Origin of the sequence: Chryseobacterium sp. UNC8MFCol (genome assembly GCF_000482305.1) — a bacterium.
Lineage (GTDB): Bacteria > Bacteroidota > Bacteroidia > Flavobacteriales > Weeksellaceae > Chryseobacterium > Chryseobacterium indologenes.
This window is the reverse complement of record NZ_KI535293.1, coordinates 245,432-329,720: the sequence shown is the minus strand read 5'-3', so window position 1 is coordinate 329,720 and position 84,289 is coordinate 245,432. Positions and strand designations below refer to the sequence as shown.

Below are 84,289 nucleotides of genomic sequence, written 5' to 3'. Positions count from 1 at the left end.
TGTGGATCCTGAACCGTCCGGGATGCCGTTTCTGCCTGGTAGAGTATGGTCTGCGAAAAGCCCAATACTGAACACAAGGACAGCATCAATGATGAAATATGTTTCATTGTTATTAGTTTTTTTTAATGATAATGTAAATCAAATCAATACAATGGAAAGCAATGAATAATTATTCAATGCATACACCCATTATATTTTTCCTAGATTTTATCTTTTGGTCACATTTTTCCCAAACACTCTTCCATCTTTTAAGGTAAAGCGAAGAATATATACTCCCCAATCATATCCGGTCATATTGATTTTGATCTTACGACCCAGATCCGGAGAATTCTGCTGCTGGAACTTCCAATGAACAGTACTATGCTGGTAAAGTGAGACTGATTCGATTAAACCGTCTACCTCTTCCGTCCAGTCGATTGTTAAATAATCATTGACCGGAACAGGATAGAGCCTGATGTTTTTCATGAATGTCTTTTCATCCATCACAGGAGCTTGTTGACTGGCTACTGTTTTTTTGACTTGTTCTTCCAGCTTAATTTCTTTTGGTATAATGGCTGGTTCTTTTTTACCGGACGGATTGGTTCCTCTATAGCGTTGGTTTCCGGCTTCGTCATATTTAAAATAGACTTCGGTTTGCGAAAAACCCCAAAAACCAATTAAAAGAGAAAACAAGGACAATAGTTTTGTTTTCATCGCTTATTATTTTTTTGTGGAAAGCATTTCCTGTACTTGTTTTTTCAATTCCTTAATATCCTCAGACTGGGATTTTAGAATTTTATTTTCTTCCTGAAGTTGCTTAATTTGTTTGTTTTGCTCAATTGAATACAGGGTAAGTTCTTCTATTTTTTCAAGAAGTTTTGCGTCCATTTCCGCTACATTAATTCCTTTTTCGATGACTTCAGAAGCTGATGGGATATTGGGAAGGTGTCCTTTTGCAGCAATATGCTTTTCGACTTCTTCCAAAGATTGTAGCTGATAGTCTTTCTTAAATACATAATCTGCCCATACATTGGCTTTTACCTCAACTTCTTTAGCATGAATTTTACCATCGAATTTGGCAATTCCGTTATTCAGGAATTTAATCCATATTCCACGTTTTGCATCCTGAAACCCTACAAATGTTTTTCCATCATCATTATCATTAGGCTGAGCAATGATAATATTATGAGAACTACCAAGGTTTCTTAAAACCGTATCTCCGGGCATACCTCCATAGCAACCGTTACAAGCTGATTTGGCAATCTGAAATGTACCATACGAATTGGTAACTTCCATCATAACGCCGTTGGGATCATACACTCTAAGTAATGCAGCAGAAGTGGTATCCGGATCGTCCGCACCAATTCTTACTTTTCCTTCATTGGACTGTAATAATAGTTTGCTCCAGCTGCCCCATTGAGGATCTGCCGACAAAGCATTTCGGTAAAAGATACCTCCATCATTAAAATTAAGTTGGTGACGCTTGTTCCCCGAATTATCGGACCAAGGTGCGATAGTTAACATTCCGGAGTGATTTCCTGTTCCGGGAACTCCTACTACACTTCTGGTCTTAAATTCTGCTTTAAGTACATTGTTGTAAGCAGACGGTAAGTCGTTGGTATTCCTCGTATCTTGTACGGTAAGGCCCGGTGCATTCTGGGCATAGACCAAGCTTGAGAGTGCCATTCCGGCAATCAATAGTGTTTGTTTCATAGTTATTAGTTTTTAAAGTTTAAAAATAACCTAAGGTTATCAATTCATTAATCTATCTATATATTATTTTGTTATTGAAAGAATTTGTTGTAGTTTTTTATTGATCTCTTCAGCTTGAGATTGTAAGTCTTTATTTTCTTCCTTAAGCTGCTTAATCTGTTTATTTTGTTCAATTGAATAGAGGGTAAGCTCTTCTATTTTCTGTAATAATTTTATCTGAAACTCTCCAATATTTACCCCTTCCTTCTCCATCACTTTTGCAGATGCAATTTCAGGGAGATGCTTTTTTTCTTTGATGTGCTTCTCAATATCTTCCAACTTAGGAAGATTATAATTTTCATCAAAGACAAAGTCAGCAGTAGGTGATAAAGTTATTTTAAGTTCTTTCGCTTCAAGCTTCCCATTCAATAAAGCATTTCCGTTAGGCTTGATAGCCATTTGTATTTTCTTACTTGTAATAAAGTTAATACTTCCAAAATTGTTATTAAACTGATTATCGTTTTCAATATTAAAATCACCATAATCACCATACCTAAATCCTGAAGATGTATATCCTGAGTTTAATTCAAGATTAGCCGTATTATGATATCCTATAGTAATCATATTACTTCCACCTGTTGCTCCATAGGCAGAAAACTTAGCCATCACCAAATTCTGATTATTATTGTTCTCTTTAGCAACTTCGAATCTTGTTTGAGGCTCAATGGTTCCTATGCCTACATTTCCGTTATTTAGCAGTTGTAATATAGAACCTGTTGTCTGAAGTCTTATTCCTCCAAACCATTTGATATCCAAACCATCTGAGCCGGATACCGGATAATGCGTAAGATAATAATTGACTGGATCTGAGTTTCCATACAATTTATCAAAAGCTATATTTTGGGAGAAAAGCGTGCCAAATATGATTAATCCAACAATTGATAAAGTTTTTTTCATCCTTATGATTTTCTTAAGTACAAATGTAATACTTTTTTTCTTTTGACACCAAGCAGTGTCTTAATATTTTAATTATAGTCAAAATTATTTATTACCGACGACAAAACTTGTCGTTTTATAATAATCTTTAAAAAAGATTTGCGCATGTTTCAAAATTTAAAATCAAGACTATATTATTTTTTCTTGTATCATTTCTCAATAATAAACGACATATAATTCTGAGAAGGTGTTAATCATCATCAACTGTAGAACAACTCTTTGAATGATGTTTTTTAAAACCTAGCTGTAAGGAAAGACAGTATATAAATTAAAAATTATTATTGATGAAAATTCCAATACCCTCCTATATTGCTGTTTTGCTACTCTTCGTATATTCAATTATGTACGCCCAGCAACCTGATCATAAACCAACCCGTGAGAAACTGGATGAGTATTTTTCGGCCCTTACCTTTCTTAATCAATTTAATGGTAACATTATTATTGCTCATAAAGGAAATTCTATTTTTGATAAGACCTACAATATGCCAGCTGCACCCGAAGAGATGAAGGTTCGTAAAGACAGCCGTTTTATCATTGCTTCCGTATCGAAAGTATTTGTTAAATATGGTATTTTAAAACTTGTCGAGGAAAAGAAAATTTCTATGGATGATAAGCTTTCGAAATTCTTTCCTGACTTTCCAAACGGTGATAAGATTACTATCAACCATTTATTTCATCATCAATCCGGGCTGCCAAGAGAAGTAAAAGATTATGAAAAACATCAGAAAATATCTGGAAAAGAAGTGATAGAAATGGCAAAAAAAGAAAAACTGCTTTTTGAACCGGGAACAAAAACTTTATATTCCAATATCGGATTTCTTTTACTTCATATGATCATAGATAAAGTGTCTGCAAATGGATATCTGAATTATATTCAAGACCAGATATTTACTCCGATGAAGCTTACTCATACTTCAGAATATAACGACAAGAAAAAATATCAGAATTTTGCGCAGGGCTTCGGTAATGATGAAGGCAAAATCAAAAAAGCACCATCAGTGGTCCTCGACCGATTTGAAACCGGAAATTATGTCTCAACCATCCAAGACCTCTATCTTTTTGCAAAAGAGGGATTTACAGGTAAATATCTGCAGGAAAGTCTTATCCGGGATTTGTTTGACGAAAACGGTGTATTGGCACAGGCTGGAGGAAGACCGGGATATCGTGCCTACTTTTATAAAAATACCAAGACTTATTATGATTTTGTAATGGTTAGTAATTATTCGGATATTCCTATCCAGTCTATCCTTGAAGATGTAATAAAAATCCTTGACGGAAGACCATATGAAATCCCAAAAAAAATTGAACGAAAAGCAATTTTGTTATCTGAAGAATATCTAAAAAAATTCGAAGGTAAATATGTACTGGAAGCTGATAATCAACAACAATACATCCTTAGCCTAAAGGACAAAAGACTGATTCTCACAGATAAGGAAGGAGAAGTCACAGAATTGTTTCCGGATTCAGACACCACCTTTTTTTATGACCCGGCTTCCAGGGACGGGCTGGAGTTCAGAATTAATACAAGCTCCGGAAAATACGAACTCTTCATTATATCCACCGGCCTTCGTCTAAAGGCTAAACGGATAGAATAATAAAAAGAAAATACCAGAATATTTCCCGCACATAAAAATTATCGGAACATATTATGGGTAGAAAATAACTATCAACAGATTCTTATATCACTAACGAAAAAGACCTCGGGTGGAGGTCTTTTTATATATTTCGTAAGGATATTTATTTTTTCAGATCATCAATCTCATCCTGTATAGATCTGATCTTTTCTCTCAATTCCTGACTTACTTTTCCCGGAATATTTTTAACCTTTCTTAGATCTAAAGCTAGCATAATAGAGGCAATCCCCATAAAAATAAAGGAAACTCCGGTTAAGGTAACTAAAGAAATACCTGTAAACACTGGATTAAATATAAGCAGTAAAGAAAAAATAATTCCGCCAACACTGGCCAGCGCCACATTCCCCCAGCTCATGATTCTCATACTCTTTAGATCAAAAGCAAATCCTAATAATTGAAAAGAGCGGAAAAGTAAGGTGAATCCTACTACAAATGGAAGAATAGACATAGAAATCTGAGGATAAGCAATGAGATAAATACCTATTGCTGTCGTTAATAATCCGCTTACCAGAAACCAGCCCCAGCCCTGTAGTGATTTACTGTTTTGTAAGGAAAAGAAAATTTCTGTAATTCCGGAAAACAAGAATGAAACACTAAAGAATATTGAAAGTGTGACATACGTTGCCAGCGGTACACTGAAGACATAAAAACCGCAAATCAGAAACAGAATTCCAAAGATCAATGGAATATACCAGTGTTTAACCGTGTTTGTAAGTGTTTGAAATAAATTGGCCATAGGTGTGTTTTTTGATCTTGCTTACTTTGTAGTACGGTGTTCAGCTTGTCCGTATGCATTTCAAAAAAAGAAAAAATTTCACTTGAATTTGAAATATCATTAGTTCTAATTTATAAAAAATAACCGAGTTAAGCATTATATTCTACTAATAATTCACAAAAAAAGAAATTTCACTTATAATTTTCATTGCTTCTTCCACCACCGATGATGACTCATTAAAACCTGATTAGACCAGCCACATATGCAGGCTGGTCTAATCAGGTTTACTAATACTTAGTATCAATATGGGTTAAAATTCAACAATCTATTTTCCCGCGGGCTGTTGTTGGGTAACACAATGTACCATTCCTCCATTTTCATAAAGATTCCTTACATCTATTCCTATCACTTTCCTGTCGGGATACTGTTCCTGTATAATTTTATTGGCAACGGAATCATTGGGATCTCCATAATTAGGAACCAGTACCACTGTGTTTGCTACGTAATAATTAACATAAGAGCCTTTATCCTCAAGCTGCTTGCCGTAAGCGGTTTTTACTTTGTTTTTAGTAGCAGGCAGATACACTTTTTTATATTCTTTACCGTTTATATTGGAGGCCGTGTATAAGGTATGGACATCTTTTCCGGATAAGCCCAGATCAAGAAGATCATCTTCTTTCATGGTAATCATTGTGTTTCGGTTGGCAAACTTCATAAAACCATCAATGTGCATATCCGTGACATCAAGCCCCGTCACACCGTCCAACCATATTACCTTGGAAACGCCATAATATTCTTCGAACATCTCTCCGGCTTCTTTTTCAGTGATTCCCTCATTTCTTACAGCTCCTTTTTTCTGGCTGATCACCGAGCTTCTGCATGCCATAAGAACGCCATTGCCGTCTGTTTCTACAGAACCTCCTTCATTGACCATTTCTTCATTCAGGTTAATGACTTTTATTCCCAGATCTGTTCCTATCCTTTGAGGAATTTCATCACAATTCTCAAAGTCAAATTTTTCTCCCCAACCGTTAAAACCCCAATCTTCAATGACAACGTTCCCTTTGTTGTCTTTTACGAAAATAGGTCCGTTATCTCGCACCCACACATCATCAGTAGGATATATTTTGAAATCAACATTCATCAGAGGGACTTTATTGGCTTCCAAAAGATTAACAATTCTATTTTTTTCCTGTACATTGTACGCAATGATGTGAACTTTTTCGCCTGCTTGCAAAGCTTTTGTCATATCGATCCATGTTTGTTCTACTCTGTTGCGGTAAGTTTCCCCATGTTGATAATGGTGGGGCCATTGCAGCCAGGTTCCTTCATGACGTGAAGATTCTTCCGGAAAATGATAGGTCTGTGCCATACTTAATATAAAACTCAGTATAAAAGTGAGTGTGAATAATTTATTCATATAATTTAAAATTTCTTTCCAATAAATACACCGAAATTAACATCAGTTTCAAAGCTGTTTCCGGTTTGGGAAATGTTACTTCCTATTCCGAGCTGCATTTTGTTCTTGTTTTCTATCCCCACCCTGACAATCTGGCTACTGGATTGGTGCTCCTTAAAGCTGAAGTCGGATTCTACAATCAGCATGCTGTAAAAATTTAATTTTTCATTGAGCTTCGGGGTGTATTCCATTAAAGTGTAGCATCCGAATCCGAATGCCTCCGCATCAGTAGAATACGTAAATACCGGGAAAATATTTATCCCGAAAACATCATTTTCTTTTGTATAAGCAAGCCCTACAGATGGCATGATATCTTTATCTGAAATATGAACTCCTGCAGAAACACCCCAGTTCTTTCCGATTTCATAATTAAGATTCTGATAAATCTCCGGGCTTACTTTTTTAGAATTATAATTGTAAGAAACAGTTCCTGAAGCAAAATAATTCCATTTGCGCTTAAGGTCTTTGCTGAAAATACCCAGAATTTCAGTTTCTTTATTTTCGCTGTATGCCTGTATGGAAATCTGCGATTGGGCACAAAAAGGAAGTAATAAGGTGAGGAGAAATACATTTTTCATTCTATTTGTTTTTTGAAGCTTTACATATAAATTCATCATTACAATGATTTACAGGTGCAAAATTAGATCTCTTAAAAAAACAAATCTTGTCCTAAATTGACATTCTATCCGTACAACGAGAAAAAATTCAGGTTTTTCTCCTGTAAAGATTCTTCAGTTTCACTGCAATGATCTGCTGGAAACTTTTACTCAGCAACCAAAATGATAGAAAGGACGATATATTTTTCAAAATATTCCGTATCACCAATTTACAGAAAATAAAAATGAAAAAGGTGAAAATCATTTAATTTTCACCTTTCAAAAACATGTTTATGCCTGTTTTATATTCTTAGTTGGGTTTATATAACTTATACATTGCAAATAAAAATCCTATCCATATCGGAATCAGGATCACCTGAATCTCCATTCCTGTGATACTCATTAGTCCCAGAATCAGCACTAAAAATACAATACAGATATAGTTGGAAACAGGGTAAAATATGGATGGGAATTTAGATTGAATTCCTTCTTTGGTAATGGCTTTTTTAAATTTAAGATGGGTATAGCATATCATCAGCCAGTTGATAATCAATGTAGATACCACAAGAGCCATCAGATACTGAAATGCTTTTTCCGGCACCAACTTATTGATGATAATACAGATACCCGCAAAACATGAAGAAACAAGGATTGCATTGATAGGAACCGAATTTTTATTCAGTTTCTTTAAAAATTTCGGTGCATTTCCTTGCTGGGCCAATCCGAAAAGCATTCTGCTGTTACTGTAAACACTACTATTGTAAACGGATAAAGCAGCTGTTAAAACAATAACATTAAGCACATTGGCTATTAATGAGTTAAACTGGATTACCTTTCCAAAAAGGCTGAATTCCAATCCGTTTAAATTTTGAAAAACCATCACAAACGGACTTGAACCTTCGGTAATGTCTCTCCACGGACTTAATGAAAACAAAATAACCAAAGCTCCTACATAGAAAATCAGAATCCTGTAAATCACCTGATTGGTAGCCTGAGGAATCGTTTTTTCAGGATTTTTTGCTTCGGCAGCCGTAATTCCGATCAATTCTAATCCTCCGAAAGAGAACATGATCATCGCCATTGCCGCAAACAATCCGGAATATCCGCCTTCTGTTTTATTAAACAATCCTTTCGGAAAAAATCCTCCGTCATTCCATAAGTTGGTAATTGTTGCTTTTTCGCCTCCGGTCCCACTGATCAACAGGTACACTCCAAAGACAATCATTGCAATAATAGCGACTACTTTGATGATGGAAAACCAGAATTCAGTTTCACCATATACTTTAACGGAAGCAAGATTCAATGCGTTGATCACCACAAAAAAGAACAAGCTGGAAACCCAAAGCGGAATTTCCGGCCACCAGAAATGGATGTAATGCCCGATTGCCGTAAGCTCAGCCATACTTACCAGAATATAGAGGATCCAATAATTCCATCCGGAGGCAAAGCCAGGAAAATTTCCCCAATATTTGTAGGCGAAGTAACTGAAACTTCCCGAAACCGGTTCCTGAACTACCATTTCACCAAGCTGACGCATAATAAAAAAGGCAATAATTCCTGCTAAAGCATACCCTAAAATCACCGATGGTCCGGCCAATACGGCAGCCGGGCCAATTCCCAGAAACAGTCCTGTTCCTATGGCGCCTCCCAGGGCAATTAATTGTATATGTCGATTTGTTAATCCTCTAACTAAAGTCTCGTTTTGTCCTGTTTTATTTTCGTTGCTCATTGAATGAATTATTCGGTCGCTAAATATATAAAAACTTTTCAGAGAAATTCATATTCTACGGGGTAAATTGACAATTCATTAGGAATGTACACCACTGCTTTTCGCTTAATCTGACAAAATCATTTAATTTGTTGGAACGGCATAGATGATATTTTCACTCCAGTCTCCTCCAAATGACTGGAAATAAGTTGCCCCTGTCTGTGCTCCTCCGACTGAGTTACTTCCTGCAATATATTTATATCTTTTTAGGGATCCGGAAGAGTTATTAATAATCAGACTGCCCTGTATAATTGAAAATCTGGTAAGTCCTGATGTTGTAGGACCCTGCACCAAGCCACTTACTAAAGTCGGACTTTCTGTAAGGTCTGTTGAATACGTTGCCAAACCTCCGACGGCAACATTAGGATCGTCTGAAAAACTGGTTCTCAGCCACATCCACTGATCACCTGTCAGTACGGCTCCTGCAGGCAGTACGAGTTGCTGAACCGTTACAAGCCATTTACCAGGAGGTAAATCAATGTACGAGCCTGTATATTGAAAAGTATTTGTAAAATTAAAAGGTATGTTGATACCAAGTCCGTTTACGCCCCGTACAACTGTTAATCGTACAGGTTTCCACGTTCCGTTTCCGTTACTGTCTGATGTTAATACGTAATTGGCATTTTGTGCTCCGTCCGCTATTTTTATTCCGGGTACGGGAGCGGCAGAAGTTCCGGTTGTTTTGATATCTAAACTTGTAACAGGATTATTATTTCCTATGCCAACAAAGCCATTATCGGTCATCACCACATCATCTGCCTGATTGGCAGGGCTCACATTTCCTGAAGTTTCATTATTCTTTTTTCCGTCAAGATGAAACATGGCTTTCGGATTGGGAGTATTGACACCAATCTGGGCAGTCGCAGTATGCTGCAAGCCCAAAAGTACAACAATACAAAGTAAACTTTTTCTCATAAAAAATGTATTTAGAATCTTAGGGGAACTTTTGAATCACCGTTTATCCATAAAATTTTGTGTAGCGGAGATTCCCGTTGTACAAACTTAGTGGGAAAAAGAGCTCATTCATGGAGAGATACTGTACGCATTTTTCCACAGAAATGTAGATGTATTCTTACATGGGAATTAAAGATTAATGAATTTCTTTATAAATTTCAAGGAGCTCAACCAGATTGGCGATCTTTAATTTCTGATAGACTCTTCGTTTATAAGTTCCTACAGTTGATTCCTGGATATCCAGGGTATTGGCAATTTCAAGGTTACCGTTTCCTTTAGCCAAAAGGTTAAAGACCTGCAACTCTCTATCAGACAACAACTCTATTGTTTTTTTCCTATTCATTCCTTTCACCATTTCTTTCATAATCTCGGGAGTATAATAACAACCTTCCTTAAAAATAGTGTCCACTGCTTGTACAAAATCTTTTGGGTTACTTTGTTTATTTAAAAAGCCATTGGCTCCTTCTTCAATATACTGGATCGCAATATTTTCTTTGTACGAAGTGAATATAAGGATCAGGATATCTTCAGAAATCATTTTAATCTCTTTGACCATTGATTTAAGAATACTTCCCGGAAGCTCAATATCCAGAATGATGAGGTCAAATTTTTCTGTTTCCACCTTTTGCTTTGCTTCATCATAGGTCTCGGCAAAATCGACTTCGATATCATCAAAATTCTTTTCCAGAATCATGGCTGTGCCTATTCTTACTACATGATGATCATCTGCAATGAGTATTTTTCTTGTCATATTTTAATAAGGATTTTTATGTTGGTTCCCTGGGGACTGTTTTTATGAAAAGTCATTTCAGCATTAATTTTCATCATCAGCTGCACAACCATATGCAACCCCAATCCGTAGTTTCTGAAAATCAGATGCTCATGTTCTTTTTTGTGAAATAACCCTGAATAATATTCTCTTTGTTCGTCAGACATTCCGGTACCTGTGTCCGCAATACAGATTTCTACATACGATTCGCCGGAATTTGAGGTAATGATAATTTCTCCCCGGGAAGTATTTTTAACAGCATTATCCATGAGGTTATGAAAAACTGCCAGCAGAATATTTTTATTCAACTTAACTTTCAGATGATGGTCACAAAAATTATATATGAAAGTATTTTTCTGTGCTGCAATTTCTTCAAATAATAATTTTTTGGTTTCAATCAAATCATAAATAAGATATTCTTCTTCTGTTGTATTTTCCTGTTTGTACAACTCTGTATATTCTTTGAGACTCAGCGTAAATTTATATAACTGCTCAGAAGTTTTATAAATGCTGTCAAAGTACTTTTTCTGTGTTTTGATATCATCAGACTGAGTGAGTTCCTGGGAGAGAAGAGCAATAAATTTTACGGGAGTTGTAATATCATGGCTTATGCTTTCCACCAGTTTTTTCTGATAATCAGATTCACTTCTGAGTTTATTATTGGTTTCCTCCAGCTCTTTATCCTTATTGACAATAGTATTTTTCAACACTTTATTTTTCAACCTTAAAAAATTGGTTCTTGTCTGTACAATAATGATAAGAATTAAAATAAGAAAACCGGCAACCAATATCTTAAAAATCAAAGTCTGATAAAAGTACGCTTCTACTTCTACAGGAAAACTTTTATACACAAACTGACCATCTTCAGAAGATAGGAATCTGATCAGCAAATTATATTGTCCCGGTTCTATATCCGACAGCCTAAAGATTTTATCATTTTTTATGGTAACCCATTGATTTTCGTCATCCGTCACAAGCTTCGCCTGAAGGTAGATATTCTCAAGATCTGCGTAATAAGGAATATCTATATAGAGCTCTGCATTTTTATATCCGCATTGAAGGAAAAGTTTGTCTTTCAAAGCCACCATTTTGCCTTTTATCTTTGCTCTTTCTACAAACAGATCTCCGGGATCAGGAAAATAGGTCCTGATATTTTGAGGGCTGAAGAATACAAAACCCTGCATTGACGGAAAAACAAATTGTCCGTCTTCCAAAATATGCGCACAAGGGCCGGCATTCCCATTAAATTCATTATTCAGAAAACCGTTCCCCTTCGTATACCGGTAATAGGCAGGAGCTCCTTTCCTGCTTTCCATACAACGCAGGAGATGAGTTTTATTAATAGTAAATAATCCGTTATCAGATGAAATCCAAAAATTGGAATTCCGGTCCTCCAGAATATAATGTGCATTGTCCAGAAAATCATTTCTGTCTGTGGGAACTTTTATCGCTTTTCGATTTTTCAACAAATAAATTCCTCTGTTGTGTGTAGTAAACCAGATATTGCCGTCTCTTGTCCTTAGAATTTGCTTTACCGGGAGATTCTTGCCGATGTGATCAATAATTCTGTCCTGCATAAGGGAAAAAATAGATATTCCATCACTAGTACCCAGAAACAGCAGGTCTTTGTTATATCTGAAGACGGCATCAATATTAGCAGGACACGGAATAATTCTTTCAATTTGACCGAAATGATCCTTATTTAAAATATAAAGATAAGATTGCTTTGCTTTAAAAACGGAGGCCATATACAAACCTCCGTTTTTATATAAGCCGTCAATTTCTTTTCCTTTCAATGTTATGGAATCATATTTCGTAAAGCCTGAATTTTTATACCTGATATGAATAGCATTATTTTCCCTGTACACAAGATTTCCGGAATCATCCTGAAAAATATATCGTTTATCATATGATTGCGGAGCCTTAAACAATCTTTCAGAGGTATGATTATTATATAAAATCCCTTCCTGCGTTAACACAGAATTATTGCCATAAGGAATCGCTGCATAGCAAACTTCATCCTGATAAGACAATTTTTTCGTAGAAACTGAAAAATCTGATAAACGAAGAATTTTAAGCCCATTAATGGAACTTCCTATGTAAAGTTTATTGAAAACCTCATCATAAAAAATCGTTCCTGAAATTTCTTTGTCAATATCTTTATATTCCAGCAAATAGGTAAGTTTCAGTTTTCCTTGTGAAAAACTGCTTCGATAAATTTTACCATGACTGATAATAAAAACCTGCCCTGAAATCTGCTGCCAGTAAATTCTGGTTTCGGGATCGTTGTACATTGCCGGCGCATTTATATAAGAATATCTTCCTCGATATAACTGAAGAATCTTTTTACTTCCGGAATCAGCAAAAAAAATATAATCGCCATGCACAAATAAACGTTTCAACCTACTGCGGGGAAATTTAAGATCAAGCGGAACTTTTTTGCTGGTTTTATGATCCTGATACAGGACCTGATTGTTTTCGAAATAGTAAGATCCCGATTCAGTGTCAATAAAATAAGAATCAATAAAGGAAACATACCGGACTGTAGTATTATTTTTGACAAGTTGCCTGTATATCTTTTGGTCTGATGGGGAAGAATTTGATGACACAAGGGATGAAATAATTTCAGGCCGTCTCTTAGAAATAAGAAGTCTGTCGGTTTCGGAATCATTGAAAACAGAAATACTATCCTTTCTGATATTTCCATAGAAATCTCCGAAACTTAGATTTTTAAGCTTAAAATCCTTGTATTGTACAAAGTTGCTGCCGTCATAACGCAGTATCCGACCCTCCATCGATAGCCAGATAAAACCGTACTTATCTTTTACAATATCCTTAATACTGTTTTGAGGCAGACCATTATCCATGTTATACCATTGAATAGTATAGCTTTGTCCGTTGCTGGATAGAAAGAACAACAGTAAAATAAAGGACAGAAGCTTCATTCAGGTGAGACTGGCATTATTCTAACAACAAATATATTATAGAAAATCATAATTATTGTAAATATTTATCCACAATAACGTGAAATTATTTCTACATAATTATTTATGAGTAATTTATATATTGTTATAAATTTAATCAATACGAAACTTGTTCCCTTTCATGGTCTTTGAAATAAGACTGATTCCTAGAAACACAAAGCCTTCAGATTCTGAAAAAAAAATGACCTCACTCAAAAAGGAGAGGTCATTGTGCTATTTTACATATATATAAATTATAAATACTCTTTCGGAATGGCAATATTATTTTTTTTCATGTATTCTACCAGCGCCTGATATTTGTCTTCATATCCATCATCCGATCCGCATTTGTGAGAAATGCTGCAAATATCTGAAGGTTTAATATCTAAAATATCTGAAATTTTAGTCAGTATCTCCAGATTGATCTTCACCTTGGAATTTTCAATATCTGAATAAGCCTTCTGGGAAATCCCCATTTCGAAAGCCATATACTCCTGCGTAAGATCTTTGTTCCTACGTATTTTCCTGATATTTTGTCCACAGATTTTCATCGTTTTTGTTTTAGTAGTTTTCGGTATACTTTAGAAGATTATCTATTAGCCTCCAACAAAGTTAATAAATACCTTTGGCAAAACATTATACACGTTACATGATATTTATTTTCAATATAGAAAAAGGTAAAAAATAAGCCTGTTTCAGAGAAAATATCACTTCGGTAAACACTATTGGAATTTATGGAGACGCAAAAATTTAATTATGACAATAATATTGTCAGGGCATTCCTCTATGCTACTATCGTATTCGGACTCGTCGGATTTCTGCTTGGGCTCACCGCCGCATTAATGCTTTTTTATCCTGAATTACCTGAATTTTTATTCGGTACGGACGACACGACTATTAAAAGTTTAGCATCGGGAAATATACAGGGATTGATTAACACTCAGGGAGCCATGGGCTTCGGAAGAATCAGAATGCTTCATACCAGTGCCGTTATTTTTGCTTTCGTCTGCAACTCTTTCTTCTGCGGTGCTTATTATAGCATGCAAAGACTACTGAAAACAAGAATGTATAGTGACACCCTCTCATGGATCCATTTCTGGTCATGGCAGTTTATGATCATTACCGTAGTGATCACGTTCTTAATGGGAATCAATACTTCTAAAGAATATGCTGAACACGAATGGCCTATCGACATCCTCATTGCCTTCTCATGGATCGTTTTCGGAATCAATATGTTTGGTACTATTGCTAAAAGAAGAGTACGACATTTATACGTAGCAATATGGTTCTACCTGGCAACCTGGATCGCCGTAGCCATGCTTCATATCTTCAATAATCTTGAAGTTCCATTATCTTTCACAAGCTGGAAATCATATTCTGTATATGCAGGTGTAAAAGACGCCTTGGTACAATGGTGGTATGGTCACAATGCAGTAGCATTCGTATTAACCACTCCTGTATTAGGTCTGATGTATTACTTTATGCCAAAAGCAGCACAACGCCCAGTATTCTCATACAAACTATCTATTATCCACTTCTGGTCGTTGATCTTTGTATATCTTTGGGCCGGCCCTCACCACCTGCAATATACAGCATTGCCTGCATGGGCACAGGCTGTAGGAACAGGATTTTCCATTATGCTTATCGCTCCGTCATGGGGAGGAATGCTGAATGGCCTTCTTACCCTAAGAGGAGCCTGGGATAAAGTAAGAGAAAATCCTATTCTTAAATTCTTTGTTGTTGCCGTTACCTGCTATGGTATGGCTACATTCGAAGGTCCCCTTTTAGCAACAAAATCTTTAAATAAAATCGGGCACTATACAGACTGGGTTATCGGGCACGTACACCTTGGAGCTCTTGGATGGAACGGATTTATGGCATTCGGAGTCATCTATTATCTGGTACCGATTATGTGGAGAACTAAACTCTGGTCTAAAAAAATGGCCAACTGGCACTTCTGGTTAGGTACTTTAGGAATCATCTTCTATGCTGTTCCTATGTATATTTCAGGATTTACCCAGGGATTGATGTGGAAACAATTCAACCCGGACGGAACATTATTGTGGAAAAACTGGTTAGATACCGTTACAGCGATCATTCCTTACTTTAAAATGAGATTCTTAGGAGGTATTCTTTACCTTTCAGGAGCCATCTTAATGGTCATCAACGTTATCAAAACCATCAAAGCCGGTTCGTTCCAGAAAGAAGTTCCTGCAGAAGCCCCTGCATTAGCCAATATCGGAAGTACAAGAAAGGAAGGCGAAGGTGTGCACCTTTGGCTAGAAAGAACACCTACCTTACTTTCCATACTGGCTTTCATTACCATAGCAATCGGCGGACTTGTGGAAATTGTGCCTACACTCTCATTGAAACAAAGTGTTCCTACGATTACTTCGGTAAAACCATATACTCCACTGGAGCTTGAAGGAAGAGATTTATATATCCGTGAGGGATGTAACTCCTGTCACTCCCAGATGATCAGACCATTCCGTGACGAAGTTCTTCGTTTTGAAGGAAAAAACGGACAGTATTCTAAAGCAGGAGAGTTTATTTATGACAGACCCTTCTTATGGGGATCCAAAAGAACCGGTCCGGATCTTCACAGAGAGGGAGGCCGAAACCCGGATTCATGGCACTTCAAGCATATGTATAACCCTAGAATTACCTCTGCAGGTTCTATCATGCCACGTTTCCCATGGTTGATCACCAATAAACTGGATCGTACTCAAATGGCAGATAAAATGAAACTGATGAAAAATGCATTCGCTGTACCTTACACCAAAGCACAGATCGACTCCGCTAATCAATGGGCAGATAATCAGTCCAAAGCTATTGTACAGAGAATTTATTCCGAAGCTACAGATGTAAAAGATCAGATGACAAAAGAAAAAACGACTAAAGGATCAGCTTATGTTCCGCTTGAGCAAAGGGAAATTGTGGCGATGATCGCTTACCTGCAAAGATTGGGTACAGATATCAAAACCACACAGATCCAAACCGCAAGTGTAGAATAAGTAACCATTAAAATTGTATTGCAATGAAAACGAGAACCCCAATTTCAGTATATATCGCGGTAACGATAGGTTTAACGATCATGGCCTTTGAAATGTTTGCCAGTGATTCAGGATATTTTTCTTCTCCTTTTTTCTGGGCGCTGATTCTGATTGCCGTTATCCTCCTGATGATCATGAACTCTATCGGAGATTTGATTGAAAATGAAAGCTTCAGCAAACTTTCTGAGGAAGAAAAAAAAGAATATCTGGCCGAAAAAAGTGTTCCCTACTATCAGAAACTATGGAACTCCGCTTTCAAAAAACAGTCTGTGACCGAGGAAAAAGATATTCTTATTGACCATGGTTTTGACGGAATCACAGAGCTAGACAACTCTCTTCCCAAATGGTGGATTGGTCTTTTCTGGTTTGGATGCATCTTTTGCGCGGTCTATTTAATGGCATTTGCTTTTACGGACTACGCCCATCCGGAAGCAGAATATACCAAAGAAGCTAAAACCATGCTGGCTTCCATCCAGGAATATGAAAAAACCGCTCCCCAGATCAACCTGGAAACTGCAAAATACAGCGCTGATAATATCGCAGAAGGCCAGGAGCTTTTCAAAACAAATTGTGTAACCTGCCATGGAGATGGCGGAAAAGGAGGTATCGGTCCCAACCTTACCGACACTCACTGGATCAACATCAAGGAAAAAAGTTTATTTAAAAATGTTTTCTGGATGCTTGAAAACGGCTCTCCAAACAATCCTACCATGAGACCATTTATCAAAGAAGGAACCATCACAGGAAAAGACGCTGAAAAAATTGCAGCTTATATTTATCATATCAACCAGGAATCTTCTCCGATCACAATAGCACAAGGTGGTGCCGCACCACAGGGAGAAGAAGTGAAATGGGAAAACGGAAACAATTAAAATTTATTACCTCAATGATATAAACCATGCCACGCCCCCTTTAGAACAACACTAACATTTGAATTTTCATTTTTGCTAACTAACCTTTTCAACATAAAAAAATGATATAAAGGGGGCTTTCTAAAGAACAAAATCCGCACCTTGGCTCGTCTTACTCAACTATTCACTTGACAACTACTAAACTAAAAATTCCATAATAAGGCAGCCAAGGCAGGATTTTTGCATTCACAAAGGGTACCACAACAAAGTGTAAATAATTTAGTATTATTATCTTTGTTAGAAACCACATCGCATTTGAAACTGAAAATCAACACTACAAAACTCTTAAGGCGTATTGCAATCACTTTTATTGCAATATTGGTTTTTCTTACCCTTCTGATACTCAGCCTCAGACTTCCGGCTGTTCAGAATTTCATCAAGGACAAACTTATTGTTTACCTTGAGAAAAAAATCAAAACAAAGGTAAGCCTTGAAAAAGTTTACATAGGATTTCCTAACAGCCTCGTTATGGAAAACCTTTACCTCAAAGGACAGGATGTAGATACCCTGCTGGCTGTAAAAAAACTCGATGTGGGGCTGCATATGCTGAAGCTTATCAACTCTACTGCAGATATTACCTCAGTAGATATGGAAGGAGCCAGAGCCAACGTAGTACGCAAGCCGGACGGTAAATTCAATTTCGACTATATCATTGATGCTTTTGCCACCAATGATAAAGAAGAAAGTCCTTCCAAACCTTTCATCATTTCCCTGGACAAAATCAATTTAAAAGATATCGGCGTTACTTTCAACGATCAGCAATCCAGAAACGATATCAATCTGTATTTCAAATCTTTCGATACCGGGGTTAAAAAGTTTGACCTCAGTAAAAATACGTATGCTGTCAATGATATCAATCTGGACGGATTGAAATTAAAACTGAAGCAGGATATTGTAGAAGAAGTAACCAAAAAGGTAGAGAAAAAAGTTGATTCTCTCAACGAAAAAAAGCCTATGAATATTGGCCTGAGAGGCATAAAACTCACCAATTTCAATATTGATTACGGTGATGAAAACACCAAAACATTTGCCAAGGTTCTATTCAAGGAATTAAGTACAAAGGTTAATAAGCTGGATCTTGAAAATAATACTTTTAATGTGGCCAATGTGTTTCTTTCAGGAGCAGATATCAATGCCAACCTTTATCTTCCTGCACAGAATGCCAATCCGAAAAAAACAAAAGAGCCGGAGGTTTCAAAAGTTTCCGATAAAGATCAAGCGATCAACCTTCTTTTAGGTAAACTCGTGCTTAATGATGTAAAAGCTACCTACAACAATACCGCCCTTGCTCCTACAAAACAGGGAATGGACTTCAATCATATGAACTTCTCTAAAATGAACCTTGAACTGAGAAGCTTCAAAATGGAAAACAATACATTCGCCGGAACAGTTAATTCTGCAGAAATACAGGAAGCAAGAGGCTTGAATATCCAAAAATTCAACACTGATTTTGTGTATGCCGAAAAGGAAGCTTACCTTAAAAGTCTTTATCTCCAAACTCCGAAAACTGTATTGCGTGATGAGGTAATTTTAAATTATGATTCGATCGATCAGTTAACTAACAATCTGGGTGCAGTAAAGATTTCAGCCAATATCAAAGATTCCAAAATCGGGTTTTCTGATATTCTGAACCTTGTTCCAACACTGAGAAATACAGTTCCATTCAACAAATACCCGAATGCCGTTTTAAATGTCAACGCCAATGTTAAAGGAAGTGTAAACGATCTTTTGATCCAGGATCTTAAAGTTTCAGGTTTGGATCAGCTGAGGGTCGTTGCGTCAGGAAAAGTCAAAAACGCGATGAATCCTGATCAGCTGTATTATGATGTAAGAATCGGAGAATTCTCATCGAATGCGCAAACAATTTTCAACCTCGTTCCGAAAAATACCATTCCGTCTACGATATCGCTTCCTTCCAGCTTTAGCATTAAAGGAAATGCAAAAGGAACGACTAAAATGGTAACAACAGACCTCAACCTCTATTCTACCCTTGGAAATGCCGCTATTGTTGCCAATGTTGACATGCGCAGAAAAAACCGTGAATTATACGATGTAAAGGCCAATCTTCAGGGAATTCAGGTAGGAAAAATTATTCAGAATAAAGATATTGGTCCGGTTACCGCTCAGATTTATGCAAAAGGTGAAAGTTTTGATTTTAAAAATGCCAATGCAGACCTAAAAGGGCATGTGGCCTCTGCTGTCTACAAAGGATACCGATACCAGAATATGGATCTCACCGGTAAGATCAACAGGGGGGCTTATCATGTTATTTTAGATTCAAAAGATCCGAATGCCAGTCTGCAATTGACCGCTTCAGGTGTTTATGACGAAAAAAATCCTACGGTAAAAGTCAACGGGGAAGTAATCAAGCTGGATGTCAATAAACTTGGATTTTATGAAAAACCAATGATTATTGCAGGAAAAATTGACGGAGATTTTACAAGTCTGGATCCGAATAGCCTTAACGGATATTTAAATTTAAAAGACTTTGCCTTTTCCGATACCAAAGAAGTATACCCGGTTCAGGAAGTCAACCTGAAAGCTTCTTCAACAAAAGATTCAACACAAATTATTCTTAACTCACAGGTTGCTGACGTCGAGCTGAAGGGGAAATATAAACTTACCCAGATTTTTGGAGCTTTAACTCAAACCATTAATCAATATTATCAGTTCCAGAAACCGGGTACAAAACAAAAAACCGATCCGGGACAGCATTTTACCTTTACCGCAAAAGTGAAGAATGATGATCTGATCAGAAAATTCGTTCCGGATCTGAAAGACTTTGAAACCATCAATATCAATGGGAATTACGATGCTGATTCGCAGAAAATTGAGCTTGACGGAGAAATTCCGCGATTGTTGTATGGGGAAAATTCTATTGAAAAAGGAACTTTAAAAGTTACTAATGAAAATCAGGCATTACAGTACAACCTGAATGTTGCGGCTTTGAAAAGCTCGAGCTTTTCTTTGAAAAAAATCAATATTGGTGGTGATGTTGCTGATAATACCATCAATTACAATGTCACAACCAAAGATGATAAAGATGCCACACAATTCCTGATTGCAGGAAATGCCAAATCGTTGAATGATATTACAGAAATTTCTTTAAAGCCAGACGGGTTAAAACTCAATTACGCAGACTGGAATGTGGCTGAGAATAACAAAATTCAGATCAGCAGTAAAGGCATCCTGGCAGATAATTTTGTTCTGTCAAATGGAAACAGCCAGATTTCACTTCAGTCTGAAAATAACAGCCCAAACAGTCCACTAAATGTTTCGTTGAAAGATTTCAAAATTGAAACCATCACGGAGCTGATCAAAAAAGATACTGTACTGGCCAGAGGAACCATCAACGGAACGGCGCAGCTAAGGGATATCACCAAAAAGATGACTTTCAACTCAGATCTCAACATTTCCGATCTGATGGTATACGGAAGTCCTGTAGGAAATCTTGCCGTGAAAGTTAATAATGCGTCACCCAATATTTTAAATGCGGATATTGCCCTTTCCGGAAATAATAATGACGTAAAGATACTGGGAGATTACAATACTTCTTCCAGCTCATTGGACCTGAATATGGCCATTAATCAGCTTCAGATGAAAACGCTTCAGGGCTTCTCTATGAATGCCATTACCAATACGGAAGGTTATTTGTCGGGGAATTTAAAAATAAGCGGAACCACGGATAAACCCAATATTTTAGGAAAAGTAAAACTGAATGATGCCGGTCTCGAAATTGCAAAAACCGGAAGTGATTTCAGGAAACTGAATGATGAAATTGACTTCACCAGCCGCGGTATAGAATTCAATCAATTTAAAATCAATGACAAAGATGGAAACTCACTCGTTGTAGACGGGCAGGTTCTTACACAAACCTATAGAGATTTCGCATTTAATCTTAATGTCAATGCCAAAGATTTCAAGGTGGTAAATTCTCAAAAATCAAATGACGCTATGATGTATGGTGTTCTTGCGATTGACGCCGGGCTTCATATCCGCGGCAACCTAGACCTTCCTAAAGTAGACGGCAGATTAAGTGTTTCTGATGATACAGACTTTACCTTTGTGCTTCCTCAATCTAATCCTTCTTTACAGGAAAGAGATGGTATTGTGGAATTTGTTGACCAGGATCAGGTGGTCTTGAACAAAACAGTTAAAACAGATTCTCTCAATGCACAAAGCCGCATCAAAGGAATGGATGTAAGTGTGAATATTGAAGTAAGTAAAGAAGCCAAACTTTCTTTGATTATAGATAAAGCCAACGGTGACTTTGTACAGCTTCAGGGAGAAGCTGAACTGACCGGAGGTATTGATCCTTCAGGAAAGACGACATTAGTAGGCGTTTATGAGGTGGAAAAAGGAAGCTATGACCTTAGTGTAAGCTTCCTGAAACGTAAATTCGATATCCAGAAAGGAAGTACGATTACCTGGACAGGAGAGCCTACCATGGCCATGATGGATATTACAGCCGTTTATAAGACCGAAGCACCTCCTATTGATCTCGTAGAACAGCAGATCACAGGACAGAGCGCTTCCGAGATGAATCAATATAAACAAAGAATACCTTTCAATACTTTACTAAAAATGAAAGGTGAATTGCTAAAACCAAAGCTTAGCTTTGATATCACCACAGAAGAGAAGAATAATTCTATTTCCAGCAATGTAAAAGATGTTATCGATCAAAAACTTGCCCAGCTCAGAACTCAGGAATCTGAAATGAATAAGCAGGTATTTGCCTTACTTCTCCTTAACCGTTTTATCGGAGAAAATCCGTTTGAAAGCGGTGCCGGAATGTCTGCAGAAACAATGGCAAGACAGAGTGTGAGTAAAATTCTTTCCCAGCAGCTGAATAATCTGGCAGCAGGTTTAATCAAGGGAGTGGATCTTAATTTCGGGCTTGATTCTTCGGAAGATTATTCCACAGGCCAGAAAAATACAAGGACCGACCTGAACGTAGATATCAGCAAAAAATTATTGAATGACCGATTAAAGGTAACGGTAGGAAGTAATTTCGGATTGGAAGGACAAGCGCGTCAGAATGAAAACATGACCAATATTGCAGGAAACGTTTCTGTAGATTACAGCCTTTCTAAAGACGGAAGATACATGCTTCGTGCCTATCGTAAAGATGAATATCAGGTAGCTCTTCAGGGGCAGATTATAGAAACCGGACTTGGATTTATTATCACTCTGGATTACGATAAATTCCGGGAGATTTTCCAAAAATCAAAAGAAAAGAAAACCAAAAAGAATCAAAATAACCAAGTGGTAGAATTTAAATAATGAGTAAAATGTTCCATACATATTGTAAGTATCTGTTGGCTTCCGGACTGGCATCCACAGTGATTTCCTGTAGCAATACGCGATTTTTGAAAGAGGGTCAGATGCTATACACTGGTGCTGAAGTAAAAATTGAAAACGACACGATATCGAAACAGGAAAAAAAAGATCTTCAGTCAGCACTGGAAGATAACCTCAGGCCTAAACCTAATTCTACATTTCTGGGATTACGTCCTAAATTATATTTCTACAATATTGCCAAAGAGCCTAAAAAAGACAAAGGGTTTAATTACTGGCTAAAGTATAAGGTAGGTGAAAAGCCGGTTCTACTAGGCGATGTAGACCGTGAATTCAATAAAGATATTATTGAAAATTATTCTGAAAATAAAGGATACTTCAATGCTAAAGCAACGTATGATACCGTTTCTAAAAATAAGAGAGCAAAAGTAATTTATACGGTAAGACCCGGTGCGAGGTATATGATCGATGGAGTCAAATTTCAGAAAGACTCTACTCTTATCAATCAGGAAATTCAAAATCTGACAGAAAGAACTCTGTTAAAAAATGGAAAACCTTTTGATCTGGACGTCATCAAATCTGAGCGCGAAAGAATTGACAGCAGGCTAAAGGAAAGAGGTTTTTATTACTTCCATCCTGATAATATTATTGTTCAGGCAGACAGTACCGTCAGCAAAAATCATAAAGTTGAACTCAACGTAAAGCTTAAAGATAATACGCCTGCTCTGGCTACTCAACAATTCAGCATTGATAAAGTAGTTGTATTCCCTACTTACAATATTCAGGATGTAAAAGATGGGAAATACAGCATCCCTATGGACAAGGATTCACTTTCGAAATATGCTTTTGATGATATTTATGTGATTGATCCGCAGCATAAGTTTAAACCAAAAATCTTTGACCGGGCTTTATATTTTAAAAAGGGCGATTTGTATAACCGTTCCAATCATAATCTTACGTTAAACCGTTTGATCAGCCTTGGGGTTTTTAAATTTGTGAAAAATGAATTCATCACTTCCGACTCTATAAATCATAAATTTGATGCCTATTATTTACTGACACCGAGACAGATTCAATCGTTGCGACTTGAAGCACTGGGGAGAACCAACTCTGCTAACTACGGTGGTGGTGAACTTAATCTGAACTGGACCCACAGAAACTTCTTCAAAGGGGCAGAGCAATTTAAAGCGGCAATCTATGGAGCTTTTGATTTTCAGATGGGAGGGCCGAAGGATGCCAATAACATTTTCCGTGGAGGAGCCAACGTACAGCTTTCCATTCCACGAATTGTAGCACCTTTCCGTTTTAATTCTTCCAGTGCGTTTGTACCACGAACCAATATCACATTGGGATATGAATTCCAGAACCGTACCCGATATTATACCCTGAACAACTTTACCGGGTCATTCGGCTATGTTTGGAAGGAAAATATTAGAAAAGAACACGAACTGAAGGTAATTGATATCACCTTGGTTTCTCCGGCTAAAGTTACAGATGCTTATAATGCACTGGCTGAAAAGAATGATGCCATGAAAAGAGTTGTTAAGGAACAGCTTATTTTCGGTCCTACTTATTCTTATACCTATACCAATACCATGCTTCCGAGGAAGAATACCTTTTATTATAAGGGGACTCTTGATCTGGCAGGAAATATTACAGGGCTTGTTACCGGTGCCAATGTTAAAAAAGATAAGCAAAAAGAAATTTTCGGAATCCCTTTCAGTCAATATGCCAAGATTGAGAATGACTTAAGGTTTTATCATAAATTTACTGAGAAAACCTCTCTTGCCACCCGACTCATTGCCGGAATCGCTTATCCGTACGGAAACTCAGACTTCGTCCCTTTTTCCAAACAATTTTTCTCAGGAGGAAGCAACAGTATCAGGGCATTCCGTGCAAGAACATTGGGACCGGGGAGTTTTGATCCCAGAACTTTACCGGAAGGAGGTTTCTTTGATCAGTCAGGAGATATTAAGCTGGAATTAAACGCCGAATATCGTGCTAATCTTTATAAATTTTTAAATGTTGCCGCCTTTGTTGATGCCGGAAATATATGGCTGATCAATAGTGATGAAAACAGACCCGGCGCCAAATTTTCAAAAGATTTTTTACAGGAAGTTGCGGTAGGTGCCGGAGTTGGTCTGAGACTTGATTTTTCTATCCTGATTTTGAGATTAGACTTAGCTATGCCATTAAGAGTTCCTTATTATGAAAAAGGGGACAGATGGACTTTCGATAAAATTAATTTCGGAGACCCAAGCTGGAGAAAAGACAATCTTATTTTAAATATTGCCATCGGATATCCTTTTTAATATGATCAAAAATGCTAAATTTTTCTGGGATGTTTTGAAAGACACGTTTACAGAATGGAACAATTCTTCCGCATCAAAAGATTCGGCGAGCCTTGCCTATTATGCCATTTTTTCCATTCCGGGATTATTAATCATTATTATCTGGGTGTTGGGAAATTTTTTTGGAGAAGAAGCTATCCGCGGACAGATCAGTACCCAGATCAGCGGTATTATGGGTCCGGATGTGGCTAAAAGCATTGAAGGTATGCTGGCCGGTGCTCTCATCGATAAAAAAAATATTTTTATGAAAGCAGTGGGAGTAGGCTCCTTGGTGTTTGGTTCCACTACGCTGTTTTTCCAGCTTCAGCATTCATTAAATGCTCTCTGGGATGTGGAAGCTGCGCCCAAAAAGGCTCTTCTTAAATTTTTATTAGACAGGGCAAATTCACTGGGAATGATCCTGATACTAGGCTTTCTATTGATGATCACCATGGTTCTTTCTTCACTCATCAGCTTATTCAATACTATTATCACCCAATATTTTGGTTTTGAAACTTATATGCTGGTAGAATTTGTGAATTTTGCGATCGGTTTTGGTCTTGTAATGCTTTTATTTGCGCTGATGTTCAAAGTTCTTCCTGATGTATTGATCACCTGGAAATCCGTTTGGAGAGGTGCTTTTCTCACTACCATACTGTTTACACTGGGAAAATTTTTATTAAGCTTATATTTCAGCCAGGCAAAACCCACCTCAACTTTCGGAGCTGCCGGAACCGTCATACTGATTATGATGTGGATCAATTATTCCTGTATGCTGATATTTTTTGGGGCTAAGTTCACAAAGGTCTACACGTACAAGAAAGGATACCCGGTTATTTTATCCAAACATGCAAGATGGAGCGCGGCTAAACTCTACGCAGACAGCCTGAAACAGGTACACAACAAAAACGAGGGAACCTAATTATGTAACTGAAGAATACTCATGATCAACGTAAACCAGTGATAATTTTGACATAAAAAAACTCCTGAATATTCAGGAGTTTTTTTTTACATTCTGTTTACTGTTCCGATCCCCAGAAGTTCCAGCGACTTTTTGATAGTCTTGGCCGTAAGATCTGACAGATCTAAGCGGAATTGTTTTATATTTTCATCGTCCTGATTCAGGATCGGATTATTCTGATAGAAAGAATTGTATGATTTGACAAGGTCATATACATAATTGGCAACCAAAGCCGGGCTTAATGTTTCTGCTGACCTGGCAACAATTGTTTTGAAATTTGCCAACTGCATAATCAGTTCTTTTTCAAATTGGTTTAATACAATATCCTCTGTCTCCTTCTGTACATAATCTGCCTTAGCCAATAATGACTGAATACGAGCGTAGGTATATTGAATAAATGGTCCTGTATTCCCGTTAAAATCAATACTTTCTGCCGGATTGAAAAGCATTTTTTTCTTAGGATCAACTTTCAGCATGAAATATTTTAATGCTCCCAATCCTACCGTTTCGTAAGATGCTTCTTTGTCTTCTTCGGATAATGTTTCCAGTTTTCCAAGCTCTTGTGCCTTAGATTTAGCTGTAGCATACATTTCCTGCATTAAATCATCAGCATCTACTACAGTTCCTTCACGGGATTTCATTTTTCCTTCAGGAAGTTCTACCATTCCATAAGACAGGTGATACAGCTGATCGGCCCATTCATATCCAAGTTTCTTCAGAATTTTAAATAAAACCTGGAAGTGATAATCCTGTTCATTTCCTACCGTGTAGATAAGCTTTTGAATGTTGTTTTGTTTAAAACGTTCCACAGCCGTTCCCAAATCCTGAGTCATATACACAGAAGTACCGTCTGAACGTAGCAATAATTTCTGATCAAGCCCTTCATCGGTAAGATCACACCAGACAGAGCCGTCTTCTTTCTGGAATAAAACTCCTTTATCCAAACCTGCCTGAATAAGGTCTTTTCCTAAAATATAAGTATTGCTTTCATATTGAACCTGATCAAAATCAACGCCCAATCTTTTATAAGTTTCATTGAATCCTTTGTATACCCAGGAATTCATTTCTTTCCAGAGTGCTCTTACATTTTCATCTCCGTTTTCCCAGTCTACAAGCATCTGTTGAGCCTCCCTGATCATCGTTGCTTCTTTTTTAGCCTGGTCTTCTCCTACGCCCTGAGCGACAAGATCAGCAATTTCTTTTTTATAGTTTTTATCAAATTCTACATAATAGTTTCCGACAAATTTATCTCCTTTGGTATTTGTTGTTTCAGGAGTTTCTCCGTTTCCGAATTTTTCCCATGCCAACATTGATTTACAGATATGAATCCCTCTATCGTTAATGATCTGTGTTTTGATCACATCATAGCCTGCCTCTTTTAGAATCTGGGCAACGGAAAATCCTAATAAATTATTTCTGATGTGGCCTAGGTGCAAAGGTTTATTGGTATTCGGAGAAGAATATTCTACCATCACGGTAGCATTTTTCTTATCCACTGTTGAAAACCCGTTGCTTACCGATCTGAAATTATCTATAAATAATTGATTTTTAACTTTTATATTCAGAAAACCTTTTACCACGTTAAAACTTTCAAACAGATCTGTTTGTGTGGTCAGTGCTTCTCCCAGTTCAACTCCGATATTTTCAGGATTTTTCTTTAATTGTTTTACCAACGGAAAAGTAACGACGGTAAAATCACCTTCGAATTCCGTTTTATTTTCCTGAACTTCCAGCTTGATGTCTTTTAACTGATAGAGATTTAAAATGACTTCCGAAAGTTTTTCGTCTATAATATCTTTAATGTTCATGTTCTTACGTTCAATTTTAATGGCCAGAGATAGAATATCTTCAAAAAATATAGTATCTCAGAATTTTGAAGTACAAATATACGGAAATAAAAAAACCGCCCGAAGGCGGCACAATATGAATGTTAATAAATGTGTGTTAGTATTTGTCCCAAAAGATCTTGGTTTGCTGTTGATCTCCTCCAATTGCCGTCGCTGCCTGATTATAGTTACTACTATTTAGATTAGATTCAGTAACAGGATAGGTAAATCTCTTAGGAACCGGTCTTTTAGTTTCTGCCGGCAATCTTAGCTCTGGTGCATCATACTTCCTGTACACCGACCATGCTTCAAATCCTCTGTTGTACATGGCAATCCAAAATTGTTTTCCAATTTTTTCTCTCCATGTACCTGATGCTGTAGAGTAATCAACGTCAGCTCTTGTAAGATAAGTAATAACATCGGATGTAGAAATTCCCCAATATTCCATACTTGCCTTGATAGCTTGTTTATAATAGTCAGCAGCTGTAGAACCAACATTATATCCTCTTTCCTTAGCTTCTGCGAGTAAGAATGAGATTTCACAGTAGTCCATTAAATCCCCCTTCAGATCTCTTTTATAGAAAGCTTTACCTATATGAGTAAAATCCGTATAATCATTAAGCGCACCGTATATGCCACCTATATATGGTGTTTTATTATTATCAAAATATACACTTCTTCTCGGATCTTCCAGTCCATTTAGATAATCTACAAATGTATCTGAAGGAACAAAATCTTGTCGTCCACTTAAAACTAAATCTGCATATAGTGGATTTGCATTCGCTGTATTATTTTCATAGTTAAGAATGAAATTATCATCATTGGAAGACATCAAACCTGCATTATATGCTGCTTCTGCTTCTTTTTTAGACAATTCAGGGTCAAAATCTGCAATTCTCATCGCCAATTTAAATCTGAGAGATGATGCAAATTTTTTCCATCTCACTATATCACCATCATAAATAAAATCTTCAGATAATCCATTATATGCCGAATCAATATCATTATAGGCTATGGTTACTTTTAATAAAAGATCTTTATAAATTGTAAATGCATCATCATAAACAGGCCTTGTATTATTAACACCTTCCAGCGCTCTTGAATATGGAATATTTCCAAATAAGTCCACCATTTGCTGCCAAGCATATACTTGTGCAATGGTAATAAATGCTATTTGATTTTTCTTTTCTCCAGCCTTAAGGTCTGGATCAACTATCACAGATTCTTTTGCTTTCTTCAGATCATATAAAACAGAACCATACATTTCATTCCAATGTTCTTCAGGTATTGCTCTGTTTCTGATATCATAATTCGTTTCCGTTACATACTGAGTTTCAGTCCAATGCTGTGCTACTAATCTAAAAATATTGCTATTAACACTAGTGTTCCCCATTTGATCAAATAAGTTTTTCACTCCACTTGTAAATAAAAAACTACCTGGCACATCAGTTGGTTTTTTAGGATCTACATTCAGGTCATCAAAACTTTCAGAACATGAAGCTAGAGAAAGAACCACAAGAGATCCAATTATTATTTTTTTCATAATTCTTTTTTTTAAAATTCAACTTTTACACTTGCTCCTATTTCTTTATAAGTTGGATGAGCACCATTCTGGAAGCCAATAGCATTACCGGAAGTCATCAATGATTCAGGATCTGAATAAGGTAAGTTTTTATGAATAATCCATAAATTTCGCCCGATCACAGAAAATGTTAAACTCTCAATAAATGTATTTTCAAGTATTTCCTTCGGTAATTTATATGAAATTGTAACATTTCTCAATTTCACAAAAGATCCATCATAAACATGCATTTTTTCAGGTGCTCTGTTGGAACTATAAGGGTTGTTAACATTAGTAAAACCTGTTCTTATATCATTAGGGGAACCATCGGCTTTTACTCCTGGAAGGATAATTCCTCCTCCGTTAGCTAAACTATTTCTCAAAGGTTTTCCCAAATCATTCAGACCGGCAGTTTCTTCATATAGTCCACTCAATAATCCAAATGCCATATCCTGAGAATAAACATCTCCTCCTTTCTTCATGTCTATTAAGAAGCTAAGACTAAAGTTTTTATATCGAAAGGTATTCATGATACTTCCTCTCCATTTAGGAATAGCATCACCAATAACTTCCTGAGGAGAAGTATTCTTGGTTGTCAAATATAATCCGTCTTTTCCTACAACTTTTTCACCGTTAAGATATACGAAATCAGTTCCCCTGATTGTTCCTGTAGATTCTCCCAATTTTGCTCCAGATGTAACATTCCACATCTTAGCAAGTGGTAAGAAGTCATTGTCTCCATTAATGTGAGTTACAGTAGATTTATTCTTGGACCAGTTTCCAGTAAGTTCCCAAGTAAAATTAGTTGTTTTAACTGGCACCACCGTTAATCTGGCTTCAATACCTTTATTTTCAATATTTCCGGCATTTACCCACATTTTTTTAAATCCTGAAGATCCTGAAATATCAGTAGGTGTTATCAGGTCTTCAGTTTTTTGCTTATATACAGATACATCAAAACTTAATCGATTTCTGAAAAACCCCATTTCCAAACCTGCTTCCATTTCCTTCATTCTTTCGGGTCCTAATTCTGGATTCTTTGATATACTGGAAGAGCTTGCATTAAATGAGTCATTAAATCCGGGATTGAATATATAAGTGTTTCTCAAGTTATAAGCATCGGTATCATTACCCACTTCTGCATAATTGAACCTAACTTTACCAAAATTGATTTTATCCTTATTCTTTAAGAGTTCTGAAAATACAAAGCTACCAGATACTGAATAATATCCATATGAGCGCTTACTACTAGGAAGTGTTGACGATTTATCACGCCTGTAAGACCCATCAATAAACAACATATTTTTATATCCTAAACTAGCTTGTGCGAATAAGCCAATATTAGTTTTTGTATTATCAAAATCTTCAAGATTCTTTTCAGTTAAGGGCTCTGCAGAGTTTGTAATAGAATATAACCATGGAACTTTTAGCCCTGCATTCGTGGCGATTGACATTCCATATCTTTTATTCCTTCGTAAGTTAAAACCAAGGTTTCCATTAAGGTTGAAATCACTTCCAAGGTTTTTATTAATATTGAAGATACCGTCATAGTTCATCTCATAAACTTTCTGCATCATAACATAATATTCACCGTTCCCTCCATTACTCAAACGTCCTTGATCAGAAGAACCTTTAGCTACTCTTTCCTCTCTGATATCATCAAAAGTATCAAAAGTATACCTTCCCATGAAATTTAACCAATCTGTAAACTTATAATTCAATCCTACATTTCCAAAATAACGATTTCTAGTATCTGTTTCATAATTCTCATATCTGTTGAAGAAATAGTTATCGGTATAGCCTACTGTTTGAGTTTCCCAATCCTGAATATTCCATGTAACATTTTTTCTCGTTAATGCATAAGCTTCTCTCTGCTTATTCATATCAACACCCATATTCCACCAACCTCTAAAACCCTGCATTGGATTTCTGGCCTCATATCCTGTATAAGCTCTACCTTTACCTCTGGTATTGATGTATGATATATTAGTAAATAGACTCAGTTTATCCGTGAAATTATAATCTGCAGAAAAATCTAAAGTGTTTTTTTTAATTTCGCTATTTACCAATGCTCCCTGTTGGTAGAAATTGGTATATCCTACTCTATACTTTCCTTTATCGTTTCCGGCAGAAAAAGCAATTGAATTCTGATAAATTGCAGAAGTATTCCAGATCATATTGGGATCTTTCCCAGCTACCCACGGTGTTGGTTTCAGATATCCAGGTAAATAGGGGTATTGTGAATCCCAGTTATAAACTAATAAATTTGGATCGAATCTTGTTCCAAATGAACTGTCATTATATGTATTTACAATATTAGCATCTAAAATACCATCTCCATTAATATCGGGATATCCATTTACCAAATCAACATTATAGAAAGATTTTCCTGAAGTACCTCCTCCGTATTCATGCTGATATTTAGGAAGCGTTGATTTATCTACTGTTCCAAGCGTAATGGAACTGTTAAATTCTACCCCTATTTTTCTTGATTTTTTACCTTTTTTAGTAGTAATCATTACCACTCCGTTCATACCTCTAGATCCATAAAGAGCAGAAGCCGCAGCACCTTTAAGAACGTTTACACTTTCAATATCGTTAGGATTAATATCTGCCATACCATTAGCATAATCATATCCACCTCCACCGGAGCTCATATTTGCCTGGTTAAAAGTATCATTATTGATTGGAGTACCATCAACTACAATAAGTGCTTGATTACTGGATGTAAGTGATTTTATACCTCTAATCACAACATTAGCAGAACCTCCCATAGTACCTGATTGTGTAATATTCAAACCAGCTACCTGCCCAGCTAATGCATCTGAAACATTCGCTACAGGAACATTAGAGACCTGATCTCCCTTTACCTCTGTTGTGGAATATCCAAGGGCTCTTTTCTCTCTTTTAATTCCGAGTGCAGTCACCACTACACCCTCGATTTCTTTTGTTTTCATGGTATCCTTCTTCTGTTGCGCATTTGTGACCGCTATAGAAGAAGTTAACACTAAAACAAGAAGACTTGTGTTTAGTTTCTTCATATCAAAATAATTTTTGTATCCGGACAAATTTGTTAAACTTTCTAAACAAGTCAAAGAAAAAAGATAAAAAAAATATGATATATATATTAAAAGACGATATTTATGATTAAATAATTAAAAGATTAAGTTAAAAAATGAATTATCACGAAAAAAATGAAATAATTCACAAGGCAGAAACGGGAGTTTTATCCCGTAAAAACACTCTAAATGATAAAATGCAATACATTAAATCTCTTTATATCAACCAAAATGCTTCTCCCGTAAAATAGATTGCATAGAAAATTCAATTTTCAGAAAAATAAAATTTCTCTCTTTACGGCACAAAAAAACCGCCCGGAGGCGGTATAATATGAATGTTGTTAAATGTGTGCTGATTTTAGTTTTTGTCCCAGAAAAGTTTCGTGGTTGCTTTATCACCGCCAATTTTATCACCGGCAGCTTTAACGTTTGCTCCGTTCAACACGTATTCCTGATCTGAATAAGGCATTCTATACGGCACAGAAGACAAATTCGATTTTGGAGGATTTACTAAGATCGGATAATCTAAACGTCTTGTAAAATTCCAGCTTGCAAAACCTTTGTTAAACATAGCAATCCATGCTTGTGTACCGATAGACTGTTTCCAGTTGGCAATATTTAAAGGATTAGCTGCAATATATGTTGCTGCATTGGCTGCACTTACCCCATTCTCTCTCATAGATTCAGCTACAGCTGCGGCATAAAGATCAACAGCCGTACCTCCTGCTGCAAATCCTCTTGCTGCTGCCTCTGCTTTTAAGAATGCTACTTCTGCATAACTTAGTAAGTTTGACGGTGCAGTAGCACTTCTAAAGTAAGAACTTAGCTGAGAGTAGTTGGTATAAGGATCATTTAATTCCCCGAAAACTCCACCTTTGTAAACTCCATTAACTTTGGTAAACCATACGTCCATTCTTGGATCTGAAAGCGCACTCATAGTTTTAATAGTAAGCTCACTTGGCACAAAGTCATTTCTGTTTGAAGCTACAAGGTTATCAAATACCGGATTAGAGAATGTGCCTCCATCATATTTGAATTTGTAAGCTTCATCATCAGAAGAAATAACACCGCCTGCAATTGCAGATTCAACCGTAGTTTTAGCCAGTGCGGGATCAACATCTGCCAGGTTCATTCCTAATCTCAGTTTAATAGAATTCGCGAACTTCTTCCACTTCGTCATATTCCCTGCATAAACCAGATCATTATAACCGTTAACAGCCGGCTTTATCGTTGCCGTAGCAGCATCAATCCTTTTGATCAGATCAAGATAAATGGTTTTGGCATCATCATATTTTGGGGTTAAGATTTCATCTGGTCTGAAGGCTTCAGAATAAGGAACGTCTCCATAGGTATCAACAATATTTTCCCAGATGAAGATTTCTTCAATTTCCAAGGTTGCCATTTTATTGGCACGAATATCATCAGTCTCTACCTCATTTTTCAGATTCATTTTTGCTTGTTTCAGATTATTAATACTGTAAACATACATTCTGTTAAAATGACCACGAGGCTGGTTACGCGTTACCAGGTTATATTGAGTTTCATCCGGATATTGCGTTTCTGCCCACTGCTGTGTAAAAAATCTGTAATTATTAAAGTTCACACTCGGGTTATCCATATAATAGGATGATTGATACATACCCGTAGCTAATAAATTTTCTGAAGGCAAAATTGACGGGTGCTTAGGATCGTCATTAAGAGAAGTTAAATCACTTTGACATGAACTTAAAGCCAACCCAATACATGCAGACACCAAACTTATTTTTATAATATTTTTCATTTTTAAAGTAATTTAGAATTTAAACGTAACATTGACACCAATATCTCTTGTGGTAGGCATTGAACCAATTGACCATCCATAGGAGTTTATCCCTCCACCTACCATGGCTTCAGGATCAGCATATGGTAAATTTTTGTGGATAATCCACAGATTTCTTCCTACAATAGATATTTTAGCATCATAGATCTTAGTACCCTGCAATAAAGACTTTGGAAGCATATACCCAATACTTGCCTCTCTTAGCTTAATGAAAGAACCATCATACACAAACTCTCTTGAAGGTTGGGTTTTATATCCCATAGCAGCATTATTATCAGCGAACGGAGATAATTGAATATTGTTTGGAGTACCGTCAGGAAGAACACCAGGTAAAACAATAGGCTTATCTCTGTAATCTCCAACGGCAGTTTCTTTATAAAGACCTGAAGATAATCCATAATACATATCTGTTGAGAATACATCTCCTCCTTTACGCATATCAATTAAGAAGCTTAAAGAGAATCCTTTATAACTGAAGCTGTTTCTGATACCTCCAATCCAGTCTGGTGTTGTATTACCGATCACCTGATTAGGATTTTGTAAATATTTTCCTGTTTTCGGATCAATCACTTTTTGTCCGTTCAGATAAGTATAATCAGACCCGATTAATGTTCCCCAAGCTTCTCCTACTCTTGCATTTAAAGATACTCCACCCTGGAAACTATTTAATAAATAATTGTTGATTCCGGGATATAAGTTTACCACTTCATTCTGGTTTTTAGACCAGTTGGCATCAATATTCCAAGTAAAATCTTTTGTTTTTATTGGCACTAAACCTAACTGTACCTCTACCCCGCTGTTATCAATTCTACCTGCATTGAATACTTTACCAGTATACCCTATCGCTGCAGATGTAGGCAGTGGTGAAAGAATCTGAGGATTTGTTTTTGTTTTATAATATGCCACATCAAGGGTGATTCTATCTCTTAAGAAATGAACTTCAGTTCCAATTTCAAATTCTTTAGCTCTTTGAGGCATTAAACCATAAAATGGTTGATTTAAAATCGGGTTGTAAATTCCCGTTCCGTTTAAGATCCCAGCAGACTTATAATTATTAACCAATTGGTATGGATTTGCAGTTCCTCCAACTTCTGCATAATTGGCTCTGATTTTCCAGAAATTCATCCATCGTTTGGTATCAAGAATTTCGGACATAATTAAAGACCCGGTAATGGATGGATAATTATATATATTATTATCTGGATTTAAGGTTGACACTTCGGCTCTCCTCCAGGTTGCATCTAAATAGAATTTTTTATAAAAATCAAATGAAGCAGTAGCAAATAATGAATTTGTCTGTTGTGTAGATACATTTTCATCCGGAGCAAGAGGTGCCTTTTTAGAATTGGATAAAGCATAAATTCCGGGAACGATCAACCCTCCTTCTGTGGAAGCATAGATTGAGCTATCATAGTTTCTACGAATATTTCCTCCCACAACTCCGGAAATATTAATATTATCCGTGATATCGAATTTATAATTCACCATTAAGTCATAATTGGTTTCTGTCTGTAAGATATCACGTCTTCCATATCCTGAACCAATAACATTATTTGATTGTCCGAAAGCCTGAGGCAAGGATCCCACGGCCAATCTGGTATCAGCGGTAAGATTTGTTCTGTCATAAGAAACTTTCCCGGTAACAGAGATATTATCGAACAGATCATATGTTACCTGACCATAGGTAAAACTTCTGTATCTTTTATCTGAAGAATAATTTTGATAAGCCTGGAAATATGGATTATTCCAATAAGCAGGAGCCCCGTTTGTAGCAGACTTTCTGCTCCATGTAACGTTACCATAATTATTTGATGCATTGGCAACATGTGGATCTATATTTGCAAGATACGCTTGTTCAAGATCTTTAACATCAACGTTAGTTTGCCACCATTGTCTGAAGCCAGTCGCTATATTGTTTGAATACCCTGTAATACTTCTCCCTTTAGTTTCCTGCAAAGTCATCGTAGAATAAAAAGAAGAGTGTAATTTAGGAGTCAGATCATAATTAACCTTTAAAGAGAAATTATTTTTGTTAAGGTGGGAATTAGGCATTAGTCCGTCGGACATCATATTCTCGTAAGTAAAGCTGATGTTTTTCCCTTTCTGTCCTTTCTCTAACGTTACACTATTGATGTACGAAGCAGGATTGTTGAAAAATGTAATGGGGCCATTTTTAGCGGCTACCCAAGGAGTTGCTTTTTTATAATTTGGTGATGAAGGATTAAATGAATCCCATTGGTATACCATTAAATTAGGATCAAACTTAGGCCCCCATGAAGCATCTGCACCAAAGTTAGCATAATTTAAACCATCAGATGCCTGTGCTCCGAATTTCTGAGCATATCCGGCACCATATCTAGTCTGGTATTCAGGGAAAGTAGATTTGTCAATAAATCCGACTTGTATAGCTGAAGAGAATGTCACTCCCCAAGATCCGTCATCTTTTCCTTTTCCATTTTTAGTGGTAATCACAATAACTCCGTTAAGACCTCTATCTCCATACAATGCAGATGCGGCAGCACCTTTCAGAACGTTGATGGATTCAATATCATCCTGATTGATATCTGAAAGCGCATTACCATAGTCCAGTGAATTGGCCTGAGTATTAGTGTTGTTCACAGGTGATCCATCAATAACAATGAGTGGATTACCTCCTGCCAGCGATTTTACCCCTCTGATAACCAAATTGGAAGACCCTCCAAAGTTATTATTTGTAGTAACATTAAGACCTGCTACCTTACCGGATAATTGTGCCGCAATATTTCCTGTATTCGTGGTTCCGTCGGAAAGAGCACCTGCTTTAATTTCCTGGGAAGCATATCCCAAAGATTTTTTCTCTCTCTTGATCCCAAGTGCAGTTACTACCACCCCTTCGATTTCTTTTGTTTTAATGGTATCTTTCTTTTCCTGCGCATGAGCTACAGCAATAGAGGAAGACAATACCAAAACAAGAAGACCTGTTGTTAGTTTCTTCATATCTAAATTAATTTTGTACCTCACAAAAATGTAAAACTTTCTTAATAACACAAAGAAAAATTGAATAAAATTAACATATATTCAATAATTAAGAAATTTAACACCATCAAAATTATTAAATTAAGTTAAAATCACTTTTTTTAACAAAAACATCACAAATAAGTATAATTTTAATTTAGAAAACTATAACAATGTATAAAATTGACAATATCTATATTAAAATGAAAATTAAATCAACTAAAATATTGATAATCAGAAGCATATAAAAACAATATTAAAATATCAAGTTAAGACAATAAAAATACTATGTAAAGCATATTAATTTTATTAACCACTAAAATTTCTTAAAATGGATACAAATTAAAAAAACCGCCCGAAGGCGGTATAATATAAATATTAAATAAATGTCAAATATTAATTAACGTCCCAGAATATTTTGGTTGTTAATTTATCACCTCCGATAGCAGCACTTGCAGCAGAACTGTTAGTACCGTTTGTCGTTGCTTCCGCAGGAGGATATTGTAACCTAACCGGTACTTTACCACCCGCATTTGGAATTGCTGTTGTTGGCGCAACCAATTGTGGATAATCAAGTCTTCTGTAGAAATTCCATGATGTCATAGCCTGGTTATACATTGCTACCCATGCTTGCTCTCCAATAGATTTTTTCCAGTTGGAAGCATCATAAGGATGAGCTGCTATATATGCAGCAGCGTCAGCATTTTTCCCCCAATCACTGAATGAAGAAGTAACTGCAGTTGAATATAAAGCTGCCGGACTTCCTCCAATTCCCCATCTTGCAGCAGCTTCAGCTAAGTAAAAAGCCACTTCAGTATAACTTAAAAGAATACCAGGTGTGGTAGCATCTCTGGTAAAAGCTCCTGGTTTTGAAAAACTAGCAAATGATCCCGGTGATCCGATGACCTGCCCTACATATTGCCCATTGATTAGGCCTCTGTAGTAAACACTTATTCTTGTATCATTATTAGTCTTCATATAATCAATCAAAGTTTTCCCGGCAATAAAATCATTTCTGGAAGTCACTTCCTGATAAATTGGATTTTCATTTGGAGAAGAATCTATGTACTGAAATTTACAGTCATCCGCTGAAGAAGTCATCACACCACCTGCAATAGCCTGGTTAACCGTAGCCTGCGCCAGAGTTGGATTTACATCCGCCAAAGAAATACCTAATTTAAGCAACAAAGAATTAGCAAATATTTTCCATTTACCTACATCTCCTTTATACAAAATATCACCACCTCCAAAGGCCGAAGAATCCGCCGATAAACTGGTGATATCAGCTTTCACCCGGTCTATTAATGAAGCGTAAATATCAGATGCTTTATCATATTTAGGCAGTGGATATTTTTCAATATCAAGAGCCTGAGTATAAGGAACATCCCCATAAGTATCAACTAAAACCTGAAATGTATAGACTTGCATAAGATCAATTACAGCCAGTTGATTCTGCTTTACACCTGGCCATGTTGCCACTTCCTGAAAAGTAGGAACATATGCATTTACGATCCTTCTCGCCTGATCCAAATTCTTCAGTACATTCACATAAGTATCAATCCAAACAAGATTGGACACATTACGATTGGTAAAGTCATAATTACTTTCATTTACATAAATGGTTTCCTGCCAGTATTGCATTGTTAATCTAAAATTATTTTCGTTCACATTAGGAGTTGTCATATAATCACTTAATTCCTTTTGTGCAAAAGTGACCAAAGCTTCAGGATTAGTATCGTACGTAGCATGCTGATCCGTGTTTACATCATCAGATGTTTGACATCCTATGAACAACAACGTAACTAAAGATGTTAATATATATTTTTTCATGTCTTCTTAAAAATTGATTTTCACATTAAACGAAATATTCCTTGTAGTTGGCAGAGGCCCAGATTGATACCCCTGAATATTTCCTGCCGACAGACCTGCTTCAGGATCTGAATAAGGAAGATTTTTATGAATAATCCATAAATTATTCCCTATTAAACTCATTGACATCCCCTGTATGAACTTGGAATTGAAAATGTTTTTATTGAATCTATACGTTATTGCCACTTCTCTAAGCTTAACGAAACTTGCATCATAAATGTACGCAGCTCCAGGAAGATCGGTTTGTAAATTCTGACTGGATACCGACTTATCTAATCTGATCGTATTTGGAATATAGTGACCAGGATTATTAGGATCAGCCATTACTCCCGGTTGGATAACACCTCCCAATGGAGTACTCACATACCCTGAGTTAGGATTTCCTGGTGTATTGTAAACAGAATTTCTTATCGGATTACCCAAATCATTTAAACCTACTGAATCAGGATAAAGACCAGTACCATAACCGTAAGATTGGTCTAAGGAATATACTTTCCCGCCTTGTCTCCAGTCGATCAGGAAACTTAGTGAAAGATTTTTATAATTTATCGTGTTATTTAAACCTGCACTCCATCTTGCCTGGAAACTTCCCTGATCATAAACGGCTTTATCTGTCACTAAATATGCCCCATTTGGACCAACAATCTTCTGACCATTTGAATCATAAACAAAATCAGAGGTCCAGATTGTACCATAATCACCATTCAAAGGTGCATTAACACTGGCACCTCCCTGAAGCCTACCAATTGAAATATTTTCAATACCAGGACTTAATGCAGTAACTTTAGTCCATGGATTAGACCAGTTTAAATTAAGATCCCATGAGAAGTTTGTTGTTTTAATAGGAGTTACATTCACTGCAACCTCAAATCCTTTTGTGGTAAGTTCTCCGGCATTTTGAGTCTTAGCACTAGCTCCTGTACCATAGGATACCGGCAGAGCCAGAATCTGATCATATGCCTTATTCTGGAACCATGAAATATCAAAACCAAAACGATTATTGAATAATTTTGTTTCAATACCTACTTCTATATTTTTTAGCCCCTGAGACTTAAGATCAAAGTTTCTAAGGGTTGCATTATAAGCATATACAGGAACATCGCCATAAGAGGCCTGTGCAAAATAACGATTCAGCAACTGATCTGCTCTGGTATCTGATCCCACCTGAGAATATCCGGCACGAACTTTACCAAAATTCAGCCAGTTAGCTTTAACCAAATTAGAGAAAACGATACTTCCCGACACCGACGGATACCAATACACAGCATTAGTATCAGGTAAAGCCGTAGATTGATCTCTTCTGATAGTACCTTCAAGGTAGTAAGTATTAGCATACCCTAATGACACCTGAGCAAAAACGCCATATACATATTTTGATATATCAGAAATCAAAGGTCTTACAGGATTTGATTTTGAATTTGAAATGGTATAAATTCCAGGAGTATACAATCCTCCAGATGTTGATTGCTGATTTGAAAAAGCTTTCTGTACGTTAACATTTCCTCCTAATAAAGCACTAACATTAAAATCCTCAGTTATATTCTTCTTATAAGTTGCGATAAGGTCATAGTTCGTTTCATTGAATTTATAATTACTTAAAGCATATCCTGATGGCTGAACGACTGTATTCAATCCAAAAAGATTTCCTACGTAAGAACCAACAGCTTTTCTTTCTTCAGTCATCATGGTATACCCGTCTGTACCCATTCTGAATAATAGATTAAAGTCTTTACTCACGTCATAGTTTAAACTGAAATTCCCTGCAAACCTGTCTCTGGAGTCATTCTGATAGTTTTCATATCTCTGGAAATATGGGTTATCCCAGAATCCCGGAGACAAATCATCAGTTGCATTTATATTCCAGGTATAGTTCTTTTTGTAGGTTCTATATAGGTATTGTAAATCTTTAATATCAACGTTTGTTGCCCACCATTGTCTGAAATTAGTCATAATGTTATCATTATAACCTGTACTGTTTCTACCCTTGGTTTTTTGAGTTACATAGTTAGCATAGAAGTTTGCCGTCAATTTATCCGTCAGCTTATAAGAAGCGCTTCCGCTAAAGTTATTTTTCATCAACTCGCTATTAGGCATGATATCGGACGCATTGGTATTTGAATAGCTTAAACGATATGTCGCTTTCTCATCACCGCCACTCAAAGCTATATTATTAACATAAGTTGCACCAACGTCAAAAAACTTGATCGGTCCATTTTTCGCCATTTGCCAAGGAGTTCTTTGTCCTTCCGTAGGTGATCCCGGAGTAAAAGCTCCATACTGCCAAACCAAAGATCCATCATAAGGAGATCCATAAGATGCATCATTTCCAAATTCAACAATCGGACTACCATCTAAAGTTCCGGCAAAACTTCTCCCTCTGTACCCTTGGCCATACTGAGTCTGATATTTAGGGAAAGTTGATCTATCCACAGTTGACATTGTGATAGAACTTGAGAATTCAAGCCCAATCCCTTCTTTATTTCTCTTTCCTTTTTTTGTCGTAATTAGAATAACCCCATTTTGAGCCCTGGATCCGTAAAGTGCAGTTGCAGCAGCACCTTTCAGAACGTTAACAGTTTCTATATCATTCGGGTTAATATCAGAAATAGCACTACCGTAATCATAACCACCACCACCAGTATTCTGGGATGTTGTATTGATATTGTTATTTAGAATAGGAATCCCATCTACCACGAACAAGGCTTGATTGTCTCCCAAAAGAGATTTAAAACCCCTCATTACCACATTGACAGACCCACCAAAGTTCGTACTCTGTTTAATTTCCAGACCGGCTACTTTACCGGAAAGGTTATTCAAAAAGTTTGTTGTTGGATTTTTATTAACTGCGTCCCCTTTTACTTCCTGGGTAGCATAACCGAGAGATCTTTTCTCTCTTTTGATTCCGAGTGCAGTCACTACAACTCCCTCGATTTCTTTCGTCTTCACGGTATCATTCTTTTTTTCTTGGGCATTTGCAATTGCCACAGAAGAAGTCAACATCAACACTAGAAGACTGGTTGTTAGTTTCTTCATATCAAATTAATTTTGTATTCGTACAAATTTGTAAAACTTTATTAAAATCACAAAGCAATTTCTTAAAAAAATATTAATATTTTAACAATAACAACAAAAAAGGTTAAAAATAATACTAATTTTTGTTAAAATCAATAATTTTAACAAAAACAATAAAAATTAATCGATATAATAGTTACAAAACATTAATAATATCAATCATATGTCTAAATTCAATTAAAATAAGCCACAAATGAATGATTAACAACAACTTAACCCAATTACAGTTAACAGAAAATGCCAAATAACAACTTATACAATGCTATGCATATGTTTTATTTTCATCACCAAAAGGAGAAAAAAAAGACCAGAGAAGGCAGAAAAATCAGGAAGCAGTTATAAAAGATCAGTAAAGAAACAAAGGATACTTCAAAATAATCAACACATCAGAATATATGTTATCATTAAAATAACTTATTTATTCAAAATACATTAAAAGACTAAAATAGTACAAGAACAAAAATCTCCCCCATAATACAATTCATTACCAACTGCCACAGACGTCTAATGCAGTTTATTACAAGTTAAAATCCTCAACAAATCAATTTGTTTTTATAATTTTACATCTCTTATTTTCAAAGACAGGCATGGAATTATTACAAAAGTGGACAGACATCTATATTGAAGCAGGATGTGATGAGGTTGGCAGAGGCTGCTTAAGTGGACCGGTGGTAGCTGCTGCTGTTATTTTAGATGATAATTTTAAACAAAACCTGGTGAATGATTCAAAAAAGCTAACATTCAAAACAAGAATGGAGCTGGATACTTATATTAAGGATAATGTGAAAAATTATGCTATTGCAGAACTTCCGCCATCATTTATAGATGAACATAATATTCTGAATGCCAGCATTCATGCTATGCATAGGGCATTGGATCAACTCACGATCACTCCCGAGCTTATTTTAGTAGATGGCAACAAATTTCATCCTTACAATTATATACCACATCAATGTATTATCAAAGGGGATTCAAAAGTATTATCCATTGCAGCAGCTTCTATTCTGGCCAAAAACTACAGAGACAGACTCATGATTGAGCTGCACGAAGAATTTCCCGATTACGGCTGGGATACGAACTTTGGATATGCCACTAAAAAGCATCAGGAAGCCCTTATAAAACACGGTCCTACAAAACACCACCGACAATCATTCCGATTGAAATACGATTAATTATAATAGTTACAGGGCTAAACTAAAGCCTGATAAACAAAAAAAGAGAAGCAATCGTATTGCTTCTCTTTTTTATATGGTATACTAATCAAATAGATTATTTCTTTTTATTTCTGATCTGCTCCTGAGCTTTTTGTTGTTCCTGAGCCTTCTCCATCATTTCTCTCATTCTTTTCTGGAATTTACCTTCCGCTTTCGGTTTTTCTTTGTTAGCCTGAATCTGAGCGTGAATTTTCTTTTCATCTAAAATCCAGTATTTAATAACAAGGATAATTAAAATGTTAATCGCATTGGATACAAAATAATACCATGAAAGACCTGAAGCCGACGTGTTAAGGAAGAACAGGAATGTAATCGGGAAAATATACATTAGCACCTTCATATTTGGCATCCCTTCCTGTTGTGGCTGTTGCATATTTCCTGACGTCATTACCGTATAGATTAAAATAACCACTGTACATGCCAAAGCAAAAATACTCAAGTGATCTCCCAGGAAAGGAATTTTAAATGGTAATTTGATTAAATCATCATATGCTGTTAAATCTTTGGCAAACCAGAATCCTTGCCCTCTTAGATCAATGAAATTCGGGAAGAAACGGAACAGTGCATAGAATATCGGGATCTGAACCAGGGCCGGTAAACATCCTGCCATCTGATTGACCCCGGCTTTACGATACACCTCCATCGTAGCCTGTTGTTTCTTCATAGGATCAGCATCTTTAAACTTGGCGTTTACCTCATCGATTTCCGGACGAATGACTTTCATCATTGCACTAAGCTTATGCTGCTTGTACATAATCGGTGATAAAATCAACTTAACGATAATCGTCAGCAAGAAAATTGCCCAACCTGCAGTTAATCCCCAAGATGCAATAAAGTTGTACATTGGAATAAAGAAACCACGGTTCATCCAACCAATGAAAGACCATCCCAATGGAAGTATTTCATCAAAATTCTTATCATATGACTTCAGCAAAGGTAAATCAAGTGGCATAAAATACCATGTGAAATCCTGATTCAATTCACTTCCTGTCATCTGAACGAAACCTTCATAATTCAGTTTTTTCAGAAACTCTCCTTCTTCCACAGACTCCTGATTTCCTTTACTTTGAGTAAATCCGTTCTTAGCTTCAATAACAGAAGTAAAGAATTGTTGCTTCACTCCAATCCAGTTAAGCGTTTCTTTTTCTTCATTCATTGTTGTTCTTCCATCATAATCATAATCTTTATAATTATTGAAAGCGTACGCGAATTCTGAGTGAGATTGTTCCTGAGCTCTACCTTTTTCAAGATTTCTTACGTTATAATCCCAGATAAAATCTGCTTTATTGTCAGAAGTTATTTTAGAAAGCCCCTGAGTTCTAACTTTAAAATCAAGTGTATATTTCGGAAGAAGTGTATAAATAAACTGAATAACAGCTCCATTGTAATCAGCAGTTAATGTTACAGCGTTTCCGTTTACTGTTGGTGAAAAAACTAAATCTTTAGTATTAATGACTTTACCTGTTTTGTCCTTAAACTGAAAACCATAGTTTGAATTGTTTTTATTGATCAGATAAAGAGGCTGATCTGCATGATCTGTTTTATGGTTGTATGCTTTATACTTTACAAGTTCTACTCTTGAAACCTGTCCTCCTAAGCTTGAAAACTCTAATTTCAATTCATTATTTCCCAGACTTGCAGTCTGAATAGCATTCGGAGTTACATTTGGATTGATATTGGTTGCCTGAGTTGGTTTTACGGCAGTTTTCGCCTGTTCAGTTTTCTGCTGCTGAGCTTTCAACTGTTCTTCCTTCGCCTGTTTGTTCTGGAAATAGAACATAAAACCAAAGAGAACCAGACATAAAACCGCAAAACTTATCATTTGCTTCTTATCGATTCCGTTGTTTTGTTGCATTTTATTTTATATTAAAATTTTAAACTTACAATGTACATACGAGCGTACGTAATTTGAGCTGACAAAAATACTGTTTTTTTATCAAATCTTTATACTATAATATGTTAGTATATAATAAACTCAAGCTGAGAATAATCAGCTTGAGTTTATATGTAGACGTTTATGATAAAAATTTACCTTATTTCTTTTCGCAAGCCTTAATGAAAGCTCTGAATAGAGGATGTGGGGTAGCCACTGTACTTTTATATTCAGGGTGATACTGTACACCAACATAGAATGGATGATCCGGCATCTCAAGAGCCTCTACCAAACCTGTTTCCGGATTTGTACCGGTAGCAAGGAAACCATTCTTTTCAAATTCCTGAAGATATTCACTGTTAAATTCATAACGGTGACGGTGTCTTTCAGAGATATTTTTGCTTCCGTAGATATCAGAAAGTTTGGAACCGTTTTTCAAAGCACACTTCCATGCTCCAAGGCGCATTGTTCCGCCTTTATCTACCACATTTTTCTGTTCTTCCATTAATGAGATCACAGGATCCGGAGTAGCAGTATCGAATTCCATTGAATTGGCTTTTGTATGTCCCAGAACATTTCTCGCAAATTCAATCGTCATAATCTGCATTCCCAGACAAATTCCCAACATTGGAATCTTGTTTTCTCTTGCATATTTTGCAGTAAGAACTTTTCCTTCAATTCCTCGGTCTCCAAAACCTGGTGCTACAAGGATACCGTTCACTCCTTTCAGGGTGTCTTTAATATTTTCTTCTGTGATATCACCACTGTAAACCCATCTTACTTTGACTTCAGTTTCAAGGTCTGCTCCTGCATGTTTGAAAGCTTCAGCAATAGAAATATATGAATCCTGAAGAGAAACATATTTTCCTACCAATGCAATTTCAACCGTTTTCTTAGGGTTCTGGAATTTCTTAAGGAAGTTTTTCCAGTCTTTAAGATCAGCCGTTTTATCACTTTTAAGATCAAGTTCCTTTAAAACTACGTCATCAAAATTTTGCTTCTGAAGATACATTGGTACTTCATAGATCGTTTCAAGGTCTTTACATTCGATAACGTTTTCCAAAGCTACGTTACAGAATTGGGCTAATTTCGCTCTCTGATCTTTTGGAATTTTATGTTCTGTTCTGCACACTAAAACATCCGCCATAATTCCACTTTCCATCAACTGACGTACGGAATGTTGAGATGGTTTTGTCTTTAATTCTCCACTTGAAGCCAGATAAGGCAATAACGTAAGATGAATTACCATAGAATTACTCTCGCCCAGCTCCCATTTCAACTGACGAACAGTTTCAATGTATGGTAAAGATTCAATGTCTCCAACTGTTCCACCGATCTCAGTAATAATGATATCGTAGTTTTGCTTTGAAAGGATTTTAATTCTACGTTTAATTTCGTTCGTAATATGAGGAATTACCTGAACTGTTTTTCCAAGGAAGTCTCCTTTTCTTTCTTTTTCAATTACAGTCTGGTAGATTTTTCCTGTAGTAACGTTGTTGTTTTGGGATGTAGGCGCATCCAGGTAGCGCTCGTAGTGACCTAAATCCAGATCTGTCTCCGCACCATCTTCAGTCACATAACACTCTCCGTGTTCATAAGGATTCAATGTTCCCGGGTCGATATTGATATAAGGATCAAGTTTTTGGATCGTTACGTTAAAACCGCGTGATTTTAGCAATAGTCCCAGAGAAGCAGACACGATTCCTTTTCCCAAAGATGAAGTTACACCTCCTGTCACAAAGATGTACTTTGTATTCTTTTTACTCATTAGATTAGGTTTGTGCAAAGTTAGGGGAAAAAGAAATACAAAGCAATTTTTTAGATTTTGAAAATGAGAAAACAGGCTTCAAACAACCATAAAATCTAACTTTTTTTATTTGATTTTATTTTTTTTAAAACTATTCCGTTTTGAGCTTATACGAAAAAAGGGTTCTATTTACAGTAACCCTTTTAAAAGTATGATAAGTATCAACCTATTTTTTTACCAGCTCAAGATATACACTCACCTCTGCATCTTTGGCAATACCTGTCTCTTTTGAATCATAGTTGATGTTATAATCCAGACGGTCTATGGTAAATTTCGCCTGCAATCCCATTACTTCCTTTCCATCTTTATTTTTCGTTATTCCGCCAAATATCACCGGAATATTCACTTCTTTGGTAATATCCTTAATGGTTAATTTTCCATGAAAAACATAAGCTCCGTTTTTATCTTTTGTGGTGGAAGTTCCTTCAAATGTCATTTCAGGATATTTACCTGCTGCAAAAAAATCATCGCTTCTCAGGTGGCTGTCTCTCATTTCTATACCGGTATTGATGCTTTCAGGAGCTATAGAAATACTCAAGGAGGCATTGTCTAAAGTCGTTCCCTTTGCTGTGAGTTTTCCGTTAAACTTATCGAATCTTCCCTGAACGAAACTGATTCCCATATGTTTAATATTGAAATTAAAAGAAGAATGCATCGGGTCTATTTGCCAGTTATTTTGTGCAAAAGCCATCACACCGAATAAGACAAACATAAAGGATAAAAAGATTTTTTTCATTGTAATTATATTTTACATTAAAATTTTATTTGAATAAAACGAAGATATGAAAGATATTCCTAGCACGAACCTATGTATATTGTTAATATTATATCAAGTTAAATTTCGAAAGAAAAATGCTTTTTTATAACTTCGCGGTATGGCAAAACTGAAAACAGCATATTTCTGTCAAAACTGCGGAAGTCAATATTCCCAATGGATGGGACAATGCAAAAACTGTGGACAATGGAATACTTTAGTAGAAGAAATTGTTGAAAAACCGTCTCATAAAACTCCTCCCTTTTCAAAATCCAAGCAACATGTTATTAATATTGTTGAAGTGGAAACCAGTGAGGAACCGAGAATAAAAACACCTTCTGAAGAACTGAACCGTGTTTTGGGTGGAGGAATTGTTCTGGGGTCGGTAACCTTAATTGGAGGGGAACCCGGAATAGGAAAATCTACACTTCTGCTTCAGCTTGCCTTAAAGATGAAGAAAAAAATCTTTTATGTCTCCGGGGAAGAAAGTGCCTCACAGATTAAAATGAGGGCAGACAGACTTACGGACATCCAAAATCCCAATTGTTTTCTTTTTACCGAAACCTCCCTTGAAAAAATACTTCACGAAGCCAAAAAACTGGAACCTGATTTCATAATCATCGACTCTATTCAGACGCTTCAGTCTCAACTGATCGAAAGCTCTCCGGGAACGGTTTCACAAATCCGCGAATGTTCCAATGAAATCATTAAATATGCCAAGGAAAACAGCACTCCCGTGTTTCTGGTAGGTCACATTACAAAAGATGGCCAAATTGCAGGCCCGAAAGTACTGGAACACATGGTTGATGTTGTCCTGAATTTTGACGGAGACAGAAATCACCTTTTCAGGCTTTTGAGAGCCAATAAAAACCGTTTCGGTTCCACTTCTGAAATCGGGATCTATGAAATGATTTCCCAGGGATTGAAAGAAATCAAAAACCCTTCGGAAATCCTGATTACGAAAAAACTTGAGGAATTATCCGGAAACTCGGTTGCTGTTACCCTCGAAGGAAACCGACCTATGCTTCTGGAAATTCAGGCTTTGGTAAGTACAGCGGTTTACGGTACACCACAAAGAAGCTGCACAGGATTTGATTCTAAAAGGCTCAATATGCTTCTTGCTGTTTTGGAAAAACGTGCCGGATTTCAACTTGGTGCAAAAGACGTTTTCTTAAACATTACCGGAGGAATCAAAACAGACGACCCGGCACTGGATCTTGCCGTTATTGCTTCAGTTTTATCATCCAATGAAGATATTGCAATTTCCGAACACTACTGCTTTGCAGGAGAAATAGGATTAAGCGGGGAAATCCGCCCGGTCGCACAAATTGAGCAACGAATTACTGAAGCTGAAAAACTGGGATACGAAAAAATATTTGTATCCAACCTTAATAAAATACCTAAAAGAAAATTTGGAATCAAGATTGAAGAAGTGAGTAAGATTGAGGATTTCCATGAAAGACTTTTTTAATTGAAAATTAATAATTGAAAATTGAAAGTGAAAAGTTGAAAGTTGCAAAATCGTAATTGGTATTTATCAAAAGTATCTTTTATCTTTTATCTTTTATCTTTTATCTTTTATCTTTTATCTTTTATCTTTTATCTTTTATCTTTTATCTTTTATCTTTTATCTTTTATTCTTTTAAATTCCTACCTTTAAAGTATGAATTACCTGGCTCATTCTTTTCTTACATATACCGACGGGCAGATTGTGGGACAATTTCTCGAGGATTTTATTCGTAACAAAGATCGTTTTACCTTTCCGAAAGATATTCAGGATGGGATAACCCTGCACCGAGCCATTGATACTTATACCGATTCCCATCCGGCAATTCATGAGGCCAAAAAAGTTTTTGCTCCTTTGGTAAGATTATATGCAGGGGCATTTGTGGATGTCTCCATGGATTATTTTGTGGCCAATGACCTTTCTTTGCATTCTCTTGCCGAATGGAAAGCCCACTCTTTAAGGGTTTACAGGGTGTTGAATGCGCATGAAAAATGGCTACCTGAAAATTTTAAAAGAATGCTGGCCAAAATGGAACAGGACGATTGGTTGTATCATTACAGGGAAGACTGGGGCATCAAATTCAGCATTAAGAATGTGTTGAATAAAGCCAAGTATCTGGATAAAGACATTCCTGTTTTTGAAGCCTTTCTGGAACATAAAAATGATCTTCAAAAATGTTATCATGATTTCTTTCCCGATTTGATGGACCACGTAAAGGGAATCAATGCATTGCTACAGGATTAATTATAACTGATGATACATATACCGATTGGGATACGAAAGCTTTTCACTCTTTCTCTGCCCGTTTACAATAATATGAACAATATTAATCTGATCATCAAAAAGATTATATAAAAAACTGACTGCTGTTTCTATTTTTTTGGGATTGCTGACAGGTTCTGACTCCATGAATACATTGACAGACTCCTGGTCTTCCTCATAGCCCAGATAATTAATTTTTAAAAACTTATTATCGGCTTTAAGCTTAAAGTACTCCTGACAATATTTCTGTAAGGCATCATTGAGTTTCATTTTATATTTTTCATCATTAAAATGAAAAGCTCCACCATATTTCTTTCCAAGTCCATTCTCAAGATCGTCTAAAAAAAATCTGCCGGTCACTTCAAACGTTTTCGACTTTGAATTGTAATTAATTTCTACAGAACCCACATGATAAGGATGCTTCACTGTGGTAAAAGACAATAAAAAGAAGGCTGGAATCAGAAACAGCCAAAAATTCTTCATAAACCTGAACATAGAAATAAAATTTGTCCGAAATTAATCATTATTTTCGTACGCATTATACTTTTATACCATGATGCAGGATTTTCTTTTTTATTTACACCTCGGTTGGGAACACATTATTTCATTAGATGCTCTGGATCACCAGTTATTTGTACTGGCATTGATTGCTGTTTATTCTTACAGTGATTGGAAAAAAATTCTGATTCTCATCACCGCATTTACCATTGGCCATTCGATTACCCTGGCTTTAAGTATTCTTGATGTTTTCAGGCTACCTTCCGATTGGGTTGAGTTTTTGATTCCCATGACAATTGTTTTGACCTCCCTGGATAATATCATTATGAAAAATCAAAAACAGACACTGATGCGTGCCAATTATTATCTGGCACTTATTTTTGGACTGATCCACGGGATGGGTTTTGCCAATACGGCAAGAGTGATGATCGCTAAGAGCCAGAGCATTGCCATTCCTTTACTGGGATTCAATATTGGGCTGGAATTGGGACAAATTGTTATTGTACTGGCAATACTGATTGTCCTGTTTATTCTGATGAAAATTTTTAAGGTTAATAAAAAGGACTGGGTACTGTTTGTATCTTCAGGGGCCTTTGCTTTATCTCTAAAAATGGCATTAGAAAGAATTCCTTTCTAAAATTGAAATATTATGATTATTTCAGGCACTTATTACTATCTTTGACAATTATTAAATCATTTCGGTTATGAAACTAAAAGTTTGTATACTTTCACTTTCTGTATTTGCTTATACAGGTTTCACCGCACAAAATATTCAGAACAATCCCGGCAGTAACCACGGAAACAAGTTTGAACAGCTGGGAAGCATTCTTCCGACACCTAATATTTACAGAACGGCTTCAGGAGCTCCGGGACATGGCTATTGGCAAAACAGGGCAGATTATACTATTACCGCCTTCCTTGATGAAGATAAAAGGAATCTGAAAGGTTCTGAAACAATTACCTACTACAACAATTCACCCGACGAATTGGACTACATCTGGCTTCAACTTGATGAAAATGAACATTCCAGTATAAAGAATGCCGGATATGAGACATCGTCTGTCCTTCGTCCTTCTGTAAGTGATCAGCAGCTTAAAATGACTGAACTTCCTGTAAAAGATAACGGCTATGGTGTGAATCTTGAAAAAGTAACGGATGCTTCCGGTAATGCTTTAAAGTATACCGTGAATAAAACCATGATGCGTATTGATCTTCCTAAAGTCCTTAAAAAAGGAGAAAAATTCATCTTTAAAGTAGACTGGAATTACAATCTCTCCAACAGGATTAAAATGGGAGGTCGTGGCGGCTACGAAAATTTTGCGGAAGACGGCAATGATCTGTACACCATGGCTCAATGGTATCCGAGAATGTGTGTTTACAGTGATTTTCAGGGCTGGCAGAATCATCAGTTTACCGGAAGAGGAGAATTTGCCCTGGTATTCGGTGACTTTAAAGTTTCTATCAATGTACCTGCCGATCATATTGTAGGGGGTACCGGTGAATGTAAAAATTATGATCAGGTATTGACTTCTGATCAGCTTTCAAGATACAGAAAAGCAGAAAACGCTTCTGAACCTATAGAAATAGTAACGTTAGATGAGGCTAAAAAAGCGGAGAAAAACCACTCAAAACAAAGAAAAACCTGGAATTTTGAAGCCAATAATGTAAGAGATTTTGCATGGACTTCTTCAAGGAAATTTGTTTGGGACGGAATGCGTGTAACGATTCCTGAAAACAACAACAAAGTAATGGCGATGAGCTTTTATCCAAAGGAATCTTATGGTCTGTACCGAAAGTTCTCCACAAAAGCAGTAGCTCACACGATTAAAACATATTCAGAATTCACGATCCCGTATCCATATCCTGTAGCCCAATCTGTGGAGGCAGCCAATGGAATGGAGTATCCGATGATCTGCTTCAACTTCGGAAGAACAGAAAAGGACGGAACTTATTCTGAAGGAACCAAAAACGGTATGATCGGTGTAATCATCCATGAGGTAGGTCATAACTTTTTCCCGATGATCATAAATTCAGATGAAAGACAATGGGCATGGATGGATGAGGGACTGAATACATTCACAGAATATCTTACCGAAGAAAAATGGGATAATAAATTCCCTTCTAAAAGAGGACCTGCCTGGACGATTGTCGACTATATGAAACTTCCGAAAGATCAACTGGAGCCGATCATGAGTAACTCTGAAAATATTGTTCAGTATGGCCCGAATGCCTATTCAAAGCCAGCAACCGGATTAAATATTCTTCGTGAAACCATTATGGGAAGAGAGCTTTTTGATAAAGCATTTAAAACATACGCTAAAAGATGGGCTTTTAAGCATCCTGAACCCGCAGATCTTTTCCGTACCATGGAAGATGCCAGTGGTGAAGACCTTGACTGGTTCTGGAGAGGTTGGTTCTACGGTACTGATCCTGTAGATATAGCCATTGATAAAGTAACGATAGCCACTCCTAACCTGGAAGCCGATCCGAAAGCTGCAGCTGAAATAAAATATCAGGTGGAAAGACCGTTGGCAAGCAGTTTTGATGATATTTCAAAAATCAGAAACAGAGAAGACAAGAATATCACTTTCTATGCAGACAAGGATAAAGATGTTCAGGATTTCTACTACCGATATGACAGAGGGCAGGAAAAAGTGGATAACAACAAAGAATATTCTATCAGGACAGAGGCAAGTCTTCCCCTGGATACAAAGGATAAAGATAAATGGAAAAATCTCACTGCTTACCAGATCGACTTTGTCAATAAAGGCGGACTTGTAATGCCGATCATCCTTGAATTTACTTTTGAAGACGGCACAAAATTATACGACAAATCATCTGCGCAGATCTGGAGGTTAAATGAGCAAAAGGTTTCCAAAACCTATTATTTTGGTAAAAAACTGGCATCCATTCAGCTTGATCCTATGAGAGAAACTGCAGATATTGATACTGCCAACAACTTTTGGAGCAATGCAGGAGGAAATGCAGAAGTTTCAAAATTCCAGCTATTCAAGCAAAAGCAGGACGGAGGTTCTGTGAGAGGCGGCTCCACAGGAAAAGTAAATCCGATGCAGGCGGCAGGCAAAAGCTAAGATCCGATTATTGGCCGACATATTAAAAAGTCCACTTTTACTGAAGTGGACTTTTTATTTTCATAGTGACCTGAATCTTAATAATGCTATTGCCCCAGATATTCTTTCAGTAATTTTTTATAGGTCCTGCCAAGCGGGAGTTGTTCTCCCCCATTCAGATGTACGTGAAATGCATCATAGGATTTGATATGAGAAGATAACACGATATAAGATTTATGGATTCTGATAAATCCGAAACGCTGAAACTTTTCTTCAAAATTCGACATCCTTTCCAGGATCATATATTTTTTCAAAGGTGTGATCAGTGTTATATACTCTCCAAATCCCTGTATCCATAGAATGTCTTTCAAAAAGACTTTATTCATCACGTAATTGGATTTAAACATGATATAATCTTCCTGTTGGCTGGCAGAATTTTTAAAGTGTAAAAAATCCTTGGCTTTATGAATGGCTTTTTTAAAAGTTTCAAAGTCCACAGGTTTTACAAGATAATGTACAACATCGAGCTCAAATGCCTTGACAGCATATTTCACCTCCAGTGTCAGGAAAATGCAAAGAGGTTTATAAGGAAGTTGCTGAAGTAGCTCTACTCCATTGATTCTTGGCATGTTGATATCGAAAATAACAAGATCTACCGGTTTTTTTGTAAGATATTCCAATGCTTTTTCAGGATCCTGAAATGATTCCAGCAGCTCTACCCCTTCAATACGGGTACAATATTGTCTGACCAGCTGCAATGCAGGATATTCGTCATCAACATTTACTACAGTCAGATTAGCCATTTAGCTTAATTTTTAATACTATTTTATACTTATTATTTTCTGCCGGTCCTGAAATAAAATCAAAACTCCCCGGATAAAATTTTTCTAATATATGAATAACTGCATCATTACCCAATCCATGGTAACCGGTTTCTACAGAGTATGCCTGATGCTGAGCTACCGAATTAGTAATAGTAAAAAACAATTCTGATTCTTCTATTCTGCAGGATAACCTTATAAAACTATCCTCAGCCTCTCCTATTGCAGAATGTTTTAATGCATTTTCAAATAACGTAAGCAATACAGAAGGAGGAATTTCTACAATATCAAACTCTTCCAGATCCGGTACATCAAATACAATATCAAGCCGGTTATTATATTTCAGCTGATATAAAGACGCAAGTGCCTTCAGAGACGAAAATTCCTGGGAGACGGTGATTTTGGTCTTTCCGCTATCGTAAATAATATATTGTAAAAGCTTACTTAACTGCAAAATAGAATCCGATGTTTTCTCGGAATAGCTAAAACTATTGGCATACATATTATTGAGGGTATTCAACAAAAAATGGGGATTCAGCTTAGATTTTAGAAGGTCCAGGTAAAGCTGTTCTTTTTCTTCACCAAGATCGATCACATCCTGTTCGATCAGAAATTTATCCTTTGTAATTCCTAAAAAGGAAGCAACAAGAATGACAATGCCCTGGGAAATATAAACATTATAAAGAAAACCGACATGATAACCTTCTCTGGAAAAATTCATTTCAAATACTGCAGGTTCCCACAAGATCCTAAAAAGGCTGGAAACCAAAAAACAGATTAAAGCGTATAATATAAACTCAGGATATTTATTGGATAAATAAAAATAAGGGACAAGATAATAATATACCAAATAATACAGCCCAATATTAAAAATTACATTCAAAATAATACTCCCGATCAGCTCATAGGAATCCAGAAAGTAATTTTCGGTAAAATAAGTCATCAGGATAAAGACAAATAAGAAAAAAATATGCTGAAATCTCAGTAAAAATTTCCAACGGTACCGCATCAGACCTTCAAGAATTTTACCGCTAAACAAAATCCTGATAATCAATAATATAATTATAAAATTTATGATTAAAAACATATTTTAACTCCTATTTTGCGCTCAATCAAATATACCATCTTTTTACCGCAAAATGCAGTTCGTTGATAAAAACTGCTATTGATTGAAAAATTCAAAAGCCGCTGTTTCTAATAAATATATTTGAAAGACTTCAATATTAATCAAATATTATATGAAACTTAACACACGATTAACCCTTTTCTTATCATTCTGTTTAATGAGCAATCTCTTATACAGCCAAAGCAAGGATAATTATAATATGTGGTTTCAGTATCTGATGTCTGCAAAGATCACCAATAAAAGTACCTTAACAGCACTTACCCAATACCGGTCTTTTGATCTGGCTTATGATACAAGGCTCTTTCTTCTTAATGCTTATGTAGATTATGAAGTGGTTGAAAATATAAAACCGGCAGCCGGATTTATGTTTTTGACCCTTGAATCTTACAATGCCGACGATTCCAAGAAAATAAGGTATGAAAAAAGACCATTCCAGCAAATAACTGCTGATTATTATATTGGCCGGACTTCAATATCCAACAGACTTAGGGTGGAAGAACGTTTTCTCAGCAATCCTGATGAATTCCAGGTCAGGATCCGATACCTGATTTCCGTCAGAATTCCGTTCAATAAAAAAGGCGAAAAAGAAAGACTCTACGGTATTCTTAAAAACGAAATAAGAATGAATATCGAAAAAGAGGAACCTTTTGACAGCAATCGTATTACAGCAGGTTTTGGAATAAAAACCGGAAAAAATTCTGCATTGGAAATTGCTTTTATCAATCAGCTGGAAACAGGAAAAACAAGTAACTACGGATTTCTAGGCTTCCGGAATACATTCGACTGGAGAAAAAAAAATCAATAACAACATCATAAACACATAAATAACTATGCTAACATTTCTTGGTTTCATAATGATTTTCATTTTCATGATTCTTATTATGAACAAAAAACTGACTCCCCTTACAGCCTTGGTTCTTGTTCCGGTTCTTATTGCTTTTGTTGCCGGTTTTGGGCCGGACCTTGGCAAAATGATGAAAGAAGGGATAAAAGAAATTGCTCTCACCGGAGTGATGTTGATTTTTGCCATACTCTATTTTAGTCTGATGATTGATACCGGACTCTTTGAGCCACTGGTGAATGCTATTTTAAAAGCTGTAGGAGATAATCCCGTAAAAACAACTATCGGAACAGCCATACTCACTACATTGGTTTCTTTAGACGGAGACGGATCGTCTACTTACATTATTGTAGTAGCTGCCATGCTTCCGCTTTATAAAAAACAGGGCATGAATCCTTTGGTACTGACCTGCATCATTATGCTTTCCGGCGGGATTATGAATATTCTGCCATGGGGCGGCCCTACAGCAAGGGTAATGAGTTCTCTGAAATTGGGGCATACCGAAATCTTTGTACCGATGATTCCCGTGATGCTGATCGGTCTTGTATGGGTTTTCGTTGTAGCTTATATTCTCGGGGTAAAAGAAAGAAAGAAAATCAATACCCATGGCAAATACACCCGATACAGCCAGCAGGATATTGTGGGCAGTGATGATCCTGCATTACGTCGTCCCCAACTTATTATTGTCAACCTGATTCTTACCATCATTCTTTTAGCGGTGATGATCCTCGATATCATTCCGTTGGGCATTGCTTTTATGATTGCTTTCTGTATAGCCTCTGTCATCAACTATCCCAAGCTGAAAGATCAGCAGAAAATTATTTCCAAGCACGCAGGTAATGCATTATCGGTAGCAGGAATGATTTTCGGGGCAGGAATTTTTACGGGAATTCTTAATGGCACCGGCATTATGCAGGCGATGGGAAACAGCATCATTAATGTTGTTCCGCAAAGCTGGGGTGGTTATCTTAATATTATTACCGCTGTATTCAGTGTGCCACTTACTTTTTTCCTGACCAATGATGCCTATTACTTTGGGATCTTGCCGGTGATTACCGCTACAGGACATCAGCTCGGAATTTCACCTGAAATTCTGGGACGCGCGAGTCTTGTCGGCCAGGCATCACACTTGCTGAGCCCGTTGGTTCCTTCCACTTATTTATTGGTGTCATTAGCCGGTGTAGAATTTTCAGATCATTTAAAATTTACTTTAAAATGGGCTATAGGGTCATCCATTGTCATGCTGCTTGGTGCTTTAGTGCTGCAAATCATTTAGAACCAAGACCGGAAGTAGATATTACAATCTAAAATCACTTAAAACTAATTTCATTAAGCTAATCAGAGATTATAATGAATAACTCTCTGCCCACTTACCACCCAATAACTTCCGCTCCTTATCCGAACTATTTATTATTTTCGTAATCTACATTATAAAAAAACCTGAATGAGTTCCTTACCCAAGCAAAAGACGTTTACTGATTCTTATCTGAGAAATCTTAGCCTGTATGCATTCACAGCTATTATCTGTGGAGCATTAACCGGGTATTATTTCCCGGAGGTCGGAAGGCATCTGGAGCTGGTAAGCCATTACTTTTTTGTACTTCTTGAAGTTCTTATTGTTCCCATTATTTTCATTGCTGTTACCTATGGCGTAAGCTATATTTTCAGTATTGAAAATGCTTTTAAAATTGTGGGCCGGATGATCCTCTATTTTCTGGCGATTACTTCCGTAAGCATTCTGCTGGGACTTGGCTTTGGTCTTCTCCTGAAACCCGGCGCTGATACGGGAATTTCTACAGCAGTGATCCACAAAGAGATTCCCGGACACTTTTTAAGCCAGCCTAACAATCCGTTGCAGATCAGTAATTATGTCATTTTCCTTTTGATCTCTATTTCTGCCGGAGTGGCGATTGGTCTTTCAGGGGCGAAAAATAAACTGATCAATATTTTAGATGAGGGTAAGAATTTGTTTTTTAAACTTATAAAGTATCTGTATATTTTTCTTCCGATTGTTATTTTCTGCAACATCGCCTTTGGGATTTCGGTCTATGGCATCAATACCCTTCTCCCACTAAGCAAAGTGGTGGCTACCGTGTATCTTGCCAGCCTTGTTTTTATTTTCGGAATATTAGGGCTTGTCACTTCCTTATTCAGGATCAGTCTTTGGGATTTTTTAATCAGCATCAAAGAAGAAATTATACTCGTAGTAGCGACTTCTTCCTCCAAAACAGCTTTTCCCATCATTTTTGATAAAATGGAATCTCAGGGATATGACCGGAAAATTCTTCGTTTTGTGATTCCTTTGGGATACAATTTTAATCTTGCAGGAGCCTGTATCTATCTTTCGATCTCCTGTATATTCCTGGTACAGTTTTACAATATTTCTTTAGGTACTTCGGATTATATCTGGCTTTTCATCATTATTTCCATGGCGTCGAAAACAGCATCGGGAGTTCCCGGATCTGGTTTTTTGGCCCTTATGTTTACCTTAAGCAGATTTGGAAAAATTCCCGTTACAGATCTTGCGTTGTTGTACAGTGTAGACCGTTTCATGAACGAAGCACGGTCGGTAACCAATTTTATAGGCATTGCAGTTTCAGCGGCTGTTATCTCAAAGCTTAATCAGCATCATAAAGACATAGTCTGATCGGTTTAGCGATAGTATATTTTCAAAGCGACATCAAAAATAAAATGTAACTTTCTGAATGCTCGTAAAAACAATTCACTAAAAAAGGTCAAAATACCAATACCGGCCTCCCGTCTACCAACAACCTAACTACCTGTTTTAAAAAATATTACCTTTGAAAAATAATAAGACACCAACTGTCAAAAAACCTGATTGACATAAAACGCTCAGGAATCAATCAAAACTATTACTTATGAAAAATGCTAAACTATTAAGCAGAGAAGCCCAAAAATCCATCATTGGAGGAGCTGCTGCAAGACTTGTGTGTTGTGACTATGATGACAACATGAAATGTATCCGTTGGATCGGACCGGGACAATACTGTCCGTGACCTGATTATCCCATAACCATTACAATAAAGGCCGGAAATTTCCGGCTTTCTTTTTTTATATTTTTCTGTGCATGGTATTTTTCAGGATCCGGAAAAGGCATACTGCAAAACATTAGAATCTGACAACCAAATAATTATTAAAAAAAGACTTAAAAATATTTCACCCTTAAAGGAAAAAGTTTTATATTTGAACTACTTCTTTTTACACCAAATGTCAAGAACCTGGTTGACTTTAAATTTTCAGGAATTTTGTACAAACAAAGATTATTAACTATGAAAAATGCTAAGTGATTAGCAGAGATACCACAGGCAACCAATAGTAGTGCTGAATTGCGCTACTTTTGTGAAAGAGACTGCAACGGAAAATGTGTCCTTTGGCAGAACCTGGAGAAACTTGCCCCAGTAAAAAATCAATTCATGAGTTAGATAAAAGCCGGAAAATTTCCGGCTTTCATTTTTATTTTTCTGCCAAATTTTCACATTCGGAATAAAAAATCTGCCATTTCAGCCAACACTGTCTCATGGCATACATTTAGAGAATTCCAACACAGAAATAATTAAAAAATAAATATATTATGTCAGTAAACTTTAAACCATTGGCAGACAGAGTTCTGGTAGAGCCAATCGCAGCAGAAACTAAAACAGCTTCAGGTATTATTATCCCGGATACTGCAAAGGAAAAGCCGCAAGAAGGTACTGTAGTGGCAGTAGGTCCTGGTAAAAAAGATGAGCCTACAACGGTTCAGGTAGGTGACAAAGTTCTTTATGGAAAATATTCAGGTTCTGAATTGAAGTTAGAAGGGAAAGATTACTTAATCGTAAGGGAAGCTGATTTATTAGGAATTATAGGCTAAGATTTCAGATCACAGACATCAGATTTAAGATTAAAAAATCAAATTAAAAAAATATCGTTAGCTGTCTAATATCTGACATCTAACATCTAATATCTAATCAAAATGGCAAAAGAAATAAAATTCGATATTGAATCAAGAGACGCTCTAAAGAGAGGAGTAGATGCATTGGCTAATGCAGTAAAAGTAACTTTAGGTCCTAAAGGGAGAAACGTAGTGATTGAAAAATCTTTCGGTGCTCCGCACGTAACTAAGGACGGTGTTTCTGTTGCAAAGGAAATCGAACTTGAAGACAGAGTAGAAAATATGGGAGCGCAAATGGTAAAAGAAGTGGCTTCCAAAACCAATGATATCGCAGGAGACGGTACTACTACCGCTACTGTATTGGCACAGGCTATCGTAAGAGAAGGTCTTAAGAACGTAGCAGCAGGTGCTAACCCAATGGATCTTAAAAGAGGGATCGACAAAGCAGTAACAGCGGTTGTTGAAAACCTTAAAACACAGTCTCAGGCTGTTGGAGATTCTACAGATAAAGTAAAGCAAGTAGCTTCTGTATCTGCTAACAACGACGAAACGATCGGTGCTTTGATCGCTGAAGCTTTCGGAAAAGTTGGTAAAGAAGGAGTAATCACTGTGGAAGAAGCTAAAGGTATCGATACAACCGTTGACGTTGTAGAAGGTATGCAGTTCGACAGAGGATACCAGTCACCTTACTTCGTGACTAATCCTGAGAAAATGTTAGCTGAACTGGAAAACCCATATATCCTTTTAGTAGAGAAGAAAATTTCTTCAATGAAAGAATTGTTACCGGTTCTTGAGCCAATTGCACAAGGTGGTAAGTCTCTATTAATCATCTCTGAAGAAGTTGAAGGTGAAGCTTTAGCAACTTTAGTGGTAAACAAATTAAGAGGTTCTCTTAAAATTGCTGCTGTAAAAGCTCCGGGATTCGGAGACAGAAGAAAAGCAATGTTAGAAGATATCGCGATCCTTACAGGTGGCCAGGTGATCTCTGAAGAGCAAGGTTTCACTATGGAAAACATCTCTTTAGATATGCTTGGAACTGCTGAGAAAGTGACGATCGACAAAGACAATACAACAGTTGTAAACGGTGGTGGTGACGAAGCGAAAATCAAAGGAAGAGTAGCTCAGATCAAAGCTCAGATGGAAACTACAACTTCTGACTACGACAGAGAAAAACTTCAGGAAAGATTAGCTAAGTTAGCCGGTGGTGTTGCTGTATTGTATGTAGGTGCTGCTTCTGAAGTAGAAATGAAAGAGAAAAAAGACAGAGTTGACGATGCATTACACGCAACTAGAGCTGCTGTTGAAGAAGGTATCGTTGCAGGTGGTGGTGTTGCTTTAGTAAGAGCCATCTCTTCATTGAACGAACTTTCCGGTGCTAATGCTGACGAAAACACAGGTATCAAAATCGTGAAAAGAGCGATCGAAGAGCCATTAAGACAAATCGTTGCTAACGCAGGTGGTGAAGGTTCTGTAATCGTTGCTAAAGTAGCAGAAGGAACAGGTGACTTCGGATACAATGCGAAAACTGACGAGTATGTTCAAATGCTTGAAGCAGGTATCATTGACCCAACTAAAGTAACAAGAGTTGCCCTTGAAAACGCAGCTTCCGTATCAGGTATGCTTCTTACCACTGAATGTGTAATCACTGAAGTGAAAAAAGACGAACCAGCTATGCCAATGGGTGGTGGAATGCCAGGAATGATGTAACAACGTGTCGTTGAGACAATTTAATATATTAACCGTTCTACTTTATAGGACGGTTTTTTTTATTATATTTGGTGACTCACTATGACCCATGAAAAAATCTACAATGAAGATCAGTTTCCTTTCTGGCGTATTTATTTGGTTGCTGCTAATAGCTTTACCGCAAATGGCCTTTTCACAATCCACAGGTTTAACCATTCAGGATGTAAAATTTGAAAGCCAGGGGATCACTCTTGCAGGCTCTATTTTAGAACCTGAAAAACCGGTGGCAGCCGTGGTAATTGTTCACGGGTCTGATCCCGTAAAAAGGGAAATGGAGTTTGCAAAACGTCTTGCTAAAGAAGGTATTGCCGTACTAACCTATGATAAACGCGGAGTTGGAGAATCCGGAGGCGTGTATGTAGGGCCATCTGTAGGTACGAATAATATTGACACGGCTAATCTTGATCTATTGGCCCAGGATGCCAATGCAGCTGTAACAACATTTCAGGCTTATTTGAAACAGAAAAAACTCCCAATCGGGCTGGTAGGATTCAGCCAGGCAGGATGGATCATCCCGATTGCAGCAAGCAAAAACCCAGGTATTGAGTTTATGGTTTTGTTCAGCGGCCCTACCATTACAACGCTGGAACAGCTTCGCTTTCAGTTCTATACCAACGGAAACCATAGTTTTTGGGAAAACCATACAGAAGCAGACGCCATTGAACATACCCTAAAAGATCCGGACAGGTACCAGTTTGCAGCGACTGATCCTAAAACCTATTTGAATACCCCTTCAATTCCCGGGCTTTGGCTTTTTGGCGAAAAAGACATACAGATCCCGGTAAAGTTGTGTATAGAGCAATTGAATACACTCAAAGCCCAAGGCAAGCCCTTTAACTATATGTCTTTTCCTCAATTGGGCCACAATACGTCTTCCGGTACCGATACTGCCCCCGTTGACGCAGCTATCCAATGGATAAAGCAGAAAGTGAAGAGTAAAAAACCTAAATCTTCACAATAAAGCATGTGTAAACATGCTTGAAGCAGACATCCCCCGCAAGCCCCGCTGCGCAAAGTCTCCAGACTTTGCGCAAAAACAATCCAAAGTCAGGAGACTTCGGATAGCAGAGGCGTAGGATTGTAGAAACCGGATCATACGAATTCTTCTTACAACTGAATGCTAATGCCTGAAGTGAAGAGCGCTGAACCGGCTATGCAATCGGATGAAATATCAGGAATGATGTAATAGTGAGTCACTAAGACAAATTTAATATATAAACCGCTCTGCTTTTGTAAGACTGCTTTTACTCATATTACGGCTTCCCGTAAGGAAATATTATTTTGATCTTTTAACTTTGCAAGAAACTCATAGAGGAGTATTTACATATTTAATTAAAACCATTTTTTTTATACAATACGTATATTTGTTGACATCTTAAAAATTAATAATGAAATCAATTGTAGTCTTTAATAATAAAGGAGGAGTCGGAAAAACTAGCTTATTATGTAATATTGCTGCTTACTTCAAGATAAAGAAAGGTAAGAAAGTATTAGTAATTGATGCAGATCCACAGTGCAATGCTACTACTTATATGTTTCCATATTCTCTTATAGATGACATTTATAAAGCTGAAAATACAATTTTTAAAATTATTAAACCTCTACAAAGAGGTAAAGGTTATTTGAGATCAGACTTACCCATTCTCACAAGCCCCAATTTTAAAATCGATGTTATACCTGGTGACACACAATTATCTTTAACTGAAGATTTTTTAAGCAAGGATTGGTTAGATGGAAAGTCAGGTGATTATAGAGGATTACAAACAACCCTACTTTTCAAAGATTTATTAGAGAAATTAAAAGATGATTATGACTATGTATTTTTTGATGTTGGTCCATCTTTAGGAGCTTTAAATAGATCTGTATTAGCTGCCTCAGATTTTTACATTGTTCCTATGTCTTCAGATATTTTTAGTCTACAGGCACTTGAAAATATTTCTAAATCTTTAACCGAATGGAAAAAACAATTGGATCGTGGATTGGAAGATTATAAATTAAGAGAACTAGAAGAGTTCAAAATTAATGATAATCCTGTTTCTTGGAATTTACAATTTGCGGGATATATAACTCAGCAATATACTGCCAAAACAGTAAATGGCGTTAAACGTCCAGTGAATGCATATGAGAAAATAATAAAAAGGATTCCCAACGCAATTCAAAAACATTTAATTGCCAATAATGATATATCATTAAAATTTGTAAAGTTAGGAGAAATTACTAATCTAAATAGCTTAATTCCCTTATCACAAAGTAGTAGTGTTCCCATATTTGATCTAAAGTCTGAGAATGGAGTGGTTGGAGCTCACTTTAATAAAGTAAAGGAATATGATCAAACCTTAAAAGAAATAACTTCTAAATTAATGCAAAATATTGATTAGGATGATAAATTGGCCACCAAATTTAATTAGTGATATTGCAAGACGTAAATCTGTTCTTGTTTTAGGGGCTGGAGTTTCAAAAAACTCTACAAATAATGTAGGTGAACGTCCTAAAGATTGGAAAGAATTTTTAATCTCTTCAAGTGAAAACTTAAGTGGAAAATCGGAAATTAATAGACAAATAAAATCTGGTGATTTTTTAACAGCATGTGAATTAATTAAGAAAGAGTTAGGGAGAGATGATTTCAATACAGTCATAAAAGACGAATTCTTAAATCCAAGGTTCAATCATGCCGAAATTCATCAACATATTTACAATTTAGATTCTCGCATAGTAATAACTCCTAATTTCGATAAAATATATGACACATATGCAAACAGTACATCCCAAGGTAATATTATCATTAAAACATTTACTGATGATGACTTAGTAGATTGTATCAGAAGACCAGAACCTTTAATCATTAAGATTCATGGCTCTGTAGATTCAACTGATAAGTTAATTTTTACAAGAAAGGATTATTCGGAGGCAAGGACTAAATATCGAAATTTTTATCAGATAATTGAAGCTCTATCCTTAACTCATACGTTTGTATTTATTGGTTGTGGAACAAATGATCCTGATATGAGGTTATTATTGGAAGACTTTACTTTTAAATACCCTCTAAATAAGCAACATTATATTGTGATGCCAAAAAATGCTCTCAATAATAAGGTTAAAGAAATAGTTAAGGAAACTATGAGTTTAAAAATTTTGGAATATGATTCTTCAAATTATCACAAATTACTAACAGATTCTCTAGCACAATTAGTTAATGATGTGGAAATAAAACGTCAAGAGATTGCAAGTTTGCAATCATGGTAAACGGTTTTTACAATAGTATATCTACTTATCTTATAATGAATATTTGTTTAACCCCGCTCCGCAAAGTCCCCGCTGCGCAAAAGTCTCCCCGCTGCGCAAAGTCTCCCGACTTTGTGCAAAAACTATCCAAAGTCAGGAGACTTCGGATAGCGGATTTTAAAATCTTGACAAGAATATTTACGACAATACAATAGATTGTACTTATGAAATGTGAATTTAATTTCAAAATATTGTTTTGTTAGAAGACTTCCTTATTTTGGCAACTTTTCTTAGCTGATTTACTTCTCCAACGTATATTTTCCTATTATACTCTCTACCACCATTTTACAATATCATTAGCATTTACAGATATTATATATTTTGATGATTCATTTATTTTATGGTTATATATTATTCCTTTTCTTTTAAATAAAAGTCTAACATTTCTCTTAACATGTTCCTTATTTTTATAATTAAATATTCGATGAAACGAGTGATCAGGCTGCATAAGTAATATATTCATTTTTGAATATCTTGGATGGTTTTCTGGGTAAATATTGGAAAGAAAGATAAAAAACCACTTTGTATCTTTAAAAATGTATCTCCATTTATCATCTTCTATTTTTAGACTTGAGACACTGTCTGTCATATACTTGTAATTAAAATAGAATAATAACTTTCTTAATATTTGAGAAAGATTATTAACATCTTTTATTCTAATAGAATTATCAAAATAAAAAGAAATAAAATCTTGTTTTACATAATCTCTATTTTCAATAATATTGGTTAATTGTTTTTTTATCTTAGATAATGCAATATTATCTTCCAAATTATTTATTCTAATTAATGTATTACTGTATGAATTTTTGGCAAAAGGACACAATGTATTATCTTTTATATGTTTAATAATAAATTGATTTTGTTCGGAAGTTGTATTCATTTGGTTCATTTGTATTTATTATCTATAAATTATAGATGCGTTGATTTAATTTTGATATCTTCTATATCTAATCCTTTTTCTTTCATTTTTAATTCGGCGTCATCTACTATTATTTTTCTTAATTCATCCATTACTAAAGTATTCTTAGTATGTTTATTTAATATATAAGTCATGGAATACTCAATTTCTTCCCATGTATCTATATTAGATTGATTATGTTGTATTTGAGCTTCTAGCTTATCCATTGAGTTTGCTATTATAGCCTCTATCGATTTTTTATCTTCGAATTCTAAAAATAATTCTAAAATTTCTTCTCCATTTGAACTTTTCAATTTATCAGTAATAAATTTAATAGCTTCCTTTTCCTTTTGTTTTTTTATCAATTTTATTGAAGGATCTTTTATCTGTTCTGTCAAAAATACATCTCCTGATATGGCCTCAACTATATCATGAACTATTATCATTCTAATTACTTTATTATAATCTATTCCATGAAATTCTTCTTTTATAAGAGGTTCTAATAAGATGGCCATAAAAGAGACTCTCCATGTATGCTCTGCCACACTTTCTCTTCTGTTATCTGACAGCCAGCTATGTCTCAATTCTTTTTTTAAATTTTCCGATAATTTTATTACTTCATAAATAGATTTTAAATTGTCAATGTTCATATTTTATATATTTAATTGTATTTATACCATTTCTTCTACCCAAAATAAGAAAAGCATTATTTTGTTGAGTGACTGCTATTAGAATGAATACTTTCTGTTGGAACTTCCTTATTTTGAGGATTGCATTCTCCACAGCAGGAAATCATGTATGCTATTAAAAAGCATCATCAAAATAATTCTTAATTTTATTATAATTTTATTTATTCATTGCAAAAGTAAAAAAAATAAATCACCATGTAATGAATTTTATTATATAAAAAATCAAAAGATTGCTGAAATTAAAATTAATATCTCCCCTGATTAGTTTTATTCTGTCTAATGGAACTAAAAAGCAATCTAAAGTGCTGCGCAAACTCTCCTGACTTTGCACAAATAAAATAAAACCAATCTATAAAAAATAATCTCCGAAGTCTTCGACTTCGGAGATTATTTTTTATTCTAGTTCAGGACAAATTCAGGATTTCTAATCAATTTTGAAATCCAATAGATCTTTAGGTGATACGTTTAGACCTCTAGCCAAATCAATTAATGTAGTAAATGCAAAGTTTCTTTTTCCATTTTCTATATCGCTTACTGTACCTTTAGTAATTTTGGAACTATTGAGAACAACATCATCTTGGGTAAGCCCGGATTTAAGTCTTAAATTTTTGACGTGTTCTCCAAATCTTTTTAGTATATCGTCTTGTAAAACGTCCATTTATTAGCACTTTGTACAAAGGGCGTAATTTTTTTAATAAAATTTGTTACAAGTACTTGTAACAAAATGAATATTTCTTATATTTGGAAAAGATTACTCATTAGAGTAATTTTGCGATACTTCAAAGAAATATAGAAGCTATTGCTTAGAATCTTGCTTTTGAAAACTGGTAATTTTTAATAGGAACAAGACGATAAGCAGGAAGCTCACGACCTAGGCGTGGGCTCTCTTATCTGTTCCAATGGTATACCAGTGCCTCAAAAGCGGATATTGTAGAGTCTCATGCCTTTTTATTTTCATGCTGTTCTGCTTTCTGCAATCATCTTTTTCTAAGCCTGCTTTACCACATCAAGTATCATGATACGGTACAATGGAGTGTACAATCCATTGCGGCTTTCGGGCTTTTAGAAAAACACAAATTCTACTCTATTCAATAGGCTTGTATGCGAGGGATTTCCTCTATACGGCCGGTAAAACCGTACAATAAAAAATACAGACTCATGCAAAAAATCAGAACAGACTTTCAGTCCCGGCTCGGGAAAAGTCACAAAAAGTATTACGGCTTGCAGATGATGGAGACTTACTTCCAGCTCAATGACCTTACAGCATCCAAAGGCCACCTGAACAGCATAATGAACTATGCCATCAAAAGAAATAGCTGCATACGGGAAGACCCGTCCGTCATTCTCCATTTTCACCAGTCAATGCGGTTGTTCATCCGTGCAGGCTACGCGATAGCAATAAAGGAAAAGAAAGGCACCTTCAATACTGTCACGGAAGAGGTCCCTCCATTCGTCCTTGGCTTGCTTTCTGGGAAAGAATACAAAAATCCCCTGTTGGTTTTTAGAAAGGCATTCAGGGAGTACAGTATACAGGAGTTTGATTATTTTATGTCCGGGATGGTCTATTTCTCACTGGGAATGTATGACAACCTTCCGGAAAGGAATATCATAAACCCATACATCCATCTGGTCAAAATGCTGGATGCAGCCTACCTCATTGTACAAAGGAAAAAGAAGCCATAAAAAAACATTGCACCCAAAAAATACATCGTCCGGAATCATCAGATTCGGGACAATAAAACATCCGTTACCTGCTCCGGAAGCCCCTCCAGCTAATCTTATACCCGTCTCGGGCCACTTCATCAAGGGGCTCCGGCCACTTTTGTAACCACTATAAACACTTCATACAATGCCTTTATACACTTGTATAAATGCCTGAAGGCCCTTGTGTAAGTGGTTATAGGCTCTTCCAGGCGGCCCGCAGACCGTTGAACAACAAAGTATAGCCCCATACACAACTCCATTTACCCCCTTACCTAAGGGGGTATACCCATACTGAAAATAAAATGCAAAACATCGGTGAAGCCGCAGTGCGTGTAGGAAAATAACCCGATGCTCATCTGATTACAAGCGATTTTAGAAAATACTCTTCAACTTTTTCCTATCTTTAAACCACGGTTATCCAATTCAATTCCGTCACAAAAAACAAACACTAAAGCCCATACCCTTGAAAACAAAATTAGTCTTCCTTTTATTTTTCGGCTCACTGCTCACCCGCGCACAAACGCTTAATTTTAAGAGTCTCGCCAATATGTCTGCCGGCAGAGGTGCCATCACCAGTGTAATTGTGGATGATAATATATACGTAAGCAATGGCTATCAGGAAAACGGCGGCAGTGCCAATTACATTGAAAAATATAATATTACGGATAACAAATGGAGCATCCTCAACGCTACCCTGCTCCCCAAAAAATTTGCGAATTCGGAAACTTACGATCATAAAATCTATATTTTTAACGGCTGGGGAAACAGCCATCTTGAAATTGTAGACCTTGCTACCAATACAATAAAGAAAGGCGCTGTGAATCGTTCGTATACAGGAAATGCAGGGTCGGCCATCTATAACGGCAAAATATATGTCTTCGGCGGCAGCGGGCTAAACGGCGCTGCAACCACCAAATTTTCTGACAGGTTTCAATATTATGATATCGCTTCCGATACATGGCATCCGTTACCCGACATGCCCACAGCCAGAGAAGCAAAAGGCAAAATCGTGAATGATAAGTTGTATGTGATTGGTGGCTTCAACGGTACATCATCCCGCCTGATCAATGTATACGACCTCAAAACCGACCGCTGGACCAACCAATATACGATGCCTTCGGGGATATCGGGACATGCATTAGCCGTATCCGGCGATAAGATTTTCATCGCAGGAGGCTATAATAATCAAACTTTTCTGGCCTATTTTGATACGACAACCCATAAGTTCCATCCGTTATCATCCAATATGATCCCCAGGAGGCATGCTGCCGCAGAAATCTATAACAATAAGCTATACATCATCGGCGGTAGTACAACTTCTCTAACCAAATCAGCTATTAAAAGTATACAGGCAGCAGATATTACAGAAAGTGCCCTCTCCTCAAATACCGCTGCTGAAAATTATGAAACTAAAACAAGAGTCTATACCAATGCAGCCAGAGACGGCTTCATCATCAGCAATAAAAATAACAGCAATCAGTTTGAATATACCGTTTACTCCGCTGATGGACGGGAAATAAGCAAAGGTTTTGCTTATTATAATAAAGCGATAGACCTGTCTAAAGTGCAGCCCGGGAAGTACATTTTTAGTTTTAAAGATGAGAAAGGGATGCTGCAGCAGATTAAAGTTTTCAGATAATTTCTAGGGAAGAGTACATCATATAAAGTATCTATACATCATCAGTACTTTTTCTGCCAGTAGAAAAAAAGTAACAAACCATTTTAAATGCAAATGAGAAAATATATTATTTCAGGAATTTTAGTTTTAGTTTTTCAGGTATTCTACACACAAATAAACACAGAACTTATTAAAAAGAATGTCATCGAAAATCCGCAGGAAAATTTTTATAAACTTTTAGATATATTCAAAGTAAGTCCGTCTAAATTAACGCAGGAAGAACTGAATCAACTTTACTATGGAAGCAAATTCGTAAAAATGGAATATTCCATTGGAAATTATAACCGTGAATCCGGCACATTCTGGAAGCCTGCTCAAAAAAGATTGTCAAAAAGCAAAGCAGAAAAGATCGTCACCGAGGCTGAATCAAAATACTCAATTAATCCTCTCAATAAAAATTTACTGGATGATATGATGAATATTTACCGCGCCCTTGATGAAAAACAAAAGGAACAATTATGTTCTCAACAAAAGGATCTGATCATTAAAACTATAGAAAAAAGCGGCGATGGAAAAAGTGAAGAAACAGCAATCTGTGTTTTAACGCCCGGTGAAGTTTTACAACAACTTCAAGAATTAGCAAGTTCGGGACCCAGAGAAGAATTCAATCAAAAAACAAAAGATCTTCCGGACGGCAGCATTCTGACAATTTATACAATCGGAGATAGAAACATTTTTGTAAAACTTGTGGGGGGATATTTTTAAAGAAAATCCCGACCTTACAAAATAAAAATAGGGTTTGCACTACTATGGCAACATTCATCAAAAATAGAAATTTAGGACTTAAAATTGGGGCCATTTTCAGTTTACTATCTTTCTTATTAACATTCACTTACCTCGTTCCTGTTTTCACCGTGATCCCGGGAAGCATCATAGAACTAATTGCAGAGAATTTTGTAAACAAAAATCCATACTCTAATGTGGGAAAGGTAACGATTCTAATTTTTGTTTTAATATTAATCATCTTTCTTCTCTTAGTGTTAACTGGGATCAAAAATATGGCTAATAAGGGAATTCATTTGACGTGGGTTGAAGTAGTTATAGAGATGCTTATCTTTTATTTTATTATTCATCCACTGGGATTTTATATATATTGGGGTTTATTTTTAGATTTCAGGAGTGACGGGCAACTCATTTTTTCGGCTATCACAAGCTTTCCTTATTCAAGTATTGGATTTATCATTTTCGGAATACTTATAGATCAGGTTTTGAAAAAAGAATTTAAAAATTCAAATTAAGTTTATAACGTGCCCCTTAAATGATTATACTATTTTTACAAAACGGAATAATGATTCTATTTTTTGAGTCTGAAATTAAAGATATCATTACTGATGAGAATATCTTCAGAGATGACAGAAAATCTTTATGCTTGCGAATAAAAAAGGGAAACCAGATATAATGATACTCTTTCTGGTTTAAAAAAATTATAATAAAAACGATTTTATCTTTCATCTAAAATAAAACTGCAAAGTACCCTCTCCAATGAAAAAAGCCTTCGACTTCCTTACCCAATTAAGAGAAAACAACAACCGAGAATGGTTTTCTGCCCACAAACCGGAATATGATTCGATTGTGAAAGAAAACAAAACCTTTTTTACCCGGATTTATAATGAACTTCAGGAATATGACAAGTTAAAAGGAATTCATATTTTCAGGATTTACAGGGATGTTCGTTTTTCTAAAGATAAAACACCTTATAAAACTGATTTCGGGGTTGGATATTCCCGTTCAAAACCCATGTTGAGGGGCGGATATTATATTCAGCTGGAACCCGGCAACAGTTTTGTGGGAGGCGGATTCTGGGGACCTGAGGCTAATGATCTGCTTCGTATCCGCAAAGAATTTGAAATCAGCACTACAGAAATCGAAAAGATAACTTCCGACAAGACCTTTGTAAAATATTTCGGCGAGCTTCAAGGTGATTCCGTAAAAACGGCTCCGCGGGGGTTTGATAAAAATCATCCGGCCATACACCTGATCAGGAAAAAGCAATTTGTGGTGATGAGAAAATTTACGGATAAGGAAGTAGTATCAGACAATTTTCAAAAAGAAGTTTTGCAAACTCTGCTGGCGATGCGTCCGTTCTTTGATTATATGAGTGAGGTACTGACTACGGACCTCAACGGAGAGCCTCTGTTTTAAAAGCATCTTTAGACGTACCAGAATGAAATTAAAAATTGTAATCCTTCTATTTACCTTTTCCATCATAAAAATTTTTGCAACGGCCCAGGCGCCGGACAGAATCATCATCAACGACAAAGAATACAGCCTGCTGAATAATCCGCTGGAAAAATACTTTAAGGATCATCCGGAATATCATCCTGTCTACGGCCCCCACCTGACTATGTTCAAAAGATACAGGACTGAAGCCATCCCCCTTCCGTTTAGCACGGGAAATTACCGTGGATATATAGCCACCTTCAAACTTGAAAATAATAATCTGGTTTTAGCCGATCTTGAAATTCAAAATATCAATTCGACAAAACGCAACTATATTTCGGTGTACAAGCAGTTATTTAAAAATAAAAAAGTCGTTCTGAATTATTCGGGTGTGCTTGTTATTCCGGATGGAAAATTAGTTGAGTTTTCCAATTTCAGCTATTCGTCTCTATACGACCGGTATAAACTGATCACGATAAAAAACGATACTGTGGTTAAAGAAAAGGCGCTGGATAAAGATGAATTCGTAAAATTCAAACTCAACCAGTTTGAAGAATACAAAAAAACAGATACCTATAAAACGGCATTAAAAGAATTCATCAGAGATTGGGAAAACGACAAGAAAACGGAATTGTCTGAGAATAATACCAAAAAAATGTCCAAAAAAGAAATTGAGGCCTTACAAAAAGAATATGCACAACCACCATCTGAAGATTATATGGACATGTTTTTCCTGATGAGTAAAAAGCTGGATTTCGTCATTGTTGATTACTGATTTACAGAATACCACCTTCCCCCCAAAAAAAACATTTTACTTTTCTCACTTCAAATGAATAAAAAATGGGTGTAATGGTCAACATTAAATAAACGTTAACCTTTACTGAACCTCATTTTTCATGTCTGCTTTTTTGTAATTTCACTGTTGAAAAACTAATCAGAACCGCTCAAAACAGACATTGCATGAAGTTGTATATTTTCGCTTGTATCTTTTTTATCTACAATATCCTGAACGGGCAGATAAAAGAGTATCAGTCTTTCAGAAAGGGAGATTTTCCGGAAGGCATTTATATGGCCCTGGAAGATGTTTTAAACAAAACCCCTACTTCAACCACAGAAGTATATTATAAAAGTCCAGCAAAATCTGAATCTGACCATCTGCCGGAGAAGGTTTACTTTTATGAGAAGCAAAATAATGAGAAAATAAGAAAACCATTAGCTGTTTCGTATCAGGGAGAACTGTATTTTCAAACCTATAAAAAATACACCAACAAAGACGACCGGGGGTTTTTGCCCGATCAGTTTTCAAGATTTTGTAAGGTTACAGGCTATGGCCGGTTTCTATATTTTGAAGAGAATATGAGCGATGGCTGGGCCAAAGCACTCATCAGTACTTCTATCACCAGCAGACCCAAAGCCGTGGTACTGGATGCCGAAAAAAAAGAATTTAATATTCTCCCGGATTGTGACGACCTGAATGATTTTTTATTTGATCACGAGATCCCTTCTGTTCCGTGTGATCCGGACAAATTTAATATTGAAGAGGCAAGAAATAAAATAAAAAAGGTTAATGAGCCGTATCAATAAGATCTGCTTCGGTATCGGCAAGGCTCATGTATAAAAAGATGCACCATTTCTCCGGCTGCGTCCTTTCGTATCAATGAAATTCGTAAATTGGAGCAGCGGCAATCCGCTGCAATAAAAAATAAAAACTATACTCATGACAGATTATACACTCCCTCATTTCGGAAAGGTAGCCCTGCAAAATTTAGAAGAATATTACGATGTCAACATCGACTTTAAAGGCAATGAGATCCAGCTCGATCTGAATTTTGAAAACCCAAGCATTGATCCTGCCAAACTGGACAAAGTAAAAAACTTCCTGGAGAATATTGAAAAATTCGATAAGCAAAACAAAACATACATCACTGAAGACTATCACGATCAGGACGGCGATACGGTAAAATCTTACCTGGAACACCATCTTGAAGAAATCGACAGAGAAGAACTTTCAGCACTGATTAACTTTAATGATCCAAACATCGAACCTGAACAGCAATTATTAACAAAACTGGAACTGGTAAGGGTAGGATTTTATCCCGACAGTGAAGATACCTTTGCCATCCTGGATTATTCTATCGGGCAGGATCTCACCGATTATCTGGTGGTCATCAATACGGATGAAAACGGGCAATTGGATTATATGGCTATGGAAAGTTAAAAAAATCACCTATTAAAAAATGTCAAACACAGAAAAGATAATTGATAAAATTGATCCATTCTATTTTTTAGAATGGTTTTTTGTTTTATAAGGTTTATGAATGTAATATTGTAAAAAATTATTTCCATGTATATTCAAGTTTCTGAGGATTTCAAAAAGAAAAGTAAATCCGCTATTGTGGCCATTACTATTTTCGTGGTCGTTTATATTCTTTTGTTTCTTTTTACTCTTTTAGTAACGATAGCCTGTGTAGTAGGAGGAATCGCTCTGATCATTGCAAAGCCGATGTTTCTGACCTTAATGCTAGGTGTCGGAGCTATAGGAACCGGAGTATTTATCTTCTTTTTTATCATTAAATTTCTATTCAAAAAACACATTACCGACAGAAGTCATCTTACGGAAATCACAAGATCAGAAGAGCCGGAGCTTTTCAAAATGATTGATGAAATTGTAAAAGAAACAGGAACAGATTTTCCTAAAAAGACATATCTATCTTACGATGTAAATGCGAGTGTATTTTATGATTCAAGTTTCTGGAGTATGTTTCTTCCCATCAAAAAGAATCTGACGATCGGCGTCGGGCTTGTCAACACCTCTACAAAACAAGAACTGAAAGCGATCCTCTCCCATGAGTTCGGTCATTTTTCTCAACGTTCTATGAAAGTAGGAAGTTATGTTTATAATGTGAACAAAATTATTTTCAATCTGGTGAATGATGATGAATCTTATCGTAATTCGATAGAAAGCTGGGCAAATATGAGTGGTTATTTCTCCATTTTTGCGGCTATTTCACTTTTCATTACTCAGAAAATTCAATGGGTCCTTACCAAAATGTATTCCTTTGTTAATATCCGTCATATGGCACTTTCCAGAGAAATGGAGTTCCATGCCGACGAAGTAGCTGCACATATTGCAGGTTCTCTGGCGTTAGAAGAATCCCTTTTAAGAATAGAGCTGGCCAGTAGCTCCTATAATAATGTGCTTAGTTTTTATGATCATAAAATTTCCAAGAATCAATCCAGCAAAAACATTTACAAAGAACAATTTTTTGTGATGAATTTTTTTGCTCAGTTAAACGAATTGGAGATAAAGCATAATCTTCCGAATGTTAAGCTATCTGAATCCGGACTTTTTAATAAATCAAAACTGGTGATTGAAAATCAGTGGGCTTCACATCCATCTCATGAAGAACGTATTGCAAAACTCAGAGCACTAAATATTACCAAAGAAACAGATCATGGACCTGCAAGAAATTTGTTTCATAATTTTGAACAGATAGAAGAAAAACTGACAGCAAAACTTTTCTCAAGAGTAAAATATCAGAAAGGAAGAACCGATCTGGAGCTCGATATTTTCAAAACGGAATTTGAAGAAAATTATAAGAAGGACTCTTTTGATAAAATATTCAACAATTATTATGACAATAAAAACCCAGACTTTACAGTTCAGGAAAACACTTCTTCCGGAAGGTTTTCTTTTGATGAACTTTTCAGTAAAGAGAAAGTAGAATGGGTGTATACAATTATAGCCCTGGAAAGTGATAAAAAAATGATTGAAGCCATTATCAATAAAGAATTGGTTCTTAAGACATTTGATTATGACGGAGAGAAATACACTTCCGGAGAAGCCAAAAAACTGATTCCTATGCTGGAAAAATCTATCATAGAAATCAAAGCCAGGATCCAGCAAAACGACCTGAATATATACAATCACTTTCTGATGTCCGCAGCTGATTCGGGGAAAAAATCAGAATTTATCAGCCGTTACAAACTCCTTGCTGATCTGGACAGTCAATACGACCAAAAGCTTCAGGTTTATACAGATATTGCCAATGCAACAGCTTTTATTAATACAAAAACAACGTTTGACCAGATCAAACGAAATTTCATAAATCTTAAGCCTTTTGAAGAAATGCTGAAAAATGAAATCAAGCCTTATCTGGAAAGCAATACAATTGGTCTTGATCTGGAAGAGCAGGATATAAAAGATCTTAATTATTACCTTATCAATGATCTGATCTATTTTAATAATGATCAATATATGGAATCTCATCTGCAGATCATGATGAAAGCAATTAACATATATCCTTACCTTTTGAGCAGAAAATATTTCCGCCTGAAAAAAGATGTATTGGCCATCATGAAGGAATTGAAAACTGCATCCGAAATTGAAAAAGCAGAACTATGAATGTTACATTAGACACCATCATCCTTTATGTACAAAATGTTGAATTGCTCAAAAATTTCTACGCTGAACATTTCAATCTGAAAATTATTGAAGAAGGCCCGATCTGGGTTTTACTGGATGCCGGAGCAGCAAGGATTGGTTTACATAGAATCGGTGATCAGTACATGGAAAAAATAAATACAAATCATATATTTGACAGTAATACCAAATTAGTTTTCGAAATTGATATCGATATCGAATCGGCAAGAGCAGAGCTTCTGTCCAAAAATGTAGGAATGAGAGATATTAAAACATTTGAAAACTATGATTTCTGGCTGTGCGACGGTACAGATCCAGAAGGAAATGTATTTCAGCTGAAATGTAAAAAATAAAATAACCAATCTGCACAATGAAAAAAGTAATACTGGATTTAGCCACCACTTTAGACGGATTTATAGAAGGCCCCAACGGAGAAATCGATTGGTGCATCATGGATGACGACATGGATTTTGATGGATTTCTATCCGGTATCGATACCATTTTCTACGGAAGAAAAAGCTACGACCTATGGGGAAACTACCAGCCGGAGGAAAATGCAGCTCCCGCAGAGCAACAGCTCTGGAAAGGGGTGCATGCAAAAGATAAATTTGTCTTTTCAAGCCAGCACAGGGAAGATGAAAATGCTACTTTTATTACCTCCGATATCATTGAAAAGGTTACTGAAATAAAAAATCAGGGTGGAAAAGATATCTGGCTGTACGGCGGGGCGAGCCTTATCAACACTTTTATTCAAAATAATCTGGTGGATGTCTATAGAATATCAGTTCATCCGGTTGCTTTAGGAACGGGAAAACCCCTTTTTGAAGAGTTAAAAGAAAGATTAAATCTGAAGCTTATCAAAACCAATGTTTTTAAATCGGGTGTAGTACAGCTTATCTACGAAGTATAAGTATGAAAAGACTTTAAAAAATTAAAAAAAATAACCGTTCATGATAAGAATGGTTATTTTTTTGACCACAGATTTATATTTTTATTACTTTTATCTACCACAAAATCAATCAATAAAATAATATTTATGCCCCACTTTATCATAGATTGTTCAGAAGATATTCTCCAACTGAAAACAGCCGGAGAAATCATGAATGTAGTATATGAAGCTGCTGATGCTACAGGTTTATTTGCCCCTAATGATATTAAGGTAAGACTGCAGCCTTATCAATATTACCGGTTGGCAGAACATAAAAAAAACTTCCTGCATGTCTTCGGATACATTATGGAAGGACGAACTACGAAACAGAAAGCCGGCTTATCAAGACAGATCAGTCTCCGGCTTACGGAATTGCTTCCCGATATTTCTTTTCTGTCGGTCAACGTCAGTGAATTCGAAGCCGCAACTTACAGCAATAAAGCCCTGATCAATCCCGAAAATAAAGGTAAAGACAGGCATTTTGGACTATAATATCAAATCAACAAAATAGTAATCATCATGAGTTTAAAAACATTAACCGTAAAAAGCGTTCAGTACAACAATTGGGTAGTCAACAAATATATTGACTGGTTATCCACAAAATCTGATGAACAGCTTAATCAGGAAACCATTTCAAGCTTCCCGACTATTTTAAAAACGTTACATCACATCTGGCAAACTCAAGAGTACTGGTGGAGCCATATTGCAGAAAATAATGAATTCGATTTTGAAAAGACAGCGGCAGCAAGCAGTAAGGAAGAAGTTTTCAATGCCATTAAAAACAATTCACAAAAATTAGTAGATTATGTAGAAAGTCTATCTGAAGAAGATCTTTCTAAAAATGTAAAAATTGAATCCCAATGGTTTCAATGTGATTTCTCCAAATACGAATACATCCAGCATGCTATTCTTCACAGCACCTATCACAGAGGCCAAATTGTAACGATGGGAAGAAATGTAGGAATTACTGATGCTCCGATGACTGATTTTAACTTCTGGAATATTTATAAAGATCAGAAGTAAAAAATTCATTAACGAAATATTAAAAACGGAATAATAAAATACATCAGGATCATGAGAAAACAGCTTCTAAAACCTGTAAATTTTTCCGTTTTTAATCCTTTTTATACATTTCCCTTGCCAGAAAATATTGTATTAAAGTATCGCGGAAACACCTTATCTGAAACAAAAATGGCAATACCGGAAATACGAAAAATACATATAAAACCGATACTTATCCACAATATCATAATTTTAAAAAATTCTCCCATTCACTCACAGAGATGATTTTTCCGGTTTCCAGTACGTACATTATGGCAACCTGATCTTATTTGTACGTTATAAAAGATGTGGATAACTTTTATTACACATATAACCACTGTGGATAAAATATGGATAAGTTTTTTTCAAAACAATTCGAAACATCCCATAAACACATAATAAACTGCACTTTGACTCTGGAAAAAGCATATTTCAACAATGGATAATACCTTGTGGATATTTTTTGTGGATAACTTTTTCTGATCCTTTTTTCCCAAAAGCGTTTCCTGAAGGCACCTCATTTTATGAATATTTATTCATACTCATTTATGATTTATTTTTTGTAAATTGCATCAGATTAATAAGTCACCAACTAATGAAATATAAACCATGAAAAACACACCAACCATGAGAAAGAAAGGCTAATCTCTCCTATCCAAAACAGCCGGCCACTCATCTCAATGAGCTTCTGAAAAAACAGCTCAGCCTGTCCGGATAATTATTCCACTCAAAACATTACGTCCTATACTCACAGCATGATCATGTTGTGATAAGCAATTTTTATATCCATACACTAAATAATTCAAAAAAAATCCTTCATTCAAATGACAACAACAGACACCCAAGAACTCATCATTCCTTATATCGGGGAAACATCTCCTTACACCATCATCCCGGAACACATCATCTTAAAAGATAACAGTATAGAAACAGAACTTAACAACTGTAATTTTGAGAATGAAAATTTCCTTAAATTTTTGAAAACACTGGCATCTTTAGCAAGCTGCAGTTTGCACCAGGTTTTAAGCAATTCTGCAAAAGAAAAAACATACTTTATCGGAGAAAAACTCCGTATAAAAAAGATATCTTACAAAGATTCGCCAGCCTCTGTGACCATCACAGGAGAGAGCATACTGGAATCCGGAAGAAGAGGAAAAACCCATCTCACAGTAAAAGATAAAGTGTCGGAGGAAACAGTATATTCTTTCGAACTGGATCATTATATCATCACCAAGGAAACATTTAAGGCATTGTATAAAAATTATTTTGAACCGGATGTCATTATGTATTATGATGAAAAACTTCCGAAGACACAGATTATCAAGACATCCGCTGACCATCAGTTTATTATATCGATAGACCCTTTTACTCCCAATCAATGCAAAAGCCATTTTGAAAATTATCCGATAGTTCCATTTTTATTTGTTATGAAATGTATTTTAAGAGAAATCTTCCGTTTTTTCGGCGCTGACAATTGCCACGAAATCAACAACCTCGAAGGACATCCCACCAAAGCGATTCCCATTGAAACAAAATTGGAAGTGGATGTTTTTTACCAGACATTCCTAAAAGATCAAACGTATATAAAGTGTGAAATAAAAGATGCTTCAGGGTATTCTTACGCTGTTCTTATGATTAACCTTAAATCAAAATACACTAAATAAACAGTAGAACACATCAAATCCCTGCATCACATCAATGCAGGGATTATTAAATTTAATGTCATGAGACAGCCCTATGATACAAGCAAAATAATGTGGATAACTTTTTAAATATCTTATTTGACACATGGGTAAAATGTGGATAACTTTTCCCCACAACAAATAAATAAACAGAATACATTATTTATCAATAGATTATATTTAAATACAAAATATCCACCAATTAAAATTGTTGTGGATAAGTTATGTTGATAAGTTATCCGCATAGCATTTTAAAGTTTTTCATTATCAGAAACAGAAGGGCATTTATCTTCACCGGTCTTTTTGTACATTAGTTCCTCTAAAACTTCAATAAAAACAGACCCATGGAAAAATATACAAAGTCCTCAGACCATCAGAAAATATATTATAAAGAATCCGGCAGCGGAAAAACAACTCTTATCTTCGTTCATGGATGGCTGGGAAATTCAACGTGGTGGGACCATCAACAGGAATATTTCGATCATAAGTACCACGTCATCCAAATGGATCTGGCGGGCCACGGAAAGTCTGATTCCTCCAGGCAAAACTGGACAAGCGGATCGTATGCGGACGATATCAAAGCAGTAGCTGATGATATAGGTTCTTCGGAAATTATTCTTATCGGCCATTCCATGTCGGGCGCTTATGTCCTTGAGGCAGCATTGAAAATACCGAACGTAAAAGCAGTTGTCCTGATCGACACACTAAAGAATTTAGACGAATCTTATACTGAAGAACAAATAGAACAAACGCTCACCTATTACCGTAAAGACTTCAAAGATGCGGTAGAAAACTTCCTCCCTCAACATCTTTTTGCAGAACAGACGCCACCTGCCATAAGAGAGAAAATACAGCATGAATTTCTTCGGAATGAACCGGAACTGGCAGTTGATCTGCTCAGCCCGTTATACAAAACTGATTCAAAGGATATTGCCAAGCATCTCAAAGTACCGGTGGTTGCCATCAATTCTGACACCTCTCCTACCCATAGAGATGCTAACCGTAAGTATTTTAAAGAATACGATTATGTAACTATAGAGGGTGTCGGGCATTATCCTATGCTGGAAAAGCCTGAAGAATTCAATATTCTACTTGAGAATGCCATCAAAAACCTCATTTGATCATGCAGAATACCAAAATCTTCACAACAGCTTTCGCCAGTGTTTATCCACATTATATTCAAAAAGCAGAAAAAAAGGGACGCACCCGGGAAGAGGTACATGAAATTATATTCTGGCTGACCGGCTATGATGAGACAGCTTTGCAGGAAATACTGGATAACAGGACAGATTTTAAAACTTTTTTTGAAAATGCCCCGCAAATAAATCCTAATACCTCATTGATAACCGGAGTTATCTGTGGGTATCGCGTAGAAGAGATTGAAGATCAACTGATGCGAAACATCCGTTACTTAGACAAACTCATCGACGAGCTCGCCAAAGGCAAACCCATGGAGAAAATATTGAGAAAATAATATCATTCAAAATATCTGCAGAATACCATTCCTTACCGGGATGGTTTTTTGTGTCAACCCTTCGTACCTATCGAAAAATACTATCACAAAACTCTTCCTCAATTCAAAAAACTTCCCGAAATTAGCGCCCTGTGCGTTAAATACTATTCAATGAAATAAAAATTTAAATTACAACATACAGCAAAACTTAGTATAAGTTTTCTTCGGGGCAGGGTGCAATTCCCTACCGGCGGTTACAGTCCGCGACTCCTTTCTTTTGAAGGGACTGATCTGGTGAAATTCCGGAACCGACAGTTAAAGTCTGGATGGGAGAAGAAAATGAGATGATCGATAAGATTCCTTAGAGGCTCTTATGGAATCGTATTTCATTTCCATGTACCGAAGACTATTTTAACTTTTAAAAGTAAAATAACATGGAAAAATTATTAGAACAATTCGGAGCAACCTCCAAAGAACGTGTAGAAAAGGCACTTTCAACATTACAACAAGGAAAAGGCATTCTACTGGTAGATGACGAAAACCGTGAGAACGAAGGTGACATCATCTATCCCGCTTCCACCATTACAGAACAAGACATGGCACTTTTGATCCGCGAATGCAGCGGTATTGTTTGCTTATGTATTTCTGAGGAAAAAAGTAAGCATCTCAACCTCCGTCCGATGGTGGAAAACAACAATTCGAAAAATCAAACCGCATTCACCATTACGATCGAAGCTAAGGAAGGCGTAGAGTCCGGGGTTTCTGCAAAAGACCGGGTGACTACTATCAGAACAGCCGTAGCACCCAATGCCCTGGCAGAACATATTGCCAGCCCGGGACATGTTTTCCCTTTAATAGCCAAAAAAGGAGGTGTATTTGAAAGACGTGGCCATACCGAAGGCAGCGTTGATCTTGTAAAAATGGCAAACCTTGGCGATGATGCCGTACTTTGTGAGCTTACTAATGAAGACGGCTCTATGGCAAGACTCCCGGAAATTGCAGAATTCGCCGTTAAAAAAGGAATGACCGTCGTTACGATTGAAGATATATATGCGTACCGCAAAATGATTCTCAGCAACTAAAGTCACATCAGTTATTTAACGCACAATACGAATCCGTCTCACAAATTGTTTTGAGACGGATTCTTTTATTTTGGTTAAACAGTATAAATTTTAAAAAGTAGCTGCCGGCGCTGTTTCATTATTCAGTTTTCTTTGTATTTCCGTTTTTTTACCCTTTGAAAAATCATAACTGAGCCCCAGAATAAACATTGATTTATTATTCATGATCTGCGTGTGTAATCGATAGTCCACAAGGCTTTCCGGTAAACTTTTCGTTTTATATTCCGAAGGCATTCCTATCCAGTACATTCCTGTAGAAAAGGTCCAGTTTTTTAATTTATAACTGACAAAAATGTGATTCTGATTCTCATTGGTATTAAGAAAGGCCCCACTCAGGCTATATACAGGAATATTGAACATATATTGAAATGAAAACGACTTATATTCTGAAGATAATACAAACGAATTTCCTAAATAATTATTCTTAATCAATGCTCCCGAACTTGTTTTTATCGTCTCCGAAGTAGGCGTCAACACAAGCTTTACCACAAGAAGGCTATTGCCAAAAGGTTTATAAGAACCTGTTATCTGAGCTCCATACCTTTGCCCATTCTGTCCGTTTTCATAGGTCAAAGCATATCCTCCGCGTTCCTCATCCAGTACATAATACTGATTAATGACCCGATCCGTATACCTGTAAAATAAACCAGCATTAAAATCAAAATGTTTATTGTTAAAAGAATAAGTCAAAGCATTAGAAAAAACCTGCTGGGATTTTAAAAAAGGATTTCCCCGCTGTACGATATTGGGAGCCAGCTGTACAACATTACTGCTTAACGCATTACTTACAGGACTTACCGGACTAAAACTTCCCGTAAAGCGAAGGGTCTGATTATTTTTCAACTGATAACTTACAATAACTTTAGGAGTAAAAGTCCATTCATTAAAAGTATTCTCTGCACTCTTATTATGAATATTGGTGAGCCCAGCACCAATGCGATAGCTCAACTGACCAGCCTTACCTGAAAATTCAGAATAAAAATACTGCTCAAGATAATTGACATTATATCGGGAAAAGCCGCTCAGATTATTCAAATCAT

The 84,289-nt window shown here is 36.3% G+C and carries 65 protein-coding genes and 1 riboswitch (1 of these 66 only partly in view); of the genes, 37 read left to right on the top strand and 28 right to left on the bottom strand.

Annotated elements, in window-relative coordinates; genetic code table 11:
- Positions 1-207: 207 nt before the first annotated feature.
- From M030_RS0123410 to M030_RS25960, 3 genes are all read right to left on the bottom strand, one after another.
- Positions 208-693, bottom strand: a complete 486-nt coding sequence (locus M030_RS0123410; protein WP_027375629.1) for a hypothetical protein — start codon at positions 691-693, stop codon at positions 208-210.
- Between the two features lie 6 nt (positions 694-699).
- Complete coding sequence (locus M030_RS25165) at positions 700-1,692, bottom strand: hypothetical protein (RefSeq protein WP_051585226.1); 993 nt, start codon at positions 1,690-1,692, stop codon at positions 700-702.
- 63 nt (positions 1,693-1,755) lie between these two features.
- Positions 1,756-2,628 (bottom strand): hypothetical protein, encoded by an 873-nt coding sequence (locus tag M030_RS25960; protein WP_051585225.1) that lies wholly within the window; start codon positions 2,626-2,628, stop codon positions 1,756-1,758.
- A gap of 323 nt (positions 2,629-2,951) precedes the next feature.
- Between M030_RS25960 and M030_RS0123395 the strand changes: the two genes are divergently transcribed.
- Positions 2,952-4,262: a serine hydrolase domain-containing protein gene (locus M030_RS0123395; protein ID WP_081806371.1), complete on the top strand. Its 1,311-nt coding sequence runs from the start codon at positions 2,952-2,954 to the stop codon at positions 4,260-4,262.
- Positions 4,263-4,404: 142 nt separating this feature from the next.
- Here M030_RS0123395 and M030_RS0123390 read toward each other — a convergent pair whose 3' ends face one another.
- The 8 genes from M030_RS0123390 to M030_RS0123350 form a co-directional block, all read right to left on the bottom strand.
- Positions 4,405-5,037 carry an HdeD family acid-resistance protein gene (locus M030_RS0123390; protein ID WP_027375627.1) on the bottom strand — a complete coding sequence of 211 codons (633 nt, stop codon included), beginning with the start codon at positions 5,035-5,037 and terminating at the stop codon, positions 4,405-4,407.
- Between the two features lie 304 nt (positions 5,038-5,341).
- The gene (locus M030_RS0123385) at positions 5,342-6,436 is read right to left on the bottom strand and encodes an agmatine/peptidylarginine deiminase (protein ID WP_027375626.1); all 1,095 of its coding nucleotides are present in this window, start codon (positions 6,434-6,436) and stop codon (positions 5,342-5,344) included.
- A 5-nt stretch (positions 6,437-6,441) separates the two neighbouring features.
- A complete protein-coding gene (locus M030_RS0123380) occupies positions 6,442-7,053 on the bottom strand; it encodes a hypothetical protein (RefSeq protein ID WP_155860301.1) in 612 nt (203 codons plus the stop codon).
- A gap of 328 nt (positions 7,054-7,381) precedes the next feature.
- Positions 7,382-8,800, bottom strand: a complete 1,419-nt coding sequence (locus M030_RS0123370) for an amino acid permease (RefSeq protein WP_027375624.1) — start codon at positions 8,798-8,800, stop codon at positions 7,382-7,384.
- Between the two features lie 123 nt (positions 8,801-8,923).
- Positions 8,924-9,754 carry a hypothetical protein gene (locus tag M030_RS25155; RefSeq protein ID WP_027375623.1) on the bottom strand — a complete coding sequence of 277 codons (831 nt, stop codon included), beginning with the start codon at positions 9,752-9,754 and terminating at the stop codon, positions 8,924-8,926.
- A 175-nt stretch (positions 9,755-9,929) separates the two neighbouring features.
- Entirely contained in the window at positions 9,930-10,544 is a 615-nt protein-coding gene (locus M030_RS0123360; protein WP_027375622.1) for a response regulator transcription factor, read from the bottom strand.
- Entirely contained in the window at positions 10,541-13,507 is a 2,967-nt protein-coding gene (locus M030_RS0123355; RefSeq protein WP_027375621.1) for a sensor histidine kinase, read from the bottom strand. Before M030_RS0123355 ends, M030_RS0123360 begins: the two co-directional genes overlap by 4 nt.
- A gap of 272 nt (positions 13,508-13,779) precedes the next feature.
- The gene (locus M030_RS0123350) at positions 13,780-14,076 is read right to left on the bottom strand and encodes a helix-turn-helix domain-containing protein (RefSeq protein WP_027375620.1); all 297 of its coding nucleotides are present in this window, start codon (positions 14,074-14,076) and stop codon (positions 13,780-13,782) included.
- 183 nt (positions 14,077-14,259) lie between these two features.
- Here M030_RS0123350 and ccoN point away from each other — a divergent pair, with 183 nt between their 5' ends.
- The 5 genes from ccoN to M030_RS0123325 all read left to right on the top strand — a co-directional run bounded on the left by ccoN (position 14,260) and on the right by M030_RS0123325 (position 26,039).
- Entirely contained in the window at positions 14,260-16,539 is a 2,280-nt protein-coding gene (gene ccoN / locus M030_RS0123345; RefSeq protein WP_027375619.1) for a cytochrome-c oxidase, cbb3-type subunit I, read from the top strand.
- A 23-nt stretch (positions 16,540-16,562) separates the two neighbouring features.
- Positions 16,563-17,450, top strand: coding sequence for a cbb3-type cytochrome c oxidase N-terminal domain-containing protein (locus M030_RS0123340; protein ID WP_027375618.1), 888 nt, complete (start codon positions 16,563-16,565; stop codon positions 17,448-17,450).
- 294 nt (positions 17,451-17,744) lie between these two features.
- Positions 17,745-22,772 carry a translocation/assembly module TamB gene (locus tag M030_RS0123335; RefSeq protein WP_027375617.1) on the top strand — a complete coding sequence of 1,676 codons (5,028 nt, stop codon included), beginning with the start codon at positions 17,745-17,747 and terminating at the stop codon, positions 22,770-22,772.
- Positions 22,772-25,099 (top strand): BamA/TamA family outer membrane protein, encoded by a 2,328-nt coding sequence (locus M030_RS0123330; RefSeq protein WP_027375616.1) that lies wholly within the window; start codon positions 22,772-22,774, stop codon positions 25,097-25,099. The genes M030_RS0123335 and M030_RS0123330 overlap by 1 nt, the downstream gene beginning before the upstream one ends.
- 1 nt (position 25,100) lies before the next feature.
- Positions 25,101-26,039 (top strand): YihY/virulence factor BrkB family protein, encoded by a 939-nt coding sequence (locus M030_RS0123325; RefSeq protein ID WP_027375615.1) that lies wholly within the window; start codon positions 25,101-25,103, stop codon positions 26,037-26,039.
- Positions 26,040-26,125: 86 nt separating this feature from the next.
- On the opposite strand, the gene argS is transcribed toward M030_RS0123325, so the two are convergent.
- From argS to M030_RS0123285, 7 genes are all read right to left on the bottom strand, one after another.
- Positions 26,126-27,886 carry an arginine--tRNA ligase gene (gene argS / locus M030_RS0123320; protein WP_027375614.1) on the bottom strand — a complete coding sequence of 587 codons (1,761 nt, stop codon included), beginning with the start codon at positions 27,884-27,886 and terminating at the stop codon, positions 26,126-26,128.
- 136 nt (positions 27,887-28,022) lie between these two features.
- On the bottom strand, positions 28,023-29,447 hold the full coding sequence (locus tag M030_RS0123315; RefSeq protein ID WP_027375613.1) for a SusD/RagB family nutrient-binding outer membrane lipoprotein: 1,425 nt from the start codon (positions 29,445-29,447) through the stop codon (positions 28,023-28,025).
- A gap of 11 nt (positions 29,448-29,458) precedes the next feature.
- Positions 29,459-32,506 (bottom strand): SusC/RagA family TonB-linked outer membrane protein, encoded by a 3,048-nt coding sequence (locus tag M030_RS0123310; RefSeq protein WP_027375612.1) that lies wholly within the window; start codon positions 32,504-32,506, stop codon positions 29,459-29,461.
- A 376-nt stretch (positions 32,507-32,882) separates the two neighbouring features.
- The gene (locus M030_RS0123300; RefSeq protein ID WP_027375611.1) at positions 32,883-34,304 is read right to left on the bottom strand and encodes a SusD/RagB family nutrient-binding outer membrane lipoprotein; all 1,422 of its coding nucleotides are present in this window, start codon (positions 34,302-34,304) and stop codon (positions 32,883-32,885) included.
- 12 nt (positions 34,305-34,316) lie between these two features.
- Positions 34,317-37,319, bottom strand: coding sequence for a SusC/RagA family TonB-linked outer membrane protein (locus M030_RS0123295; RefSeq protein ID WP_027375610.1), 3,003 nt, complete (start codon positions 37,317-37,319; stop codon positions 34,317-34,319).
- A gap of 414 nt (positions 37,320-37,733) precedes the next feature.
- Positions 37,734-39,167 (bottom strand): SusD/RagB family nutrient-binding outer membrane lipoprotein, encoded by a 1,434-nt coding sequence (locus M030_RS0123290; RefSeq protein ID WP_027375609.1) that lies wholly within the window; start codon positions 39,165-39,167, stop codon positions 37,734-37,736.
- A 6-nt stretch (positions 39,168-39,173) separates the two neighbouring features.
- Positions 39,174-42,239, bottom strand: coding sequence for a SusC/RagA family TonB-linked outer membrane protein (locus M030_RS0123285; protein ID WP_027375608.1), 3,066 nt, complete (start codon positions 42,237-42,239; stop codon positions 39,174-39,176).
- Positions 42,240-42,865: 626 nt separating this feature from the next.
- On the opposite strand from M030_RS0123285, the gene M030_RS0123280 reads away from it, so the two are divergent.
- A complete protein-coding gene (locus M030_RS0123280) occupies positions 42,866-43,450 on the top strand; it encodes a ribonuclease HII (protein ID WP_027375607.1) in 585 nt (194 codons plus the stop codon).
- Between the two features lie 97 nt (positions 43,451-43,547).
- Here the strand turns inward: M030_RS0123280 and yidC are convergent, their stop codons facing one another.
- The 3 genes from yidC to M030_RS0123265 form a co-directional block, all read right to left on the bottom strand.
- Positions 43,548-45,347, bottom strand: a complete 1,800-nt coding sequence (gene yidC, locus M030_RS0123275; protein ID WP_027375606.1) for a membrane protein insertase YidC — start codon at positions 45,345-45,347, stop codon at positions 43,548-43,550.
- 178 nt (positions 45,348-45,525) lie between these two features.
- On the bottom strand, positions 45,526-47,133 hold the full coding sequence (locus M030_RS0123270) for a CTP synthase (RefSeq protein ID WP_027375605.1): 1,608 nt from the start codon (positions 47,131-47,133) through the stop codon (positions 45,526-45,528).
- 205 nt (positions 47,134-47,338) lie between these two features.
- Positions 47,339-47,908, bottom strand: a complete 570-nt coding sequence (locus M030_RS0123265) for a YceI family protein (protein ID WP_027375604.1) — start codon at positions 47,906-47,908, stop codon at positions 47,339-47,341.
- A gap of 139 nt (positions 47,909-48,047) precedes the next feature.
- Between M030_RS0123265 and radA the strand changes: the two genes are divergently transcribed.
- Both radA and M030_RS0123255 read left to right on the top strand, forming a co-directional pair.
- The gene (radA, locus tag M030_RS0123260) at positions 48,048-49,397 is read left to right on the top strand and encodes a DNA repair protein RadA (RefSeq protein ID WP_027375603.1); all 1,350 of its coding nucleotides are present in this window, start codon (positions 48,048-48,050) and stop codon (positions 49,395-49,397) included.
- A gap of 192 nt (positions 49,398-49,589) precedes the next feature.
- Complete coding sequence (locus M030_RS0123255) at positions 49,590-50,177, top strand: ACP phosphodiesterase (protein ID WP_027375602.1); 588 nt, start codon at positions 49,590-49,592, stop codon at positions 50,175-50,177.
- Here M030_RS0123255 and M030_RS0123250 read toward each other — a convergent pair whose 3' ends face one another.
- Complete coding sequence (locus tag M030_RS0123250; protein WP_027375601.1) at positions 50,178-50,678, bottom strand: DUF6702 family protein; 501 nt, start codon at positions 50,676-50,678, stop codon at positions 50,178-50,180. It lies immediately after the preceding gene.
- Positions 50,679-50,751: 73 nt separating this feature from the next.
- Between M030_RS0123250 and M030_RS0123245 the strand changes: the two genes are divergently transcribed.
- A complete protein-coding gene (locus M030_RS0123245) occupies positions 50,752-51,330 on the top strand; it encodes a HupE/UreJ family protein (RefSeq protein ID WP_027375600.1) in 579 nt (192 codons plus the stop codon).
- Between the two features lie 67 nt (positions 51,331-51,397).
- Positions 51,398-53,785, top strand: coding sequence for a M1 family metallopeptidase (locus tag M030_RS0123240; RefSeq protein ID WP_027375599.1), 2,388 nt, complete (start codon positions 51,398-51,400; stop codon positions 53,783-53,785).
- 86 nt (positions 53,786-53,871) lie between these two features.
- Here the strand turns inward: M030_RS0123240 and M030_RS0123235 are convergent, their stop codons facing one another.
- Both M030_RS0123235 and M030_RS0123230 read right to left on the bottom strand, forming a co-directional pair.
- Entirely contained in the window at positions 53,872-54,567 is a 696-nt protein-coding gene (locus M030_RS0123235) for a LytR/AlgR family response regulator transcription factor (protein WP_027375598.1), read from the bottom strand.
- Positions 54,560-55,672: a sensor histidine kinase gene (locus M030_RS0123230; RefSeq protein WP_228375345.1), complete on the bottom strand. Its 1,113-nt coding sequence runs from the start codon at positions 55,670-55,672 to the stop codon at positions 54,560-54,562. The genes M030_RS0123235 and M030_RS0123230 overlap by 8 nt, the downstream gene beginning before the upstream one ends.
- Positions 55,673-55,868: 196 nt before the next feature.
- Here M030_RS0123230 and M030_RS0123225 point away from each other — a divergent pair, with 196 nt between their 5' ends.
- The 9 genes from M030_RS0123225 to M030_RS0123180 all read left to right on the top strand — a co-directional run bounded on the left by M030_RS0123225 (position 55,869) and on the right by M030_RS0123180 (position 65,433).
- Positions 55,869-56,516: a DUF2490 domain-containing protein gene (locus M030_RS0123225; protein ID WP_051585223.1), complete on the top strand. Its 648-nt coding sequence runs from the start codon at positions 55,869-55,871 to the stop codon at positions 56,514-56,516.
- Between the two features lie 25 nt (positions 56,517-56,541).
- Complete coding sequence (locus M030_RS0123220) at positions 56,542-57,828, top strand: CitMHS family transporter (protein WP_027375595.1); 1,287 nt, start codon at positions 56,542-56,544, stop codon at positions 57,826-57,828.
- Positions 57,829-57,996: 168 nt separating this feature from the next.
- On the top strand, positions 57,997-59,199 hold the full coding sequence (locus M030_RS0123215) for a cation:dicarboxylate symporter family transporter (RefSeq protein WP_027375594.1): 1,203 nt from the start codon (positions 57,997-57,999) through the stop codon (positions 59,197-59,199).
- A gap of 232 nt (positions 59,200-59,431) precedes the next feature.
- On the top strand, positions 59,432-59,569 hold the full coding sequence (locus M030_RS25830) for a hypothetical protein (protein WP_165446395.1): 138 nt from the start codon (positions 59,432-59,434) through the stop codon (positions 59,567-59,569).
- Between the two features lie 575 nt (positions 59,570-60,144).
- The gene (gene groES / locus M030_RS0123200) at positions 60,145-60,423 is read left to right on the top strand and encodes a co-chaperone GroES (RefSeq protein ID WP_002976538.1); all 279 of its coding nucleotides are present in this window, start codon (positions 60,145-60,147) and stop codon (positions 60,421-60,423) included.
- A gap of 102 nt (positions 60,424-60,525) precedes the next feature.
- Entirely contained in the window at positions 60,526-62,151 is a 1,626-nt protein-coding gene (gene groL / locus M030_RS0123195) for a chaperonin GroEL (RefSeq protein WP_027375593.1), read from the top strand.
- 103 nt (positions 62,152-62,254) lie between these two features.
- A complete protein-coding gene (locus M030_RS0123190) occupies positions 62,255-63,151 on the top strand; it encodes an alpha/beta hydrolase family protein (protein ID WP_027375592.1) in 897 nt (298 codons plus the stop codon).
- Positions 63,152-63,578: 427 nt separating this feature from the next.
- Positions 63,579-64,568 (top strand): ParA family protein, encoded by a 990-nt coding sequence (locus M030_RS0123185; protein WP_027375591.1) that lies wholly within the window; start codon positions 63,579-63,581, stop codon positions 64,566-64,568.
- A gap of 1 nt (position 64,569) precedes the next feature.
- Positions 64,570-65,433, top strand: a complete 864-nt coding sequence (locus M030_RS0123180; protein WP_027375590.1) for an SIR2 family protein — start codon at positions 64,570-64,572, stop codon at positions 65,431-65,433.
- Between the two features lie 313 nt (positions 65,434-65,746).
- On the opposite strand, the gene M030_RS0123175 is transcribed toward M030_RS0123180, so the two are convergent.
- The 3 genes from M030_RS0123175 to M030_RS0123155 form a co-directional block, all read right to left on the bottom strand.
- Entirely contained in the window at positions 65,747-66,352 is a 606-nt protein-coding gene (locus M030_RS0123175) for a YqcI/YcgG family protein (protein ID WP_185097409.1), read from the bottom strand.
- 29 nt (positions 66,353-66,381) lie between these two features.
- The gene (locus M030_RS0123170; RefSeq protein ID WP_027375588.1) at positions 66,382-67,020 is read right to left on the bottom strand and encodes an HD domain-containing protein; all 639 of its coding nucleotides are present in this window, start codon (positions 67,018-67,020) and stop codon (positions 66,382-66,384) included.
- A gap of 463 nt (positions 67,021-67,483) precedes the next feature.
- Positions 67,484-67,717, bottom strand: a complete 234-nt coding sequence (locus M030_RS0123155) for a helix-turn-helix domain-containing protein (protein ID WP_027375587.1) — start codon at positions 67,715-67,717, stop codon at positions 67,484-67,486.
- A 500-nt stretch (positions 67,718-68,217) separates the two neighbouring features.
- On the opposite strand from M030_RS0123155, the gene M030_RS25150 reads away from it, so the two are divergent.
- The 17 genes from M030_RS25150 to ribB all read left to right on the top strand — a co-directional run bounded on the left by M030_RS25150 (position 68,218) and on the right by ribB (position 83,210).
- On the top strand, positions 68,218-68,742 hold the full coding sequence (locus M030_RS25150) for a hypothetical protein (protein WP_155860300.1): 525 nt from the start codon (positions 68,218-68,220) through the stop codon (positions 68,740-68,742).
- 484 nt (positions 68,743-69,226) lie between these two features.
- Entirely contained in the window at positions 69,227-70,402 is a 1,176-nt protein-coding gene (locus tag M030_RS25145) for a T9SS C-terminal target domain-containing protein (RefSeq protein WP_155860299.1), read from the top strand.
- A 93-nt stretch (positions 70,403-70,495) separates the two neighbouring features.
- Entirely contained in the window at positions 70,496-71,146 is a 651-nt protein-coding gene (locus M030_RS0123140) for a DUF4919 domain-containing protein (protein WP_172523094.1), read from the top strand.
- Between the two features lie 44 nt (positions 71,147-71,190).
- Positions 71,191-71,679, top strand: a complete 489-nt coding sequence (locus M030_RS0123135; protein ID WP_027375583.1) for a hypothetical protein — start codon at positions 71,191-71,193, stop codon at positions 71,677-71,679.
- Between the two features lie 244 nt (positions 71,680-71,923).
- Entirely contained in the window at positions 71,924-72,583 is a 660-nt protein-coding gene (locus tag M030_RS0123130) for a DUF2461 domain-containing protein (RefSeq protein ID WP_027375582.1), read from the top strand.
- A 22-nt stretch (positions 72,584-72,605) separates the two neighbouring features.
- Positions 72,606-73,376 (top strand): hypothetical protein, encoded by a 771-nt coding sequence (locus M030_RS0123125; protein WP_027375581.1) that lies wholly within the window; start codon positions 72,606-72,608, stop codon positions 73,374-73,376.
- Between the two features lie 185 nt (positions 73,377-73,561).
- A complete protein-coding gene (locus tag M030_RS0123120) occupies positions 73,562-74,185 on the top strand; it encodes a hypothetical protein (protein ID WP_027375580.1) in 624 nt (207 codons plus the stop codon).
- A 133-nt stretch (positions 74,186-74,318) separates the two neighbouring features.
- Positions 74,319-74,819, top strand: a complete 501-nt coding sequence (locus M030_RS0123115; RefSeq protein ID WP_027375579.1) for a DUF2004 domain-containing protein — start codon at positions 74,319-74,321, stop codon at positions 74,817-74,819.
- 126 nt (positions 74,820-74,945) lie between these two features.
- Complete coding sequence (locus tag M030_RS0123110) at positions 74,946-77,006, top strand: M48 family metalloprotease (RefSeq protein ID WP_027375578.1); 2,061 nt, start codon at positions 74,946-74,948, stop codon at positions 77,004-77,006.
- A complete protein-coding gene (locus M030_RS0123105) occupies positions 77,003-77,377 on the top strand; it encodes a VOC family protein (protein WP_027375577.1) in 375 nt (124 codons plus the stop codon). Before M030_RS0123110 ends, M030_RS0123105 begins: the two co-directional genes overlap by 4 nt.
- 17 nt (positions 77,378-77,394) lie before the next feature.
- Positions 77,395-77,934 (top strand): dihydrofolate reductase family protein, encoded by a 540-nt coding sequence (locus M030_RS0123100; RefSeq protein WP_027375576.1) that lies wholly within the window; start codon positions 77,395-77,397, stop codon positions 77,932-77,934.
- 126 nt (positions 77,935-78,060) lie between these two features.
- Positions 78,061-78,444 carry a 5-carboxymethyl-2-hydroxymuconate Delta-isomerase gene (locus M030_RS0123095; RefSeq protein WP_027375575.1) on the top strand — a complete coding sequence of 128 codons (384 nt, stop codon included), beginning with the start codon at positions 78,061-78,063 and terminating at the stop codon, positions 78,442-78,444.
- A gap of 27 nt (positions 78,445-78,471) precedes the next feature.
- Entirely contained in the window at positions 78,472-78,975 is a 504-nt protein-coding gene (locus tag M030_RS0123090; protein WP_027375574.1) for a DinB family protein, read from the top strand.
- Positions 78,976-79,817: 842 nt separating this feature from the next.
- Positions 79,818-80,657, top strand: coding sequence for a hypothetical protein (locus M030_RS0123085; RefSeq protein WP_027375573.1), 840 nt, complete (start codon positions 79,818-79,820; stop codon positions 80,655-80,657).
- Between the two features lie 362 nt (positions 80,658-81,019).
- Positions 81,020-81,796 carry an alpha/beta fold hydrolase gene (locus M030_RS0123080; RefSeq protein WP_027375572.1) on the top strand — a complete coding sequence of 259 codons (777 nt, stop codon included), beginning with the start codon at positions 81,020-81,022 and terminating at the stop codon, positions 81,794-81,796.
- Positions 81,797-81,798: 2 nt separating this feature from the next.
- Positions 81,799-82,149: a DUF2200 domain-containing protein gene (locus tag M030_RS0123075; RefSeq protein WP_027375571.1), complete on the top strand. Its 351-nt coding sequence runs from the start codon at positions 81,799-81,801 to the stop codon at positions 82,147-82,149.
- A gap of 195 nt (positions 82,150-82,344) precedes the next feature.
- Positions 82,345-82,470, top strand: a riboswitch (FMN riboswitch).
- 92 nt (positions 82,471-82,562) lie between these two features.
- Positions 82,563-83,210, top strand: coding sequence for a 3,4-dihydroxy-2-butanone-4-phosphate synthase (ribB, locus tag M030_RS0123070; protein WP_027375570.1), 648 nt, complete (start codon positions 82,563-82,565; stop codon positions 83,208-83,210).
- Positions 83,211-83,300: 90 nt separating this feature from the next.
- Here the strand turns inward: ribB and M030_RS0123065 are convergent, their stop codons facing one another.
- Positions 83,301-84,289, bottom strand: the end of a protein-coding gene (locus M030_RS0123065) for an outer membrane beta-barrel protein (RefSeq protein ID WP_027375569.1). 1,096 nt of this gene lie beyond the right edge of the window; 989 of the gene's 2,085 nt are visible here — the last part of the coding sequence; its start codon lies off the right edge, out of view; it ends in the stop codon at positions 83,301-83,303.

Bases quoted from the DNA above. Each gene is read 5' to 3' on its own strand.
- M030_RS0123155 (WP_027375587.1), bottom strand. From the start codon at position 67,717: ATGGACGTTTTACAAGACGATATACTAAAAAGATTTGGAGAACACGTC.
- M030_RS0123390 (WP_027375627.1), bottom strand. From the start codon at position 5,037: ATGGCCAATTTATTTCAAACACTTACAAACACGGTTAAACACTGGTAT.
- ribB (WP_027375570.1), top strand. From the start codon at position 82,563: ATGGAAAAATTATTAGAACAATTCGGAGCAACCTCCAAAGAACGTGTA.
- M030_RS0123140 (WP_172523094.1), top strand. From the start codon at position 70,496: ATGAGAAAATATATTATTTCAGGAATTTTAGTTTTAGTTTTTCAGGTA.
- M030_RS0123325 (WP_027375615.1), top strand. From the start codon at position 25,101: ATGATCAAAAATGCTAAATTTTTCTGGGATGTTTTGAAAGACACGTTT.
- M030_RS0123370 (WP_027375624.1), bottom strand. From the start codon at position 8,800: ATGAGCAACGAAAATAAAACAGGACAAAACGAGACTTTAGTTAGAGGA.
- yidC (WP_027375606.1), bottom strand. From the start codon at position 45,347: ATGCAACAAAACAACGGAATCGATAAGAAGCAAATGATAAGTTTTGCG.
- M030_RS0123250 (WP_027375601.1), bottom strand. From the start codon at position 50,678: ATGAAGAATTTTTGGCTGTTTCTGATTCCAGCCTTCTTTTTATTGTCT.
- argS (WP_027375614.1), bottom strand. From the start codon at position 27,886: ATGAACATTAAAGATATTATAGACGAAAAACTTTCGGAAGTCATTTTA.
- M030_RS0123395 (WP_081806371.1), top strand. From the start codon at position 2,952: ATGAAAATTCCAATACCCTCCTATATTGCTGTTTTGCTACTCTTCGTA.
- M030_RS0123175 (WP_185097409.1), bottom strand. From the start codon at position 66,352: ATGAATACAACTTCCGAACAAAATCAATTTATTATTAAACATATAAAA.
- M030_RS0123185 (WP_027375591.1), top strand. From the start codon at position 63,579: ATGAAATCAATTGTAGTCTTTAATAATAAAGGAGGAGTCGGAAAAACT.
- M030_RS0123110 (WP_027375578.1), top strand. From the start codon at position 74,946: ATGTATATTCAAGTTTCTGAGGATTTCAAAAAGAAAAGTAAATCCGCT.
- M030_RS0123240 (WP_027375599.1), top strand. From the start codon at position 51,398: ATGAAACTAAAAGTTTGTATACTTTCACTTTCTGTATTTGCTTATACA.
- groL (WP_027375593.1), top strand. From the start codon at position 60,526: ATGGCAAAAGAAATAAAATTCGATATTGAATCAAGAGACGCTCTAAAG.
- M030_RS25830 (WP_165446395.1), top strand. From the start codon at position 59,432: ATGAAAAATGCTAAACTATTAAGCAGAGAAGCCCAAAAATCCATCATT.
- M030_RS0123285 (WP_027375608.1), bottom strand. From the start codon at position 42,239: ATGAAGAAACTAACAACCAGTCTTCTAGTGTTGATGTTGACTTCTTCT.
- M030_RS0123130 (WP_027375582.1), top strand. From the start codon at position 71,924: ATGAAAAAAGCCTTCGACTTCCTTACCCAATTAAGAGAAAACAACAAC.
- M030_RS0123085 (WP_027375573.1), top strand. From the start codon at position 79,818: ATGACAACAACAGACACCCAAGAACTCATCATTCCTTATATCGGGGAA.
- radA (WP_027375603.1), top strand. From the start codon at position 48,048: ATGGCAAAACTGAAAACAGCATATTTCTGTCAAAACTGCGGAAGTCAA.
- M030_RS0123315 (WP_027375613.1), bottom strand. From the start codon at position 29,447: ATGAAAAAAATAATAATTGGATCTCTTGTGGTTCTTTCTCTAGCTTCA.
- M030_RS0123380 (WP_155860301.1), bottom strand. From the start codon at position 7,053: ATGAAAAATGTATTTCTCCTCACCTTATTACTTCCTTTTTGTGCCCAA.
- M030_RS0123245 (WP_027375600.1), top strand. From the start codon at position 50,752: ATGCAGGATTTTCTTTTTTATTTACACCTCGGTTGGGAACACATTATT.
- M030_RS25165 (WP_051585226.1), bottom strand. From the start codon at position 1,692: ATGAAACAAACACTATTGATTGCCGGAATGGCACTCTCAAGCTTGGTC.
- M030_RS0123355 (WP_027375621.1), bottom strand. From the start codon at position 13,507: ATGAAGCTTCTGTCCTTTATTTTACTGTTGTTCTTTCTATCCAGCAAC.
- M030_RS0123170 (WP_027375588.1), bottom strand. From the start codon at position 67,020: ATGAACATTGACAATTTAAAATCTATTTATGAAGTAATAAAATTATCG.
- M030_RS0123385 (WP_027375626.1), bottom strand. From the start codon at position 6,436: ATGAATAAATTATTCACACTCACTTTTATACTGAGTTTTATATTAAGT.
- M030_RS0123080 (WP_027375572.1), top strand. From the start codon at position 81,020: ATGGAAAAATATACAAAGTCCTCAGACCATCAGAAAATATATTATAAA.
- groES (WP_002976538.1), top strand. From the start codon at position 60,145: ATGTCAGTAAACTTTAAACCATTGGCAGACAGAGTTCTGGTAGAGCCA.
- M030_RS0123090 (WP_027375574.1), top strand. From the start codon at position 78,472: ATGAGTTTAAAAACATTAACCGTAAAAAGCGTTCAGTACAACAATTGG.
- M030_RS0123255 (WP_027375602.1), top strand. From the start codon at position 49,590: ATGAATTACCTGGCTCATTCTTTTCTTACATATACCGACGGGCAGATT.
- M030_RS0123220 (WP_027375595.1), top strand. From the start codon at position 56,542: ATGCTAACATTTCTTGGTTTCATAATGATTTTCATTTTCATGATTCTT.
- M030_RS0123280 (WP_027375607.1), top strand. From the start codon at position 42,866: ATGGAATTATTACAAAAGTGGACAGACATCTATATTGAAGCAGGATGT.
- M030_RS25150 (WP_155860300.1), top strand. From the start codon at position 68,218: ATGCAAAAAATCAGAACAGACTTTCAGTCCCGGCTCGGGAAAAGTCAC.
- M030_RS0123135 (WP_027375583.1), top strand. From the start codon at position 71,191: ATGGCAACATTCATCAAAAATAGAAATTTAGGACTTAAAATTGGGGCC.
- M030_RS0123095 (WP_027375575.1), top strand. From the start codon at position 78,061: ATGCCCCACTTTATCATAGATTGTTCAGAAGATATTCTCCAACTGAAA.
- M030_RS0123190 (WP_027375592.1), top strand. From the start codon at position 62,255: ATGAAGATCAGTTTCCTTTCTGGCGTATTTATTTGGTTGCTGCTAATA.
- M030_RS0123270 (WP_027375605.1), bottom strand. From the start codon at position 47,133: ATGAGTAAAAAGAATACAAAGTACATCTTTGTGACAGGAGGTGTAACT.
- M030_RS0123290 (WP_027375609.1), bottom strand. From the start codon at position 39,167: ATGAAAAAATATATATTAACATCTTTAGTTACGTTGTTGTTCATAGGA.
- M030_RS0123105 (WP_027375577.1), top strand. From the start codon at position 77,003: ATGAATGTTACATTAGACACCATCATCCTTTATGTACAAAATGTTGAA.
- M030_RS25155 (WP_027375623.1), bottom strand. From the start codon at position 9,754: ATGAGAAAAAGTTTACTTTGTATTGTTGTACTTTTGGGCTTGCAGCAT.
- M030_RS0123300 (WP_027375611.1), bottom strand. From the start codon at position 34,304: ATGAAAAATATTATAAAAATAAGTTTGGTGTCTGCATGTATTGGGTTG.
- M030_RS0123265 (WP_027375604.1), bottom strand. From the start codon at position 47,908: ATGAAAAAAATCTTTTTATCCTTTATGTTTGTCTTATTCGGTGTGATG.
- M030_RS0123125 (WP_027375581.1), top strand. From the start codon at position 72,606: ATGAAATTAAAAATTGTAATCCTTCTATTTACCTTTTCCATCATAAAA.
- M030_RS0123295 (WP_027375610.1), bottom strand. From the start codon at position 37,319: ATGAAGAAACTAACAACAGGTCTTCTTGTTTTGGTATTGTCTTCCTCT.
- M030_RS0123360 (WP_027375622.1), bottom strand. From the start codon at position 10,544: ATGACAAGAAAAATACTCATTGCAGATGATCATCATGTAGTAAGAATA.
- M030_RS0123350 (WP_027375620.1), bottom strand. From the start codon at position 14,076: ATGAAAATCTGTGGACAAAATATCAGGAAAATACGTAGGAACAAAGAT.
- M030_RS0123330 (WP_027375616.1), top strand. From the start codon at position 22,772: ATGAGTAAAATGTTCCATACATATTGTAAGTATCTGTTGGCTTCCGGA.
- M030_RS0123230 (WP_228375345.1), bottom strand. From the start codon at position 55,672: ATGTTTTTAATCATAAATTTTATAATTATATTATTGATTATCAGGATT.
- M030_RS0123225 (WP_051585223.1), top strand. From the start codon at position 55,869: ATGAGCAATCTCTTATACAGCCAAAGCAAGGATAATTATAATATGTGG.
- M030_RS25960 (WP_051585225.1), bottom strand. From the start codon at position 2,628: ATGAAAAAAACTTTATCAATTGTTGGATTAATCATATTTGGCACGCTT.
- M030_RS0123215 (WP_027375594.1), top strand. From the start codon at position 57,997: ATGAGTTCCTTACCCAAGCAAAAGACGTTTACTGATTCTTATCTGAGA.
- M030_RS0123235 (WP_027375598.1), bottom strand. From the start codon at position 54,567: ATGGCTAATCTGACTGTAGTAAATGTTGATGACGAATATCCTGCATTG.
- M030_RS0123410 (WP_027375629.1), bottom strand. From the start codon at position 693: ATGAAAACAAAACTATTGTCCTTGTTTTCTCTTTTAATTGGTTTTTGG.
- M030_RS0123075 (WP_027375571.1), top strand. From the start codon at position 81,799: ATGCAGAATACCAAAATCTTCACAACAGCTTTCGCCAGTGTTTATCCA.
- M030_RS0123340 (WP_027375618.1), top strand. From the start codon at position 16,563: ATGAAAACGAGAACCCCAATTTCAGTATATATCGCGGTAACGATAGGT.
- M030_RS0123115 (WP_027375579.1), top strand. From the start codon at position 74,319: ATGACAGATTATACACTCCCTCATTTCGGAAAGGTAGCCCTGCAAAAT.
- M030_RS0123100 (WP_027375576.1), top strand. From the start codon at position 77,395: ATGAAAAAAGTAATACTGGATTTAGCCACCACTTTAGACGGATTTATA.
- M030_RS0123310 (WP_027375612.1), bottom strand. From the start codon at position 32,506: ATGAAGAAACTAAACACAAGTCTTCTTGTTTTAGTGTTAACTTCTTCT.
- M030_RS0123120 (WP_027375580.1), top strand. From the start codon at position 73,562: ATGAAGTTGTATATTTTCGCTTGTATCTTTTTTATCTACAATATCCTG.
- ccoN (WP_027375619.1), top strand. From the start codon at position 14,260: ATGGAGACGCAAAAATTTAATTATGACAATAATATTGTCAGGGCATTC.
- M030_RS0123180 (WP_027375590.1), top strand. From the start codon at position 64,570: ATGATAAATTGGCCACCAAATTTAATTAGTGATATTGCAAGACGTAAA.